Origin of the sequence: Streptomyces lichenis, from assembly GCF_023218175.1 — a bacterium.
GTDB classification, from domain to species: Bacteria; Actinomycetota; Actinomycetes; order Streptomycetales; family Streptomycetaceae; genus Streptomyces; species Streptomyces lichenis.
This window is the reverse complement of sequence record NZ_JALPTH010000012.1, coordinates 112,337-203,881: the sequence shown is the minus strand read 5'-3', so window position 1 is coordinate 203,881 and position 91,545 is coordinate 112,337. Positions and strand designations below refer to the sequence as shown.

Genomic DNA, 91,545 nt, shown 5'->3' with positions numbered 1-91,545 from the left:
TCGAAATGACCGGAAGGCGTTTTCCCGGTGGGCGCCCGGCGGCGGATCCGGATCGGACGCCCCGCGTCCGCCGGTCCACCACAGAACCGCCGGCGCCAGCGCCACCAGGGCGCCGCCGAACCAGGGCAGCCAGCCGAGGCCGCCGCCGTCGGCGATGCGCCCCCCGCTCAGCGCCCCCAGCGAGATGGACGCGTTGAAGACCGAGATGAACAGGGCCGATCCCATGTCGCCGGCCCCCGGGGCGGCCCGCACCACATAGCCCTGGGCACTGAGCGAGACACCGCCGTAGGCCGTCCCCCAGGCGGCGAGCAGGATCCAGGGCGCGACCGGCGCCGCACCGAACGCCGGGATCAGTGCCATCGACCCGGCGAGCAGGACCGACACCCCGACCAGTGTGCCGCCGGGGGCGCGGGGGGCGCGTGCTCCGGCCAGGAAGTTCCCGGCCACCCCGGCGGCCCCGTAGACCAGGAGCAGGCCGCTGACCAGTCCCGGAGGTGTCGCGGCGACCGACTCCAGCAGGGGCCGCAGATAGGTGTAGACGCTGAAGTGGCCGGTCACCAGCAGCGCGGTGACGAGCAGACCGGCGCGCAGCCGTGTGTCGCGGAGCAGACCCGGCAGGTCCGCCGCCCGCACCGGCCGGTGCGACGGCAGCGGGGGGAGCAGTACCGCCAGGGCGGCGAGCAGCAGCAGGCAGAGCAGCCCCATCAGCGTGAAGGGCAGCCGCCAGTCGCCGAGGCCCCCGGCGAACGTGCCGAGAGGCACCCCGACGACGAAGCCGACAGCGATGCCACCGAAGATCACCGAGGTGGCGGCGGGGGCGCTTCTCTCCGGTACCAGGTGTACGGCGATGCCCACCGCGATCGGCCAGATCCCGCCGACGGCCAGCCCGATGAGCACCCGGGCCCCCAGCAGCACGGCGAAGTGCGGGGCGAACGCGGTGGCCAGGTTGGCCGCCGCCAGCAGGGCCATCAGCCCGCACAGCACCGGTCTGCGGTCCCGGCGGCCCGCGGCGAGGGCCAGCGGGGGCGCGGACAGCGCGGCCACGATCCCCGGAAGGGTCATCGCCAGCCCGGCCGTGCCATGGGAGACCCCGAGCGTCGTGCTCATCGGGGTCAGCAGGCCGACCGGCAGCATCTCGGTGGTGACCAGGGAGAAGACGGCAAGGGCCACGGCGGCCACCGCGAGCCCCCCGCGCGGCGGCGGGAGGGGCGGCTCGATGGCGGAGGGGCCCGGAGGGTGGTGGGACATGGCAGCGGATTTCCGTTCGCCGGGATGTTCGGCGGATTGTTCGCCGGATGTACTGCGGGGCTGGTTTCGACAGAGGCCGCGACCGGATTCGAACCGATGTAGACCGCTTTGCAGGCGGTTCCCTGACCACTCGGGCACACGGCCACCACCGTCACACCGTTCGCGACGGCGTGGCGGCAAGGGCGGATGACGACCGGGCATCGCGCCCGTCCCCGCCGTCGAGGGCGGCGAGGTAGCGCTCCGCGTCCAGCGCGGCGGCGCAACCGGTGCCCGCCGCCGTCACCGCCTGGCGGTAGACGTGGTCGACCACGTCCCCGGCGGCGAAGACACCGGGCACGCCGGTCCGGGTGGACCCCGGCTCCACCCGCAGATAGCCGTTCCCGTCGATGTCGAGGACTCCCGCGAAGAGTTCGCTGCGCGGGAGGTGCCCGATCGCCTCGAAGAGACCGGTCACCGGCAGGAGGACCCGCTCGCCGGTACGGACGGAGCGCGCGACGACCCCGGTGAGCGAGGGATCACCGCGCAGCTCCACCAGTTCGTGGTCCAGAAGAAGGGTGATCCTGGGGTCGGCCAGCGCGCGCCGCCGCATCACCCGGGAGGCGCGCAGGACCGAGCGGCGGTGGACGACCGTCACCGAGCGCGCGTACCGGCTGAGGAAGGCCGCCTCCTCCAGCGCCGTGTCACCACCGCCGACCACCGCCAGATCGTGGCCCCGGAAGAAGAAGCCGTCGCAGGTGGCGCACCAGGAGACGCCATGGCCGGCGAGTTCGTCCTCGCGGGGCAGACCGAGGCGGCGGTGGCCCGCCCCGGTGGCCACGATCACCGCGCGGGCCCGGTGGACCGCGCCCCGGGAGTCGGTCAACCGCTTGACGGGGCCGTCCAGTTCCACGGCCACCACCTCGCGTTCCAGGGTCCGCGCGCCGAACCGCTCCGCCTGGGCGCGCATCCGGTCCATCAGTTCCGGCCCCTGGACGCCCTCAGGGAAGCCGGGGTAGTTCTCCACCTCGGTGGTGGTGGCCAGCGCGCCGCCCGGGAAGGCCTCCCCGCACAGGACGAGCGGGCGGAGTTCGGCGCGCGCCGCGTAGAGCGCCGCGGTGAACCCGGCCGGGCCCGAGCCGATGACGGCGACCTCATGGAGCCCGTCGGCGCCCCCCTCTCCCGTACCGCCCCCGTCCCCGTACGGCCGGGGCCCCGGGAAGGACTCGGCGCTCACCGGCCCGGCTCCCCCGGCGCGGCCGCGCGGCCGGGCGCCTGGTCCGCCACGTACAGCAGGCGGTTGGGCGAGTCCTCGCCCGCGTTCCGTATCCGGTCCTTGGTCGAGCCGTCGGTCAGCGCCTGGTCCAGCTCGGCGGGGCCGGCCGTGGGCCGGGCCGCGAGATGCAGGGCCGCGGCCCCGGCGACCGCGGCCGCGGCGGCCGAGGTGCCGGTCAGGGTGGTCCAGCAGCGGTCGGACGCGGCGGACGCCGCCGGAACGCCGGCGCCGGGCGCGAACAGGTGCACACAGGAGCCGCGGCCCGTCCCCGCCACCCTGCCGTCGTCCCGCCCGGTGGCGCCGGCGGTCAGCGCGGTGGTCTGGCGACCCGGCGTCAGATCGCAGGAGTCGGTGTCGGAGCCGCCGGAGCCGCTGCCCGCCGGGGCCGTGTACGCGATGCCCTGTTCGGTCATCTGGTAGAGCTGGAGGTCCAGTACGGAGCCGGCGGGGCCGGAGAAGCCGAGGGCCACCACGGCGGGCTTGCGGGCATGGGTGGTGATCCAGTCCACCGCGGTGAGCAGGTGCTCCAGGGTGCCGGTGCCGTCGCAGCCCAGTGCCCGCACCGACTCCACCCGCGCCTGCCGGGCCACCCCGGTCGCCCGGCCCGCCGCGATGGCCGCGGTGGCGGTGCCGTGGCCGTGGCAGTCCTGGCCGCCGCCGCCCTCGCGCAGGCTGATCGCGTCATAGGCGCCGCGGGCGCGCCCGGCGAAGTCGCCGTGGCTGGTCCGGACCCCGGTGTCCACCACATAGACGCGCACCCCGGCCCCGGTCCGCCCGACGGAGTACCTGCCGTCTAGGGGCAGTTCCCGCTGGTCGATCCGGTCGAGCCCCCAGGGTGCGGACGCCGCCGGGGACGTCCCGCCGGAGACGGCGGGCGTGAGCCGCCCGGCCGCGCTGTAGGTCCGGTTCTCGGTGACGGAGCCGACCCGGGTGTCCTTGAGGTACTTCGTCAGCTGCTCGGGGGTGAGCACGGTGGAGAAGCCCTGCATCGGATCGGCGTACACGCGCCGCACACTGCCGCCGTGGGTGGCGGTCATCTCGGCGGCCACCTTGGTGACCGCCTCCTTGGTCGCCTCGACGTCGTTCAGCTGGACGATGTGGACGGCGGCGTCGGCGGCGGCCCGGTCCACGGCGGCGGGCGAGCCCGCGCCGGTGCGCCCCGCGGCCTGCGCGGACGTGGTCGCCGCGGCCGCCAGGGGCAGGCAGAGGGCGGCGGCCAGGGCCGCGGCGAGGCGTGCCCGGTCGAGGCGCCGGCGGCAGGAGGTACGGTGCCGGGCGGCGCGGAGCCGGCCGGGCGGCGTCTCCGGCGTCCCTGGCCGGCCGGTGGTGCTGTCGGAATGACGCATGGGCTGTGCCTTTCGTGGGGGGCGTGGTCTGACGGGGAGTGCGCGGAACCGGCGGGGTACGGCCCGCGGCGCGCCGACGGGCGCGTTGCCGCGAGCCGGGCTCCCGGCGCCGGGCCGAGCAGGGTTCACCGACCGGTCCCGGCGCCGGGGCCGGCGGAGCCGACCGGTCCCGGCGCCGGGCCGTTCTCTGGAGTCGACCGGTCCGGTGCCGGACCGGTCTCTCAGTGCCTCACAGGTTGTTCAGCCAGGTACGGAGCGACTGGGCCCCGTCGAAGCCCACCAGCCGGCTGCCGGCGTCCGCGCCGTTCTGCATGTTGACCAGCGTCGGCAGACCCTTGACCTTGAACTTCTTGAGCAGGTCGCGGTTGGTGTCGGCGTCGACGCGCGCCCAGATCCAGGCGCCCTTGTCGTCCTTGTTGTACTGGGCGAGGTAGGGCTTCTGCTTCTGGCACCAGCTGCACCAGGTGGCGGTGAAGTCGAGCACCACCGGTGTGGTCTTCGAGTACTCCACCACCTGGCCGAAGTTGGCCGAGGTGACGTCGATCTCGCTGGGGGCGGCGGCCTCGGCTCGGTGCGGCGCCGGAGCGGCGGGGGCGGCCGCGGCCGCGGGCAGGGCGGCTCCGCCCAGCATCAGCAGGGCGGTGGCCACCGTGGTGACTGTCTTGTGCATGACATTTCCTCCTGGGATTCGTTCGGTGCGGACAAACGGGGCGGCCGGCCCGGTGGTGTCCCGCCGGGCCGGGGGTTCAGGCGGCCGATCCGGCGCCGGGGGCGGGCCGCGCCGCAGCGAGGGACCCTTCGGTGGGCAGCCCGGCGGCCACCCAGTCCTCGATCCCCTCGCGGTACTTGCGCACCTCGGCGTAGCCCAGCTCGGCCAGCCGGGCGCCGACCAGCTCGCTGTTGCGGCAGGGCACGTTGGCGCAGTAGACGACGATCGGGAAGGCCCTGTCCGGCACCACCACGGGTGCGTGCGCGTCGGTGAACGCGGTGGCCTCCTCGTAGGGGAAGCCGGGGATGTTGCGGGCACCGGGCAGGTGCTCGCGCGCGTAGTAGTCGGCGGGCATGGTGTCGACGACGATCACGGACCGCTCCCGTATCGCCTGGCGGAGTTCTTCCCGGGTGATCAGCGGCAGCACGGCGGCCTCCTTGGGTGTTCTGGTCGGCGGTCGGAACGCGCCCCTCGGGGCGGGGGACGGCGGTACGGGGATCCGGACGGCGTGTCAGGCGTCGTACGGGACGGTCTCCGGTGGGCGTTCGCCGGACCGGGCGAGCCGGTCGCCGAGGCCGTGCGGCGCGGGGACGGCCCGCCGGGCCCGGGCGCGGCGCGCCGATACGAGGCCGACCGCGGCGTACAGCAGGAACGCCACCAGCAGCGAGTTGACGGCGGGGATGCCGGGCCCGACCCAGGTGCCCGCGGCCCAGCCGGCGGCCCAGCACACCAGGGAGAGCGGCAGCCACTGGGCGCCCGTCTCCGGCAGTACGCCGTCGGCCCGGGCCCGGTCGAACACCGGGCGGCACGTCCGCACCACGAAGTACTCGGCGATGATGACGCCGGCCACCGGCGGGGCCAGCACCCCGAGCGTGGTCAGGAAACCGGTGAAGTGGCCGACGATGCCCAGGGCCGAGAGCAGGGTGCCCACCGCGCCGAGGACGACCGTGACCCCGCGCCGGCCCAGCCGCCGGCCGAGCAGCACCTCGGCGGAGTTCACCAGGCCCAGCGAGGACGAGTAGAGGTTCCAGTCGTTGATCTTGACGATCGCGGTGGCCAGGACCAGGGTGCCGAGCAGTCCGGACGAGGAGGTGATGATGCCGACCACGTCGGCGCTGCGGGCGGCGTGGCCGAGGAGGACCGCGGTGAGGCCGATGACGTACTCGCCGAGCGTCACACTGATGACGGTCTGCTTGACGACGTCGGCCGGACTCCGGTTGAAGCGGGTCATGTCCGGGGTCATGATCGCGCCGAGCACGAAGGCGCCCGCCACCAGCGTGGTCCCCTCCGCCAGTGACATCACCGGACCCGGTGGCGGGGCGGTGGCCAGTTGGTCCAGGGAGTGGTGGCGCAGGGTGTCCACGATCGCGTAACCGGCCAGGGCCAGGAAGGCGGGCACGGTGAGCCACGCGGTCCGGGCCATCGCCTGGAAGCCGTACAGCGCGATCACCGTGACCGCGGTGCCGCCGGCGACCGCCCACACCCAGGCGGGCGCCCAGCCGGCCAGGTCGTGCATGCCCTCGGCGAAGACGCCGTTCTGGACCCCGAACCAGCCCGCCAGGCTGAGCGAGATCAGCAGGCCCACCGCCGCCGAGCCCTTGTGGCCGAAGCCCGCCCAGCGGGCCAGCACGGAGGTGGACAGCCCCTCCCGGACACCGGCGATGCCCAGGGCGATGGTGATGCACTCCAGCAGCACGGAGCCGAAGGTGATGGCCCAGAACGCGTCTTGGAAGGTCATGGAGTAGCCGAGAACGGCACCCACCATGAATTGCTGGAACGAGGAGACCTGGCCGAACCGCTGCACGGCCACGGATACCCAGGAGTGCCGCGCCTCCCGGGGCACGGGGGTCAGCGCATAGTCGTCGGCGGCCTCCGCCGGCCGGTCGGCCCTCATACCGGCTGCTCCACCAGAGGATTCTCGGTCACCACGAGAAATCCCTGCTGCTCGACGGGGTGCCACGCCAATTCCCTCCGGTAGAAGCGTTCCAGGAAACGGACGCGCTGGTGGTAGACGAAGAGCGAGGAATGTCCGGGACCGCCCAGGCAGATGGCGGCCGAGTCGGTGAACATCGGCAGCTCGGCCAGGAAATAGCGCACCGCGAGCAGCAGCTGCTCCCCGGTGGGCTCCCGGCCGTCCGGCAGCTTGCGGTCGAGCACCCAGCGGGAGGCGTCCAGGCAGGCGTCGCGGAAGTCGTCATGGGTGTCGAACAGCCGGCGCGCGTGGTCGTGCAGCTCCTGGTAGCGGGGGCACTCCGCCAGGCGCCGGGCCCCCCACACCAGGTCCTCGGGCCGGGCGACCCCGAGTGAAGTGAGCGCGGTGGCCACCTTGTTGTGCACATAGGCGCCCTGGCGGGCGGCCTTGTGCCGGGCGCGCTCCGCCGGGTAGCCCAGCGCCTGGAGGGTGTACACGGCAGCGGCGTCCGGGACGAAGAAGTGGCAGGAGCCGAAGCGGGCCATGGCCCAGCCGGCGAGCGCGGCGATGCGCCGGGTGCTGAAGTAGCTATTGAAAGGGCTGATCCCTATGCACACATGATCAGCCTCGGACAGCACGTGCTTACACTTTTCAGTCAGTGGTTCAAGGTCGAACATCATCAACCCTTGTGGTGGTGGGGGACGCAGCTCGCGCGGCACGGCCCGCGATTCGGCTGAGCCGATTCTCACCTGGCGGGAACGCTCCCGGGTAATGCCGGAGCGCTATGCCTTCGCCGCATATCCCCGGTCACCACCCGGGGGACATACTCGACATATCCGTCGAAGAAATCCGGGCGATCGGATGCGTCTACTCGCGTAACATTTCGTCGGAGGACAAATTTATCCACAGGTGTGGTGACGGGCACCCGATGGCGGTTTACTGCGCGCCATGAATCTGGAGCTGCGCCATCTGCGCATCCTGCGCGCCGTGGCCGAACTCGGCAGTGTCAACCAGGCGGCCACCGCCCTGGGCCTGTCGCAGCCGAACCTCAGCCGGCAGGTGCGCCGCCTGGAGGAGACCCTGGGCGGAACGCTCTTCGAGCGGGACATCCAGGGCGCCCGGCCCACCGCGCTCGGCCTCGCCGTCCTGGACCGCGCCGAACCGATCGTGCACCTCCTGCACGAACTGGAACAGCGGCTGGCCGCCCTGCACGCGCAGCGGGACCGCCTGCTGCGGGTGGGGTGGGCCACCACTCCGCTGCACGAACTCCTGCTGCGCTGCCTCGACTGCGTCGACGTCGGCGTCCGGCGCCCCCGGGTCCGGACGGCCGCCTCCTCATGGGAGCTGGCGGAGCTGGTCCGGGCCGGCGAGATCGACATCGCGCTGATCGACACCTACAGCGACACCCCGCCGCTGTCCCGGACCGATCTGGCGGAGGTGGTCGTCGGATGGTCGCAGGTGGCGCTGGCGATGGGCGCGACCCATCCCCTGGCCCGCGCCCCGAGCATCGCCATGGCCGACCTCGCGGACGAGGACTGGATCACCTGCTCAGGACCGGACGGCTGCACCGACAAGCTGCGCGCGCTCTGCGCGGGCTCCGGTTTCGACCCCCGGCTCACCCACTACCTGCCGCCGGTGAGCGACTGCCGGGGGGCCATCCTCCGCAGCCGGCGGTGTGTGACGCTCCACCAGGTCCTGCGCCCGGTCCCGCCCGGGGTGGTGCTGCGCCCGATCGCCGACCTGACCCTCGGCATCCGGCACTCCCTGCTGTCCCGCCCCGACGGCCCGGGCGCGGCGCTCATGCCCGCGTTCGCCCGGTGCCTCATCAGCGCCCTGCGGGTCCTCGCCCGCCAGCGGGCCACGGCGGTGGACGCCTCCGGGCTCCGAGCGGTCCGCCCCGCCTGACACGGCACCCGCGGACCGCCACAGCCCGGCACCACCGGCCGGCACGACCCGGCACCCACCGATCGGCACGACCCGGCACCCGCACCCGCCGCCCCGCCGGACGCGATCCTCCCCCGCCCCCCCCACTCATGGGATCCCCACATGGACATCGAACTCCAGGACCTCCAACTGCTGCGGGCGATCGACCAGGCCCGCACCCTGCACGGCGCCGCCCGGCTGCTCGGCGTCAACCGGACGACCGTCACCCGCCGGCTGCACCGGCTGGAACGGATCTGCGGCTTCTCGCTGTACCTCCGATGTCCCGGCGGAGTCGTCCCCACCACCGCCGGGCGGCTGCTGCTGTGCTACGCCCAGCGCGTGCTCCCGCTGGTGGACGACCTGTGCGCCACCGCCGCCCGGAGCGACCGGGAACCGGCGGCGCACCACGAGATGCCCGAGTCCGAAGACCCCCCGCCCGCCGACTAGGCGGTCGCCGTCCGGCGGCGGGGACGGAGGAAGAGGACCAGGACCGGCACGACGTACAGGCACCAGACGACGGCCTGGAGCACGGTCGGGTCGGGCTGGAAGTTGAGGACGCCCTTGAGGAGGGTGCCGTACCAGCTGTCCGGCGGGACCGCGGCCGAGACGTCGAAGGCCTTGTCGGCGAGACCGGGCAGGAAGCGGGCCTCCTGGAGGTCGTGGACGCCGTAGGCCAGGACCCCGGCGGCGACCACCACCAGCAGGGCGCCGGTGACGGTGAAGAAGCGGGCCAGATCGATCCGCAGGGCGCCCCGGTAGAACAGCCAGCCCAGCAGCACGGCGGTGGCCAGTCCCAGGAGTACGCCGATCAGCGGGGCCTGGGTGCCCTCGCCGCTCGCCCGCACCGAGGCCCAGACGAACAGGGCCGTCTCCAGTCCCTCGCGGCCGACCGCGAGGAAGGCGGTGGCCACCAGGGCGGTGGTGCCCATGGTCAGGGCCTGGTCCAGCCGGTCGTGCAGCTCGGCCCTGAGGTGGCGGGCGGTGCGGCGCATCCAGAACACCATCCAGGTGACCAGCCCCACCGAGACCAGCGACAGCGTTCCGCCGAGCGCCTCCTGCGCCTCGAAGGTGAGCTCCCGGGAGCCGAACTCCAGGGCGGCGCCGAAGGCGAGGGAGAGCGCGCAGGCCGCGGCGACTCCGAGCCACACCGGCCGCAGCGCGTCCCGGCGCCCGGTCTTGACGAGGTAGGCGATCAGGATGCAGACCACCAGGGCGGCCTCCAGTCCCTCGCGCAGGCCGATCAGGTAGTTGCCGAGCATCCCGGCCCCCTTCGGGAGGAGTTGGTCATGTGAAGAGTCCCCGGGCCCACCAGTCGCGCTCGTCGCGGACGCCCGGCGGGATGGCGAACACCGCCGAACCGGTGTGCTGGATGTACTCGTTGAGCGCGTCGTTCCGGGAGAGCGCGCGCTGCACCGGGATGAAGGCGTCGCGCACGTCGCGCTGGTAGGCGAGGAAGAACAGTCCGGCGTCCAGGCGGCCCAGGCCGTCGGTGCCGTCCGTGAAGGAGTAGCCGCGGCGCAGCATCCGGGCCCCGCCGTTGCTGTCGGGGTGGGCGAGGCGGACGTGCGCGGTGGGCAGCATCGCCGTGAGCAGCGGGGCGTCGTGCTCACCGGCCTTGGCCACCGGGGCGCCCTCGCCCTTGGTGCGGCCGATGACGTCCTCCTGCTCCCGCAGCGAGGTGCGGTCCCAGGTCTCGATGTGCATCCGGATGCGCCGGGCGACCAGGTAGGAGCCGCCCGCCATCCAGTCCGGCCCGTCGGCCGCCGGCACCCAGACATGGCGGTCCAGCGCCTTGTCATCCGTGCCGGCGATGTTGGCGGTGCCGTCCTTGAAGCCGAACAGGTTGCGCGGCGTCTGGCTGTCCGGGGTGGTCGACGACGTCTTGCCGAAGCCGAGCTGGGACCAGCGCACGGCGACCCGGCCGAAGCCGATACGGGCCAGGTTGCGGACGGCGTGCACGGCGACCTGGGGGTCGTCGGAGCAGGCCTGGACGCACAGGTCTCCCCCGCCGCGCGCCGGGTCGAGGTTGTCGCCGGGGAACTTCGGCAGCTCGGCCAGGGCGGCGGGGCGCCGGGTGTGCAGGCCGAAGCGGTCCTTGGCGAACAGCGACGGCCCGAGCCCCAGGGTGAGGGTGAGCCGGGCGGGCCTCAGTCCGAGCGCCTCGCCGGTGTCGTCGGGCGGCGCCTCGGGCAGCCCGCCGGTGGCGCCCCCGCCCACCGGGCGGCCCTGGGTCAGGGCGGCGGCCGCTGCCGACCACTCCCGCAGCAGCGCGGCGAGTTCGGCGCGGTCGGTGGTGGTGACGTCGAAGGCGGCGAAGTGCAGCCGGTCGGGGACGGCGGTGGCGATGCCGGCCTGCCGGGGCCCGTGGAAGGGGACGGCGTCCGGCGCCGGAGCACCACCGCCCCCGCCCCGGTGCAGCGCGGTGGCGCCGCCGACGGCCGCCGCGCCCAGCGCCAGCCCGGCACCGCCCCAGCCCAGCAGGGAGCGCCGGGAAGGCGCCGGCGCGGCTTCCTCGTGCGAAGGGTCCGCCATGGCGTCCGGCTACTTCCCGACCACGGCCGCCGCGAGCTTCGACAGCGGCTCGGCCAGGGCGTTGACGGCGTCAGAGAGCTTCTTGCGGTCGGCCTCGCGGACGGTGTCGTAAGCCCGGAAGTCATGGCTGCCCGGCCCGTCGCGGTAGGCGTCCACCTTCTTGTCCAGGTCGGCGAAGGCCGCGTCCAGCCGCTTCACCAGCGCCGCGTCGTTCTTCTCGGCCGTGGCGCGCAGCAGGGTGTACGCCTTCTCCGCGCCCTCCACGTTGGCCTTGAAGTCGACCAGGTCGGTGTGGCTGTAGCGCTCCTCCTCGCCGGTCACCTTGCCGGTGGCGACCTCGTCGAGGAGCTCCTTGGCGCCGTTGGCCATCGAGGTGGGGGTGATCTGCGCGGTGCCCACCCGGCGCTGCCAGTCGGTCAGGTCGGCCAGCAGCCGGTCGGCGAGCTGCTTGTCCCGGTCGGTGATCTTGCCGTCCTTCCAGAGCGAGCGCTCCAGGCGGTGCCAGCCGGTCCAGTCCTTCTCCGGGTCCTGGCCCTCCTCCAGCCCGTCCTCGCGGACGTCCACCTTGGGGTCGATGTCCCCGAAGGACTCGGCCACCGGCTCGGTGCGCTCCCAGCCGATCCGGGAGGGCGCGTAGGCCTTCCTCGCGGCCGCCAGGTCGCCGGCCTTGACCGCCTCGGTGAACGCCTCGGCCTTGGGCAGGGTCTCCTCGGCCTGCTCGCGGACATAGGTGCGGTACGCGGCGACGGCCTCGTCCAGCCGGGGGTCGCGCTTGGCGGCCTTGCCGCCCGTGACGGTGAGCTTCTGCCGGATGCCGTCGCCCTTCATCCCCGGCTTGCAGGCGATCTCGTACGCGCCGGGCTGGATCTCGGCGGTGATGTTCGCCTTCGTACCGGCGCCTATGTTCTCGCGCTCGGTGACGATCCGGTCGTCCGGGTAGAGGACGTAGACCTCGGTCACCTTGGAGCCCTTGTTCTCCACGGCCAGTTCCAGGTGGCCCGCCGCGATCTCCGTGCGGGAGGTCTCGCAGGCGGTGTCGGTGGCGGTCACCCGGATCGCGTCGTCGCCGGCGTCGGCCTTCTCGGCGCAGCCGGCGAGGGCGAGCAGGGCGGCGACGGCGGACAGGGCGGCGACGGGGCGCGTGATGGGACGCATGGGTACTCCGGCAGGTGAGGGTGCGCCTTCGGTCGAGAGGATGACTGAGGCTGGCCTAACCTAACTGCGCCGCATTCCGCTTTGCCGTTCCTTGGCCGATTCCGGGTACGGGCATAAGGGATTCGACACGCCGCCGTGACGCCGGCCGAGAAGTCGATCAGGCACCACCCGCGGGCGCTCCGCCGTCAGGCGCAGCCCGGGCACAGCCCGCGGTAGGTCACCTCCACCGAGCCGACGGTGAACCCGAACCGCTCCGCCTCGGGCAGGTCGCCGAGGGCGTCGCCGACCGGGTGGACGTCGCGGACCGAGCCGCAGCCGGAGCAGACCAGGTGCTGGTGGGGGCGGCGCGCGTTCGGGTCGTAGCGCTTGGCCCGGCCCACGGTGGAGACCTCCAGCACCTCGCCGAGCGCGACGAGCTCCCCCAGTGTGTTGTAGACGGTGGCGCGGGAGATCTCGGGCAGTCGCGCGGCTGCCCGCAGATGGACCTCGTCGGCCGTCAGGTGCACATGGTCGCCGTCGAGGACCTCCGCGACGACGCGCCGCTGCGAGGTCAGCCGCCAGCCACGCCCCCGCAGCCGCCGTAGGAGATCGCTCATCTCGTTTCACCTGCCCGCTTCTTGGGGAGCACACGGTCCCCGGAAGATCCGTGAGCGCCGCGCTCCGGTCGCCATGCCGCCCTTAGTGCACTTCTTGACTTGGACGAAGTCCATCGTAGGATCGATCCCAGCGACAGCCTAGAGACAGGAAGACTCCGGTTCGGCAGCAGAGACACCCGGCGGAACACCGCCGGCCGACGGCGCGGCACCGCCCGCCGGCCGGGCACCGTCCCCGTCGCCCCGCCCGGGAGCGCGGTCTCCGTGCGGCGTTCGAACGGCCTGCGACGAGGCCCCGGCACCCGGCGTGCCCCTTCTGTACGACCCGCATCCTCCTCCCCCGTTCAGCGCCCTCACGACCCGCCGGGTCCGGAAGGATTTCCCATGAGCGAGAACCACGAGTCGCACGTCTTCGACCCCGTCACGCCGGACTCCCCCGAGACGGCCGTTCCGGAGGTGCCCGAGGCGCAGGCGGCCGGGTGCCCGGTGGCCCACGGCCGCGCGCCGCACCCCACCCAGGGCGGGGGCAACCGCCAGTGGTGGCCGGACCGCCTCAACCTGAAGATCCTCGCCAAGAACCCCGCCGTGGCGAACCCGCTGGGCGCGGACTTCGACTACGCGAGCGCGTTCCAGGGGCTCGACCTGCCGGCGGTGAAGCGGGACATCGCCGAGGTGCTCACCACCCCGCAGGACTGGTGGCCGGCGGACTTCGGCCACTACGGGCCGCTGATGATCCGGATGGCCTGGCACAGCGCCGGCACGTACCGCATCAGCGACGGCCGCGGTGGCGCGGGCGCCGGTCAGCAGCGCTTCGCCCCGCTGAACAGCTGGCCGGACAACGGCAACCTGGACAAGGCCCGCCGCCTGCTCTGGCCGGTGAAGAAGAAGTACGGCCAGGCGCTGTCCTGGGCCGACCTGCTGATCCTCACCGGCAACGTCGCCCTGGAGACCATGGGCTTCACGACCTTCGGCTTCGCCGGTGGCCGCGAGGACGTGTGGGAGTCGGAGGAGGACGTCTACTGGGGCCCGGAGACCACCTGGCTCGACGACGAGCGCTACACCGGCGACCGTGAGCTGGAGAGCCCCCTCGGCGCGGTCCAGATGGGCCTGATCTACGTCAACCCCGAGGGCCCCAACGGCAACCCCGACCCGATCGCCGCCGCCCGCGACATCCGCGAGACCTTCCGCCGGATGGCGATGAACGACGAGGAGACCGTCGCCCTCATCGCCGGCGGCCACACCTTCGGCAAGACGCACGGCGCCGGCCCGGCCGAGAACGTCGGCGCGGACCCCGAGGGCGCCCCGATGGAGGAGCAGGGCCTGGGCTGGCGCAGCACCTACCGGACGGGCAAGGGCGGCGACGCCATCACCAGCGGCCTGGAGGTGACCTGGACCAGCACCCCCACCGCCTGGGGCCACGAGTTCTTCCACAACCTCTTCGCCTACGAGTACGAGCTGACCACGTCCCCCGCCGGTGCCAAGCAGTGGGTCGCCAAGGACGCCGAGGAGACCATCCCGTACGCGCACGACGCGTCGAAGAAGCACAAGCCGCAGATGCTCACCACCGACCTCTCACTGCGCTTCGACCCCGCCTACGAGCAGATCTCGCGCCGCTTCCACGAGAACCCGGACCAGTTCGCGGACGCCTTCGCCCGCGCCTGGTACAAGCTGACGCACCGCGACATGGGCCCGATCCAGCGCTACCTGGGTCCGGAGGTGCCCTCCGAGGTGCTGCTCTGGCAGGACCCGCTGCCCGCGCGCACCGGTGAGCCGCTGACCGCCGCGGACATCGCCGCCCTCAAGGAGCAGGTCCTCGCCACCGACCTGACCGTGTCCCAGCTGGTCTCGGCCGCCTGGGCGTCGGCCTCGTCCTTCCGCGGCAGCGACAAGCGCGGCGGCGCCAACGGCGCCCGGATCCGCCTGGAGCCGCAGCGCGGCTGGGAGGCGAACGACCCGGACGAGCTGGCCCAGGTCCTGCGCGCCCTGGAAGGCGTCCAGCAGTCCTTCAACGCCCGGGGCGGCAACCAGGTCTCCCTCGCCGACCTGATCGTCATCGCCGGCAGCGCGGCCGTCGAGCAGGCGGCCGAGGACGCCGGCGTCGCGGTGGAGGTGCCGCTCACCACGGGCCGGGTCGACGCCACCCAGGAGCAGACGGACATCGAGTCCTTCGCCGCCCTGGAGCCCTTGTACGACGGCTTCCGCAACTACGTCGGCAAGGGCACCCGCCTGCCCGCCGAGTACCTGCTCCTCGACCGGGCCAACCTGCTGACGCTGAGCGCCCCGGAGACCACCGTCCTGGTCGGCGGCCTGCGCGTGCTGGGCGCCAACACCGGCGGCTCCCGGCACGGCGTCCTCACCGACCGCCCGGGCACGCTGACCAACGACTTCTTCGTGAACCTGCTCGACCTGGGCATCACCTGGAAGTCCACGTCCTCGGCCCAGGACGAGTTCGAGGCCCGCGACGAGACCGGCCGCGTCAGGTGGACCGGCACCCGCGCCGACCTGGTCTTCGGCTCGAATTCCGAACTCCGCGCCCTCGCCGAGGTCTACGCCTCCGACGACGCGCGGGAGAAGTTCGTGAAGGACTTCGTCGCCGCCTGGGCGAAGGTCATGGACCTCGACCGCTTCGACCTGGTCTGACACTCTCACCCGAAGCAGGGGGCGGGACCGGCGCGCACGCACCGGCCCCGCCCCCTCGGCCTGTCCGCCTTCATCGGCCACAGCACCCCCACCCCCTGTCCGGGACGATCCCGTCGCACCCACGCCGGACCGGCCGCCGGGTCCCGCGCCGTGAACCGAGCGGCCGGCACGGCCACGCCGCCCTCCGCGTCACGCGCGCCCAGCCCGTCGACGACCGCGCCGACCAGTCCGGCCACGCTGAGCCGGCCCAGCGAGACATTGATGTCCTCACCTCACCGCTCCACCAGGCCGTCGGTGAACAGCAGCAGTGTGTCGTCGGCGGTCATTCGGCGTGTGACGAGCCGATAGCCCCCGAGCCCGGTGCCCCATGGCGGCCCCACCGGCAGCTCCCCCACCATCGCGGTGCCGTCCGCGTGGAGGATGCCCGGCGGCCAAGAAGAAGGTCCCACGCGGGGTCCATCCGCACCAGCACACAAGTGGCGAGCCGCCGCGCCGCCGCGTCTACCAGGGCGTCCAGCCTGCACAGCACCTGGTGCGGCGCCAGATCGATGGAGGCCATGTCACGCAGCGCTCCTCGACACACGTTCATGTTCATGTCCCCGGCGGCCTCGACGCCATGACTCATGACGTCGCCCACCACCAGCAGCGTGCGGCCGAAGTGCAGCCGCACCGTCTGGTACCAGCCACCAGTCGGCGGCGAGGCCCCTGGGTCCACCAACCACCCCGACGAACAACTAGCCAGTCACCAGCCGTCGCTCGACAGCCATTCTCTCGCCGAGCGTTTCGGCATGGCCTTCAGGGGCCGCCCATCGTGCGGGGCAACTCCGGCGACAGAGGGACAATCCTCCTAGCGGGCCAACCGCAGTCGTACCGATCAGTCCGGCTTCGTCAATCCCCGCCAAGGCCGGACCTTGCTCAGCCCAGGAAACTCAGCCCCCACAACGACCGAACCCGAGCGCTGCAAGACTGGCCGCGATACGACCTGCCAGAGACTGGATTCACCCAGAGGGCACGGTGCAAGTGAATGAAATCGAGCCCATACTCAAGTAGAGCCGCAGATCAGCCACTCTCGGCCCCGCACCCGCGGGAGTGTTCCGTGAGTGGAGCCGGTGCCGCTCCAGGAGGTGGGGTCGGCCCCGCGCCTCCTAGACGACTCGACTCAGCCCAGGAAGCTCAACCGCACCGTCCGCTCCGGGTTGTCCTTGTTCGTGTCCGCCAACCTCCGCAAGGACAACCCTCAGCGTAGCGGCGGCCGATCGCCAGGGTTCCTCCCATACGAGCCCCGATCAGGCGCTCTTTACAGTAAGTGATGAGAGCCACACGGCAAGTTGCTGCCTTTCGCCCCGAATGCCCCCTCCCTGCAGCCCCAATGGCATAGACCTCTACCCCTCGTTCTCCTACCATCACTCCGATCACATGATCTTCATGAAATTCTCAGATTGCGGGTAATCGGTAGTGAGAAGACGTGGGCACCGCGAGAGAGCGGTGCGGGGGGTAGCCGCAACGACACTGTCGTTGCTGGTGGTTGGAGCCTCATTCGGGTTGGCGTCTCCTCAGGCGCAAGCCGGCGGCACGACGGACGGGGCGGCTGAGGCTCCCGAGGTGACCTCCAGCGCCCCCGCCGATGACGCCGCAAGGGGCAAGGCGTTCTGGCAGGACGATGTACTCCCGGCCAAGTCCGCTGAGCAGAAGGCCTCCGAGCAGGCGGTCTCGCAGGGTCGGCGGGTCGAGGTCACCGCCCTGACGAACGAGACGAATCAGACCTTCGCCAACAGCGATGGAACGTTCACCGTCGAGTCGTCACCGATACCCGAGCGAGTCCTCAAGGGCGGCGTGTGGGTGCCGGTGGACACGTCCTTGACGAGCCGCGCGGATGGCAGTCTGGTGCCGAAGGCAGCGCAGGACATCGTCCTGTCCGGCGGCGGAACCACCGCACTTGCCGTTATCACTCGCAACGGCAAGACCTACGAACTCGGCTCACCGTGGAAGCTGCCCGCCCCGAGAGTCTCGGGCTCGACGGCCGTATACGAGTCCGTTCGGCCCGAGGTCGACCTGGTGGTGCAGATCCGCCCGGACGGGTTCACCCAAAACCTCGTCGTGCACTCCCGTCAGGCCGCCATGGATCCTGCCCTGGCGGCGATCCACTTCCCGGTCAAGGCCAAGGGCCTGTCAGTCCGACCCGCGGCGGACGGCAGCGTCTCCCTGCGGGACTCCGGCGGCCGCGCCGTCTTCTCCAGCAGCGCCGCTCTCATGTGGGACTCGACCCCGACCACCCCCTCGGCGTCCGCCAAGACCGCCGCCAGGAGCGGCTCTTCCACCGTGGCCTCGCGGAGCTCGGGTTCGGAGGTGCCTGACCCGGAAGGCGCGGTCACACCTCAGCCGGGTTCCAAGACCGCCGTGGCTGACGTATCCATGAGCAGCAGCGCGTTGTCGCTGACGCCTGATCGATCCTTCCTCACCGCCGCCGACACCACCTACCCGGTCGTCATCGACCCTCCGGCGGTCAGCGCCAGCCTCACCGGCTGGACCACCATCTGGTCCGATTCGCCGTCAACCTCCTTCTGGAAGACCTCCCATGCTCTCGGCGTCGGCTACGACGCCTATGTGGACATGAAGAAGGCCAAGTCCTTCTACCAATTCGACACCCGCAAGGTCGGCGGCAAGAAGATCCTCGACGCGACCTTCACGGCTTATGCCATCTGGTCGGCCAACTGCGATAAGCGGGACGTCAACCTCTACCGCACCAATACGATCTCCAGCTCGACGACGTGGAACAAGCCGCCTACGGGCTGGTCGTACGTCAGCAAGGTCTCCGCGGCGAAGGGCTTCTCGTCAAACTGCCCTGACGGGGACATCGAGTTCGACGCGACTTCCGCTGTGGCCTACACGGCCAAGGCGAAGTCGACCACGACGACGCTCGGGCTGACGGCGAGCGAGTCGGACCCGATCGCGTGGAAGCAGTTCATGTCGCCGGCCGACGACCGGGCTACCTCCTCTCGCAAGCCGAGACTGTCGATCACCTACGTCACGCCCCCGTCCAACGCCCCGTCCTCGGTGAAGCTGCTCGATCCCAACGTGGCGTGTTCCTCCTCCTCGGCCGCGCCGCTCATCCGGGATACCACCCCGCGAGTGACCGCGACCCCCACCTCGTCCGATGCCGCGAACGCCTCTCTGCGGCCCAACTTCGAGCTGTACGCGGGGTCCAGCACCAAGCCGACCGCATTGAGCCCGAGCACGTGGACGGCCAGCGGCACAGGGGGATCTGTGCCGACCGCGGCGCTGACCAGCGGAACCACCTACAAGTTCAGGGCCCGGTCGGAGTACCGCTACACCTGGGCAGGTTCGACCGGATACCTGCACGGGCCGTGGTCCGGCTACTGCTACTTCAAGGTCGACGTCAGCGCCCCGCCCCAGCCGACGGTGACCTCTGCGGCCTATCCCGAGTGCGCCGGCACAAACTGCAACGCCTCGCCGGAGACAGGAAGCGTCGGGCAGACCGGCACGTTCAAGATCAGCGCAGGTGCCTCGGATGTGCGCAGATACGACATCTGGCTGAACGGCGTTCTTGTGGAGAGCAAGGTCTTCACCGCGAACACGGCCAGCTACGAGCGCAAGGTCACTCCCACGAAGAGGCTCACCAACACCTTGCGGGTGCAGACAGTCGACGCGGCAGGCAACCGCAGCGCCTCGAAGGACTACCTCTTCAAGGTGGCCAAGGCCTCCAATCCGCTCGGTGAGTGGAAGCTGGACTCGACCGGGTTCAACGCGGGTGGCTCATCTCACGCCCTCACCCTGGGCGGCGGGGCTGCCTGGACCACGCCCGCCCGACTGCAGGGCGGTCTGCGACTCAACGGCACCAGCGCCTACGCGGCGACCGCGGGACCAGTGGTGGACACCACGGGCAACTTCTCGGTGTCGGCGTGGACCAAGCTCGGCAGCCGGGACCAGATCAGCACCGTGGCCAGCCAGAACGGCGCCCAGGTGGGCGCGTTCCAGCTGTACTACTCCAACTCCTACGACCGCTGGGTCTTCAACCGGTACAGCTCCGACGGTTCCAGCCTGGTGCGGGCCGTCTCATCGAGGCCCGGTGTCCTGGGGGCATGGACGCATCTGCTCGCGGTGTACGACCGTGACGCGCAGCAGATCAAGCTCTATGTCAACGGCCGGCTTGAGGCGACCACCGCCTACACCACACCGTGGGCGGCGACCGGATCCTTCGAAATCGGCCGTATGAAGGCGCCCAACGGCACCCCGGGCAGCTACTTCAAGGGTGATCTGGACCAGGTGCAGGCCTGGAACCGGGTCGTGTTCCCCGATGAGTTGTGGGCCGAAGCCAACCTCGAGAACCCCGACTCGGGGTACCCTCAGCCCGCGCTCCTGGCGCACTGGAACATGGACAACGCCTCCGGCGCGACCGCGCCTGACGCGTCAGGACGCGGTAACGCCCTCACCGTCTCCTCGGGCGCCGGCTTCACGCTGGCGGACGATCCCGCCCACGGCACTGTTCTCAACCTGCCGGCAGGTCAGTCCGGTACCGGATCGGCCCCGGTGAAACTGGACGAGTCCGGCAGCTTCACCGTGGCCGGCTGGGTGAACCTGGACGCCGAGGTGCTGGAAAGCACTACGGGCGCTCACTCACCCACCGTGTTCGCCCGTCCCGGCCTGCAGCGCAACGCCTTCCGCCTCTGGTACCGGCAGGAGATCGGCGAGCAGGTCGGCGACTGGAACTTCGGCCTGTACGAGACCGACGTCCTGAACGGACCCGCCGCCACCGTCACCTCCGAGCAGGTGAATCCGCCCGGCAACTGGATCCACGTGGTCGGGGTGTTCGACTCCGTGAACCAGTCCGCCAAGCTCTACCTCGGCGGCGTCAGAGAGGGCGCGGAGGACGGAGTGTTCGTCGACAGCGTCTTCCAGTCCGACCAGCCCCTCATGGTGAGCCAGGCCCGGCGCCACGACAACGGCACCTGGGGCAATCGCCTCATGGGGCAACTCGACGACATGCGTGTCTACGCGGGTGTCCTGTCCGAGGCGGAGATCACCCAGCTGGCCACGGTCGACGAACCGCCGGTCGAGATCGGCTAGATCCGAGCCACCTCAGCCCTTCCCACCGCTACATCCACCCGCGGTGGTGGCCCCTGCCGACAAGCCCGGGCCACCACCGCTGTCCGAGAACCCGGAGCAACCACTTGACCAGCACAAGACATGTGCTGCCGTCATGGTCATGGAGAGGGGCGAGCCGCCGCCGTATGGCAGCCGTCGCCCTCCCCGTCACCACGGCCGTCATCGCCACCCTCCTCGGCGCGGCTCCCACCCAGGAGTTCGAGCGCGACCCCAGCAGCCTGCCGAAACCCGAATTCGGCAAGGCCGAGCCCTTCACCCCCCGGCACAAGCAGGTCTCCGACCCGACCAGGAAGGCCGCGGACACCACCCGGGCCCGAGCTGACCGGCCGATCGACTGGCCCGACGCGGCGACCTCCCGCGTAGCAGTCCCGCCGCAGGCCAAGACGGCCGCGAAGGCAGGCAGCCTGCCCGTCTCCATCGGCCGACCGCGGTCGGCCAAGGCGGCGAAGGGAGCGACCGCCCGGTCGAGCACCCACGCCCAGGCGCCCGCGGCGGCGCCTTCCAAGGCCGAGGTCACCTTCCTCGACCGTGCCAAGACCGCCGAACTGGGCATCGACGGTGTTGTTCTCAGTGTGCGCCGCGCGGACGGCGAGACCGACCCGTCAAAGCTGTCCCTGGCGCTGGACTACAGCGGTTTCGCCCACGCCTACAGCGGCAACTGGTCGTCCCGGCTGCGCCTGGTGCAACTCCCCGCCTGCGCCCTGACCACGCCGGAGAAGGCGGCCTGCCGCACCACCACGCCCGTGGCGTCGTCGAACGACACCGCGGACCAGACCCTCACCGCCGAGGTGAGCACCGCGAAGCCGGCCGCCAAGGCGCGAAGCGGCACTGCCGCCTTCACGGTCCTCGCCGCTTCCGCCGGTACCTCCTCCAGCCAGGGCACCTACGACGCCACCCCGCTGTCCCCCTCGGCGACCTGGGCGGGCGGCGGTTCCAACGGAGACTTCACCTGGTCCTATCCCATGGATCCGGTCCCCGCCCCCGCCGGACCCACGCCTCCCCTCTCCATCGGCTACTCCGCACAGAGCGTGGACGGACGCACCTCCGCCACCAGTGCCCAGCCGTCCTGGATCGGTGAGGGCTTCGACCTGCCGACCTCGTACATCGAGCGGTCCTACGGCTCCTGCGACGACGACGGCCAGGACAAGAAGAACGACCAGTGCTGGAAGGAGGACAACGCCTCCATCGTGCTGAACGGCAAGTCCAGCACCCTCATCCTGAAAGACAAGAAGACCAACCTCTGGCGGCTGCAGGGCGACGACGGCGAGCGTGTCATCCGCTCCACCGGAGCCACCAACGGAGACGACGACGGCGAGCACTGGACCGTCACCACCACCGACGGCACCCAGTACGTCTTCGGCAAGAACCGCCTCCCCGGATGGGCGACCGGCAAAGCCGAGACCAACTCCGTGTGGACCGTACCCGTCTTCGGCGACGACTCCGGCGAGCCCGGCTACGACGCCGGCACGAGCTTCGCGTCCCGTGCCAAGACCCAGGCCTGGCGGTGGAACCTGGACTACGTCGTCGACCCGCGCGGCAACGTCATGACGTACTGGTACGACAAGGAAGTCAACTTCTACGCCAAGAACGGCACCACCGGCAACGGCACCGAGTACGTCCGCGGCGGCTACCTCAAGCGCATCGACTACGGCCAGCGCAGCGACACCGTCTACTCCACCACCCAGCCCGCCGCGGCACGGGTGAAGTTCACCGTCAACGAACGGTGCATCCCCGTCAGCGGCGGCGAGACCTGCGCCAACCTCGGGAAATCCAACCGCAACGCCTGGCCCGACGTGCCCTTCGACCAGATCTGCAAGAAGGACACCGTCTGCACCGACCAGTCCGCCCCATCCTTCTTCTCACGAATGAGGCTCACGGGCATCACCACCCAGGTCTACGACGGCAGCGGAACCGGTGCTGACACCGACTACCGTGACGTCAACCACTGGGCACTGGAGCACTCCTTCCCCGACCCGGGCGACGGCTCCAACGCCGGTCTCTGGCTGAAGTCGATCCAGCACACGGGCCGGGTCGGCACTGCCGTCACCCTCCCGGCCATCACCTTCTCCGGCGTGCAGATGCACAACCGCGTCGACAAGACCGGCGACGACGTGCCGCCGTTCATCAAGTGGCGCGTGCGCACGGTCACCTCGGAGACGGGCTCCGTCCTCACGGTCAACTACTCGGACCCGGAGTGCGTCGCGGGCGTGGGCGTTCCGGAGCTCGACAAGAACACCAAGCGCTGCTATCCGGTCAAGTGGATCCCGCCGTCCAACCCGACGCCGGGCACCGACCCGCAGCCGCGCACGGACTGGTTCCACAAGTACGTCGTCACCCAGGTCAGCGAGTCCGACCCGACCGGTGGCGCACCGCTGAAGCAGACCGACTACACCTACACCGGCGGCGGCGCCTGGGCCTACGACGACCAGTCCCCCATCACCCCCGCCAAGTACCGCACCTGGGGCATCTGGCGCGGCTACCCGAAGGTCACGACAACGACCGGCGAGTCGGCGGGCACCCGTTCTAGGTCCACCAGCCTCTACTACCGCGGCATGCACGGCGACAAGCGACTCGACGGCACCACGCGCAAGGAGACGGTCACCGACTCCAAGGGCTCATCGGTCGACGACGAAGAGCAGTACGCCGGGCAGGTCCGCGAGACGATCACCTACAACGGCACGGCCGGCGAAGAGGTCTCCGGCACGATCACTACCCCGTGGTCGCGGGAGACCGCCAGCACGACGCACTCCTACGGCACCGTACGAGCGTTTATGACCCGTACCGCCAAGGAGGTCACACGCACGCCGGTCCCCGGCGATGGCGCGATCACGTCCACCACTGCCACCACCTACGACACCGAGAACGGCCAACCCCTCACCGTCGAGACCGAAGGCGGCGGCCAGAAGGACTGCACCCGCACCGAGTACGTCAAGAACACCGAGGACTGGCTGATCAGCTACGCCAAACGCACCGAGAAGGTGTCGATCGGCTGCTCGGCGACACCGAACCGTACGGGCGACCCCAAGACAACCGACGTCATCTCCGATGTGCGTACGTCATACGACGGAAAGGTGTATGGCACTGCGCCGATCAGGGGCGACGTGACCGCCACCCAGCGAGTCACCGGCTACAGTGCCGGCGCCGCCCAGGTGCAGACCGTCTCGACCGCGGCGTACGACGCCCTCGGCCGTCTCACCGACCAGTGGAACGCCGACGGCACCCGCACCAACCACATCGAGTACACACCGGCTGCGGGTGGCCCTCTGACCGCCAAGAAGGAGGTCAACGCCCTCGGACACACGATCAGTACAGAGGTGGCCCCGGACTGGGGGTCCAACACCGTCCACACCGACCCCAACGGCAAGCGCACGGAAAGCGCCTACGACGGGCTCGGCCGGCTGACCGATGTCTGGCCGGCCGACCGGAACAGAGCCGGCGGTCAGGCACCCAGCACCAAGTACGAGTACAAGATCCAGAAAGCTGACGGCTCCTGGGTTGCGACGAAGACCCTCAACAACGACGGTTCCACATACCAGACCTCGTACGCCATCTTCGACGCTCTGCTCAGGCCTCGCCAGACGCAGGCACCCGCGGCAGTGGGCAGCGGCCGCGTCATCGCCGACACCAAATACGACACCCGCGGACTGGGGATCGAGTCGTCGGCCGACTACATCGACACCACGGCCCCGAGCGGCAAGCTCGCCACATTGCTGACCGCCTCACCGGCCGGGAAGCGAATGGTGTACGACGGCGCGGAGCGGCCCGTCGTCGAGATCAACCTGGCTTTGGAGAAGGAGCATTCGCGCACAACGACGACCTACGAGGGCAACGCGACCACGGTCGAGCCGCCCACCGGAGCGCCGGCGGTTCGCGAAGAGGTCGACAGCCGGGGACGCCTGGCCGAAAAGCGGGAGTACGACGGCAAGAAGGCCACCGGTGACTACACCCGCCTCACCTACGCGTACGGTCGCGCCGATCAGTTGACCAAGGTGCAGGACAACGACGGCAACACCTGGACCTACGAGTACGACTTCCTCGGACGTCAGACGAAGAGCGTGGATCCCGACACCGGCGTCTCCCGGAAGGAGTACGACCAGCTCGACCAAGTTGCCGTCACCGAGGACGCGCGAGGCAATCTGCTCAGCCAGACCTACGACGTGCTCGGGCGCCAGACCGGACGACTGACCGGCCGCATCCCCGTGGTCGACGGGAAGCCGTCCATCGACGACTCCAAGTACCTGGCACGCTGGTCCTACGACACCATCGCCCTCGGCCAGCCCACGTCCTCGATCCGGTACGAGGGCGGCAAGAACGGCAAGGTCTACGCGCTCACGAGTGCGGCCTACGACTCCCTTTACCGGGTGCTGAAGGAGCAGTTCACCATCAGTACCAGTGAGGGCGCGGTGGCGGGCACCGGCACCTATACCTTCACCAACGCATACAATCTCGACGGCACGCTTCAGAAGCGGACGCTTCCGGCCATGGGAGGCCTCGGGCAGGAAGTCCTCACCTACGGGTACAACGACCAGCGGATGCCGACCACCCTCCAGGGTCTGACGGGTATCGTCCGCGGAACCGACTACTTGCCCGCAGGCGAGCGGACACGCATCACGCTGGGAGTGTCCTCGACCGCCAAGTGGACCGAGATCAACTCGGCTTACGAGGACGGCACCAAGCGTCTGGCGCGGCAGACTGTCGTGTCAGAGTCCAACAAGAGCACGGATGCCGACACGTACTTCCGCTATGACGCGGCCGGCAACCCTGTCGAGATAGACGACCGCTCCACCGCCCTCGGCGACAAGCAGTGCTTCACCTATGACGGACACCGCCGGCTGCGGAGCGCCTGGACGGCCAAGACGGACTGTGCGACAGCGCCCAGCGCCGCCTCAGTGGGAGGCGTCGCCGCGTACTGGAAGTCGTTCGCGTACGACACCGCTGGCAACCGGAAGAGCGCGACCGACCACCTCGCCGCGGGCGGTGCGGCCACCACGGCCTACGCGTACGACCACACCAGTGGAGACAAGGCCCGTCCGCACCTGCTTGCCTCCACCACCACCAGCGGTGGCAACAAGCCGGCTGCGGCGTCCAGCTACACCTACGACGAAGCCGGAAACACCCGGACACGGACGATCGGAGAAAACACCCAGCGCTTGGACTGGGGGCCGGAGAACAACCTCGCCAAGGTGACCGAGGCCAACGCGGCCGAGACGACTTTCCTCAACGACGCCGACGGAAACCGCCTAATCCGACGCGATGTCGCGGGCACTACGCTCCAGCTGGGAGAGACGGAGCTGCGGCAGGACAAGGCGACCGGCAAGGTCGAGGCGACCAGGTACTACAGCCATGCCGGACAGGTCGTGGCGATGCGCACGTCGAAGTCGCTGACGTGGACAAGCTCCGATCACAACGGCACGGCCAATGTGCAGATCGACGCGGCAAGCCAGGCGGTGATCCGTCGGTCCATGCAGCCGTTCGGCGAAACCCGTGGCGCGGCGCCGGCCTCTTGGATCGGTGAGAAGGGCTTCGCCGGCGGCACGGAGGACCCCACTGGCCTCACTCACCTGGGTGCCCGTGAGTACGACCCCGCCATCGGCCGATTCGTCAGCGCCGACCCGATTGCGGATCTCAAGGACCCGCAGCAGATCAACGGGTACGCCTACAGCAACAACAACCCCGTGACGTTCGCGGACGCAGACGGCAAGTTCTTCTTCTCCTTCATCAAGGCACTCATCACCGTCGCCGTCGCGATCGTCACGTACATCGCGGCCGCCTCCCACGTGACCCATCGCCAGCGAAGCAGTTCCCGGGCCAGCCGAGGAGGCTCTCGCGCCGGCCTGGCAGCCTCCGGCAGTGCCGTCCACACCAGTGCCGCCAGCTCAGCCCCCAGTTGCCCGGCCATCCAGCGGCAATACGGCATCTGCAACAACAAGGAGCCGGAGAATCCCAAGTCTCTGGGACAACTAGCCAAGGACATGGCTGGCGCCGCGGGCGCCTTCTTGGTGGGTACGGCAGACGGAATCGAGTACCTCACTGAGCCTTGGTGCTGGGCCGGCGCCGACTGCGGCCTCCGGAAGTCCTATATGGAGAAGGCTAAGGAGCACGGCGTCGAGGTAGATTCCAAGGAATTCAAGGGCACGGAAAATGCCCTGGATATCGCTTCCATCGCTGCAGGCGGATGGGGTGCGGTCCGTGCCTTCATCAAGAGGGGACTGAAGGGCGGCACCAAGCAGGCCGATGTACCGCAAGGGAAACCCAACCCGGACTGCAAGTGCTTCTTGGCCGGAACGCTCGTCTTGATGGCCGACGGGTCTACGAAGCCCATCGAGGACGTAGACGTCGGCGACACGGTCATGGCAACCGACCCGGAGGAAGGGGAAAGCGGCCCGCGCAAGGTCTCCCACCTCATCCGCACCCCGAAAACGTCCAAGAAGCTCAACAAGCTCGCCGTCTCCACCGAAGACGGCGTCGAACAGCTCACCGCCACGCACGAGCACCCGTTCTGGTCACCGTCCGAGCATGCGTGGCTCGTGGCCGGCGCCCTGCTGCCAGGAATGACCCTGCTCACCGATCAAGGCGAGACCGTGTCGGTCAAGGTGAACACCTCCTTCACCAAACAGACACGCACGTACAACCTCACCGTTGACGACTTGCACACGTACTATGTACTCGCTGGTCGGACGCCGGTGCTCGTTCACAACAGCAACTGTCCTGAGGGGTACACCTCTTCCCCGGCGCTCAAGGGTGATCCGTATCATCCGGACTCGACAGCCGCGCGAAGTGCGCAGAACCGGGAGTTGTACGCCGGAACCGTAGGGGACAGGGCGGGGGCCCTTGGGTACAGGACGAGAATTCCTGCGCAAAAGGCTCCGTTTAATTCACACGGCCAGGTGGTCTTCTCGAATGGGAAGAACTACATCACGCCGGATGTTGACGGGCATAATGTGTCGGACGGATGGAAGATGTTCAACCGCAAGGGCCAACGGATCGGTACTTATGACCCAGACCTCAACTATCTCAAGGAATAACCGATTCGCGATCGAAGTGATCGGTGATCCCGCCTCGGAAGGTGGCGTCTCGTCGCCTTCCGAGGCCGCCGGTAAGATCACAGTCGGGGATTTCTCAGAATCATTCCCGATGGACCTGAGCTTCTGGACGGTGGGCGACTACTCTCGAAGTTGGGAGAGGGCCCTGAGGGAGCTTGAGGCGAGCAAGAATTCGACCTCATGCCTCATCTCTTCGATCACGGACCCGGAGACCGCCAACTTCATCTTCTGCTGGCCTATTTACCGGGAAGGGGAAGATGTCTACGTGCAGAACTCGATCATCTTCCTGGATGGCCTCGAAGAAAATTTCAATCCGCAAGAGCCTTGGCGATATGTGGAGGCTCGGAGTTTGGTGGACGAGGACGGGAACCAAATCTCTGAGTGGTCGACGACCATCTCTCAGGTGCGGCGGTTCCGCGAGTCCATCGGGAGCCAGTAGCTCACGTACGCATGCAAATCTGAAGCCCCGTCAGGCAGTGCCTGGCGGGGCTTCAGCGTGGCGTGACGGCAGTAGTTGACGGCAACGTCAGCGGACGGGGCCTGCGCGGAGCGGCGGTTCGTTGCCGTCGTCGGGCCGGTTTCCGGTTACGGCGGGAACGCGGAGGGCGCGGCCGAGGAGGTCGATGGCGCCGCGTTGGAGGCGGAGCCGGACGTGGGCCTACACGGTCGCGGTGACGCCGATCTGGGCGTGGTCCAACAGCTCCTTGATCACGACGAGTTCCACTCCTTGTTCCAGGAGGAGGGTCGCGGTCGAGTGGCAGCGGTCGTGGAACCGGATGCGGCGGAGTTTGGCCCGGCGGAGCAGGGTGTTGAAGTGCCGGGGCCGCTGCGGAGCAGGTCGTAGACGGCGGAGCGGCCGAACTGGAGGCTGGCCATCACCTGGGGCACCGTCAGCAATTCCTGCGCCGGGCTATTCGCGGGGTGCAGGGCAGCGGTGGGAGGTGTGGTCATCAGTAGCCGCCTTCGGCTGTGAACTGCCGTTCCAGTTCCCTGCGGTGCCAGACGTCAGCGGCGAGGAGCGCGGCGCCAGGGCTGTAGCCCGAGCCCCGGTAGTCCCAGTGGCCGACGACGGGTGGTCGTCGGGTCGAGTTCGGGCAGGTCGGTGTGGGCGCGGGCCTGTTCGGTGCGCCAGGTGCGGCGGGCGTCGCGCAGTGCGCCGAGGGTGGTGGAGTAGGAGCGGGACTTGGTGGAGAAGTGGCCCCGGAAGCCGAGCATGTGCGCCCACTTCCAGAGCTTCAGGGCGGCGAACTCCGGCAGTCTGCCCAGCTCCCAGCAGGTGCGGATCATCTGCCGCGCATGCCGGGCGACGGCGAGCCGGGACAGCGACCGGGCCTGTCCGGTGCCGTCGCAGGCAGTGCACGGGAGCGGGGTTCCGTGGGGCAGGAGGGTGGCGCCGCGTCCCTGGCAGGGGCCGCAGAACAGGGCGCGGTCGAGGGTGCCGGAGTCGGCGGCGGGCTTGGTGGCGTACTTGGCGACGTAGGCGGCGACCGCCTGGTCGGTGAGTTCGGTTTCGGTGCCGAAGGCGGCGATCTTACGTACGTCGAGCTGCTGACCCCAGGTGAGTTCGCGTTCCCCTACTGCGTCCGAGGTGACGGAGATGCGCGCGGCGCGGTGCGGCGGCGCGGATGGCGTCGGTGAGCACGGCGACGGTGGCGTACGAGGGCGGGGGCTGGGTGCTGCCGTCGAGGCGGATCACGGCGTGGAAGTGGACCAGGCCGCGCTTCTGGTATTCGGCGACCTTGGCGAAGGACACCCGCAGAACCGTGCGGGCGGCCTTCTGGGTGAGGTCAAGCCGGAAGGCGAGCTCGCGGCGCAAGTAAGTGGTGAAGCGGGCCCACAAGGCTTCGGCGTGGGCGTTGAAGAGAACCGCGCCCGCCTAGTCGTACGGCGCCGGATTGAGCGGTGTGCCGAGCAGGCGACGCCACGGTACCGGTGCGAAAGCCCTGTCGGCGACCGAATACCGCTGGCTGGCTCGCCGGTTGGCACAAGCCCTGGCGGACGTGCTCAGGGTCGCGGAGTCGCGTGGGCAGCGCATCCCGGATCAGGAAGAGGCGGCCGAGGATGCCTGACTCTGCGAACGCCGGCGCACCAGTACACAACGCCTCTCGGGGGCGCTACCGCTTCCGCGAGTACCACGTCACTACCGTTCCCGACCCTCTGGCGCTGCCGACCATGGAGGCGGTCTGCGTCACCGGCGAGGAGCGCACCTGTGGTGCCACCTCAGGCACGCTGCACACCCCGGAAGAACTGACCCGCTGGATCGCCGGACACTGCGCCCAGACTGGCCACGAACCTGCTGGCGGACGGAGCGGTGAGTTGGTGCGCCGTCGTGCCGGACGCGGACGGAGTGAACAGGGCAGCGTGGGAGAGTCCAGACGCTTCGTGATCTGATCACCGGCACCCATATCGGGCCCAAGGGTGAGTGGCCGCGGGCACTCCTTCGCAATCTCTGACTGGGCTGCCGAATCCCACGGAATACCTGACAGAGCCCTCATCGACAGCGATGTCGACGAGGGCTCTGCCACGTTCGACAACGGTGGAAGCAGGTGCTGACGCGGAAGTGTCCGCGGAGACCCGTGTACCAGCTCACTTGCTGGGGTCCCGGTGCTTTCTGCCGACCTCTTGTCCCGACGTCCGGCAACCTCTATCGAGGTGCTTGACGAACTCGCTCAGCCCAGGAAACTCAGCCGCACCGTCCGCTCCGGGTTGTCCTTGTTGGTGTCGACCAGGCAGACCGACTGCCAGGTGCCCAGGGCCAGTTCGCCGCTCACGACCGGGAGGGTGGCGTGTGGGGGGACGAGGGCGGGGAGGACGTGGTCGCGGCCGTGGCCGGGGCTGCCGTGGCGGTGCTGCTAGCGGTCGTCGGCGGGGAGGAGGGTGTGCAGGGCGGCGAGGAGGTCGTCGTCGCTGCCGGCGCCGGTCTCCAGGACGGCCACGCCCATGGTGGCGTGCGGGGCGAAGACGTTGAGGAGGCCGTCGCGGCCGGCGGCGGCCTCGCGGAGGAAGGCGGTGCAGTCGGCGGTGAGGTCGTGGACGGTCTCGGCGCTGCCGGTGGTGATGTGCAGTACGCGGGTGGTGAAGGCGTCGCTCATGGCTCCATGGTGGCACCGCGGTGAGGGGCGGGGCGGGAAGAGCGGCGGGGGCGGTGTGGTTGGGGTGGGCGTGGACGAGATGACGGCGGTGGACGTGGTGGTCGTGGGGGCCGGGCAGGCCGGGTTGTCGGCGGCGTACCACCTGCGGCGGGCCGGGCTGCGGCCCGGTACGGACTTCGTGGTGCTGGACCACGCGCCGCGGGCCGGTGGGGCGTGGCAGTTCCGGTGGCCGTCGCTGACCTACGACCGGGTGCACGGGATGCACGCGCTGCCGGGGATGGAGCTGGGCGAGGCGGATGGCGGGCGGCCCTCGTCGGAGGTGATCGGGGAGTACTTCACCCGGTACGAGGAGGCGTTCGGGCTGCGGGTGCACCGGCCGGTGCATGTGGAGGCGGTACGGGAGGGGGACGGGGGGCGGCTCAGGGTGGAGTCGTCGGAAGGGGTGTACGGGACGCGGGTGCTGGTCAGCGCCACGGGGACGTGGGACCGGCCGTTCTGGCCGCGGTATCCGGGGCAGGACCGCTTCGGCGGGTGGCAGCTGCACACGGCGCGATATCCGGGGCCGGAGGCGTTCGCCGGGCTGCGGGTCGTGGTGGTGGGCGGCGGGGCGTCGGGCACCCAGCATCTGATGGAGATCGCGGAGGTGGCGGCGGAGACCACCTGGGTGACCCGGCGCGAGCCGGTGTGGCGGGAGGGCGACTTCGGGGAGGCCGAGGGGCGGGCCGCGGTGGCGCTGGTGGAGGAGCGGGTACGCCAGGGGCTGCCGCCGATGAGCGTGGTCAGCGTGACCGGGCTGCCGCTCAACGAGCGGACCCGGCGGGCCCGGGCGGAAGGGGTGCTGGAGCGGCTGCCGATGTTCGACCGGGTCACGGAGACGGGGGTGGCCTGGGACGACGGGCGGGTGGTGGAGGCGGATGCGATCCTCTGGGCGACCGGGTTCCGGGCGGCGGTGGACCATCTGGCGCCGCTCCGGCTGCGGGAGCCGGGCGGCGGTATCCGGATGGTGGGGACGCGGGCGGCCCGGGACGAGCGGGTGCATCTGCTGGGGTACGGGCCGTCGGCGTCCACGATCGGCGCCAACCGAGCGGGGCGCGCGGCGGTGCGGGATGTGGTGCGGTTGCTGGGGCGGGCGCCGGTGGGGGCGGCCACCTGAGCGGAAGGGGGCGGGGCGGACGCGGTCAGCCGGTGGTGGTGCGGCGGCGGGTGTTGAACTCCTCGACGTTGGCCAGGTGCTCCTGGTAGTCGGCGGTGAAGCGGGTGTCGCCGGGCGCCACGGAGACGAAGTACAGCCAGTCGCCGGGGGTGGGCCGGGTGGCCGCCCGCATGGCCTCCTCGCCGGGGTTGGCGATGGGGGTGGGCGGCAGCCCGGGGCGGTTGTAGGTGTTGTACGGGTTCTCGATACGGGTGTCCTCGTGGGTGGTGTCCACGGTGTTGCGGTCCAGGGCGTAGTTGAGGGTGGAGTCCATCTGGAGGGCCATGCCCTGGGCCAGCCGGTTGCGGACCACCCGGGCCACCTTGCCCATGTCCGCGGCGGTGTCGGCCTCCGCCTGCACGATGCTGGCGATGGTCACCGCCTCGTAGAGGCCGCCGGTGGGGCCGCCGGCGGAGGTGTCCGGGGAGCCGGCGGTGGTGCCGCCCGCGCCGAGGCGGCGGTCCGCGGTGGTCACCATGTAGCGCAGCAGGCTTTCCGGGGTGCTGGTGGAGGTGACGGGATAGGTCGCCGGGAACAGGAATCCCTCCGGGTTGCCCCGGGCGGCGGGCGGCAGCTTGAGGCGGGCCCGGGCCGCGGCCCCGCGGGTGGTGCCGGCGGGGACCGCGAGGGCCTTGTCCACGGCGGTGTAGACCTGCCCGGCCCGCCAGCCCTCGGGGATGACCAGCATCCGGGGCTTCTCGGGGGCCGGGGCCTGCTTCAGGAGTACCAGCGGCACCAGTACGGCGGTCGCTACGGCGACGGCGAGGCCGCCGATCAGGACCAGCACGCCTCGGCGGGTCATCCGCACCCTTCGCCGCTGACCGTTTTGAGGTGATGTGTTCCACATGGGGGCAAAGTAACCCGCAGGGGATCGGGAGAGGGGGAGCCTGGGGCGCGGCACACGTCCGACAAGCACACGAACGTGTTGTCGGATGTTCGCCGGATGGTGTGATCCGCGGCGGTTCCGCTGTTCGGTCACCGAGAGCCGCGAGATGCTGACGGTGCGCAAGTGACGGGCTGCAGACCGGAGTTGCGCGAGTCCCACACATGCATCACGCACAAGGAGAACGCAACACCATGAACCTCATCACCGACCTGCTCGCCGGCGCCTTCCACTTCCTCGGCTGGCTCGTCTGACGGTCGTCCATCCGGTGACCGCCCTCGCGGCGGTCACCGGCTGACGACCGGTTCGTCCCGCGGCGCCGCCACCCCGTCCCAGGGTGGCGGCGCCGCCTTTTGCGGAGGGAGGGGTCAGGGGGTGGTGGCGGGAACCAGGGCGGTGTCGCCGCGGACCAGGGCGGCGTAGCGGCCGTCCTTGGCCAGCAGCTCGTCATGGGTGCCGCGCTCGGCTATGTGCCCGGAGTCCAGGACCACGATCTCGTCGGCGTCCCGGACGGTGGAGAGCCGGTGGGCGATGGTGATGGTGGTGCGCCCGGCGGAGAGGGCGTCGATGGCCTCCTGCACCGCGTGCTCGGTGCGGGTGTCCAGGGCGCTGGTGGCCTCGTCCAGGATGAGCACCGGCGGGTCGCGCAGGATGGTGCGGGCGATGGCGAGGCGCTGCTTCTCGCCGCCGGAGAAGCGGTAGCCGCGCTCGCCGACCAGGGTGTCGTAGCCGTCGGGGAGGGAGGCTATGTGCTCGTGGATCTGGGCGGCCCTGGCGGCGGCCTCGATCTCCTCGTCGGTGGCGTCCGGCCTGGCGAAGCGGAGGTTGTCGGCGACGGAGGCGTGGAAGAGGTAGGTCTCCTGGGAGACCACGCCCACGGCCCTGGCCAGGGTGCCGAAGTCCAGGTCGCGGACGTCCACCCCGTCGAGGGTGACCCGGCCCCCGGTGACGTCGTACAGCCGCGGCACCAGATAGCTGAGCGTGGACTTGCCGGAGCCGGTGGGGCCGACGACGGCGAGGCTGCCGCCGGCCGGGACGGTCAGCTCGATGCCGTCGAGCGCGGGGGCGCCCTTGTCGTCGTAGCGGAAGCGCACGTCCTCGAAGCGGACCTCGCCGCGGACGGAGGGAAGGGGGACCGGCCGGGCGGGCTCGGTGATCTCGACCGGGAGGTCCAGGTATTCGAAGATGCGGCGGAAGAGGGCGAGGGAGGTCTGGAGGTCGACGCCGGTGGAGAGCAGGCTGACGGCGGGCCGGAACAGGCCCTGCTGGAGCGAGACGAAGGCGACCAGGGTGCCGATGGAGACCGCGGGTCCGCCGGACTGGAGGGCGAGGCCGGCGGCCCAGTAGAGCAGGGCCGGCAGGGCGGCCATCACCATGCCGATGGTGGACATCCGCCAGCGTCCGGCCATGGAGGCGCGCACTTCGAGGCCGGCCAGCCGCTCGGACTCGGCGGCGAAGGAGCGGGTGAGCGAGTCGGCGCGGCCCATGGTGCGGCCGAGCAGGATGCCGCTGACCGACAGCGACTCGGTGACCGTCGCCGCCATGGCGGCCATCTGCTTCTGCCGCTGGGTGGTGATCTTCTCGCGCTCCCGGCCCACCCTCCGGCTGATCCAGACGAAGACGGGCATCAGCAGCAGCGAGACGACCGTCAGCCGCCAGTCGAGTGCCAGCATGGCGACGACGGTGGCGGTGACCGCGGTGAGGTTGGAGACCAGCGAGGTGGCCGTGGAGGTGACCGTGGACTGCATGCCGCCGATGTCGTTGGCGATCCGCGACTGCACCTCGCCGGTCCGGGTGCGGGTGAAGAAGGCCAGCGGCATGCGCTGGAGCTGGCCGTAGACGGCGGTGCGCAGATCGTGCATCACACGCTGGCCGACCGTCGTGGAGATCAGCGTCTGCAGCACGTTGAAGACGCTGGTCACCACGGCGGTGAGGATCATGCCGAACGCGAGCAGCGTGAGGAGGCCGGTGCGGCCCTGCGGGATGGCGGTGTCCAGGATCTCGCGGAGCAGGAACGGGGAGACGACGGAGACCAGCGAGGAGGCGCCGACCAGCAGCCCGACCACGGCGAGCCGGCCGCGGTAGGGGCGGAACAGGCGCAGGATGCGCCGGACCTCCACCGGCGGCTGGTCGGGGTCCGGCGGCGGTGGCGTCCATCGGGGCTTCTCGGGGCGGGGCATGGGCTCCTTCGGAAGGGGTGAGCGGGTGAGCCAGGGCGGTGATCTTTGCAGAGCCTAGCTCACTGTTACCCTACTTCACAATGAGCATGGTCCTGATAGTATTCCGCCATGGACTCCCCCGCCTCCGGTCTCCCCTCCGCCGCCGGTCATGAGCCCCCCGCCCCCGCCCCGCTTCCGGCGCCGGATCCGGACGGGGTGCTGGCCGAGCAGCTGCTGCGGCTGACCCGCCGTATCCACCGCAGCCAGAAGCGGCAGCTGGAGTCCGCCGAGGTGGCGATCACCCCGGCGCAGTCCCGGCTGCTGCGCGCGGTGGCCCACCACGAGGGGGCGCCCCGGATGGCGGACCTGGCGGCGCGGCTGGAGGTGGTGCCCCGCGCGATCACCAGCCTGGTGGACGGGCTGGAGGCCGGCGGGCGGGTGCGCCGGGTCGCCGACCCGGCGAACCGGCGGGTGGTGCGGATCGAGCTCACGGAGGCGGGCCGGGAGACCCTGCGCACCCTGCGCGGCGCCCGCCGGGCGGCGGCGGAGGATGTGCTCGCCCCGCTCACCAAGGAGCAGCGCGAGGTGCTGGGCGGTCTGCTGTCCACCCTGGTCGACGGAATCGACGGAGTGCCCGAGCGCGGCTGCTGAGCCGGGCCCGGAGGCGGTGACGAGGCGGTAAATCGGTTGCCGCCGGGCGTCGGGGGGCGGGAGCCTTGCAGGTCTGGACCTGTGCCCGCCGAGACCCTGGGACGTCATGCGGATTCACCACCTCCCCTATCAGGACCCCGGCGTTCCGGACGTCCGGTCGGGGACCCGGTTCCTGGTCTGGCTCGGACGCAACCAGCTCGGCGGCCAGCTGCGCTCCCTGGGCTGGGGGCTGCTGCACTTCGCCGCACTGGCCGCGCTGCCCCTGGCCGTCGGACGCGCCGTGCAGGCGGTGGTCGACCGCTCGGGCAGCGCGCTGGGCTGGTCGGCCGCGCTGATCGCGGCCCTGGGCGGGGCGATCGCGCTCGGCGACACCATGCTGCACCGGACCGCGGTCACCAACTGGATCACCGCGGCCGCCCGGGTGCAGCAGCTGCTGGCCCGCCGGACGGCCGCGCTCGGCTCGGTGCTGACCCAGCGGGTCGCGGCCGGCGAGGTGGTCGCGGTGTCCACCGGCGACGTGGAGAAGATCGGCTGGTTCGTGGAGGCGCTGTCGCGGTTCCTCGCGGCGGCGCTCTCGCTGGTGCTGGTCTGCGTCGGGCTGGTGGTCTACGCGCCCGCGCTGGGCTGGGTCGTCGCCGCCGGGATGCCGGTGCTGGCCCTGGCGGCGCTGCCGCTGCTCCCCCGCGCCACCCGCCGGGCCGACGCCCAGCGGGAGAAGGCCGGGTACGCCACCGAGCTGGCCTCCGACACGGTCGCCGGACTGCGGGTGCTGCGCGGCATCGGCGGTGAGGAGCTGTTCCTGGGGCGTTACCGCGCGGCCTCCCAGGAGGTGCGGACGGCCGCGGTCCGCAGCGCCCGGATGTGGGCGCTGATCGCCGCCATCCAGGTGGTGCTGCCGGGACTGATGCTGATCGCGGTGGTGGTGTACGGGGCGGGGCTGGCCGCCGACGGGCGGATCTCGGTGGGCGAGCTGGTCACCGTCTACAGCGCGGTCGCCCTCACCGCGTACCCGCTGCGCCACTTCGAGGAGATCGCGATGGCCTTCTCCTTCTCCCGTCCCTCGGCGCGGCGCGCGGCGCGGGTGCTGGCACTGTCCCGGACGGACCCGGCCGAGGCGGGGCAGCAGCTCCCCAAGGGCGAGCTGTACGACCCGGTGACCGGGCTGCGCGCCCCCGAGGGGCTGCTGACCGCCGTGGTGTGCGGCGACCCGGACGCGGCGGGCCGCCTCGCCGAGCGGCTGGGCGGCCACCCGGCGGGCCCGGACCAGGAGAGCGGCGGCGCGGACGAGAAGGCTACGACCGCGCGGCCCGCCGCCGAGGAGCACGCCTCGGTGCGGCTCGGCGGGGTGCCGCTGGACGGGCTGCCGCTCGACCTGGCGCGGACCGCCGTCCTGGTGCAGGACAAGGACCCGGTGCTGCTCTCCGGGACGCTGCGGGAGCTGCTGGACGTACCGTCCTCCGGGTCCGTCCCGGTGGACGAGGCGCTGGCGGCGGCGCGCTGCGGGGATGTGCTGGACGCGCTGGCGCAGGCGTCACCGGACGGTGGCGGCGACCCGATGGCGACCAGGATCACCGAGCGCGGCCGTTCCCTCTCCGGTGGCCAGCGCCAGCGGCTGGCCCTGGCCCGCTCGCTGGTGACCGACCCTCAGGTGCTGGTGCTGGACGAGCCGACCTCGGCGGTGGACTCGCACACCGAGGCGCGGGTCGCCGAGAGTGTCCGCCGGCTGCGCGCGGGCCGTACGACGGTGGTGCTGGCCTCCTCGCCGCTGCTGCTGGACGTGGCGGACCGGGTGGTGCTGGTGCACGAGGGCCGGGTGGCGGCGGTCGGCACCCACCGGGCGCTGCTGCGGGACGAGCCCCGCTACCGGGCGGTGGTGACCCGCGAGACGGAGGACGAGAAGGACGACCGCGAGTCGGCCTCCGGCCGCGGACGGGTGGAGATGGAGGAGCCGGCATGAGCCGGGTGATCGGGGTGGCGCCGCCGGAGTACGACCCGGCGGCACCGGAGACGGCGACGATCCTGCCGGTGGCCGGGGCGGCGACCGTACGCGGGTACGTCCAGCAGCTGCTGCGCCGCCACCGGCGGGCGTTCACGCTGCTGGTGACGGTCAACGCGGTCGCGGTGGTCGCGTCCATGGTGGGCCCGGCGCTGCTCGGCGCGCTGGTGGACCGGCTGGCCGAGGGGGCGCGGGAGCTGTATCTGCCGCAGACGGTCGCGGTGTTCGCCGGGGCGCTGGCCGTGCAGACGGTGTTCGTCCGGATGGTGCGGCTGCGCGGTGCGATGCTCGGCGAGGAGATGCTCGCCGATCTGCGCGAGGACTTCCTGGTCCGGTCGGTGAAGCTGCCGCCGGGGGTGCTGGAGCGGGCGGGTACGGGCGATCTGCTGTCGCGGATCACCACGGACGTGGACCGGCTGGCGGAGGCGATGCGGGAGGCCGTGCCGCAGCTGGCGATCGGTGTGGTCTGGGCCGGGCTGCTGCTGGGCGGTCTGGCGGTCACCGCGCCGCCGCTGGCGCTCGCGGTGCTGGTGGCCGCGCCGCTGCTGATCGTCGGCTGCCGCTGGTACTTCCGGCGGGCCCCGGCCGCGTACCGCTCCGAGTCGGCCGGGTACGCGGCGGTCGCCTCGGTGCTGGCCGAGACGGTGGACGCGGGCCGCACCATCGAGGCGCACCGGCTGGGCGCGCGGCGGATCGCGCAGTCCGACCGGCGGATCAGGGAGTGGACGGCCTGGGAGCGGTACACCCTGTTCCTGCGGTCGGTGCTCTTCCCGGTGGTCAGCCTCAGCCATATGACGGTGCTGGTCGCGGTGGTGCTGGTCGGCGGGGTGGGCGTGCTGCGCGGCTGGCTGGACGTGGGCCAGCTGACCACCGGCGCGCTGCTGGCGCAGATGCTGGTGGAGCCGGTGGGGCTGATCCTGCGCTGGTACGACGAGTTGCAGATCGCCCAGGTGTCGCTGGCCCGGCTGGTCGGGGTCCGGGAGATCGAGCCGGACGCGGGCGACCCCGGGGTACGGCCGGAGGGCCGCGAAGTGCGGGCGCAGGAGGTGCGCTTCGGCTACCGCGAGGGGGTGGACGTGCTGCACCGGGTGTCGCTGGAGGTGCCGCCCGGCACCCGGGTGGCCCTGGTCGGCCCGTCCGGCGCGGGCAAGTCCACCCTGGGCCGGCTGCTGGCCGGGATCTACGGGCCGCGTACCGGGCGGGTGACGCTGGGGGCGGCCGAGCTGTCCCGGATGCCGGCCGAGCGGGTGCGGGAGCAGGTGGCCCTGGTCAACCAGGAGCACCACGTCTTCACCGGTTCGCTCCGGGACAACCTGCTGCTGGCGCGGGTGGACAGCGGTGACGAGGAGCTGTGGGCCGCGCTCGCCGCGGTGGGCGCCGACGGATGGGCGCGCGCCCTGGCCGAGCGGCTGGACACCGCGGTGGGCTCCGGCGGCCTGGCGCTGACCCCGGCGCAGGCCCAGCAGATCGCGCTGGCCCGGCTGGTGCTGGCCGACCCGCACACCCTGGTGCTGGACGAGGCGACCTCGCTGCTGGACCCCCGGGCGGCCCGCCGGCTGGAGCGCTCGCTGGCGCGGGTGCTGGACGGCCGTACGGTGGTGGCGATCGCCCACCGGTTGCACACCGCGCATGACGCGGATGTGATCGCGGTGGTGGAGGACGGCCGGATCACCGAGCTGGGCGGACACGACGAACTGGTCGCGGCCGGCGGGGCGTACGCCTCGCTGTGGCGGTCCTGGCACGGGTGACGGCGCCCTCAGCGGGGCTTTACGGGTGGGCCCCGCGGAGGCGCCCGTAAAGCCCGGCCCTGCCCGAGCCCCCGCCCGGGCCGCCGCGCAGGGTCGCCGGCACCCGCCCCCGTGTCCGGCTCCCGGTCAGATCAGGTTCAGTGCCGCCGCGGCGCCCACACCGCCCGCGAGCATGAAGACGGGCATGAGGATCTTGAGCTCGACCCAGCTGCCGGCCCGGAAGCGCAGCACCGAGGGCGGGCCGAGCGGGTACCAGCGCTTGCCCGCGATGGGCAGGGGCCACAGGATCGGGCAGCCCGAGATGGTCAGGGCGTCGCCGATGTCATGGACCAGGGCGCCCAGCACGATGGGCAGCCCGATCCAGGCGTACGCCAGCTCGGGGTCGGTGACCAGCCAGTAGGCGCCGTTGCCGGGCTGGTCGAGCACCCCGGCGAGGATCCAGGCACTGGTGGCGCCGAGTAGCCAGACCAGGACGTCGCTGGAGACCCGGGCGGCCCGCCACAGCAGTCCCTCGACGGCCAGCACCAGATGGACGAAGAGCAGGGCCAGCACCGCCCAGCGGCCGCCCTCCACGGCGAGCGTGGAGGCGCCGGCGCCGATCAGCACCGCCCACACCGCGGTGTGGGTGAGGGTGCGGTGGCCGCCGGTGCGGCGGGCGTCCCTCTTGGACTTGGTGATCTTGTAGACGGCGAAGGAGACGGCGTCCACGATTCCGCAGAGGGCGCGCGAGAGCGGGCCGAACGCGCGGGAGATGGTGGCCGACTTGTGGTCGAGATCGGGAGCGAGCGCGGCGCCCGCGCAGATCAGGGCGCCGGCCAGGAGCACCGGCCAGGGCATGGTGTGGCCGGTGGCGGCCGCGGCCGCGCCGACGCCCAGCCAGGCCGCCGCTCCGGACAGCGAGTGCGCCGGCCCCATCATCGGCCCGCTCCCCCGCCCACCATCGGACATGCGCCGCCATGGACCCGGCTGCCGCCCCGGATCAGGCACCCTCCCCGCATCCCGCCCCCGCCCCCCGTGTCGTGTGCGCGGCACCGGACTTCCCCTGTGTGGTGGCGCCACCACCGTCCGTGTTGCCCGCGAGCCGCTGCCCGTACGCCTGGACGGGCCGCACCGCTCTCGGTGCCGGGCCGCCCCGGGAAGCGTAACGCTTGGTGATCTTCGCGGGAACGGCCGGTTCTCCCTTCGGGGCTCCGGGCAGGCAAGATGGGGTCGTGACCCTTATCGATCAGCTGCCGCCGGACGCCGACCCCGATGCCCTCTTCGAGGCCTTCTCGTCATGGGCCCAGGGGCGCGGTATCACCCTCTATCCCGCGCAGGAGGAGGCGCTGATCGAGGTGGTGTCGGGGGCGAACGTGATCCTCTCCACGCCGACCGGCTCCGGCAAGAGCCTGGTGGCGGCGGGGGCGCACTTCACCGCGCTGGCGAAGGACCAGGTCACCTTCTACACGGCGCCGATCAAGGCGCTGGTGTCGGAGAAGTTCTTCGACCTCTGCAAGCTGTTCGGCACCGAGAACGTCGGCATGCTCACCGGGGACGCCTCGGTGAACGCGGACGCGCCGGTGATCTGCTGTACGGCCGAGGTGCTGGCGTCGATCGCGCTGCGGGACGGCGCGGACGCCGACATCGGCCAGGTCGTGATGGACGAGTTCCACTTCTACGCGGAGCCGGACCGCGGCTGGGCCTGGCAGATCCCGCTGCTGGAGCTGCCGCAGGCGCAGTTCGTGCTGATGTCGGCCACGCTCGGCGATGTCGCGATGTTCGAGAAGGACCTGACCCGGCGCACCGGCCGGCCGACCGCGGTGGTGCGCTCGGCGACGCGGCCGGTGCCGCTGTCGTACGAGTACCGGCTGACGCCGATCACCGAGACGCTGACCGAGCTGCTGGACACCAGGCAGGCGCCGGTCTACATCGTGCACTTCACCCAGGCGCAGGCGGTGGAGCGGGCGCAGTCGCTGATGAGCATCAACATGTGCTCCCGGGAGGAGAAGGACCGGATCGCCGAGCTGATCGGCAACTTCCGCTTCACCACCAAGTTCGGCCGCAACCTCTCCCGTTACGTCCGGCACGGCATCGGGGTGCACCACGCCGGGATGCTGCCGAAGTACCGGCGGCTGGTGGAGAAGCTGGCGCAGGCCGGGCTGCTGAAGGTGATCTGCGGGACCGACACCCTGGGCGTCGGGGTCAACGTCCCCATCCGCACGGTGCTGTTCACCGCGCTGACCAAGTACGACGGCAGCCGGGTGCGCACCCTGCGGGCGCGGGAGTTCCACCAGATCGCCGGGCGGGCCGGGCGGGCCGGCTTCGACACCGCCGGGTTCGTGGTGGCGCAGGCCCCCGAGCATGTCATCGAGAACGAGAAGGCGCTGGCCAAGGCGGGCGACGACCCCAAGAAGCGCCGCAAGGTGGTGCGGAAGAAGGCGCCGGAGGGGTTCGTCGCCTGGTCGGAGAACACCTTCGAGAAGCTGATCGCCTCCGACCCGGAGCCGCTGACCTCCCGCTTCCGGGTCACCCACACCATGCTGCTGTCGGTGATCGCTCGCCCCGGCGACGCGTTCACCGCGATGCGCCGGCTGCTTGAGGACAACCACGAGCCGCGCAGGAACCAGCTGCGGCACATCCGGCGGGCGATCGCCATCTACCGCTCGCTGCTGGACGGCGGGGTGGTCGAGCGGCTGGACACCCCGGACGCCGAGGGACGCCGGATCCGGCTGACCGTCGACCTTCAGCAGGACTTCGCGCTCAACCAGCCGCTGTCCACCTTCGCGCTGGCCGCCTTCGAGCTGCTGGACCCGGCCTCCCCCTCGTACGCGCTGGACATGGTCTCGGTGGTGGAGTCCACCCTGGACGACCCGCGGCAGATCCTGGCCGCCCAGCAGAACAAGGCCCGCGGCGAGGCGGTCGCGGCGATGAAGGCCGACGGGGTCGAGTACGAGGAGCGGATGGAGCGGCTCCAGGAGGTGTCGTACCCGAAGCCGCTGGAGGAGCTGCTCTGGCACGCGTACAACCTCTACCGCACGTCCCACCCCTGGGTCGGCGACCATCCGGTGTCGCCGAAGTCGGTGATCCGGGACATGTACGAACGGGCGCTCTCCTTCACCGAGTTCACCTCGTTCTACGAGCTGGCCCGGACCGAGGGGATCGTGCTGCGCTATCTGGCGAGCGCGTACAAGGCACTGGACCACACCATCCCGGACGACCTGAAGACCGAGGACCTGGAGGATCTGATCGCCTGGCTGGGCGAGATGGTCCGGCAGGTGGACTCCTCGCTGCTCGACGAGTGGGAGCAGCTGGCCAACCCGGAGGTGGAGACCGCCGAGCAGGCCCAGGAGAAGGCCGACCAGGTGCGTCCGGTCACCGCCAACGCCCGCGCCTTCCGGGTGCTGGTGCGCAACGCGATGTTCCGCCGGGTGGAGCTGGCCGCGCTGGACCAGGTGGCCCAACTGGGCGAGCTGGACGCCGAGTCGGGCTGGGACGAGGAGAAGTGGGCGGAGGCGATGGACGCGTACTGGGAGGAGTACGAGGACCTGGGCACCGGCCCGGACGCGCGCGGCCCCAAGCTGCTGTCCATCGAGGAGGACGAGGCGCACGGGCTGTGGCGGGTGCGGCAGACCTTCGCCGACCCCAACGGCGACCACGACTGGGGCATCAGCGCGGAGGTGGACCTCGCCGCCTCCGACGAGGAGGGCCTCGCGGTGGTCCGGGTGACCGACGTCGGGCAGCTCTGAGCGACACAGGGAAGGAAGGGACGGACGCGTGACCAACCCCGCCGAGAGACTGGTGGATCTGCTCGACCTGGAGCGGATCGAGGTGAACATCTTCCGCGGCACCAGCCCCGAGGAGTCGCTGCAGCGGGTCTTCGGCGGCCAGGTCGCCGGGCAGGCCCTGGTGGCGGCCGGGCGCACCACCGACGGGGACCGTCCGGTGCACTCGCTGCACGCCTACTTCCTGCGGCCGGGCATCCCGGGTGTGCCGATCGTCTACCAGGTCGAACGGGTGCGGGATGGGCGGTCGTTCACCACCCGCCGGGTCACCGCCGTCCAGCAGGGGAAGACCATCTTCAATCTGACGGCCTCCTTCCACCGGGCCGAGGACACCGGCTTCGACCACCAGCTGCCGCCCCGGCTGGAGTTCCCGAGCCCGGAGGAGCTGCCGACGGTGGCCGAGGAGGTGCGGGAGCACCTGGGGTCGCTGCCGGAGGCGATGGAGCGGATGGCCCGGCGGATGCCGTTCGACATCCGGTACGTGGACCGGCTGCGCTGGACGCCCGAGGAGGTCGAGGAGGCCGACCCGCGCAGCGCGGTGTGGATGCGGGCGGCCGGGCCGCTGGGCGACGACCCGCTGGTGCACACCTGCGCGCTCACCTACGCCTCGGACATGACCCTGCTGGACGCGGTCCGCATCCCAATCGAACCGCTCTGGGGGCCGCGCGGCTTCGACATGGCCTCACTGGACCACGCGATGTGGTTCCACCGGCCGTTCCGGGCGGACGAGTGGTTCCTGTACGACCAGGAGTCGCCGATCGCCACCGGCGGGCGCGGCCTGGCGCGCGGCCGGATCTACGACCGCGAGGGCCGGCTGCTGGTGTCGGTGGTGCAGGAGGGGCTGTTCCGCCGCCACTGACGGACGGGCGCTACAGCCCGGGCAGGGTGTCCTGCTCGGGCTCGCGGCGGCGGACCGGGATGTCCGGGCCGGGCGGATGGAGCTTGGCGTCGCAGGCCGGGCCGAGGCCGGTGCGCCGGGAGCCGGCGCCGGTCAGCGGGCGGCCGCACAGCCCGCAGCGGACGGTACGGCGCACGCCGTCCGGCTCGCCCTCGGGGGCCGCGTCGGGTTCCAGGCCCGGCAGGGCCTCGTCGTGAAGGGTCACCCCCGCTGTCTACCAGGCGTCCGTGCTTTGATCGAACCGACCGGCCCCGATGCTCCGAGGAGTTGCCCCATGTCCCTGTACGACATCCCGCTGCGCACCCTGACCGGTGAGCCGACCAGCCTCGCCGCGTACCGGGGGCAGGCCGTGCTGGTGGTCAATGTGGCCTCCCGGTGCGGGCTGACCCCGCAGTACGAGGGCCTGGAGCGGCTCCAGCAGCGCTACGGCGACCGCGGGCTGACCGTGGTGGGCGTGCCGTGCAACCAGTTCGGCGGCCAGGAGCCGGGCACCGCCGAGGAGATCGGCACCTTCTGCTCGGCCACCTACGGGGTGACCTTCCCGATGCTGGAGAAGACCGAGGTCAACGGGGCCGGGCGGCACCCGCTGTACACCGAGCTGACGCGGGTGGCGGACGCCGGGGGCGAGGCCGGGGACGTGCAGTGGAACTTCGAGAAGTTCCTGATCGGCCCGGACGGCGCCGTGGTCCGCTTCCGCCCGCGCACCGAGCCGGAGGCCCCGGAGCTGGTGGCGGCGGTCGAGGAGCGGCTGCCGGCGGTCTGAGCCGGGCGCGGGCCCGGCCCCCTCGTGGTGAGGGGGCCGGGCGGGCCGGTCGTCAGCGGATGGGCATCCCGGAGAGGGTGCGGGCCAGGACCAGGCGCTGGATCTCGCTGGTGCCCTCGAAGATGGTGTAGATCGCGGCGTCCCGGTGCATCCGCTCCACCGGGTACTCCCGGGTGTAGCCGTTGCCGCCGAGGATCTGGATGGCCTGGCCGGTGACCTTCTTGGCGACCTCGCTGGCGTACAGCTTGGACATCGAGCCCTCGGCGGAGGTGAAGGGCTTGCCGGTGGTGGCCATCCAGGAGGCGCGCCACACCAGCAGCCGGGCGGCGTCGATCTGGGTGCGCATGTCGGCGAGCTGGAAGGCGACGCCCTGGTTGTCGATGATCGGCCGGCCGAACTGGGTGCGGGTCTTGGCGTAGTCGAGCGCGACCTCGTAGGCGGCGCGGGCGGTGCCGACCGCCATGGCGCCGACGGCCGGGCGGGAGGCCTCGAAGGTGGCCATGGCGGCGTTCTTGAGCCTCTCCCCGCCCGCCTTGGCCTTCTCGCGGGCCCGGGCCAGGCGCTGGTCCAGCTTCTCCTTGCCGCCGAGCAGGCAGTGCCCGGGGACGCGGACGTCCTCCAGCACCACCTCGGCGGTGTGCGAGGCGCGGATGCCGTGCTTCTGGAACTTCTGCCCCTGGGAGAGCCCGGCGGTGCCGGGGGGCACGATGAAGGAGGCGTGGCCCTTGGAGCCCAGCTCGGGGTCGACCACCGCGACGACCACATGGACGTTCGCGATGCCGCCGTTGGTGGCCCAGGTCTTGGTGCCGCCCAGCACCCACTCGTCCTTGGCCTGGTCGTAGACGGCGCGGGTGCGCATGGCGGACACGTCCGAGCCGGCGTCCGGCTCGGAGGAGCAGAAGGCGGCCACCTTGACGTCGCCGGGGTCGCCGTACATCTGCGGCACCCAGGTGCCGATCTGCTCCTCGGTGCCGTTGGCGAGCACGCCGACGGCGGCCAGTCCGGTGCCGACGATGGACAGCGCGATGCCGGCGTCGCCCCAGAACAGCTCCTCCATGGTCATCGGGATGCCGAGGCCGGTGGGGTCGAAGAACTGCTGGGCGTAGAAGTCGAGCGAGTAGATGCCGACCTTGGCCGCTTCCTGGATGATGGGCCAGGGCGTCTCCTCCCGCTCGTCCCACTCGGAGGCGGCCGGCCGGATCACGTCCCTGGCGAAGCCGTGCAGCCAGTCGCGGACCTGCTTCTGGTCGTCGTTGAGATCGAGCGTGAACTCGGCCATCGTTTCCCTCCCTGCGTGTTACCTGCGGTAACCGCAGTCTGTTACCGGCAAGTAGAATCTGTCAACCGGCGGCTGACCGGCACAGGTGTTACGTTGCGGGGTCCTGCGTACGACCAGGACGACCAGTCAGACCAGTACGACGAGTGCGACGCGTACGGCCGGTGCCGGCCGGCCTGCGCACGGGCGGGGAGAGACGCTATGGAGACCACACACCGGAGCGAGCCGGAGCGCTCGGCCGAGCGGCGGCGGCACGAGCTGCTGGAGGCCGCGGACCGGGTGGTCCTGCGCGACGGGCCGCAGGCGTCGATGAACGCGATCGCCGCCGAGGCCGGTATCACCAAGCCGATCCTGTACCGGCACTTCGGCGACAAGGGCGGGCTGTACCGGGCGCTCGCCCAGCGGCACACCGACGCCCTGCTCGCCGCGCTGCGCAGCGCCCTGGACGCGCCCGCCGGGCGGCGCGAGCGGGTGGAGGCCACCCTGGACACCTATCTGGCCGCCATCGAGGCCCGGCCGCAGGTCTACCGCTTCCTGATGCACCCCTCCGAGGACTCCAGCCAGCACGTCCCGGCCGGGGAGGGCCAGGGCGGCGCGGAGCACGGCTTCGACATCGGCCGGCACTCCGCCCCGGTGCTGCGCCGGATGGGCGAGGAGCTGGCCCGGGTGATCGCCGAGCGGATAGACCTGGGCCCGGGCGGAGCGGTGCTGGCCCGGGTGTGGGGGCATGGCATCGTCGGCATGATGCACGCGGCCGGCGACTGGTGGCTGGGCGAACGCCCCTGCACCCGGGCGGAGTTGGTACGGGGCCTGGCGGACCTGCTCTGGGGGCGGCTGGAGGGCGTGCCGGACCGGGAGGGCCAGGGGTTCTGACGGCGCCCCGTGAGTGAGGAGACACGGCCGCCGCCCCACCCCCGTACGGCCGTACAACGGTCCCTGGACCGCCGGACCCGGACGTACCGTGGGCTCACGGGGGCGCGGACCGGCACCGAGGGGGCCCATGGCGGCGGCAGGCGGCGGGCTAGGCGGGGCGCCACTCCCAGGGGGCGCGGCGGGCCCGGCGGAGCAGCCGGGTGCGGCGCAGCCCGGTGAGGTGGTCGGCGTAGACGGTGCCGTCCAAGTGGTCGCACTCGTGCTGGAGGCAGCGGGCGAAGAAGCCGGTGCCCGCCACCCGCACCGGGGCGCCGGTCAGATCGGTGCCCTCGACCACCGCGTGGTCGTACCGCTCGGTGCCGGCCTCCAGACCGGCCAGCGACAGACAGCCCTCCGGGCCGCGGACGGTGACGCCGTCGGCCTCCACCAGGCGGGGGTTGACCACATGGCCGAGGTGGCGGACCTCCTCGTCGTCCGGGCAGTCGTAGACGAAGACCCGGGCGTCCACACCGATCTGGTTGGCCGCCAGGCCCACCCCGTCGGCCGCGTACATGGTGGCGAACAGATCCTCGACCAGCTCGGCGAGGGCGCCGTCGAAGGCGGTGACGGGCTGGCAGGGGGTGTGCAGCACCGGGTCGCCGAACCGCCGCACGGCTCGTACGCGGCCGGAGCTGCCGGGGATCGGCCGGTTGCGCATGGCACCACCCTAATCGCGCCCCCGGAGCCCCTGCTCCGGGCCCGACCGGGGGTTTCGGCAGGTGGCGCGGTTCGGTGCCCGCCGGAGTCTCGATAGGCTGGCCCAGGACCCACGCTAGGAGGAACGAGGACGATGGCAGGACACCCCGGCAATCCTGAGCCGCTGTCGCCGCGAGCCAAGCTGGCCGTGACGGCGGGCAAGGCCGCAGCGGCGGTGTCGCGCGCGGCGGGACGCGGCAGCGGATCGGTGATCGGCGGCCGGGTGGCGCTCAAGCTCGACCCCGACCTGCTGGGGCGGCTGGCGCAGCACCTGGACGTCGTCCTGGTGTCCGCGACCAACGGCAAGACGACCACCACCCGGCTGATCGCGGAGGCCCTGGGGGCCGCCGGGCCGGTGGTGTCCAACGCGCTCGGCGCCAACATGCCGGCGGGCATCACCTCGGCACTGGCCGGCGGTTCGGACGCCCGGTTCGGTGTGATCGAGGTGGACGAGAAGTACCTCGCCGGGGTCGCCCGGGACGTCACCCCCAAGGCGATCGCGCTGCTCAACCTCTCCCGCGACCAGCTCGACCGGGCCGCCGAGACGCGGATGCTGGCCGAGAAGTGGCGTGAGGGGCTGTCCGGCAGCAAGGCCGTGGTGGTGGCCAACGCGGACGACCCGCTGGTGGTGTGGGCCGCGTCCTCCTCCCCCAACGTGGTCTGGGTGGCGGCCGGTCAGGAGTGGAAGGACGACGCCTGGTCCTGCCCCGCCTGCGGCGGTGTGATGCAGCGCCCCGGCGACGACTGGTTCTGCGGCGAGTGCGGCTTCCGCCGCCCCGCGCCCAGCTGGGTCCTCAGCGGTGACCACGTCCTCGACCCGCACGGCTCGGCCTGGCCGATCCACCTCCAGCTGCCGGGCCGCGCCAACAAGGCCAACGCCGCCAGCTCCGCGGCCGTCGCGGCCGTGTTCGGGGTGCCGCCGCAGGTCGCGCTGGAGCGGATGTACCAGGTGCAGGCGGTGGCCGGCCGGTATGACACGGTCACCTTCCTGGAGCGCGAGATCCGGCTGCTGCTGGCGAAGAACCCGGCCGGCTGGCTGGAGACCTTCTCGCTGATCGACCCGCCGCCGACGCCGGTGATCCTCTCGGTCAACGCCCGCGGCGCGGACGGCACCGACACCTCCTGGCTGTGGGACGTCGACTACACCCGGCTGGCCGGGCACCCGATCTCGGTCATCGGCGACCGGCGCCTGGACCTGGCCGTCCGGCTGGAGGTCGCGGGGCTGGACTTCCGGGTGTGCGAGACGCTGGACGAGGCGGTGCAGCTGGCCCCGCCCGGGCGGATCGAGCTGATCGCCAACTACACCGCCTTCCAGGACGTCCGCCGCCGCGTCGGCAACTGACCCCCCTCGCAAAGGACATGAGCATGAGCGACAGCAGTCTGCGGCTGGTGTGGGTCTACCCGGACCTGCTCAGCACCTACGGTGACCAGGGCAACGCCCTGGTGGTCGAGCGCCGCGCCCGGCAGCGCGGGCTGGATGTGCAGCGGGTGGACGTGCGCAGTGACCAGCCGATCCCGACCTCCGGCGACATCTACCTGATCGGCGGCGGTGAGGACCGCCCGCAGCGGCTGGCGGCCGAGCGGCTGCGCCGGGACGGCGGGCTGAACCGCGCGGCGGAGAACGGCGCGATCATCTTCTCGGTGTGCGCCGGCTACCAGATCCTCGGCCACGAGTTCATCAACGACCTCGGCGAGCGCGAGCCGGGCCTCGGGCTGATCGACGTGATCTCCACCCGAGGCGAGGGTGCCCGCTGCGTCGGCGACGTGCTCGCCGACATCGACCCGCGGCTCGGCCTGCCGCAGCTGACCGGCTTCGAGAACCACCAGGGCGTCACCCACCTCGGCCCGACCGCCCGCCCGTTCGCCCGGACCGTGTTCGGCAACGGCAACGGGACCGGCGACGGCACCGAGGGCGCGTACAATGAGACCGTCTTCGGCACGTACATGCACGGGCCGGTGATGGCGCGCAACCCGCAGATCGCCGACCTGCTGCTGAAGCTGGCGCTGGACGTCAACGCCCTGCCGCCGACCGACGACCGGTGGTACGAGGCGCTGCGCGACGAGCGGATCGCCGCCGCCTCCCAGCCCGCCTGACGCACGGCCCACGAGGGACCGGCAGCCGTGGACGGCTGCTGGTCCCTCGCTGTCGTCGCCGGTTCGTGCGCAGTCCGTCCGAGGGCCGGACTTCAGGATTCGGCGCCGCCACCGTACGCCGGTAGGGTGGCGGGGATTCCAGCCGGACGACGTGGTCCGGGAGTCGGCCCACGTTGCAAAGGTATTTCGGGCTATGCGCATAGGTGTGCTCACCTCCGGCGGCGACTGCCCCGGTCTGAACGCCGTCATCCGCTCCGTCGTGCACCGCGCGGTCGTCGACCACGGGGACGAGGTCATCGGCTTCCACGACGGCTGGAAGGGCCTGCTGGAGGGGGACCACCGCCCGCTGGACCTGGACGACGTGGCCGGCATCCTGGCCCGCGGCGGCACCATCCTGGGCTCCTCCCGGGTGCAGCCCGGCCATCTGGTGGACGGGGTGGAGCGGGCCAAGGGCCATGTGGCCGACCTGGGCCTGGACGCGATCATCCCGATCGGCGGCGAGGGCACCCTGAAGGCGGCGAACATCTTCGCCGAGGCGGGGCTGCCGATCGTCGGGGTGCCGAAGACCATCGACAACGACATCGCCTCCACCGACGTCACCTTCGGCTTCGACACCGCGGTCGGGGTCGCCACCGAGGCGCTGGACCGGTTGAAGACCACCGCCGAGTCCCACCAGCGGGTGCTGATCGTGGAGGTCATGGGCCGGCACACCGGCTGGATCGCCCTGCACTCCGGGATGGCGGCCGGCGCGCACGCCATCGTGGTCCCCGAGCGCCCCTTCGACATCGAGGAGCTGGCGGCCCGGGTCGGCGCCCGCTTCGAGGCGGGCAAGCGGTTCGCCATCGTGGTGGCCGCCGAGGGCGCCAAGCCGCGCGAGGGCTCCATGGAGTTCGACGAGGGCGGCAGGGACATGTACGGCCACGAGCGGTTCGCCGGGATCGCCCGGCAGCTGTCCGGGGAGCTGGAGCGCCGGCTCGGCAAGGAGGCCCGCCCGGTGATCCTCGGGCACGTCCAGCGCGGCGGGACGCCGACCGCCTACGACAGGGTGCTGGCCACCCGGTTCGGCTGGCACGCGGTGGAGGCGGCGCACCGCGGCGAGTTCGGCATGCTGACCGCGCTGCGCGGCACCGACATCGTGATGGTGCCGCTGGCCGAGGCCGTGAAGACGCTGAAGACGGTGCCCACCGAGCGGTACGCGGAGGCCGAGACGGTGCTCTGAATCCTCTCGGATCCCCAGGGACCCGCCCCCGGTCGCAGCCGCGTCCGGGGGCGGTTCTAGTCTGGTGCGGCAAGCAGACGTCCGGTGGCCAACGGTGGCCAACCGGATGTAGCGGACATACCAGTACGAACCAGGAGCCGGCGGATGGATCACAGCGGGCACGGCATGACCATGGACCTGCCGCCGTTCACGCTGGAGCGGGGCCTCGCCTACTCACCGGACACCTTCTTCCTGGTCGGCTGCCTGCTGGCGCTCGCCCTGTACGGCTGGGGCGTGGCGCGGCTGGGGCGGCGGGGGGACGCCTGGCCGATCGGCCGCACGGCGGCCTTCGCCGCGGGTGTGCTGAGCGTGGCGCTGGTGACCTGCACCGGGCTGAACGACTACGGCATGGCCATGTTCAGCGTGCACATGGTGCAGCACATGGTGATCAGCATGCTGTCGCCGATCCTGCTGCTGCTGGGCGCCCCGGTCACCCTGGCGCTGCGGGCGCTGCCGGTGGCCTCCCGGCGCGGCGCCAAGGGGCCCCGGGAGCTGCTGCTGGCGCTGCTGCACAGCCGCTATCTGCGGATCGTCACCCACCCGGCGTTCACCATCCCGCTGTTCATCGCCAGCCTGTACGCGCTGTACTTCACCCCGCTGTTCGACTTCCTGATGGGCTCCAAGCCGGGCCATGTCGGGATGATGGTGCACTTCCTGGCGGTGGGGCTGGTGTTCTTCTGGCCGATCATGGGCGTGGACCCGGGCCCGCACCGGCCGGGTTATGTGATGCGGATGCTGGAGCTGTTCGCCGGGATGCCGTTCCACGCCTTCTTCGGCATCGCGCTGATGATGGCGAGCGAGCCGATGGTGGAGGTCTACCGCAACCCGCCGGCCTCCCTCGGCATCGACGCCCTGACCGACCAGAACGCGGCGGGCGGGATCGCCTGGGCGTTCAGTGAGATCCCCTCGGTGCTGGTGCTGATCGCGCTGGTGTACCAGTGGTACCGCTCCGAGCAGCGCCAGGCGGTGCGCAAGGACCGGGCGGCCGACCGGGACGGCGACAAGGAGCTGGCGGCGTACAACGCCTATCTGGCCTCGCTGCGGACCCAGTCGCGCGGGCGGTAGCCGACCGGGAGCGGCTGTGCGGAACGGCGGAATCCGGCTGTCCCGGACGGTGGCGCGCAAGCGGCCGTCCGGGTGACCATGGAGGAGTGGTCGCGGCCGGGAGGAGAGCCCGTATGTCCGGTTCCACGAAGACGATGAGCGTGCTGACCGTCGGGGTGCTGGTGCTCACGACGGCGTACACGGTGGCGCTCGGCAGCAACGGCTGGCTGTGGTTCGGCTGGGTGGTGCTGGGCCTGGTGACGATCGGGGTGGCGGCCATCCGGGACGCCTGACGGCTGTCTGGTGGCCGGTGCGGTCCGGTGACGGGCGCGGGGTTTCCGCCACCGGACCGGTGGGGTGTGATCAGAAGCGGAAGAGCGCCCCGGTGGCGGTCTGCATCTGGCAGGCGTTGCCGTAAGACTTCCGCCAGTCCACGGGCAGTCCGCGCCACTCCCCCGCCGCGCGGACGGTGACCGGGTCGAACCGCTTGGTGCAGGGGCGCTCCTCGCCGCTCAGCCTGTCGAGGTTGCCGCGCGCGGTGTCCAGGGCGGCGCAGGCGGCCTTGGCCTCGGGGTGCGGGCCCGAGGGCACCGGTGCGCAGCTCAGCCGTACGCCGCGGATCCAGCTGTCGCCCGAGCCGGAGACGGTGAGGAACAGCCCCTCGGGGGCGGTCGGCGCGGTGGCCTGGGGCTCGGCCGAAAGGTCTACGGGGTCGGTGCCGGCGTGCGCGGGAAGGGCCGCGGCACAGGTGAGCAGGGCGGCCGCGGCGGCGGCGCCGGCGATGGCACGGAGGGTCATCTCGTACTCCCGGGAGTCTGTCGCGAGACCCGGCCCGCCCGGTGGGGTGCGGGGGCCGGGCAGCCGGGGGTGGGCCGGCAGGAACAGCGGTACCCCCGGTCGCGCCGGTGCGGGCGTGGCGCGCCGGAGCGTCCCGCGTACGGCCCACCGGCCCGCCCCGGCATATCCCACGGACGGCGTATGGACGGCGTGCGGACCCGCGGGAACGCTCTTACCAGCTCCCGGCGCATGTACGCGGCAGTTGCGCGCGGCACACGCGGGCGCGGTGGGTGCACGTAGGGCGCAGGGGTCGCATAGGTGCTACCGACACATGCCGCGATACACAGCGGGGGGAGGTTCCGTTCCGGCCACCCTGGGCAGTCGCATGGGTGACCATACGGATGCCCGGAGTGATCACGCGCCGGGTTGACGACCGGGAGGGGATGGCCATGACGAGGGTGCTCGTGCTGCACAGCGTCAGCCTGATGCGCTCCGCGCTGGCGGCGCTGCTGAAGACGGAGGGCTCGTTCGAGGTGAGCTCGGCCGGCTGGCGGTCGGCCCGGCGGTACGTCGGCGCGTTACGGCCGGACGTCTGTGTGGTGGACCTGGACTGTCCGGGTACCGCGGCCCTCCTGGAGGGCGGGGAAAGAGACGGCGAGGCGTGTCCGGTGCCCCGCGCCGGGCTGCTGGTGCTGGCGTCGGCGGGACGGCCGGGGGCGCTGCGAAGAGCCTTCGAGGCCAGGGCGCTGGGCTTCGTGGACAAGCACGGCTCCCCGCAGCGGCTGGTCAGAGGCATCACCAAGGTGGCGGCGGGCGAGCGGTTCGTGGACGAATCGCTCGCTTTCGGCTTTCTGGAGGCCTCCCGGATGCCGCTGACCGCGCGGGAGCTGAGCGTGCTGGCGCGGGCCGCCGAGGGCGAGTCCATAGCGGAGATAGCGCGCGGGCTGCATCTGTCCAACGGGACGGTGCGCAACTACATGGCGTCGGCGACGCGGAAGGTGGGAGCGCGCAACCGCATCGACGCCATAAGGATCACCCAGGGCGCCGGCTGGGTGTGACCTCCGGGTCCCGGGGGCGCTCCGCAGCGGTGGACGCGCCCCGGGGGCGGTGCGGCGCCGGCGGGTCCTCGGGCCCCCAGCGGCCGACCAGGTCGCGGTACAGCTCCGAGCGGCCGAGGAGTTCGCGGTGCGGGGCGCACCGGGCCCGGTCGCCGTCCAGGACCAGGACCCGGTCGGCCCGTACGGCGGAGCTGATGCGGTGGGCGACCACCACCAGGGTGCCGGGGCGGGCGGCGAGCGCCCGCTCGGCCCGCTCCTCGGTGTCCGGATCGAGATGGCAGGTGGCCTCGTCCAGCAGCAGCAGCGGGGCCGGGGAGAGGTGGGCGCGGCCCAGGGCCAGTCGCTGGCGCTCGCCCGCGGAGAGGCGGCGCGGGTCGAGGACGGCGTCCAGCCCGCCGAGCCGCCGGACCAGCTCACCGAGGTCCAGGGCCCGGACGGCCTCGGCGACCTCGGCGGCGCTCGCCTCGGGCCGGAGGTAGCGGAGGTTGTCGCGCACGGTGCCGGTGAAGACGTACGCCTGCTGGGGCAGCAGCGCGCGGCGCGACTCCGGGTGCGCCGGTCCGTCCGCCCCGGCCGGGACGCCGGCGACCCGTACGGTGCCCCGGTCGGGGGCGAGCGTCCCGGCGAGCAGCGCGGTGAGGGTGGACTTGCCGATGCCGCTCGGTCCGACGACCGCCAGGTGCTCGCCCTGCGCCACCCGAAGGTCCAGCCCGGCCAGTACGGGGCGGGCCCCCGGCCCGTACGCGAAGGTGACCCCGCGCAGCTCGGCGGCGGGCACCCGGCCGGCCGTCCCGGGGGGCGGCGGTACGGGGGCGGGGGCCGAGGCCGAGGGCGGCGGTACGGGGAGAGGGGCCGGTGCGGTGTCGGGCGCGGAGACCGCAGCGGGGCGGGGCGGTACCGGGGCCGGTGCGGCAGTGGGCGGGGACGGCGGTACGGGTACGGGGGCGGGGGCCGTCGCCGGGGCGGGGGCGGGGTCGTCGGGGCGGTGGGTGAAGCGGTCCAGGACGACCAGCAGCCGGGTGCCCGCGGTGCCGAAGGCGGTCATCAGCTCGTGCAGCGCGGGCAGCAGCGCCTGCACCAGATAGGTGAGCGCGCCCAGCAGCGCGCCCGCGGTCATCCCGCCGTCCAGCAGCCAGGGCGTGGCCAGCAGCAGCGCCACCACCGGCAGCCGGCCCGCGGCACCCAGTGCCAGTGCCCGTACCGCCGCCCAGCGGGCCAGCGCCCGGGAGAGCCGGGCCTCGGCGGCGATCAGCCCTCCGGTGTCGGCGGCCACCCGCGCCCCGGCGCCGCTCGCCGCCACATCGCGCAGCCCCGCGCCGATCGCCCCGACCCGCGCGGACAGCGCCTCGTCGGCGTCCAGATAGGCCCGCTGGGCGGCGGCCATCGGCGGGAAGGTGGCGGCGAACAGCACCAGCCCGGCCAGCAGCGGCGGCACCACGACCAGCAGCAGCGCGGGCGCCAGCGAGGCCATGCCGAGCAGCGCGCCGGCCGTGGTGAAGACGAACGAGCGGGCGGTCAGCACCAGTCCGGCGAAGCTGTCCCGGGCGATCTCGGTCTGGTGGGTGAGCCGGGACACCGCGGCGGTCGCGCCGGCGCGCGCCGGGTCGGCGAGGGCCGCGCCGAGTGCCTGGTCCACCGCGCGGCGCACCAGTCCGTCCCGGAGCGGTTCGACCAGTCCGGCGAGCCCGGTGAAGACCCCGCGGACGGCGAGCCCGCCGAGCAGTACGGCGGCCGCGGCTACCGTGAGCCAGAGCAGTCCGGTGCCGGTACGGCCGGCCAGGAAGCCGTCGTCGAGCGCCCGGGCGACGCCGTAGCCGCCGAGGAAGGTCTGCGCGGCCTCCAGCAGGGACCAGCCGGAGAGCGCGAGCAGCACCCGGCGGCGTCCGCGCAGGAAGCGGCGGCCCTCGGGCAGCACCCGGCCGAGGGCGCCCCGCTCACCGGACGCGGTCATCGGGCCTGCCCCTGGGTCTCCTGGTCGGCTCCGGTGAAGACGGCCCGGTAGTCGGGGTCCCGCCAGAGCTGCCGGTGCGGTCCGGTGGCGCGGATCCGGCCGCCGTCCAGCCAGACCACCAGGTCGGCGCCGATCGCGGTGGAGAGCCGGTGGGCGATGACCAGGCGGGTGCCGGGGCGGACCTCGCGGGCGAGTGCGCGCTCCACCTCCCGCTGGGTGACGGTGTCCAGGCCCGACATGGCGTCGTCCAGCACCAGCAGCCGCCCGGCGTGGGCGAACGCCCGGGCCAGGCCCAGTCGTTGGCGTTCGCCGCCGGAGAGCGGGGCGTCGGCGAGGAGGGTGTCGTAGCCGTACGGGAGCCGCTGGACGAAGCCGTCGGCACCGGCCGCGCGGGCGGCGGCCCGTACCGCCTCCGGATCGGGCCGCTCGGCGCCGAAGGCGATGGCGTCGGCGACGGTGGGGCCGAAGAGCGCGGGCCGGGCGAAGGCGTGGCCGACCTCGCGGCGCAACTCCCCCTCGGTGAGCCGGTCCAGGGGCACCCCGTCGAGCAGCACCCGGCCCTCGTCGGGGTCGGTCAGCCGGCCGGCGACCGCGGCGAGCAGCGACTTGCCGGAGCCGGAGCGGCCGACGACCGCCGCGGTGGCCCCGCCGGGCACGGTGAGGGTGAGGGCGACCAGGACCCGGTGGCCGTCCCGGACCACGGCGACCCCGCGCAGCTCCAGGGTGCCGGGCCCGTCGGCGGGCAGGGTCAGCGGGCCGTGGGCGACCGGGGGCAGGGTGGCGGGCCCGGCGGTGCGGCGGGCGGCGGCGCGGCCCCGGACCAGGGTGGCGAGGACGGCGGCCACCGCGCCGATCCCGGCGGCCAGCGCGGCGTACCGGGAGGCGGCGACCAGTTCGCCGACGCCCAGGTGCCCGGCGGCCAGCCGGACGCCGCCGACGGCCAGGACCAGGCAGACCAGCAGCGGCATCAGCACCCCGCTGCGGGCGACGGCCCGTCCGTAGACCAGCCACATGGCCCGGCCCTCGGCGCCGAGCCGGGGCAGGTCGGCGAGGATGCGGCGCCGTTCGCGCCCGGCGGTGCCGGCGGCGGCCACGGTGGAGGCGCCGTCCAGCACCTCGGCGAGCCGGTCCGCGATGGCCGCCTGGACGTGCTGGTAGCGGCCCACCGCCGCCGAGGAGGAGCGTGCGAACGCCCGGAGCAGCAGGACCAGCAGGGGGACGCCGAGCAGGAAGGCGGCGGCGGTCCAGGGGTCGATCAGCACCAGGGCCACCAGGGCGCCGAGCGGCGGGAGTACGGCGGCGAGCGCGCCCGCGGCGGCGGCCGGGACGGTGCCGGCCTCGGTGGCGTTGGCGGTCAGCCGGGTGGCCAGGTCGCCGGGGGCGAAGCGGGCGGTGGCGCGGCCCGGGTCGGCGCCGAGCAGCCGGCCGAGCGCCCGGGTCCGCAGCCAGGCGGTGGAGCGGGCGCCCACGGTGCCGTTGAGCAGGGCGGTGGCCGCGTCGAGGAGCACCTCGGCCACGATGAGCGCGGCGCAGAGCGCGACCCACCGGGTGGCGTCCGGGTCGCGGCTCAGCAGCAGGTCCAGGCTGCGGCCGAGCACGGCGGGCTCGGCGAGGGAGGCCGCGGCGGAGGCGAGGGAGCAGAGCAGGATGACCGCGCTGCGGCCGCCGCTGTGGCGCAGCGCGCCGCGCAGCTCGCGGTCGCCGGCGGCCGCGGAGTCGGCGGCCGGGACTGGGTCGCCACCGGGGGCCGGGTCGGCGCCCTTGGCCGGCGCAGTGGTCATCGCGGCGGTGTCCTCCTGGTGGTGGGGCCCGGGACGCGGATACGGCCCGTGCCGGCCCGGTGAGCCGGGCGCGGTACGGGCCGCCGCGCCGGCCGCAGGCGGAGGCGGCCGACCGGAGAACCCGGGCGGCCGCGAGGGCCGCCCGGGATCGGTGTCCGGGACCGGCCGCACGGTGTCGGCACCGCGCGGCCGGCCGGAGCGTCAGTTACAGGTGGTGACGGAGAGGCTGCTGTCACCGCAGAGCAGCAGGCTGGCGCGGCTGCCGGTGGCGACGTCGCCGGTGGCCTCGTCCTTGGGGGTCTCCATCGACTGCAGGTCGAGAAGCGTCATCGTCTTTTCCTTTCGATCATGGGGACAGTGTGCGTTGGTGGTGCTGGTGGTGCTTTTTTCACGATCCCTGGCGGGGACCGGTCTGTGGGCGCCGCTGGGGCGGCGGGAGGAACGGCAGGTGCACGTCTCCGGAGGAGGCGGCGCTGCCGAGGGCGAGCAGGCAGCCGGCGGTGCCGGTGGCGAGGTCCATGGAGAGCCGCATCATCTGCTCGCCGGGGAAGGCCAGTTCGCCTCGGTAGGGCACGGCGTGCCGGGCGAGGGCGTCGATCTGGCGCCGGACGTCCTCGGGGGCGGTGCCGGGGCCGGGCGCGGTGGTCCGGCTGAGGTGGAGCACCATGCCGGCCGCGCCGCGGAACAGCCCGGGCTGGGCGTAGAAGGTGGCCTGGGCGGCCTGCACGATCTCGCCGCGGGCCCGCTCGAAGTCGGGGTCCTCGCGGTGGGCGAGGTAGTCGTCCAGCACCATGCCGATGCCGACGCTGCCGGCGCCGAGGTACGGCATGGTCCGCCAGCCCTCGTCCACCTGGAGGGTTCCCGAGGCGCTGGTGACGCAGCGGGCGAGGTCGCGCCGCAGGGCGTCGGCGGCCCGGTCGAGCAGGGCGGGGTCGCCGGTGCGCTCGTACAGCCGGAGGAAGAGCAGGGCCGGGCCGGAGGCTCCGTACAGCAGTCCGGCGCGGTTGATGCCGGGGACGGCGGCGGCGACCAGTTCGGCGCAGCGCAGGGCGGCGTCGTGCAGGGCCGGGGTGCCGGTGGAGGCGGCCAGGGAGTCGAGGGCGAGGCCGAGGCCGGCCAGGCCGCTGTGCAGGTCGGGTGCGATGTCCTGCCAGGGCCGGGCCTGGGCCGACTCGGCCAGTTCCAGGGCCTGTTCGGGGTGGCCGAGGCGGTCCAGCGTCCAGGCGACGCCGGCCAGTCCGTCGTAGAAGCCGACCGGGGTGCCGGACTCCGGCTCCTTGGTGCGGCGCAGCAGCCACTCCTCGGCGTCCAGGTGCGGGGGCGCGCCGGTCTCGGCGAGTGCGTAGAGGATGCCGGCGGTGCCGTAGCCGAAGCTCAACCCTCCCCCGGCGGCGGCGAACTGGGCGATGTCGCCGGGGAAGAACCGGTCCTCGCGTTCGGGTGTGGCGGAGGCGAGCACGGCCCGGACCATCGAGTCGCGGCTGCGCGGCCAGTCGCCCGGTTGGACGGGCAGATACGGTCCGTCCGTGCGGTCGGGTGCCCCGCGGGTGATCTCGGCGACCGCCTCGTCCAGGAAGGCGCGGTCCACCGGGAACTGCTCGGCGGCGATCTCGGCCAGGTGCCGGGCCTTGCCCAGGTCCAGCGGCAGCAGGCTGGTCAGCGGCAGGAAGAGGGCGAGCCGGAGGCAGGCCAGGGCGTAGCGGTCCACGTCGAAGCCGCGCCGGTCGGCGGGGGCGACGAAGCCGGGGTTGGCGACGGTCTGCCGGCGGCCCTCGTCGATATGGGCGGCGGCCTCGAAGTCCAGGAGCGAGACGGACTGCTCGTCCTCGGCGACCATGATGTTGAACAGGTGCAGGTCGTTGAAGACGACCCCCCGGGCGTGCACCGCGTGCACCGCGTCCTCCACCAACCGGTAGATGCGCAGGGCCCATTCGGTGTACTCGGCGAGCGTCTCGGGGCTCGGGTCGGCCTCGATGAGCGGATGGCGCCGGGCGAAGAAGGTGTTGAGGGGCTTGCCCTCCAGGAACTCCATCGCCAGGAAGTGGTGCTCGCCCACGGTGAAGGTGCCGCGCACCTCGGGGGTGCAGCCCAGCCCGGACAGCCGCTCCAGCGCGGTCTGTTCGCGGCGCAGCCGGGCGACCGCGTCTGCGCCGTCGGCGGCCAGCCCGGCGTGCGGCCGGGCCTCCTTGAGGACGACCTTCTCCCCGGTGGCCCGGTCCCGGCCGACGTACACCCCGCCGCCGTTGGAGAAGTGCAGGGCGCTCTCGACGGTGTACGGCAGTTCGGTGACGGTGACCGCGGTGCGGGCGTCGAGGTGCGGGGCGAGGAAGGCCGGCGGCTGGACCCAGTCGGGTATCTGGAAGACGGGGCCGCGCAGGTCGGGGACGAGCCGCCCGTCGGGGCGCTGGACGGCGGGGCGCAGTTCGCCCTGGTCGTCGTAGCAGTGGCGGCGGGTGAAGCTGCCGTAGCGGACGTGCACCGGGCCGGCGCCCCAGCGCAGGTCGCTGAGGATGTACGGGCCGGGCTCGCCGTCCAGCAGCGCGGCGAGGTCGTCGGCGATCCGCCCGCAGCTGTCGTCGTCGGCCGGGTAGACGGTGATGAACTTGCCGCTGGCGGCCCGGTCGGCGTACTTGGCGTTGCGGTTGTGCAGCAGGTAGCGGCTGGGCACGAACTTGTAGGCGATGCGGCGCTCCTGGCAGTAGCCGGCGACCCGGGCCAGGATCGACTCGGCGTTGCCGAGGCAGGCCGAGACATGGATCTTCCAGCCCTGGGCGGGGAGCGCGCAGTCGACCGGGCGCAGTGCCAGCCAGTCCCCGCTGCGGTGGCGCTGCCAGCCCTCGGGGACCGGGGCGAGCGCCGCCTCGTACTGGGCGCCGCGGCGGTCCGCGGCGGTGGCCTCGGCACCCGGAGTGCCGGTGGCGGCCGGGTCGGTGGCGAGCCGGTGGGGAGCGTCGTAGAAGTGACGGTCCGCGTCGCAGAAGGCGGCGTATCCCTTGATCACATCCATCCACTCCCTCGGTCGGCGGTAGGCGCACGGTCCGGCTGCCGCACTCCGGCGCCTTAGGGCCGGGGCCCGTTCGCGCCGTCGTGCTGACAAGTAAGACGATGTCATCCGGCGGAGGCGGGCCAACAGTCACACACGTCAGCAACCGACCGTGCGGAACGCATGAGTAACCTTCCGTTCACACACGCGGCCCCGGACGCCGGGCCGGCCGAGGAGCCGCCGGGGGAACGACCGACGGGCGCCTCCGCCACCGCGGAAACGCCCGTCACCTGGTGCTTCACCCCGCCCTGGCATCCCCGCGGGCGGCCGCACCGGTCCTCCCGAGGGTCCGTCACTCCCCGCTGCGGCCCTCCCGGGCGGCCAGGACGAAGGAGTGGCCGGCCGGGTCGGAGTAGGTGCGCACATCGCGCGGGCCGGAGTTGCCCCGGGTCTCGATGGGGCGCGCGCCCAGGCTCACCGCCTCGCGCTCCGCCTCGTCCATGTCCTTCTCGGCCACCAGGATGTGCAGATGGGCCTGTTGGGAGTCGTCGGGGCGGGGCCAGCTCGGCGGGGCGTAGCCGTGGTCGCGGCGGACGGCGATGCGGTTGCCGTCCTGCCCGACGACCTCGACGAAGTCCGGATCGGTGCCGCGGTGCACGGTGGCGTCCAGCAGCTTGGCGTAGAAGTCGGCGAGGTCCTCGGGCTCGGCGCAGTCGAGCACCAGGACGCTGGTCTTGGGAGTGGTCATGCCCTGCTTGTGCCCCCGTTGGCCGCACGCACCCGGCCGCACCCGTACGGGGTTCCGGTGGCGGGCGGGGTAGGGATGGGGCTTATGCAGACCTTTCTCCCCTTTCCGGGGTTCACCGAGTCGGCCGAGGCGCTGGATCCGCGGCGGCTGGGCAAGCAGCGCGTGGAGGCGGTGCAGGTGTTCCGGGGGCTGACCGTGCCCGGGTACGGCTGGCGCCGCCATCCGGCGGTGCGGATGTGGCGGGGGTACGAGGAGGCGCTGGTGCGCTACGGCCTGGAGGTGTGCGCGGTGTGGACGGCGGCCGGGCGGGCGGACACCTGCGCGGCGATGCTGCGGGACGGCTTCGCCGAGTGGCGGGAGGAGGCAGCGGCCGACCGGGGCGTACGGGACCAGGACCGGCTGGCGGAGGCCGGCGAGCTGCCGCCGTGGCTCGGGCTGCCGTCCTTCCACCGCAGCCACCGCTCCCAACTGCTGCGCAAGGACCCGGCGTTCTACGGGGAGCGGTTCCCCGGGGTGCCGGACGACCTGCCGTACCTCTGGCCGGGCTCCGACCGCGACCCGGAGGCCTAGGGGCGGGCCCGGCGGGGTCCGGGGTCGCGTGGCCCGCCGGTGCCCGTGGCGGCGCCGGCGGTCTCGGCCAGGTCGAAGAACCCGGCCGTACCGGTGACCTCGAAGAGCCGGTGCACGCTGCGGCCGAAGGGCCCGGCCACCACCATCGGCCGCCCCCGGCCGCGGTGCGCGCGCTGGGCGGCGAGCAGCACATGGAGCAGGGTCGAGTCGGCGAAGTCGGTGCCCGACAGGTCCACGACGGTGCGCTCGGCCGGCTGCTCCAGAGCCCCGCCGAGCGCCGCCTCCAGCTCGGGCGCGCGTTCGTGGTCGGCTTCGGCCGGCACCCGTACGACGAAGGCCCGGCCCTCCATCTCGCCGGCCGGGGCGCCCCGCTCGTCCTCGTACATGCTGGTGAGCCGCTCCTGTCGCCCTCTCCACCACCGCGATGGAGCCCCGGCCGTGCTCGTCCGGCCACCGGGAGGATTTCCGTGGGGCAACTCTTGCGCAGCCGCATAGGATGCCGCAACAAGCACTTGCATAACAGACCTTGATGCAGTATTGGGCGAAATCGGGGTCGGTGGGGTGCATGCGGCGGTAGATACGGGTCCGTGGCGGTGGTGGATGCCCGGAGCGAGAGGGAGGCGGGCCGGCCGGGCCGGGCGCTTGCGGTGCGGCCGGCCGGCTGACCACCGCGCGTTTCCCGCCGGGCGGGGCGCGCGGGCGCGGGCGGATGGACGGGCCGGTGCGCGGGGAGCAGACTGGACGCAGGCTCGCCGGGGAATCGGCAATCCCAGGGGACGGCTCGTGAGCCCGTTCCCGTGATCGAGCGGAGGTGGCGGCAGCGGGCCGCCGAGGCGGCCGCGCGCGGCGGGACCCGTGCGCGCCCCGCTCCCCCGCCCCGAGGCGTCGAACGCCGGAGTGTGCGACCGCGACCCGGTCGCCCGCCCGGCAGAGCGAGGAGCCGCCCGTGTTCTACCAGTTGCTGAAGCACGTACTGCTCGGGCCGCTGCTGCGGCTGCTGTTCCGGCCCCGGATCGAGGGACTGGAGCATGTCCCCGGAAGCGGCGCGGCGATCGTCGCCGGCAACCATCTGTCCTTCTCGGACCACTTCCTGATGCCGGCCATCCTCTCCCGCCGGATCACCTTCCTGGCCAAGCGGGAGTATTTCACCGGGTCCGGGATCAAGGGACGGCTGACCGCCGCGTTCTTCCGCAGCGCCGGGCAGATCCCGGTCGACCGGTCCGGCAAGGAGGCCGGGAAGGCGGCGATCCGGGAGGGCCTGGGGGTGCTGGCGCAAGACGAGCTGCTGGGCATCTACCCGGAGGGCACCCGCTCGCATGACGGGCGGCTCTACAAGGGCAAGGTGGGCGTGGCGGTGATGGCGCTGACGGCCGGGGTGCCGGTGGTGCCCTGCGCCATGGTCGGCACCTTCGAGATCCAGCCGCCGGGCCGCCGGCTGCCGAAGATCCGGCGGGTGGCCATCCGGTTCGGCGAGCCGCTGGACTTCTCCCGCTACGCCGGGATGGAGGGCGACAAGGCGGTGCTGCGGGCGGTGACCGACGAGATCATGTACCGGATCCTGGCCCTCTCCGGCCAGGAGTACGTGGACGAGTACGCGGGCGTGGTCAAGCAGCGGGCCGCCGAGGCCGTCGAACGGCAGCGGCCCCACCGACCGCACCGGCGGCTTTCCGGCCCCGGCCACGAGCACCGCTGAGCCGGGGGCGGCCGCCCCGGAGGCCCCCGGCCATAGTCCCGGCCACGCCCCGGTCCCGGCCACGGCGCTCGCCGAGCCGGGTCCCGGTCTGGAGTCCGGGGCCCGGGGTCAGGGCTCCGGGGGCCGAGGCGGGAGGCCCGCGGTCCGGAAGGGCACATTCCGGTCACCCGGCCGGATGCCGCCCTTGCCATTTTCGCGGAACTTCCTTACGGCAGGCATGACCCCGTCACATCCGGCAACACGGGCTCTCACAAGTTCCCCTCGGACTGGGAGAGTTCACATGGCCGGTTACGGCACCAGCGGCACCCACGGGCAGGCGCGCTCCGCTACGAACGGACTCGCCATCGCCGGTCTCGTCTGCGGCATCGTCGGTATCTTCTTCGCCAACATCATCCTCGGGCCGCTGGCGATCATCTTCGGCGCGGTGGGCCTCCGCCAGGCCAAGGCCGGCAAGGGCGGCAGCGGGATGGCCAAGGCGTCGATCGTGCTCGGCATCATCGACGTCGTCCTGTTCATCGTGCTCGTCGCGATCGCCTCATCGAACGGCGGCATGAGCTGGTACGTCGGCGGCTGACCGGCGCTCCAGCGCTTCCAGCGCCGCGTCCAGGGTGCGCCGCAGCAGCAGGGCGTCCGGGGCGACGGCGGTGACCAGGACCCCGGGCCCGGCCAGCGGGACGAGACAGGCGGTCTCCCCCAGCATCCGCGGCTCGACCGGATCGGTGCCGAAGCACCGGTCCACCACGAGAAGTTGCCCCACGGCCCGGTGCCCCGCCAGCACCGCCCCGCCGTCCCATCCGCCCGGCGCCCCCGGACCGAAGTGCAGTTCCTGGTCCAGCAGGGGGCGTCCGGCCCGGTGGGCGGTGAGGCGGGTGGCGAGGGTGCCGGGCTGCTCGCCGTACCGGCCCAGCACCTGCTCCTCGCGCAGCACCAGCCGGGCGGTGGGCGCCAGCTCGACCCGGGTGCGCATCCGCAGCCGCGAGCCCCGGGCACACACCAGCTGCTCGGGCAGCCAGCGCAGTTCCGCGCCCTCCCCGACCCGTAGCCGGACCTCGTAGTGGGCCTCGGCGGCCGGGTCGCGGCCGGGCAGGGCGACGGTCGCGGCGGCCGAGTCCACGGTGAGCCGGGCCCCGGCGCGTACCTCCGTCTCGATGGCCAGCCGGTCGCCGCCGAGCGGGGCGGTCATCGCCCCCACCACGGTCACCCGGCTGCCCGCCCGGGTGGCGCGGGTGCGCCGCAGCGCCAGCGGGCCGTCGCCGGCCAGCAGCGGCAGCGAGCCGTCCGCGGCGGCCGCGATCCGGGCCGTGGCCCGTACCCCGGTCGGCGCCTGCGGTCCGGCGGCAGGGGCGCTCATCCGGTCCACGCGGCGAGCTGCCCGCGCACCCAGTCGGCGACCGGCGCCACCCCCTGCGGACCGGTGAGCGAGGTGAAGAGCACCGGCAGGTCGCCGCGCTGCTCCTTGGCGTCCCGGGCCATCCGCTCCAGGTCGGAGCCGACGTACGGGGCGAGGTCGGTCTTGTTGACGATGAGCAGGTCGGCCGTGGTCACCCCGGGCCCGCCCTTGCGCGGGATGTCGTCCCCGCCGGCCACGTCGATGACGAAGATCTGCGCGTCCACCAGCCCCTTGGAGAAGGTGGCGGTGAGGTTGTCGCCGCCGGACTCCACCAGGATCAGGTCGAGCGGGCCGACGGTGTCCTCCAGCTCCTCGACCGCCTCCAGGTTGGCGGAGATGTCGTCGCGGATGGCGGTGTGCGGGCAGGCGCCGGTCTCCACGGCCTGGATCCGCTCGGGCGGCAGCACCGCGTTGCGCAGCAGGAACTCGGCGTCCTCACGGGTGTAGATGTCGTTGGTCACGACCGCCAGCGAGAGCTTGTCGCGCAGTTCGCGGCAGAGGGCGGCGACGGTGGCGGTCTTCCCCGAGCCGACCGGGCCGCCGAGCCCGATCCGCAGCGCCCGGCGGCTGCCGTCGGGGCGGTGGGCGTCGGCGCTGACGGCGGCGGGTGCGTCAGGGGAGTGGTGCAGATGCATACGGATCTCTCCTTGCGGGTGAATGAGGTGAAGGCTGCGGCTCAGGAGGCGAAGAGGCGGACCGGCCAGCCGGCGTGCGCCTCGGCGGTGATGTCCAGCAGCGGGGCGGAGGCGGCCGGCAGCTCGTCCACCGGGCCCCGGGCGGCCGCGGCGGCCCGCTCGGCCACCGCGTCCATCTCGGGGGCCAGCCGGGCGAGCACCGCGGTCGCCTGGAACGGGTCCAGGCCGAGCAGCCGCACCACCGCCGTGGCGGGCCCGCCGACCGTCTCGTAGGCGACGGCGTACCCGGCGTCCAGCGGTGCCAGCCCGGCGGACCGGGCGGCGGTGCCCAGCACCACCGGCTGGTGGGCGCCCTTGGGGAACGCCTGCGCCAGGGCGTCGAGTTCGGGTCCGGGCCAGGCGGCGCGCGCGGCCCGCATCAGCTGCCGGCCCAGTCTGCGGGCGGCGGCCCGCAGGGCGGGCGAGGGGGTGCGGGCGTCGGCGGCCTCGTCGAGCTTGGCCGGGTCGTGGCCGTGCGCCGCGGCGGCGGCCAGCGCGGCGGAGGTCAGCCCGGTGGTGTGCAGCCGGCCCCGGCAGAACGCCTCCAGGGTGGCGGCGTCGCGGATCCGGCCCGCGGCGACGGCCGCCTCGGCGCCGCCGGAGTGGGCGTGCCCGCCGGCGGGGAACCGTCCGTCGGCGAGCACCAGCAGTGCGGAACGAGTCATCTCCGGGCCCGGCACTCAGAAGAGGAAGTAGCGCTGGGCCATGGGCAGTTCGGCCGCCGGTGCCGGATCGACGGGGTCGCCGTCGATGGTCACCGTGAAGGTGTCGGGATCGACCTCCACCCGGGGCAGCGCGTCGTTCTCCCGCATGTCCGCCTTGGTGACCGCGCGGGTGGAGCGGATGGGGGTGAACTGCTTGCCGAGACCGAGCCGTTCGGGCAGCCCGTCGGCGATCGCCGCCTCACTGGTGAAGTTGACCGAGTTGCCGGCCGGGGCGGCGCCGACGGCGCCGAACATGGGCCGGGGCAGCACCGGTTGGGGCGTCGGAATGGAGGCGTTGGCGTCACCCATCTGCGCGTAGGCGATCTGCCCGCCCTTGATCACGGTCTGCGGCTTCACCCCGAAGAAGGCCGGGTCCCAGACGACCAGGTCGGCGAGCTTGCCCGGCTCGACCGAGCCCACCTGGTGGTCCAGGCCCTGGGCGACCGCCGGGTTGATCGTGTACTTGGCGACATAGCGGCGCACCCGGTGGTTGTCGGCCCGCCCGTCCCCGGGCAGCGCGCCGCGGCGGCGCTTCATCACATGGGCGGTCTGCCAGGTGCGCAGGACGACCTCGCCGACCCGGCCCATCGCCTGGGAGTCCGAGGAGATGATGGAGATGGCGCCCAGGTCGTGCAGCACGTCCTCGGCGGCGATGGTGGAGGGCCGGATCCGGGACTCGGCGAAGGCCAGGTCCTCCGGGACGGCCGGATTGAGGTGGTGGCACACCATCAGCATGTCGAGGTGCTCTTCGAGGGTGTTGACGGTGTGCGGCCGGGTCGGGTTGGTGGAGCTGGGCAGCACGTACGGCTCGGAGACCACCGTGATGATGTCCGGCGCGTGCCCGCCGCCGGCGCCCTCGGTGTGGTACGCGTGGATGGTGCGGCCCGCGATGGCGGCGAGGGTGTCGCCGACGAACCCGGCCTCGTTGAGGGTGTCGGTGTGGATGGCCAGCTGCGCCCCGGTCTCCTCGCAGACCCGCAGACAGGCGTCGATCACCGCCGGGGTGGCCCCCCAGTCCTCATGGATCTTGAACCCGAGGGCGCCGCCGCGCAGTTGGGAGTGCATGGCCTCGGCCGAGACGGTGTTGCCCTTGCCCAGCAGCCCGATGTTGACCGGGTAGGCCTCCAGCGCGGCGAACATCCGCGCCAGGTGCCAGGGCCCGGGGGTGACGGTGGTGGCCTTGGTGCCCTCGGCCGGCCCGGTGCCGCCGCCGACCAGGGTGGTGATGCCCGAGGTGAGCGCCTGCTCCACCACGGTGGGCGAGATGAAGTGGATATGGGTGTCGATGGCCCCGGCGGTGACGATCTTCCCGTTGCCGGCGATGATCTCGGTCTCCGGGCCGATGACCAGCTCCGGGTGGACGCCGTCCATGGTGTCGGGGTTGCCGGCCTTGCCGATACCGGTGATCCGGCCGTCCCGGATGCCGATGTCGGCCTTGACGATCCCCCAGTGGTCGATGACCACGGCACCGGTGATCACGGTGTCCGGGGCGCCCTCGGCCCGGGTGGTCCGGGCCTGCCCCATGGACTCCCGGATCACCTTGCCGCCGCCGAACACCGCCTCGTCGCCGGAGCGCCCGGGCCCGCCGCAGCGGTCCTCCTCGATCTCCACCAGCAGATCGGTGTCGGCCAGCCGGATCCGGTCGCCGGTGGTGGGCCCGAACAGGTCGGCGTACACCGGGCGGGCGATCCGCACCGTGGAGACGGCGGCGGAGGCCCGGGAGGCCGGTGTCACGGAGTTCTGCTCAGCCATTCCGCTCACGTCCCTCATATCGTTCATGTCAGTCATCGAGGGCGCCTCCGGTCTCGCCGCGCAGCCCGGGCACCACGCGCCGGCCGGCCAGCGGGACGAGTTCGACGTCCACCGGGATGCCGGGTTCGAAGCGCACCGCGGTGCCCGCGGCGATGTTGAGCCGCAGACCGCGCGCGGCCGGACGGTCGAACTCCAGCCCCGGGTTGACCTCGGCGAAGTGGTAGTGGGAGCCGACCTGGACGGGCCGGTCGGCGGCGTTGAGCAGGGTGAGGCGGGTGACCGGGCGGCCCTCGTTGAGGGGCACCGGCTCGTCCGCGTACAGGATCTCCCCGGGGATCATCGGCCTGTCCGCCCGTCAGACGATCGGGTCATGGACGGTGACGAGCTTGGTGCCGTCCGGGAAGGTGGCCTCCACCTGGACGTCGTGGATCATCTCCGGGATGCCGTCCATGACCTCGTCGCGGGTGAGCACCTTCCGCCCGGAGGACATCAGTTCGGAGACGGTCCGCCCGTCCCGGGCGCCCTCCAGGATGTGCGCGGTGATCAGCGCCACCGCCTCGGGGTGGTTGAGCCGCACACCGCGCGCCCGGCGCCTGTCGGCCACGTCCGCGGCGACATGGATGAGCAGGCGTTCCTGCTCGTGCGGGGTCAGTTGCACGGTTCACCTCACAGTCTCCCGCCCGGACGGCCCCGAGCGCAGCGGGACACTATCCGGCTTCAACACTCTGTTGACCTGGCAGAAGAGTGTGACCGACAGATATTTCAAACTCGGGCAGAAGTTTTTCCGGGAGGTAAACGGGAGTTTTGCCGACCCATGGCCAACACACCGGAACGGCCCGGGGGCGCGTGATCGCGTACGACCGGACCGGCGCGCGGCCGTGCGGGCAGCACCGTGCCCCGGGTCCGCGATCGCGGGCCCGGGGCACGAGGAGGCAAGGGGGCGGGGCGACCGGATTCGAACCGGCGTCCTCCGAGATGCCATCGCGGCGCACTACCTCTGTGCTACGACCCCGCCTTGGCGATGATCATACGGACCACCCGGGCCCCGGTCACCCGGGTTTCCGCCGGTGAGCGCACCGCGCGCCCTACCGCCCCGGCGGGGAGCCGCCCGGGCGGTGCTCGGCGGCGATCCCGAAGCGCCCCCGCTCCCCCGCCCCGGGTGCGGAAGCCGCGTCACCGAAGGTCGAGACGGTGCGCACCGCCTGCTCCTCCCCTTCCCCTTCCACCCCGTCGGCGCCTTCCCGGGCGAGGGCCTCCAGCCGCTCCAGGTCCGCCGCGGACACCAGGGCGACGAGCGGCTTGCCGTGGCGGGTGACGACCACCCGCTCCCCGGCGTAGACGACGCGGTTGATCAGCTCGGCGAGCTCTGCCCGGGCTTGCGTCACCGGAATCTCGTAGGCCATACCCCCATGATAAGCCGTGGTACGTCCTGTACATTCTGTACAGAACTCATCGCGAGCACCGGTGAAAGGGGTCCGCCATGTCCGCCCTCCCGCCCGTTCCGCCGTCCGTCCCCCAGCCCGTTCCCCCGTCCGTTCCGCAGCCCATCCCCTCGCCCGTTCCCCAGCCCATCCCCTCGCCCGGCTCCCCGCCCGCTCCTCGGTCCGCCTACGGCGCGCGCCATGTCCTGCCCGAGTTCACCGAGCGCACCGGTGACGGCCTCCGCACCCTCGATCCGTACTCCGCGCTCCTCGAAGGGCGGATCGTCACCCTCGGCACCCCCCTTGACGACACCGCCGCCGGGGACCTCATCGCCCAGCTCCTGTATCTGGAGTACGCCGGTCCCGACCGGGAGGTGTCGCTCTACGTCAACTCCCCCGGCGGCCCGATGGACGCCATGACCGCCGTGTACGACACGGTGCGGGCCATCGGTTGCGAGGTGGCGACCGTCTGCGTGGGGCAGGCGGCCACCACCGCCGCGCTGCTGCTGGCCGCGGGCACCCCCGGCAAGCGGCTGATCCTGCCCCACGCCCGGGTGGTGCTGCGCGAGCCCGCGTTGCCCGAGCCGCTGCACGGGCACCCCTCCGACCTGGAACGGCACGCCGACGAGGTGCTGCGCCGGCGCGAGCAGCTGGCCGGGATGCTGGCGCACCACACCGGCCGGTCCCGCGACCGGGTGGACGCCGATCTCTCCCGTACCACCGTGCTGGACGCCGAGGCGGCCGTGGCCTACGGACTGGCGGACCGGGTGACCACCCGTCGGGCCGGGTGAGCGGCGATTCGGGCCGAGGAGGCGCCACTGCCCGCGATGACCCGGGCGGAGGGCGCGTACATCGACGGCTGGCTGGCCGCGGCGGATCTGCTGGGCCGCGCCAACCCGGCCCGGTGCGCGCACACCTATGGCGCGCTGCGGGCCGCGCAGGCCCTGGTGCGGTGCGCGGTGGAACTGCGCGACGCCCTCGCGCTGATGCATGAGCGCGGGGAGAGCGAGGTGCACACCGAGACGCTGGCGCGCGCCCTGCGGGTGCTGGACGGCGAGCGGCGGGCGGGCCGGGTGACGGTTCCTCAGGCTCCGGACGGCCGTTCCGCATAGAGAGCGAGGGACGGGGAACGAACCGGGAGGACACGGGACGGGCCGGACGCGGTGGGGCCTCGCCCGGACGGCCGCCGAGCGCCCGGAAACCGCTCGCTCGTTCGGCTCAGGCATCCGGGGGAAATCCCCGCGGTGCGAGTTGCGGACGGGGCCGCGAAGGCACTCGCCGCACCCGCTCGCGCCGCAGGTGAACCGGGGTGCGGCGGCGTGTTTCTGTCGTCTCGCCAGGACGCTTTTCCGGCGTGTCGACCTGAACGGGCCAGTCGTGAGTAGCCTCACAAAACACCATTTGGGCTCGGTAATCGGCCGGTCGATGGGTCAAGATCCCTGACGACGACAAGCCCCCGCCACCGCGGCGGGGCGGTCCGGGCGGACGCCGAGTCCTGCCGCCGCCACGGATGACTGGTCGACAGGAAGTGGATCGGCAGGAGTGGAGGACCCAGGCAGTACGGGTGGCCCACCGACGTTCGTCGGGACGGTCGCCCTCGGGGTGAAGCCGCGTCAGCGGCCGGGCGTCTTCGTCTAGCCCGAACCCGACAGGTCATCCTTCACAGGCGGACTGACGAAGGGTTGCGCATGACCGCGCAGATTCATGTCCCGTCTCTGCTGTCCCGGGCCGGCGCCGTCTCGGTACTCACCCTCGCCGCCGTGAGCGGGCCGCTGCTGGCACCCGGCGGCGCTCCGGAGGCCCAGGCCGCCACCTCCCACGCCTCCAAGGCGCTGAAGACGGCCGCGGCCAAGAAGGGCGCCCCCTACGCGTACGGAGCGACGGGCCCGTCCCGCTTCGACTGCTCCGGGCTGACGCTCTACGCGTACAAGAAGGCGGGCAAGTCGCTGCCTCGGACCGCGCAGCAGCAGTACAACAAGACCCGGCACCTCGCCAAGTCCAGCCGCCAGAAGGGTGACCTGGTCTTCTTCCACCGCGGTGGCAGCGTCTACCACGTGGGCATCTACGCGGGGAGCAACAAGATCTGGCACTCGCCGAAGTCCGGCGCGGTGGTGCGGCTGGAGAAGATCTGGTCGAAGTCGGTGAAGTACGGCCGGGTGCGCTGACCCGCCCGCCGCCTCCGGCCACCGGTGGTCGCCGTCAGGTCTGGACGGTCACCGTCCAGGGCAGTGCCACCCACACCGTCTTGCCGCCGTCCGGGGTGGGCGCCACGGAGAGCCGGCCCCCGTTCTCCTTGGCCAGCCAGCGGATGATGACCATCCCGCGGCCGTTGTCCTGCTGGACCGCGGCGGGCAGCCGCTGGGGGCGGCGCGGATGGCTGTCGGTCACACCGACGCGCAGTTGCTCGTCACGTTCCAGACGGAGCCGCAGCGTGTAGGTCGGGGACTGGCCGAAGGTGTGCTGGACGGCGTTGGTGGCGAGCTCGGAGACGATCAGCCGCACGGTGTCGGCGGTGTCGTGCTCGTCGGGTAGTCCCCACTCGGCGAGCACACCCGCCGCGAACCTGCGGGCGGTGGCGACCGTGGCGGGATCGCTCGCCAAGGTGACGGATGCTTCCTGAAGGTCTGCCATGGCGAGGCTGTCCCTTTCCCACCGTGACCGGACGCGCGGGGAGGCACGGTCCTGGATGTGTTTCGCGCCACACTGCCACCTCTGCCGTAGCGGGTGGGGACGATCCCCCAAGATACGCACAAGTCTGTCGCTCAAAGCGGTGAACTCTGCTACGCAGGGCCGTTTTCCGGCGCCGTCGCTTCCGGTCGGCCGACCGCCGTCAGGCCTCTCGGGGCGTGGCGTCCGGGGCGGTGCGCAGGACCGTGGTGACGGCGGTGCCGATCTGCTCCGCCGTCAGGTCGGCCCGGGCGGTGAGCCGCAGCCGGGAGATCCCGTCCGGCACCGACGGCGGGCGGAAGCAGCCGACGGCCAGCCCCGCGGCCCGGCAGTCCGCGGCCCAGCGGACCGCCGACTCCGGCGACGGGGCGCGTACCGACACCACCGCGGCGTCCGGCCGGGCGGCGGTGAGACCGGCCGCGGTCAGCCGTCCGTACAGCTCGGCGGCGACCGTACGGGCCCGGCCTGCCAGCGCCGGCTCCGCGCGCAGCAGCCGCAGCGCGGCCAGCGCCGCCCCGGCCGCGGCGGGGGCCAGACCGGTGTCGAAGATGAAGGTCCGGGCGGCGTTGACCAGATGGGCGATCACCCGGGCCGGACCGAGGACGGCACCGCCCTGGCTGCCCAGCGACTTGGACAGGGTGAGCGTGGCGACCACATCCGGGTCCCCCGCCAGACCCGCCGCGTACGCGGTCCCGCGGCCGCCCTCGCCGAGCACCCCGAGGCCGTGGGCGTCGTCGGCGACCAGCGCGGCCCCGTGCTCCCGGCACACCCGGCCGAGCGCGGCCAGCGGGGCGGCGTCGCCGTCCACCGAGAACACCGCGTCGGTGACCAGCAGCGCCCGGCGGCCCGGCTCCCGACCCAGTGCCTTGGCCACCGCTTCCGGGTCGGCGTGCGCCACCACCTCCGTCTGCGCCCGGGAGAGCCGGCAGCCGTCCACGATGGAGGCGTGGTTCCCGGCGTCCGACAGCAGCAGCGAGCCGGGCGCGGTCAGCGCGGTCAACACGGCCAGATTGGCCGCGTACCCGGAGGAGAAGACCAGAGCGGCCTCGAAGCCGCAGAAGTCGGCGAGCTCACGTTCCAGTTCGGTGTGCAGCTCGGTGGTCCCGGTCACCAGGCGGGAGCCGGTGGAGCCTGCGCCCCAGCGGTGCGCCGCCTCGGCGGCGGCCGCGGTCACGGCCGGGTGCCGGGTGAGGCCCAGATAGTCGTTGCTCGCCAGGTCGAGCAGGTCCGAGTCGGCCGGACGCGGCCGAACCGCCCGGACCAGCCCGGCGCCGGCACGCCGGCGCGCCTCCTCCTCGGTCCAGTCGAACGCGCCCCGGGCCGGGACGGGTGACGGCGAGGAGACGGGCGAGATGGTGGCCCCCCGGGGCACGGCGGCGGGCGTGGGCGGCTGCGGAGCCTCGGTCATCTTCGGTCCCTGGACGGTACGGGCGGACGGGCACCGCCCGTTCGGGTGGAAGGCCGCGGCCCCACCCGGTACGGGGACGCGCCGGAGGGGGACGGCCCGTCCGCCGGACGGACGGACCCGTTCACTCGGGAGGCACGGCCGGTTTGTAGGCAGTGCACAAGACCCTAGCCGGGCCGCACCGGCGGCGGCGTGTGGCCATGCACACACCGCGGGGCCGCTCCTTTGTGCACTTTCTCCTTGGCCGAGTGGGGCGGCGTAGGCCAGGATCACAGCCATGGACCTGCTGAACACGCTGGTGGACAAGGGGCTTCGGCGCGAGCTGCCGACCCGCGAAGAAGCACTCGCCGTGCTGGCGACCTCCGACGACGAGCTGCTGGACGTGGTCGCGGCGGCCGGAAAGGTGCGCCGGCAGTGGTTCGGCCGGCGGGTGAAGCTGAACTACCTGGTCAACCTCAAGTCGGGACTGTGCCCCGAGGACTGCTCCTACTGTTCGCAGCGGCTCGGCTCCAAGGCGGAGATCCTCAAGTACACCTGGCTGAAGCCGGAGGACGCCTCCAAGGCCGCGGCCGCCGGGGTCGCCGGCGGGGCGAAGCGGGTGTGCCTGGTGGCGAGCGGGCGCGGCCCGACCGACCGGGACGTGGACCGGGTGTCCAAGACGATCCAGGCCATCAAGGACGGCAACGAGGACGTCGAGGTGTGCGCCTGCCTCGGGCTGCTGTCGGACGGGCAGGCCGAGCGGCTGCGGTCGGCGGGCGCCGACGCGTACAACCACAATCTCAACACCTCGGAGAGCACCTACGGGGCCATCACCTCCACGCACACCTACGCGGACCGCGTGGACACCGTGCAGAAGGCGCACGCGGCGGGCCTGTCGGCCTGCTCGGGCCTGATCGCGGGTATGGGCGAGAGCGACGAGGACCTGGTCGACGTGGTGTACGCGCTGCGCGAGCTGGACCCGGACTCGGTGCCGGTGAACTTCCTCATCCCGTTCGAGGGGACGCCGCTGGCCAAGGAGTGGAACCTGACGCCGCAGCGCGCGCTGCGGATCCTCGCCATGGTCCGCTTCGTCTGCCCGGACGTGGAGGTGCGGCTGGCGGGCGGCCGCGAGGTGCATCTGCGCAGCCTCCAGCCGCTGGCGCTGCACCTGGCGAACTCCATCTTCCTCGGCGACTACCTCACCAGTGAGGGCCAGGCGGGCAAGGCGGACCTGGAGATGATCGCCGACGCCGGCTTCGAGGTGGAGGGCGCCGGAACCACCACGCTCCCCCGGCACCGCTCGACCGCGCACGACGAGGCCCCGGCGGCCGGCGGCTGCGGTTCGTCGGTCGGCGGCTGCGGCCCCGCGGCTGACACCGGTGCCGACGCCGGGCACAGTGGCTGCGGCGGCTGCGGTTCGTCGGGCGGCGGCGGGGTCTGCGCCCCGGAGCCGGCCGGGGTGCCCGAGCCGGTCGCGGCGAGCGCCGGTGCGGACGAGCCGCACCCCGCGCCCGTACCCGCCGGAGCGGCGCGTACGGACCTGGTGGCGGTACGCCGCCGGGGCGCCGGCACGGACCTCGCCCCCAATGCCTGAGCCGCTGACCGATCAGCCGGCTGCCCCCGGACGCCCCGGGCGTCCGGGGCCGCCCGCTCCTCCCCTCTCCGGCCCGGAACTGCTGGCACTGGACCGGGTTCATGTCTGGCACCCCTACGGCCCGATGCCCGGCCGGGAGGAACCCCTTCTGGTGGCCTCCGCCTCCGGGGTCCGGCTGCGGCTGGCCGAGCCGGTGCACGGTCAGCGGGAGCTGGTCGACGGGATGTCGTCCTGGTGGTCGGCCATCCACGGCTACCGCCACCCGGTGCTCGACGCGGCGCTGCGGGAGCAGTCGGAGCGGATGAGCCATGTGATGTTCGGCGGCCTCACCCATGAGCCCGCCGTGCGGCTGGCGGCCCGGCTGGTGGAGATCACCCCCGAGCCGCTGCGGCATGTCTTCCTCAGCGACTCGGGGTCCGTCTCCGTCGAGGTCGCCGTCAAGATGTGCCTGCAGTTCTGGCGTTCGGTCGGCCGCCCGGCCAAGCAGCGGCTGCTGACCTGGCGCGGCGGCTACCACGGTGACACCTGGCAGCCGATGTCGGTGTGCGACCCGGACGGCGGGATGCACCAGCTGTGGTCGGGGGTGCTGCCCCGGCAGATCTTCGCCGACGCCCCGCCGTCGGGGTACGAGGAGGAGTACGCCGAGCGGCTGCGCGCGGCGATCGCCCGGCACGCCGACGAGCTGGCCGCGGTGATCGTGGAGCCGGTGGTGCAGGGCGCCGGCGGGATGCGCTTCCACGACCCGGCCTATCTGCGGGTGCTGCGGGAGGCCTGCGACGAGTACGGCGTCCTGCTGGTGTTCGACGAGATCGCCACCGGCTTCGGCCGCACCGGCACCCTGTTCGCCGCCGAGCAGGCGGGGGTGTCACCCGATGTGATGTGCCTGGGCAAGGCCCTGACCGGCGGTTACCTCACCATGGCCGCCACCCTGTGCACCTCACGTGTGGCGGACGGCATCTCCCGCGGCGAGGTCCCGGTGCTGGCGCACGGGCCGACCTTCATGGCCAATCCGCTGGCCGCCGCGGTGGCCGGCGCCTCGATCGACCTGCTCCTCGACGGGGACTGGGCCGGGCGGGTCAAGCGGATCGAGACGGGGCTCGCCGAGGGCCTGGCCCCGGCCGCCGAACTGCCCGGTGTCCGTGACGTGCGGGTGCTCGGGGCGATCGGCGTGGTGCAGCTGGACCACCCGGTGGACATGCGGGCGGCGACGGCGGCCGCGGTGCGCGAGGGCGTGTGGCTGCGACCGTTCCGGGACCTGGTGTATGTGATGCCGCCGTATGTCACGGAGGACGAGGACCTCGCCCGGATCTGCCGCGCGGTCCGCGCGGCGGCCCGGCAGGGCTGAGAGAGAGTAAGGACGGACCCATGTCGGTGATGGTGGTCAGCGGGACCGGGACCGAGATCGGCAAGACCGTGGTCACGGCGGCGCTCGCCGCGGCGGCCCGGGCGGCCGGGCGGTCGGTGGCGGTGCTGAAGCCGGCGCAGACCGGCGTCGAGCCGGGCGTGCCGGGTGACGCGGACGAGGTGGCCCGGCTGGCCGGGCCCGGCGTCACCCCGGTCGAACTGGCCCGCTTCCCGGAGCCGTTGGCCCCGGAGACGGCCGCGCGCCGGGCGGGCATGGCGCCGGTGGGCCCGGCCGAGGTGGCCGAGGCAGCTCGGAAGCTGGCGGAGGAGTACGACCTGGTGCTGGTGGAGGGCGCCGGCGGGCTGCTGGTCCGCTATGACGCGGACGGCGGCACCCTCGCCGACGCGGCGGCGCTGCTGGGCGCCCCGGTCCTGGTGGTGGCGCCCGCCGCGCTCGGCACGCTCAACATGGCGGCGCTGACCGCCGAGGCGCTGCGGGCCCGCGGGATCGTCCAGGCCGGGGTCGTGGTGGGGAGCTGGCCGCAGCGGCCCGGACTGGCCGAGCGGTGCAATGTGACGGACCTGCCGGTGGTCGCGGGCGCCCCGCTGCTGGGAGCGGTGCCCGCCGGTGCCGGCGCGCTCGCCCCGGCGGCGTTCCGCGCGGCGGCCCCGGGGTGGCTGGCGCCGGTGCTCGGCGGCGACTGGGATGCGGAGGCCTTCGCCCGCGCCGTACGCTCCTGATCATGACTGCTCTGCGCGCGAAGGTCGAGGAGATCGTGTTCGACTGCGCCGACCCGGCGGCCCTGGTCCGCTTCTGGGCGGCGCTGCTCGGCGGCGACCCGGTGGACCGCTCCCCCGACTGGTCGTACGTCGACCCGCCGGACTTCATCCGTATCGCCTTCCAGGCCGTACCGGAGGGCAAGGCCGCCAAGAACCGGCTCCATCTGGACCTGAACGCCGGGGACGTGACGGCCGCCTCCGACGCGGCGGTGGCCTTGGGCGCGACCCGCTCCGGCGGGATCGTCACCGACGAGTGGGGCCACTTCCAGGTGCTGACCGACCCCGAGGGCAACGAGTTCTGCTTCGTCTCGGGCTGAGGGGCGGCCTGTTGGGCCGCGGGTGGCGCGCTGTATGTACGGACTCGGGGCGGAGTTGGACGACGACCGGTCGCCGGTGCGGCGCGGCCTGGGGGGCGGAGCGGTCTGGGGCGCGGGGTGCGGGGCGGCGGCCTAGGTCGCGGGGTGTCGCGGGGTACGGGGCGCTCGGGGTCGGGTTGCCGGGGGTGGGCGGGGCGCGATCTCGGGGTCGATGTGCGCGCGGGGACGGGCTTCCGGGTGCGTGGGTGGGGCGCGGTACGCGGCCGAGGGCGCGGAGGCGGGAGTACGCAGCCCTCCGGGGGGGGTGGGCCACGTATCGAAACCCGCTCTCCTCGGCCGCGCACCCGCGTATCGGGACCCGCGATCCCGGCCACGCACCGCCCCGGCCACGTACCGCGCGCGGCCGTATACCGCCCTCGGCCGGGGCTTCGGGTCCGCGGCCGGAGGCCCGGTGCGCGCTCGCAGTTACGCGGGGCAGCCGGAGGCGCAGGTCCGCAGCCGGGGTCGCCAGTGCACGGTACGGGCTTTCGGGCCCGCAGCCGGAGGCCCGGCGCGCGGCCGCGTACCGCGCACGGCCCGCGCTTCGGGTCTGCGGCTGGAGGCCCGGGGCGCGCCGCGCCCGAGGCCCGGCATCCGCAGGCAAGACCCTCAGGTCCGCAGATAGGACGCGCCGTTGAGGTCCACGACCGTGCCGGAGGCCCAGACCGCGGCCGGGGAGGCGAGGAAGTGCACGGCCGCGGCAATTTCCTCGGCGGTGCCCACCCGCCCGAACGGGCTCTCCGTACGCAGCGCCTCCCCTGCCTCACCGGCGAGCTTGGCCGCCTGGCGCTCCGTGGCGACGAACCCCGGCGCGACCGCGGTCACCGCGATGCCGTGCGGGGCGAGTGCGACGGCCATCGACTGGCCGAAGGCGTGCAGCGCCGCCTTGGCGGCCCCGTAGGCGGGGAACTCCGGCTCACCCCGGAACGCCCCGCGCGAGCCGACGTTCACGATGCTGCCCGACGCCCCGCGGTCGATGAGGTGGCGGGCCACCGCCCAGGTCAGGTCGGCGGCCGCGAGCAGGTTGACGTCCGTCATCCGGCGCCAGACCGCCCGCCACTCCTCCAGGGACACCTCCGCCACCGGGTGGCGGTTGTCGGCCGACGGCGCCACCGCGGCGTTGTTGACCAGCACGTCGACCCCCTCCGCACCGCCGTCGCGGAGCCCTTTCACCGCCGCGGCCACCACCCGCTCGGCCGCCCCGGGCTCGCCGAGATCGGCCTCGATCAGCACATGGCCGGTGCCGGGCAGCAGGCGCAGGGTCTCCTCAGCGTCCTCGCGGCGGCTGGCGTACTGGACGGCGACCCGGTCCCCGCCCCGGGCGAACGCCGTCGCGACGGCCCGTCCGATACCCCGGGACCCGCCGGTGACCAGCACGCCCCTCATCGCTCCCGCCCCAGGGGGCGGAATCCGTCGGTCGAGCCGGACGCGCACCGGGGCGTCGGCGGATATGGCAAGCGTGGCGGCATGCCCCGATCCTGCCACCCCGGCACCCCGGCATCCCACCGCAGGAGGGGCGGGGCTGACCTTGGCGCGATCCGGGAAGGATCCTCGTAGGCGAACCCTTCACCTGACCCCCGTCAGCGGTCCCCGCTGCCGATTCCCCGGACCGCCGCTCGCCACCGACGCAGGAGGGCCGCGATGCGAGACCCCGTACACCACCCCCTCTTCGCCCGCTTCTACGAGCGGATCAGTGTGGCTGCGGAGACCCGGGCCGGAATCGCCGCGCACCGTACGGAACTGCTGGCGGGGCTGTCCGGCCGGGTCATCGAGATCGGCGCGGGCAACGGACTCAACTTCCCGCACTACCCCGGGCAGGTCTCCGAGGTGGTGGCGCTCGAACCGGAGCGGCGGTTGCGCCGCTCGGCGGTCGCGGCGGCGTTGCGCGCCGAGGTGCCGGTGGACGTGGTGCCGGGTGTGGCGGAGGCGCTGCCGGTGAAGAGCGAGGCCTTTGACGCAGCCGTCGCCTCGCTGGTGCTCTGCTCGGTACGGGACCTGCCGCGGGCCCTGGCCGAGCTGCGCCGGGTGCTGAGGCCCGGCGGACAGCTGCGGTTCTTCGAACACGGCCGGGCCGAGGGGCGGGCGCTCGCCACCGTGCAGCGGGTCGCGGACCGCACGGTGTGGCCGCTGCTGTTCGGTGGCTGCCACACGGCCCGTGACCCGCTGGCCGCGCTGTCGGCGGCCGGGTTCGAGGTCACCGGCTTCCGGCGGCTACGGGTGCCGGAGGGCGGCGTACCGTTCCCCTCCTCGCCCAGTGTCCTCGGCACCGCGCGCCGACCGGTGGACGACTGAACCACGCGAGGCCGGCGCCTGAGGGTCCGGTCACCACCGTCTGCGCACCGGGCGCACGGGGCGCGCGGACGGGGTGGCTCCGCCGTCCCGGCGGGCCGTGTGCTTGGCTCGGCCCATGAATGATCTCCGGATCCGATGCGCCGTGCCCGCCGACATCGGCCCTGTGCTCTCCTTCTGGCGGGAGGCCGCCGAGGGCACCAGCATCAGCGACGACCACGCGGGCGTGGCCCGTCTCCTGGAACGGGACCCCGAGGCCTTGCTGCCGGCGGAGCGGGACGGGGTGCTGTGGGGCACCGTGATAGCCGGGTTCGACGGGTGGCGGTGCTCCGCCTACCGGTTGGCCGTCCATCCCGACTGCCGTCGGCAAGGCGTTGCCACCGCCCTGCTCACCGCGGCCGAGCGGCGGTTTACCGCGCTGGGCGGGCGCCGGGTGGACGCGATGGTCGTGGAGGTCAATGACCGGGCGCGGTCGGCCTGGGCGGCCGCCGGCTACGGCCGCGAGGACCACTGGCGGTGCTGGGTCAAGCCGCTGACCGACCGACCACCCGAACGGGTGATCGATTCTCCTTTGCCAGCACTTTACCCTTCTTGCAAGTCGAAGGTGTGAGCGTCCATCCCCGGGCGAACCTCCCAGTAGCGACCACACGCACCACAGACACCCGCCCCTGACAACGACAGCCATCACGACAACGCCCAGCACCACAACACACGTGACAACAACCCTTACGCCAACAAGACGGAGGTGAACCGATGACCGAAGTGCTCCTGCTCCTCGTCGCCCTGCTGCTCTCCCTGGCCTGCGGCGCGTTCGTGGCGGCCGAGTTCTCGCTCACCACCGTCGAACGGGGGGAGCTCCAGCGGGCGGTGGACCGGGGCGAGCGGGGCGCGGCCGGCGCCCTGAAGGCCGTACGGTCGCTGACGTTCCAGCTCTCCGGCGCCCAGCTCGGCATCACGGTGACCAATCTGGTCGTCGGCATGCTCTCCGAGCCCGCCATCGCCGCGCTCATCCGGGGGCCGCTGCGCGACATCGGCCTGTCGGCCTCCGTGGCCTCCTCCATGGCGCTGGTGATCGGGACGGCCCTGTCCACCGTCGTGCTGATGGTGGTCGGCGAGCTGGTCCCGAAGAACTGGGCCATCTCCTCGCCCCTCGCCGTCGCCAAGGTGGTCGCCACCCCGCAGCGGTTCTTCTCGGCCGCCTTCAAACCGCTGATCGGCCATCTGAACAACACCGCCAACCGGCTGGTGCGCGCGCTCGGCCTGGAGCCGGCCGAGGAGCTGGCCTCGGCGCGCAGCCCGCAGGAGCTGGTCGCCCTGGCCCGCCACTCCGCCCGGGAAGGCGCGCTGGAGGCGGACACCGCCGAGCTCTTCGTCCGCACCCTCAGCCTCGCCGAGCTGAGCGCGGAGAACGTGATGACGCCCCGGGTGCAGGTCACCGCCCTGGACACCCAGGCCACCGCCGAGGACGTCGCCAACGCCACCCGGGCCACCGGGCTGTCCCGCTTCCCCGTCTACCGGGGCAGCCTGGACACGGTCGTCGGCACCGTGCACATCAAGGACGTGCTGCGGGTGCCCGCGGGTCAGCGCGCCCGCACGGCCGTCACCGAGCTACTGCGCGAGCCGCTGCTCGTCCCGGAGTCCCTCACCGTCGACCGGCTGCTGGACCGGCTCTCCGGCAAGGCGACGATGGCGGTGGTCATCGACGAGTACGGCGGTACGGCCGGTGTGGTCACTCTGGAGGACATCGTCGAGGAGGTCGTGGGCGAGGTGCGCGACGAGCACGATCCGCACGAGACGCCCGACCTGGCGCGGGCCGGCCAGGACGCCGACGGACGGGACCTGTGGTCGGCGGACGGCGCCGCCCGCACCGACCAGCTGGAGTCCGTCGGGCTGCGCGTGCCGGACGGTCCGTACGAGACCCTCGCCGGGCTGGTGGCCACCGAGCTGGGCCGTATCCCGAAGAACGGGGACAGCGTGGAACTGCCGGACGGCTGGCGGCTGGACGTGGTGGACGCCTCCGGCCGCCGTGCGGCCCGTGTCCTGATGCACGCCCCCGTCCCGTCCGATGACGGCGAGGAAGCCGGTGCCGACGCCCCGGCCGGGCACAACCGTGGGCAGGAGGCCCGATGACCGCGATCCAACTCCTCATCGGCCTGCTGACGCTCGCCGTGAACGCGTTCTTCGTGGGCGCGGAGTTCGCCCTGATCTCGGTGCGGCGCAGCCAGATCGAGCCGGCCGCCGAGCAGGGCGACCGCCGGGCGCGCAGCGTGGTGTGGGGGCTGGAGCATGTCTCGGCGCTGCTCGCGGCCGCCCAACTCGGTATCACTCTGTCCACCCTGGTGCTGGGCGTGGTCGCCGAGCCGGCCATCGCGCACCTGCTGGAGCCGCTGTTCGATGCCGTCGGCGTCCCGGGCGGACTGGTGCACGTCCTCTCCTTCGCCATCGCCCTCTCCGTGGCGACCTACCTCCATATGCTCCTCGGCGAGATGGTGCCCAAGAACATCGCCCTCGCCGAACCCACCCGGACCGCGCTTCTGCTCGGCCCGCCCCTGGTGGCACTGGCCCGCGCCCTGCGCCCGGTCATCTTCACCATCAACGCCTTCGCCAACGGGCTGCTGAAGCTGCTGCGGGTGGAGGCGAAGGACGAGGTGTCGGCGACCTTCTCGGACGACGAGCTGGCCCGCATGGTCACCGACGCCAGCGACGCCGGGCTGCTGGACGACCGGGCGACCGAGCGGCTCCACGACGCCCTGGAGCTGGGCCGCCGCCCGGTGCGCGACGTGGTGATGCCGGTGGACCAGGTCCGCTACGCACGGGTGGGCACCACCCCCGAGGAGTTGGAGACCCTGGCCGCCGAGTCCGGGTTCTCCCGCTTCCCCGTGCTCGACACCACCCGCCACATCCTGGGCTACCTCCATGTGAAGGACGCCCTGGACATCACCCTGCGCGACCTCCCCTTCCCGGTCACCGCCATGCGCCCCATCGCCCGCGTCCGCGCCGCCACCCCGCTGGACGACGTACTGACCGCCATGCGCCGCAGCCGCACCCACCTCGCCGCCGTACTGGACGAGGACGGCCGACTCGCCGGACTGGTCACCATGGAAGACGTCCTCCGCGAACTGGTAGGCCGCCCCGCCTCCTGACCACCCCCGCAGCACTCCCCCACACATGGCGAACACTCGCCAACCCGCCAAACCCGGGCACTCCCCCACCCCTTCCATTCGTTGCCCAAATAGGAAGTCAAAGGGGCCGGGCGGCACGGGAGAACGAAGCCGAACGGCACGGGCGCAGGCCTGATGACACGGGAGGAGGACGCCGGGCGGCACGAAAGGAGCGGCCGGGCGGCACAGGAGAAGCCGGCCAGACAGCACGGGCGGCGGGAGCCGGACGGCATGGCGGAGGCGGCGGGGCAGCACAGCAGAAGCGGCCCGGCGGCACGAGAGGACAAGGAAGCCGAGCGGCGCAGGCGCAGGCCAGCCGGCAGCAGCGGCGAAGGCCCCGGACAGCACGGCCCCGCCCCGCCCGTCCCCATCCGCTCAACGGATCCGCGCTACCGAGAACGCGCTCACTTGGAAGGCGTGACCCGGGGGCCGTAGCCCGAGCCACTGCTCGGCGCCCCACGCCTGGAACCGCTCCACCTCCGCGAATCCCAGCTTCACCGCTAGGCGCATCGACCGGACGTTGGCGGTCTGGGTGGCAAGCACCACCGGCTCGCCGGGAGGGGCACCGGCGAGCCAGTCGAGTGCCGCCGCGCACGCCTCGGCGGCGTACCCGTGACCCCACGCTCGCGGCAGGAGCAGATAGCCGAGATCGACCTTCCCTACCGCAGCCGGGCGGCGGTGCTCCGTGGCTCTCCGGAGCAGGACCTGGCCGATCATCGCCCCCTCCAGATCGACCACGAAACTCCCGGGCCACTGCTCGGGCACCCCGGGCATCTCCCGCTCAAGCTGGTCACGCGGGCGAGGACCGCCGAGGTAGGTGTGCACCTCCGGCGACGTCAGCAACTCGACGAACGCCGCACGGTCACGCGCCTCGGGCGCACGGAGCACAAGCCTCTCGGTCCTGATCGGGACAGGTGGCCAGGCGACGGATCCGAGCTCGGTCATGCCGGTCACCCAATCAGCAGGCACGCCAGCGATCAACGGCTGCCGAAGCCGATCACAGGCTGTCGTAGCAAGGCCAGTTGCCCGATCTCCCAGGGCGGCCGCGGAGGATCCGCCTGGACTCTCGGCCCCCCGGGGGGCGGGGGTGTGGGCCGGGCCGCAACCGTCACTCTGGCGAGTGACGGTACGTCAGTTTTGTCTCCACGTCCCGTGCGCGGCGCGCACAGTGGACGTCCCGGCCGGTCGGAGGATCGCCGCCGGGCCGGGTGCCCTGCCGTCCGAGGCGGGGCCGCTGCGAGGGAGAGAACACCATGGCCCACGAGGTACACGAGGCCCACCGGCGCGCCGCGCTGGTGTTCAGCCTGTTCGACGCCAACGGCAACGGGGTGCTCGAAGCCGAAGACTTCGACCTGATGAGCGCGCGGGTCCTGGCGGTCGCCGCGGACTCCTCCGAGACCGCCCGCCAGGCGCTGGCCGACAGCCTCCGGCGCTACTGGGAGGTGCTGTCCGCGGCGCTGGACGCCAACGACGACGGGGTGATCAGCCCCGAGGAGTTCCGAGGCTTCGTGCTGAACCCCGAGCTCTTCGGCGCCACCGCCTCCGACTTCGCCGACGCCCTGGCCGCGCTCGGCGACCCCGACGACGACGGGCTGATCGAGCGGTCCCGCTTCCTCGCCCTGATGACCGCGATCGGGTTCGAGGAGGCCAACACCGAGGCGCTGTTCGGCGCCTTCGGGCCGGACTCCGGCGACCGGATCGCCGTCCCCACCTGGGCCGACGGCATCCGCGACTACTACTCCCCCGAGAAGGCCGGCATCCCGGGCGACCAGCTCGTCCCGACCCCCGCCTGACCCGCACCCACCTCGTAGGAGTCCCGTATGACCGCACCACTCATCGCCCTCGCCGTCGGCCGCGGCACCGGCCCGGAACTCGCCCCCGTCTTCGAACGGGTGCTGCATCGGATCACCGGGCTGCACGGCACACGGGTCGAGGTGGTGCGGTCACCACGGCTCTACCACTCCTATGTCTCGCTGCGCGCCGAGGCCGCCGGCACCGGGGAGTTCGCCCGGCTCACCGAGCAGGACGCCGCGCATTACGAGCGGTTCTGCCGGGAGCAGGCCGCCGCGGGCGTCCGGGCGGTGTTCCGTACCGCCATCAACGCCCAGTCGCTGTACCTGGTCCGCCAACGGCTGACGGCCGTCAAGGTCGAACCTCTCACCGCCGGTTCGGCCCGGATGCTGCTGGTCCGCGACCAGGCGCAGGGCTTCTACACCGGCGAGAACCGGCACACCTCCGGCACGGTGGTGCGGACCATGGAGTTCAGCCGCTCCGTCACCGACCAGGTTCTGCGCTACGCCGTGGACCGCGCCCGCGCGCTCTGGCCGGACGGGCCGTCCCGGGTCGTGATGGCGTACAAGTACCACCTGCTGGACGGTGCGCTGGACGACTGGACGGGCGGCATGTCCGACGAGCTCGGCATCGCCGTGGACCTGTTCCAGCCCGACACGGTCAACCGCAACCTGATCACCCACGGCCCCGAGGACCGGACCGTGCTGGTCGCCGGGAACGAGTGGGCGGACATCATGCATGTGGTGCTGCTCGACCGGTACGGCGCAGAGCGGCAGGAGAACCGCTGCACGGAGAACGTCCACCTGGCCGCCGGTCTCCATGAGTTGGTGGAGTACCAGACGGTGCACGGCTCGGCCGACGACCTGGCCGGACGCGACCTGGTCAACCCGGTCGCCACGATCCGGGCCGCCGCCCGGGTCGCCGAGCGGCACGCGGGCTGCCCCGGGGCCGAGGCCGCCGCCGAGGCCGCGCTGGCCGCCGTCCAGGCCCGCGGCGTCCGCACCCCCGACCTCGGCGGGGAGGCCCGTACCACCGAGGTGGTGGACGCGGTCCTCGCCGAGCTCGCCGCGCCCGCGGGGACGCGCCTGCCCGCACCGGGCACCGCGCCTGGCAGTGCCACGGCCGGTGCCCGGTGACCGAGACGGCCGGCACCACCGCACTGCTCGTGGTCGACCTGCAGAACGACTTCTGCGCGGGTCCGGTCGCCGCCGCCCGCTTCCCCGGCGACCCCGAGCGCCTCACCCGCGCCGCCGCGAACAGTGTCCGCGCCGTCGAGCTGGCCCGGGAGACGGGCCTTGACGTGCTCTTCGTCCGGTTCCTCGGCGACCCCGTCCATCAGGGCCCCGCCTGGCGCCGGCGCGACGCGCTGCTCGGCAAGCGGCCCAAGTGCCTGGAGGGCAGTTGGGGCGCCGAGTTCCACGGCGTCCGCCCTCGCCCGGGCGAGGAGGTGTTCACCAAACGCGCCGTCTTCGACGCGTTCCTCGACGAACGGCTGGAGCCTCATCTGCGTCGGCGCGGCATCGACCATCTGGTTCTGGCCGGCCTGTTCGCCGATGTCTGCGTCGACTCCACCGCCCGTACCGCCTTCCAGCGCGGCTTCCACCTCACCGTGCTGCGCGACTGCACCACCGCCCTGCACCTCGCCGACGCGGACATCCTGCGGTTCATGGCCAGGGTGTACGGGGCCCGCGTCGCCGATCTGTCCGAACTGCCCTTTGCCGCATCGCCCTTGCCGGCCACTCCGGTGCCGTCAGTGGTGGAGCAGCGGTGACCGCCGTGGACGTCTCCGGTGTCGCCGCCGGCGTGGGCCGCACCGCCCTGCTGGTCGCCCATGCCCGGGCTCTGGAGGCCCGGCGGCCCGAACCGCTCGCCGTCGACCCGTACGCCGAGCACTTCGTCCGCGCCGCGCCCGGCTGCGCGGACTGGCCGCGCGACCCCTCGCAGGTCGCTCCCGGCGACCCGGTCTGGGAGCGCCTGGCCGGCTACTTCGCGCTGCGCACGTGGGTCCTGGACGCCCATCTGCTCGACGCCGTCCGGGCCGGGGCCCGCCAAGTGGTGCTGCTCGGCGCGGGGCTGGACTCCCGGGCTTTCCGTCTGCCCTGGCCGCCCGGCACCACGGTCTGGGAGCTCGACCGCCCCGACGTCCTCACCTTCAAGCAGCGGGTGGTGGACGGTCTGCCCGGCGCCGCGCCCACGGCCGAGCGGCGCACCGTACCGGTCGATCTGCGCGGCGGCTGGACCACCGCACTGCTCGGCAGCGGACTGGACCCGGCCCGGCCCACCGCCTGGCTCGCCGAAGGGCTCTTCCTCTATCTGCCCGCCGAGATCGAGCTCCGTGTCGCCACCGCACTGGACACCCTCAGCGCGCCGGGCAGCACCTTCGCGTACGAGATCAAGGCCGCGCCGGAGTACGCCGCCGTCCGCGCCGACCCCATGTACACCGCCGCCCGCGACCGCCTCGGCATCGACCTCCTCGCCCTCTTCGCCCCCGGGCCCCGGCCCGACACCGCCGACGCCCTGACCACCCTCGGCTGGGCCACCACCACCCGGACCCCCTTCGACCACCCCACGCCCCGGCTTTCCCGGCGCGAGCCGCACGACCCGCTCAGCGCCAACCGCTGGATCACCTGCCGCAAGAGCCTGCCTTCGGAGGGCTAGCCCCGGGCTTTCCGGTGGCGGCCTCCGGTTGTCGGCGACCGCGCGGTAGCATCGGCTTCGCCATGGAGATGAATGCCACATACAACAGCTTTGTCGCGGTGGGTGACAGCTTCACCGAGGGGATGTCGGACCTGCTGCCCGACGGCAGCTACCGGGGCTGGGCCGATCTGCTGGCGGCGCGGCTCGCCGCCCGGACCGACGGCTTCCGGTACGCCAACCTGGCCGTGCGGGGGAAGCTCATCGGGCAGATCCTCGACGAGCAGGTGGACCTCGCCGCCGCGATGAAGGCGGATGTCGTCACGCTGGTCGGCGGGCTCAACGACACCCTGCGCCCCGGGTGCGACATGGGCCGGGTGCGGGGACTGCTGGAGGAGTCCGTGGAGCGGCTCGCGCCCTCCTGCGGGCAGCTGGTGCTGATGCGCTCGCCCGGTCGCAACGGCCCGGTGATGGAGCGCTTCCGCCCGCGGATGGAGCAGCTCTTCGCGCACATCGACGCCCTGGCGGCCCGGCACGGGGCGCTGGTGGTGGATCTCTACGGCGCCGAGGTGCTGGCCGACCAGCGGATGTGGGACGTGGACCGGCTGCATCTGACCGGCGAGGGGCACCGCCGGGTGGCCGAGGCGGTGTGGCAGGTGCTGGGCCTGGACGCCGAAGAGGACTGGCGGGCACCGCTGCCCCCGGCCGTACCGCCCCGCTGGGGGGCCCGGCGGGTCGGGGACGTACGGTTCGCCCGCCAGCACCTCGGGCCCTGGATCGGGCGGCGGCTGACCGGCCGGTCCTCCGGGGACGGGCGCCCGGCCAAGCGCCCCGAGCTGCTGCCCTGGGAGGCCCCGCCGGCGCCGGACACCACTCCGGGCTCGGCCCCGTAGCGGCGGGCGGCCTAACGGCTCGGCCCCGTGGCTGCGGGCGGCCTGGGCCCGTACGGATTCCGGCTCCGCCCCGTGGAGGCGGTCTGCCCGAGCCCGTACGACGTCCGGCTCGGCGCCGTAGCGACGGTCGGCCTGGGCCCGTACGACGTCCGGCTCCGCCCCGTAGCGGCGGGCGGCCCGAGCCCGTACGGTGTCCGGTTCGGCGCCGTGGTGGCGGGGGGCCTGGGCTTGGTGCGGTGGGGGGCTGGGGTTCCGTGATGGCGGGCGGGACGGCTTCGTAGCAACGCACGAAGCGGACCGGGGCTCCGGGCTGCGCGAACCGCCAGTAGAATCCAGTCACGTGACTGCGTCTGTGAAGCCCCGCATCCCCAACGTCCTCGCCGGCCGCTACGCCTCCGCCGAGCTGGCCGTCCTCTGGTCCCCCGAGGAGAAGGTGAGGCTGGAGCGTCGGCTGTGGCTCGCCGTGCTGCGCGCCCAGAAGGACCTCGGCATCGAGGTGCCGGAGGCGGCGCTCGCCGACTACGAGCGGGTGCTCGACCAGGTGGACCTGGCCTCGATCGCGGAGCGCGAGAAGGTCACCCGGCACGATGTGAAGGCGCGGATCGAGGAGTTCAACGCGCTGGCCGGCCATGAGCAGGTCCACAAGGGCATGACCTCCCGCGACCTCACCGAGAACGTGGAGCAGCTCCAGATCCGGCTGTCCCTGGAGCTGGTGCGGGACCGCACGGTGGCGGTGCTGGCGCGGCTGGGCAGGCTGGCCGGCGAGTACGGCGAGCTGGTGATGGCCGGGCGCTCGCACAATGTCGCGGCGCAGGCGACCACGCTGGGCAAGCGGTTCGCGACGGCGGCGGACGAGCTGCTGGTGGCGTACGGGCGGCTGGAGGAGCTGCTGGGCCGCTACCCGCTGCGCGGCATCAAGGGCCCGGTCGGCACCGCGCAGGACATGCTGGACCTGCTCGGCGGGGACGCGGGGAAGCTGGCCGAGCTGGAGCGGCGGATCGCCGGGCACCTGGGCTTCGCCGAGGCGTTCACCTCGGTCGGCCAGGTCTACCCGCGCTCGCTGGACTACGAGGTCGTCACCGCGCTGGTGCAGCTCGCCGGCGCCCCGTCCTCGCTGGCCAAGACGATCCGGCTGATGGCCGGGCACGAGCTGGTGACCGAGGGCTTCAAGCCGGGCCAGGTCGGTTCCTCGGCGATGCCGCACAAGATGAACACCCGCTCCTGCGAGCGCGTCAACGGGCTGATGGTGATCCTGCGCGGCTACGCGTCGATGACCGGTGAGCTGGCGGGCGACCAGTGGAACGAGGGTGATGTCTCCTGCTCGGTGGTGCGCCGGGTCGCGCTGCCCGACGCGTTCTTCGCCTTCGACGGGCTGCTGGAGACCTTCCTGACGGTGCTGGACGAGTTCGGCGCCTTCCCGGCGGTGGTCGCCCGTGAGCTGGACCGCTATCTGCCGTTCCTGGCCACCACCAAGGTGCTGATGGCCGCGGTGCGTGCCGGGGTGGGCCGCGAGGAGGCGCACGAGGCGATCAAGGAGAACGCGGTCGCCTCCGCGCTCGCCATGCGCGAGCAGGGCACCGAGCGGAACGAGCTGCTGGACAAGCTCGCCGCGGACGCCCGTATCCCGCTGGACCGTGCGCAGCTCGATGCCGCCATGGCGGACAGGCTCTCCTTCACCGGTGCGGCGGCCGCCCAGGTCGGCGCGGTGGTGGCACGGATCGAGGAGATCGCGAAGCGCCACCCGGAGGCCGCCGGCTACACCCCGGGGGCGATCCTCTGACGAGGGCGTCGCGGGCGGTGGCCGCTCCCGGCGCGCCCGGGTGCGGCCGGCCGTTTCGGGGCATGCGCTGCGCATGGCACGACTGACCCCTGAAGAGCTGCTGGCCGCCCGCGACCGTCTGGTCCCCGACGTCCTCGCGGACGGCCTCTCGGTGTTGTTCTGCGGCATCAACCCCGGGCTGATGTCCGCCGCGACCGGCCATCACTTCGCCCGCCCGGGCAACCGCTTCTGGCCGGTGCTGCACCGCTCCGGCTTCACCCCGCGCCGGCTGAAGCCGTCGGAGCAGCAGGAGCTGCTCGCGTACGGGCTGGGAATCACCAATGTGGCGGCGCGCGCCAGTGCCCGGGCCGACGAGTTGTCGGACGCGGAACTGCGGGAGGGCGGACGGCTGCTGGCCGCCAAGGTGGAGCGGCTGCGGCCCCGCTGGCTGGCGGTCGCGGGGGTGACCGCGTACCGCACCGCCTTCCATGAGCGGGCCGCGGTGGTCGGCCCGCAGCAGCGCACCATAGGCGACACCCGGATCTGGGTGCTGCCGAACCCCAGCGGGCTCAACGCGCACTGGTCGGTGGCGACGATGGCGGAGGAGTTCGCCCGGCTGCGCGCCGCGGCTCGGGACGGGGAGGGAGAGGGGTAGAGGGGTAGCGGTCAGGGCGGGTCGACGGTGGTGACGGCCACGACGAGGCGGCAGGGCTGGTCCTCGTACCATCGGCAGACGCCTATCGCGATCCACCGGTCGTCGGCCCGCCACAGGTCCACGTCCGGGACGCGTCGGCTCAGGGTGGCCCAGGGCTCCGGTATCTCCTCCTGCTCGGCCGCGCGTGCCAGCAGCGACCAGAGGCTGAACGCCTGCGGGGCACCCCAGCGGGCGCCGAGCAGCACCGCGAGGGCGTCCCGCTCCGCCGCGTACTGCTCCTCCGCCGCGTACCGCTCCTCGGTGGTGCGCAGCTCGGCCAGGTGGTAGCCGGGGCCGCCGCCCTCGCCGACCGCCGCCGGACCCGGTGCGCGGGGGAAGGGCAGGGCGCGCAGCCGGTCGATGGTGGCGAGGTGCCGTGCCGTGGTCATGACTCCAGTAAACCGCCGCCCACTGACAACTGGCGTTTCGTCAGGCGAGGAGGATGGTGGGGCGGGACGGTGGCTTCCCGGGGTGGCGCGCCGGTTCGGTGGACCGGGCGGTGCTCCGGCGCTCGCCGGGGGTTCGGCCATTGAGTACGATCCGGCCAGACAGGCCTGCGACCAGGGAGGAATCACGTGGGGCGGCTGACCGGCGGAGACCCGTCGCTGCTGCGGCGGATCAACTCCGCGGTGGTACTCCATGCGATGCGCGGCGCCGACGCGCGCACACTCACCGACCTCACCCGTATCACCGGACTCTCGCGTCCCACGATCGAGGGGGTGGTGGAGGGCCTGATGGCCAACGGCCTGGTCGTGGAGGCGGCTCCGGAGGAAGGTGAGACCAGGCGGCAGGGCCGG

The 91,545-nt window shown here is 72.7% G+C and carries 80 protein-coding genes, 2 tRNA genes and 5 pseudogenes (1 of these 87 running past the window's edge); 43 read left to right on the top strand and 44 right to left on the bottom strand.

Annotation, left to right across the window (positions count from 1 at the left end; translation table 11 throughout):
• The 8 genes from M1O15_RS14775 to M1O15_RS14740 all read right to left on the bottom strand — a co-directional run.
• Window positions 1–1,248, bottom strand: a 1,248-nt coding sequence (locus M1O15_RS14775) for an MFS transporter (RefSeq protein ID WP_248634262.1), incomplete at its 3' end; no start/stop codon positions are given.
• Between the two features lie 73 nt (window positions 1,249–1,321).
• A tRNA-Cys gene (locus M1O15_RS14770) sits at window positions 1,322–1,392 on the bottom strand.
• Between the two features lie 7 nt (window positions 1,393–1,399).
• Window positions 1,400–2,368 (bottom strand): thioredoxin-disulfide reductase, encoded by a 969-nt coding sequence (gene trxB, locus M1O15_RS14765; RefSeq protein ID WP_248634280.1) that lies wholly within the window; start codon window positions 2,366–2,368, stop codon window positions 1,400–1,402.
• Between the two features lie 89 nt (window positions 2,369–2,457).
• On the bottom strand, window positions 2,458–3,846 hold the full coding sequence (locus M1O15_RS14760; protein ID WP_248634261.1) for a S8 family serine peptidase: 1,389 nt from the start codon (window positions 3,844–3,846) through the stop codon (window positions 2,458–2,460).
• 229 nt (window positions 3,847–4,075) lie between these two features.
• On the bottom strand, window positions 4,076–4,516 hold the full coding sequence (locus tag M1O15_RS14755; protein ID WP_248634260.1) for a thioredoxin family protein: 441 nt from the start codon (window positions 4,514–4,516) through the stop codon (window positions 4,076–4,078).
• A gap of 76 nt (window positions 4,517–4,592) precedes the next feature.
• The gene (locus M1O15_RS14750) at window positions 4,593–4,982 is read right to left on the bottom strand and encodes a rhodanese-like domain-containing protein (RefSeq protein WP_248634259.1); all 390 of its coding nucleotides are present in this window, start codon (window positions 4,980–4,982) and stop codon (window positions 4,593–4,595) included.
• Between the two features lie 84 nt (window positions 4,983–5,066).
• On the bottom strand, window positions 5,067–6,449 hold the full coding sequence (locus M1O15_RS14745; RefSeq protein ID WP_248634258.1) for a purine-cytosine permease family protein: 1,383 nt from the start codon (window positions 6,447–6,449) through the stop codon (window positions 5,067–5,069).
• Window positions 6,446–7,144, bottom strand: coding sequence for a tRNA-dependent cyclodipeptide synthase (locus tag M1O15_RS14740; protein ID WP_282576771.1), 699 nt, complete (start codon window positions 7,142–7,144; stop codon window positions 6,446–6,448). Before M1O15_RS14740 ends, M1O15_RS14745 begins: the two co-directional genes overlap by 4 nt.
• A 271-nt stretch (window positions 7,145–7,415) precedes the next feature.
• Here M1O15_RS14740 and M1O15_RS14730 point away from each other — a divergent pair, with 271 nt between their 5' ends.
• A complete protein-coding gene (locus M1O15_RS14730; RefSeq protein ID WP_282576740.1) occupies window positions 7,416–8,372 on the top strand; it encodes a LysR family transcriptional regulator in 957 nt (318 codons plus the stop codon).
• A gap of 141 nt (window positions 8,373–8,513) precedes the next feature.
• Window positions 8,514–8,837 carry a LysR family transcriptional regulator gene (locus M1O15_RS14725; RefSeq protein WP_248634256.1) on the top strand — a complete coding sequence of 108 codons (324 nt, stop codon included), beginning with the start codon at window positions 8,514–8,516 and terminating at the stop codon, window positions 8,835–8,837.
• Here M1O15_RS14725 and efeU read toward each other — a convergent pair.
• The 4 genes from efeU to M1O15_RS14705 all read right to left on the bottom strand — a co-directional run bounded on the left by efeU (window position 8,834) and on the right by M1O15_RS14705 (window position 12,673).
• Window positions 8,834–9,649, bottom strand: coding sequence for an iron uptake transporter permease EfeU (gene efeU / locus M1O15_RS14720; protein WP_248634255.1), 816 nt, complete (start codon window positions 9,647–9,649; stop codon window positions 8,834–8,836). The genes M1O15_RS14725 and efeU overlap by 4 nt on opposite strands.
• Window positions 9,650–9,674: 25 nt before the next feature.
• Window positions 9,675–10,922, bottom strand: a complete 1,248-nt coding sequence (efeB, locus tag M1O15_RS14715; protein WP_248634254.1) for an iron uptake transporter deferrochelatase/peroxidase subunit — start codon at window positions 10,920–10,922, stop codon at window positions 9,675–9,677.
• Between the two features lie 9 nt (window positions 10,923–10,931).
• Entirely contained in the window at window positions 10,932–12,077 is a 1,146-nt protein-coding gene (gene efeO / locus M1O15_RS14710; RefSeq protein WP_248634253.1) for an iron uptake system protein EfeO, read from the bottom strand.
• A 185-nt stretch (window positions 12,078–12,262) separates the two neighbouring features.
• Window positions 12,263–12,673 carry a Fur family transcriptional regulator gene (locus M1O15_RS14705; protein ID WP_248634252.1) on the bottom strand — a complete coding sequence of 137 codons (411 nt, stop codon included), beginning with the start codon at window positions 12,671–12,673 and terminating at the stop codon, window positions 12,263–12,265.
• A 381-nt stretch (window positions 12,674–13,054) separates the two neighbouring features.
• Here M1O15_RS14705 and katG point away from each other — a divergent pair, with 381 nt between their 5' ends.
• Window positions 13,055–15,310: a catalase/peroxidase HPI gene (gene katG / locus M1O15_RS14700; RefSeq protein WP_248634251.1), complete on the top strand. Its 2,256-nt coding sequence runs from the start codon at window positions 13,055–13,057 to the stop codon at window positions 15,308–15,310.
• Window positions 15,311–15,582: 272 nt separating this feature from the next.
• Here the strand turns inward: katG and M1O15_RS31425 are convergent, their stop codons facing one another.
• A complete protein-coding gene (locus tag M1O15_RS31425) occupies window positions 15,583–15,759 on the bottom strand; it encodes a SpoIIE family protein phosphatase (RefSeq protein WP_308282329.1) in 177 nt (58 codons plus the stop codon).
• A gap of 59 nt (window positions 15,760–15,818) precedes the next feature.
• A pseudogene (locus M1O15_RS31420) lies at window positions 15,819–15,905 on the bottom strand (hypothetical protein); the annotation flags it as partial.
• A gap of 1,007 nt (window positions 15,906–16,912) precedes the next feature.
• On the opposite strand from M1O15_RS31420, the gene M1O15_RS14690 reads away from it, so the two are divergent.
• From M1O15_RS14690 to M1O15_RS14680, 3 genes are all read left to right on the top strand, one after another.
• The gene (locus tag M1O15_RS14690) at window positions 16,913–20,395 is read left to right on the top strand and encodes a LamG-like jellyroll fold domain-containing protein (protein WP_248634250.1); all 3,483 of its coding nucleotides are present in this window, start codon (window positions 16,913–16,915) and stop codon (window positions 20,393–20,395) included.
• Window positions 20,396–20,559: 164 nt separating this feature from the next.
• Complete coding sequence (locus M1O15_RS14685; protein ID WP_248634249.1) at window positions 20,560–27,459, top strand: toxin C-terminal domain-containing protein; 6,900 nt, start codon at window positions 20,560–20,562, stop codon at window positions 27,457–27,459.
• Entirely contained in the window at window positions 27,428–27,916 is a 489-nt protein-coding gene (locus M1O15_RS14680) for a hypothetical protein (protein ID WP_248634248.1), read from the top strand. The genes M1O15_RS14685 and M1O15_RS14680 overlap by 32 nt, the downstream gene beginning before the upstream one ends.
• Before the next feature lie 87 nt (window positions 27,917–28,003).
• On the opposite strand, the pseudogene M1O15_RS14675 reads toward M1O15_RS14680, so the two are convergent.
• The 3 pseudogenes from M1O15_RS14675 to M1O15_RS14665 form a co-directional block, all read right to left on the bottom strand.
• Window positions 28,004–28,297: pseudogene (locus tag M1O15_RS14675) on the bottom strand (tyrosine-type recombinase/integrase); the annotation flags it as partial.
• Between the two features lie 5 nt (window positions 28,298–28,302).
• Window positions 28,303–28,428: pseudogene (locus tag M1O15_RS14670) on the bottom strand (helix-turn-helix domain-containing protein); the annotation flags it as partial.
• Window positions 28,428–29,392: pseudogene (locus M1O15_RS14665) on the bottom strand (replication initiator); the annotation flags it as partial. The pseudogenes M1O15_RS14665 and M1O15_RS14670, both read right to left, overlap by 1 nt.
• 146 nt (window positions 29,393–29,538) lie before the next feature.
• Here M1O15_RS14665 and M1O15_RS31970 point away from each other — a divergent pair.
• Complete coding sequence (locus M1O15_RS31970) at window positions 29,539–29,868, top strand: DUF7848 domain-containing protein (RefSeq protein WP_443735616.1); 330 nt, start codon at window positions 29,539–29,541, stop codon at window positions 29,866–29,868.
• Window positions 29,869–30,146: 278 nt separating this feature from the next.
• Here M1O15_RS31970 and M1O15_RS14660 read toward each other — a convergent pair.
• Window positions 30,147–30,569 (bottom strand): annotated as a pseudogene (locus M1O15_RS14660) (YjbQ family protein).
• Window positions 30,570–30,648: 79 nt separating this feature from the next.
• Between M1O15_RS14660 and M1O15_RS14655 the strand changes: the two are divergent.
• Complete coding sequence (locus M1O15_RS14655; RefSeq protein WP_248634278.1) at window positions 30,649–31,722, top strand: NAD(P)-binding domain-containing protein; 1,074 nt, start codon at window positions 30,649–30,651, stop codon at window positions 31,720–31,722.
• Between the two features lie 25 nt (window positions 31,723–31,747).
• Here the strand turns inward: M1O15_RS14655 and mltG are convergent, their stop codons facing one another.
• Window positions 31,748–32,608: an endolytic transglycosylase MltG gene (gene mltG / locus M1O15_RS14650; RefSeq protein ID WP_248634247.1), complete on the bottom strand. Its 861-nt coding sequence runs from the start codon at window positions 32,606–32,608 to the stop codon at window positions 31,748–31,750.
• 404 nt (window positions 32,609–33,012) lie between these two features.
• On the bottom strand, window positions 33,013–34,824 hold the full coding sequence (locus M1O15_RS14645) for an ABC transporter ATP-binding protein (RefSeq protein WP_248634246.1): 1,812 nt from the start codon (window positions 34,822–34,824) through the stop codon (window positions 33,013–33,015).
• Between the two features lie 108 nt (window positions 34,825–34,932).
• Between M1O15_RS14645 and M1O15_RS14640 the strand changes: the two genes are divergently transcribed.
• The 3 genes from M1O15_RS14640 to M1O15_RS14630 all read left to right on the top strand — a co-directional run bounded on the left by M1O15_RS14640 (window position 34,933) and on the right by M1O15_RS14630 (window position 39,198).
• Window positions 34,933–35,454, top strand: a complete 522-nt coding sequence (locus M1O15_RS14640; RefSeq protein WP_248634245.1) for a MarR family winged helix-turn-helix transcriptional regulator — start codon at window positions 34,933–34,935, stop codon at window positions 35,452–35,454.
• A gap of 106 nt (window positions 35,455–35,560) precedes the next feature.
• Entirely contained in the window at window positions 35,561–37,411 is a 1,851-nt protein-coding gene (locus tag M1O15_RS14635; RefSeq protein WP_248634244.1) for an ABC transporter transmembrane domain-containing protein, read from the top strand.
• 5 nt (window positions 37,412–37,416) lie between these two features.
• Window positions 37,417–39,198 carry an ABC transporter ATP-binding protein gene (locus M1O15_RS14630; RefSeq protein WP_248634277.1) on the top strand — a complete coding sequence of 594 codons (1,782 nt, stop codon included), beginning with the start codon at window positions 37,417–37,419 and terminating at the stop codon, window positions 39,196–39,198.
• A 126-nt stretch (window positions 39,199–39,324) separates the two neighbouring features.
• Here M1O15_RS14630 and M1O15_RS14625 read toward each other — a convergent pair whose 3' ends face one another.
• A complete protein-coding gene (locus tag M1O15_RS14625; RefSeq protein ID WP_248634243.1) occupies window positions 39,325–40,116 on the bottom strand; it encodes a metal-dependent hydrolase in 792 nt (263 codons plus the stop codon).
• 233 nt (window positions 40,117–40,349) lie between these two features.
• Here M1O15_RS14625 and M1O15_RS14620 point away from each other — a divergent pair, with 233 nt between their 5' ends.
• Window positions 40,350–42,923 carry a DEAD/DEAH box helicase gene (locus M1O15_RS14620; protein ID WP_248634242.1) on the top strand — a complete coding sequence of 858 codons (2,574 nt, stop codon included), beginning with the start codon at window positions 40,350–40,352 and terminating at the stop codon, window positions 42,921–42,923.
• 28 nt (window positions 42,924–42,951) lie between these two features.
• Window positions 42,952–43,818 (top strand): acyl-CoA thioesterase, encoded by an 867-nt coding sequence (locus M1O15_RS14615; RefSeq protein ID WP_248634241.1) that lies wholly within the window; start codon window positions 42,952–42,954, stop codon window positions 43,816–43,818.
• A gap of 10 nt (window positions 43,819–43,828) precedes the next feature.
• On the opposite strand, the gene M1O15_RS14610 is transcribed toward M1O15_RS14615, so the two are convergent.
• Window positions 43,829–44,041 (bottom strand): DUF6011 domain-containing protein, encoded by a 213-nt coding sequence (locus M1O15_RS14610; RefSeq protein WP_248634275.1) that lies wholly within the window; start codon window positions 44,039–44,041, stop codon window positions 43,829–43,831.
• A gap of 90 nt (window positions 44,042–44,131) precedes the next feature.
• Between M1O15_RS14610 and M1O15_RS14605 the strand changes: the two genes are divergently transcribed.
• Window positions 44,132–44,620, top strand: coding sequence for a glutathione peroxidase (locus tag M1O15_RS14605; RefSeq protein ID WP_248634240.1), 489 nt, complete (start codon window positions 44,132–44,134; stop codon window positions 44,618–44,620).
• Between the two features lie 52 nt (window positions 44,621–44,672).
• Here M1O15_RS14605 and M1O15_RS14600 read toward each other — a convergent pair whose 3' ends face one another.
• The gene (locus M1O15_RS14600) at window positions 44,673–45,899 is read right to left on the bottom strand and encodes an acyl-CoA dehydrogenase family protein (RefSeq protein WP_248634239.1); all 1,227 of its coding nucleotides are present in this window, start codon (window positions 45,897–45,899) and stop codon (window positions 44,673–44,675) included.
• A 198-nt stretch (window positions 45,900–46,097) separates the two neighbouring features.
• Here M1O15_RS14600 and M1O15_RS14595 point away from each other — a divergent pair, with 198 nt between their 5' ends.
• Entirely contained in the window at window positions 46,098–46,769 is a 672-nt protein-coding gene (locus tag M1O15_RS14595) for a TetR/AcrR family transcriptional regulator (RefSeq protein ID WP_248634238.1), read from the top strand.
• A gap of 148 nt (window positions 46,770–46,917) precedes the next feature.
• On the opposite strand, the gene def is transcribed toward M1O15_RS14595, so the two are convergent.
• Window positions 46,918–47,466: a peptide deformylase gene (def, locus tag M1O15_RS14590; protein WP_248634237.1), complete on the bottom strand. Its 549-nt coding sequence runs from the start codon at window positions 47,464–47,466 to the stop codon at window positions 46,918–46,920.
• A gap of 132 nt (window positions 47,467–47,598) precedes the next feature.
• Between def and M1O15_RS14585 the strand changes: the two genes are divergently transcribed.
• From M1O15_RS14585 to M1O15_RS14565, 5 genes are all read left to right on the top strand, one after another.
• Window positions 47,599–48,846: a Mur ligase family protein gene (locus tag M1O15_RS14585; RefSeq protein ID WP_248634236.1), complete on the top strand. Its 1,248-nt coding sequence runs from the start codon at window positions 47,599–47,601 to the stop codon at window positions 48,844–48,846.
• 23 nt (window positions 48,847–48,869) lie between these two features.
• The gene (locus M1O15_RS14580; RefSeq protein ID WP_248634235.1) at window positions 48,870–49,598 is read left to right on the top strand and encodes a type 1 glutamine amidotransferase; all 729 of its coding nucleotides are present in this window, start codon (window positions 48,870–48,872) and stop codon (window positions 49,596–49,598) included.
• A gap of 193 nt (window positions 49,599–49,791) precedes the next feature.
• Entirely contained in the window at window positions 49,792–50,817 is a 1,026-nt protein-coding gene (locus tag M1O15_RS14575; RefSeq protein ID WP_248634234.1) for a 6-phosphofructokinase, read from the top strand.
• A gap of 144 nt (window positions 50,818–50,961) precedes the next feature.
• The gene (locus M1O15_RS14570; protein ID WP_248634233.1) at window positions 50,962–51,921 is read left to right on the top strand and encodes a cytochrome c oxidase assembly protein; all 960 of its coding nucleotides are present in this window, start codon (window positions 50,962–50,964) and stop codon (window positions 51,919–51,921) included.
• A 113-nt stretch (window positions 51,922–52,034) separates the two neighbouring features.
• Window positions 52,035–52,193: a hypothetical protein gene (locus M1O15_RS14565; RefSeq protein WP_248634232.1), complete on the top strand. Its 159-nt coding sequence runs from the start codon at window positions 52,035–52,037 to the stop codon at window positions 52,191–52,193.
• Between the two features lie 70 nt (window positions 52,194–52,263).
• Here M1O15_RS14565 and M1O15_RS14560 read toward each other — a convergent pair whose 3' ends face one another.
• A complete protein-coding gene (locus M1O15_RS14560; protein WP_248634231.1) occupies window positions 52,264–52,698 on the bottom strand; it encodes an SSI family serine proteinase inhibitor in 435 nt (144 codons plus the stop codon).
• A gap of 428 nt (window positions 52,699–53,126) precedes the next feature.
• On the opposite strand from M1O15_RS14560, the gene M1O15_RS14555 reads away from it, so the two are divergent.
• Window positions 53,127–53,735, top strand: a complete 609-nt coding sequence (locus M1O15_RS14555; protein WP_282576735.1) for a response regulator transcription factor — start codon at window positions 53,127–53,129, stop codon at window positions 53,733–53,735.
• Here the strand turns inward: M1O15_RS14555 and M1O15_RS14550 are convergent.
• The 5 genes from M1O15_RS14550 to M1O15_RS14530 form a co-directional block, all read right to left on the bottom strand.
• A complete protein-coding gene (locus tag M1O15_RS14550) occupies window positions 53,710–55,686 on the bottom strand; it encodes an ATP-binding cassette domain-containing protein (RefSeq protein ID WP_248634229.1) in 1,977 nt (658 codons plus the stop codon). The genes M1O15_RS14555 and M1O15_RS14550 overlap by 26 nt on opposite strands.
• Window positions 55,683–57,467 (bottom strand): ATP-binding cassette domain-containing protein, encoded by a 1,785-nt coding sequence (locus M1O15_RS14545; RefSeq protein WP_248634228.1) that lies wholly within the window; start codon window positions 57,465–57,467, stop codon window positions 55,683–55,685. The genes M1O15_RS14550 and M1O15_RS14545 overlap by 4 nt, the downstream gene beginning before the upstream one ends.
• Before the next feature lie 201 nt (window positions 57,468–57,668).
• Window positions 57,669–57,797 (bottom strand): SapB/AmfS family lanthipeptide, encoded by a 129-nt coding sequence (locus M1O15_RS14540; RefSeq protein WP_248634227.1) that lies wholly within the window; start codon window positions 57,795–57,797, stop codon window positions 57,669–57,671.
• A 58-nt stretch (window positions 57,798–57,855) separates the two neighbouring features.
• Window positions 57,856–60,468, bottom strand: a complete 2,613-nt coding sequence (gene lanKC, locus M1O15_RS14535) for a class III lanthionine synthetase LanKC (protein ID WP_248634274.1) — start codon at window positions 60,466–60,468, stop codon at window positions 57,856–57,858.
• Between the two features lie 334 nt (window positions 60,469–60,802).
• On the bottom strand, window positions 60,803–61,198 hold the full coding sequence (locus tag M1O15_RS14530) for a VOC family protein (RefSeq protein WP_248634226.1): 396 nt from the start codon (window positions 61,196–61,198) through the stop codon (window positions 60,803–60,805).
• A gap of 84 nt (window positions 61,199–61,282) precedes the next feature.
• Here M1O15_RS14530 and M1O15_RS14525 point away from each other — a divergent pair, with 84 nt between their 5' ends.
• Window positions 61,283–61,768 (top strand): MSMEG_6728 family protein, encoded by a 486-nt coding sequence (locus tag M1O15_RS14525; protein WP_248634225.1) that lies wholly within the window; start codon window positions 61,283–61,285, stop codon window positions 61,766–61,768.
• Here the strand turns inward: M1O15_RS14525 and M1O15_RS14520 are convergent.
• Window positions 61,765–62,154, bottom strand: coding sequence for an STAS domain-containing protein (locus M1O15_RS14520; RefSeq protein WP_248634224.1), 390 nt, complete (start codon window positions 62,152–62,154; stop codon window positions 61,765–61,767). The genes M1O15_RS14525 and M1O15_RS14520 overlap by 4 nt on opposite strands.
• A gap of 560 nt (window positions 62,155–62,714) precedes the next feature.
• Here M1O15_RS14520 and M1O15_RS14515 point away from each other — a divergent pair.
• Window positions 62,715–63,461 carry a lysophospholipid acyltransferase family protein gene (locus M1O15_RS14515; RefSeq protein ID WP_248634223.1) on the top strand — a complete coding sequence of 249 codons (747 nt, stop codon included), beginning with the start codon at window positions 62,715–62,717 and terminating at the stop codon, window positions 63,459–63,461.
• A 280-nt stretch (window positions 63,462–63,741) separates the two neighbouring features.
• Complete coding sequence (locus tag M1O15_RS14510) at window positions 63,742–64,035, top strand: DUF4190 domain-containing protein (protein WP_248634222.1); 294 nt, start codon at window positions 63,742–63,744, stop codon at window positions 64,033–64,035.
• On the opposite strand, the gene M1O15_RS14505 is transcribed toward M1O15_RS14510, so the two are convergent.
• The 8 genes from M1O15_RS14505 to M1O15_RS14470 form a co-directional block, all read right to left on the bottom strand.
• Entirely contained in the window at window positions 63,997–64,812 is an 816-nt protein-coding gene (locus tag M1O15_RS14505) for an urease accessory protein UreD (RefSeq protein ID WP_248634221.1), read from the bottom strand. The genes M1O15_RS14510 and M1O15_RS14505 overlap by 39 nt on opposite strands.
• A complete protein-coding gene (gene ureG / locus M1O15_RS14500) occupies window positions 64,809–65,486 on the bottom strand; it encodes an urease accessory protein UreG (RefSeq protein ID WP_248634220.1) in 678 nt (225 codons plus the stop codon). The genes M1O15_RS14505 and ureG overlap by 4 nt, the downstream gene beginning before the upstream one ends.
• A 41-nt stretch (window positions 65,487–65,527) precedes the next feature.
• Window positions 65,528–66,190 carry an urease accessory protein UreF gene (locus tag M1O15_RS14495; RefSeq protein ID WP_248634219.1) on the bottom strand — a complete coding sequence of 221 codons (663 nt, stop codon included), beginning with the start codon at window positions 66,188–66,190 and terminating at the stop codon, window positions 65,528–65,530.
• Window positions 66,191–66,205: 15 nt separating this feature from the next.
• Window positions 66,206–67,981 (bottom strand): urease subunit alpha, encoded by a 1,776-nt coding sequence (locus tag M1O15_RS14490; protein ID WP_248634218.1) that lies wholly within the window; start codon window positions 67,979–67,981, stop codon window positions 66,206–66,208.
• Between the two features lie 28 nt (window positions 67,982–68,009).
• Entirely contained in the window at window positions 68,010–68,321 is a 312-nt protein-coding gene (locus tag M1O15_RS14485; protein WP_248634217.1) for an urease subunit beta, read from the bottom strand.
• A 15-nt stretch (window positions 68,322–68,336) separates the two neighbouring features.
• On the bottom strand, window positions 68,337–68,639 hold the full coding sequence (locus tag M1O15_RS14480) for an urease subunit gamma (RefSeq protein ID WP_248634216.1): 303 nt from the start codon (window positions 68,637–68,639) through the stop codon (window positions 68,337–68,339).
• 281 nt (window positions 68,640–68,920) lie between these two features.
• A tRNA-Ala gene (locus M1O15_RS14475) sits at window positions 68,921–68,995 on the bottom strand.
• 71 nt (window positions 68,996–69,066) lie between these two features.
• Window positions 69,067–69,384 (bottom strand): type II toxin-antitoxin system Phd/YefM family antitoxin, encoded by a 318-nt coding sequence (locus M1O15_RS14470; protein WP_248634215.1) that lies wholly within the window; start codon window positions 69,382–69,384, stop codon window positions 69,067–69,069.
• Between the two features lie 77 nt (window positions 69,385–69,461).
• Between M1O15_RS14470 and M1O15_RS14465 the strand changes: the two genes are divergently transcribed.
• The 3 genes from M1O15_RS14465 to M1O15_RS14455 all read left to right on the top strand — a co-directional run bounded on the left by M1O15_RS14465 (window position 69,462) and on the right by M1O15_RS14455 (window position 71,567).
• Complete coding sequence (locus tag M1O15_RS14465; protein ID WP_248634214.1) at window positions 69,462–70,193, top strand: ATP-dependent Clp protease proteolytic subunit; 732 nt, start codon at window positions 69,462–69,464, stop codon at window positions 70,191–70,193.
• A 36-nt stretch (window positions 70,194–70,229) separates the two neighbouring features.
• Complete coding sequence (locus tag M1O15_RS14460; protein ID WP_248634213.1) at window positions 70,230–70,514, top strand: hypothetical protein; 285 nt, start codon at window positions 70,230–70,232, stop codon at window positions 70,512–70,514.
• 576 nt (window positions 70,515–71,090) lie between these two features.
• Complete coding sequence (locus M1O15_RS14455) at window positions 71,091–71,567, top strand: C40 family peptidase (protein ID WP_248634212.1); 477 nt, start codon at window positions 71,091–71,093, stop codon at window positions 71,565–71,567.
• A gap of 34 nt (window positions 71,568–71,601) precedes the next feature.
• Here M1O15_RS14455 and M1O15_RS14450 read toward each other — a convergent pair whose 3' ends face one another.
• A complete protein-coding gene (locus M1O15_RS14450) occupies window positions 71,602–72,033 on the bottom strand; it encodes an ATP-binding protein (protein WP_248634211.1) in 432 nt (143 codons plus the stop codon).
• A gap of 199 nt (window positions 72,034–72,232) precedes the next feature.
• Complete coding sequence (locus M1O15_RS14445; protein ID WP_248634210.1) at window positions 72,233–73,477, bottom strand: 8-amino-7-oxononanoate synthase; 1,245 nt, start codon at window positions 73,475–73,477, stop codon at window positions 72,233–72,235.
• A gap of 274 nt (window positions 73,478–73,751) precedes the next feature.
• On the opposite strand from M1O15_RS14445, the gene bioB reads away from it, so the two are divergent.
• From bioB to M1O15_RS14425, 4 genes are read left to right on the top strand one after another with little or no spacing between them, the layout of a single operon-like run.
• Window positions 73,752–75,047 (top strand): biotin synthase BioB, encoded by a 1,296-nt coding sequence (bioB, locus tag M1O15_RS14440; protein WP_248634209.1) that lies wholly within the window; start codon window positions 73,752–73,754, stop codon window positions 75,045–75,047.
• A complete protein-coding gene (locus M1O15_RS14435) occupies window positions 75,040–76,392 on the top strand; it encodes an adenosylmethionine--8-amino-7-oxononanoate transaminase (protein ID WP_372499467.1) in 1,353 nt (450 codons plus the stop codon). Before bioB ends, M1O15_RS14435 begins: the two co-directional genes overlap by 8 nt.
• 20 nt (window positions 76,393–76,412) lie before the next feature.
• A complete protein-coding gene (bioD, locus tag M1O15_RS14430; protein WP_248634208.1) occupies window positions 76,413–77,132 on the top strand; it encodes a dethiobiotin synthase in 720 nt (239 codons plus the stop codon).
• A gap of 11 nt (window positions 77,133–77,143) precedes the next feature.
• A complete protein-coding gene (locus tag M1O15_RS14425; protein ID WP_248634272.1) occupies window positions 77,144–77,488 on the top strand; it encodes a VOC family protein in 345 nt (114 codons plus the stop codon).
• A 648-nt stretch (window positions 77,489–78,136) separates the two neighbouring features.
• Here M1O15_RS14425 and M1O15_RS14420 read toward each other — a convergent pair.
• Window positions 78,137–78,913, bottom strand: coding sequence for an SDR family NAD(P)-dependent oxidoreductase (locus tag M1O15_RS14420; protein WP_248634207.1), 777 nt, complete (start codon window positions 78,911–78,913; stop codon window positions 78,137–78,139).
• 255 nt (window positions 78,914–79,168) lie between these two features.
• Here M1O15_RS14420 and M1O15_RS14415 point away from each other — a divergent pair, with 255 nt between their 5' ends.
• The 4 genes from M1O15_RS14415 (at window position 79,169) to M1O15_RS14400 (ending at window position 82,959) form a co-directional block, all read left to right on the top strand.
• Window positions 79,169–79,819, top strand: coding sequence for a class I SAM-dependent methyltransferase (locus M1O15_RS14415; protein WP_248634206.1), 651 nt, complete (start codon window positions 79,169–79,171; stop codon window positions 79,817–79,819).
• Window positions 79,820–79,934: 115 nt separating this feature from the next.
• Window positions 79,935–80,426: a GNAT family N-acetyltransferase gene (locus M1O15_RS14410; protein WP_248634205.1), complete on the top strand. Its 492-nt coding sequence runs from the start codon at window positions 79,935–79,937 to the stop codon at window positions 80,424–80,426.
• Between the two features lie 143 nt (window positions 80,427–80,569).
• Window positions 80,570–81,946: a hemolysin family protein gene (locus tag M1O15_RS14405; protein WP_248634204.1), complete on the top strand. Its 1,377-nt coding sequence runs from the start codon at window positions 80,570–80,572 to the stop codon at window positions 81,944–81,946.
• Entirely contained in the window at window positions 81,943–82,959 is a 1,017-nt protein-coding gene (locus M1O15_RS14400) for a hemolysin family protein (RefSeq protein ID WP_248634203.1), read from the top strand. Before M1O15_RS14405 ends, M1O15_RS14400 begins: the two co-directional genes overlap by 4 nt.
• Window positions 82,960–83,352: 393 nt before the next feature.
• On the opposite strand, the gene M1O15_RS14395 is transcribed toward M1O15_RS14400, so the two are convergent.
• The gene (locus tag M1O15_RS14395) at window positions 83,353–83,922 is read right to left on the bottom strand and encodes a GNAT family N-acetyltransferase (protein ID WP_248634202.1); all 570 of its coding nucleotides are present in this window, start codon (window positions 83,920–83,922) and stop codon (window positions 83,353–83,355) included.
• Between the two features lie 308 nt (window positions 83,923–84,230).
• Between M1O15_RS14395 and M1O15_RS14390 the strand changes: the two genes are divergently transcribed.
• From M1O15_RS14390 to mug, 7 genes are all read left to right on the top strand, one after another.
• A complete protein-coding gene (locus M1O15_RS14390; protein ID WP_248634201.1) occupies window positions 84,231–84,770 on the top strand; it encodes an EF-hand domain-containing protein in 540 nt (179 codons plus the stop codon).
• A gap of 27 nt (window positions 84,771–84,797) precedes the next feature.
• Entirely contained in the window at window positions 84,798–85,904 is a 1,107-nt protein-coding gene (locus tag M1O15_RS14385) for an isocitrate/isopropylmalate family dehydrogenase (RefSeq protein ID WP_248634200.1), read from the top strand.
• Complete coding sequence (locus tag M1O15_RS14380) at window positions 85,901–86,539, top strand: cysteine hydrolase family protein (RefSeq protein ID WP_248634199.1); 639 nt, start codon at window positions 85,901–85,903, stop codon at window positions 86,537–86,539. Before M1O15_RS14385 ends, M1O15_RS14380 begins: the two co-directional genes overlap by 4 nt.
• The gene (locus tag M1O15_RS14375) at window positions 86,536–87,426 is read left to right on the top strand and encodes an SAM-dependent methyltransferase (RefSeq protein WP_248634198.1); all 891 of its coding nucleotides are present in this window, start codon (window positions 86,536–86,538) and stop codon (window positions 87,424–87,426) included. Before M1O15_RS14380 ends, M1O15_RS14375 begins: the two co-directional genes overlap by 4 nt.
• Window positions 87,427–87,488: 62 nt before the next feature.
• Window positions 87,489–88,295 (top strand): SGNH/GDSL hydrolase family protein, encoded by an 807-nt coding sequence (locus M1O15_RS14370; RefSeq protein ID WP_248634197.1) that lies wholly within the window; start codon window positions 87,489–87,491, stop codon window positions 88,293–88,295.
• 340 nt (window positions 88,296–88,635) lie between these two features.
• On the top strand, window positions 88,636–90,075 hold the full coding sequence (gene purB / locus M1O15_RS14365; RefSeq protein WP_248634196.1) for an adenylosuccinate lyase: 1,440 nt from the start codon (window positions 88,636–88,638) through the stop codon (window positions 90,073–90,075).
• Between the two features lie 73 nt (window positions 90,076–90,148).
• Window positions 90,149–90,709: a G/U mismatch-specific DNA glycosylase gene (gene mug / locus M1O15_RS14360; RefSeq protein WP_248634195.1), complete on the top strand. Its 561-nt coding sequence runs from the start codon at window positions 90,149–90,151 to the stop codon at window positions 90,707–90,709.
• Between the two features lie 11 nt (window positions 90,710–90,720).
• Here the strand turns inward: mug and M1O15_RS14355 are convergent, their stop codons facing one another.
• Complete coding sequence (locus M1O15_RS14355; RefSeq protein ID WP_248634194.1) at window positions 90,721–91,137, bottom strand: hypothetical protein; 417 nt, start codon at window positions 91,135–91,137, stop codon at window positions 90,721–90,723.
• A 186-nt stretch (window positions 91,138–91,323) separates the two neighbouring features.
• On the opposite strand from M1O15_RS14355, the gene M1O15_RS14350 reads away from it, so the two are divergent.
• Window positions 91,324–91,545, top strand: the start of a protein-coding gene (locus tag M1O15_RS14350) for an ROK family protein (protein WP_248634193.1). 936 nt of this gene lie beyond the right edge of the window; only the first 222 of its 1,158 coding nucleotides appear in the window; its start codon is at window positions 91,324–91,326; its stop codon lies off the right edge, out of view.

Coding starts and splice junctions, on each gene's coding strand:
- M1O15_RS14725 (WP_248634256.1), top strand. CDS start 8,514: ATGGACATCGAACTCCAGGACCTCCAACTGCTGCGGGCGATCGACCAG.
- mltG (WP_248634247.1), bottom strand. CDS start 32,608: ATGTGGAACACATCACCTCAAAACGGTCAGCGGCGAAGGGTGCGGATG.
- M1O15_RS14525 (WP_248634225.1), top strand. CDS start 61,283: ATGCAGACCTTTCTCCCCTTTCCGGGGTTCACCGAGTCGGCCGAGGCG.
- M1O15_RS14355 (WP_248634194.1), bottom strand. CDS start 91,137: ATGACCACGGCACGGCACCTCGCCACCATCGACCGGCTGCGCGCCCTG.
- M1O15_RS14755 (WP_248634260.1), bottom strand. CDS start 4,516: ATGCACAAGACAGTCACCACGGTGGCCACCGCCCTGCTGATGCTGGGC.
- M1O15_RS14730 (WP_282576740.1), top strand. CDS start 7,416: ATGAATCTGGAGCTGCGCCATCTGCGCATCCTGCGCGCCGTGGCCGAA.
- M1O15_RS14625 (WP_248634243.1), bottom strand. CDS start 40,116: ATGATGGGGCCGGCGCACTCGCTGTCCGGAGCGGCGGCCTGGCTGGGC.
- M1O15_RS14445 (WP_248634210.1), bottom strand. CDS start 73,477: ATGACCGAGGCTCCGCAGCCGCCCACGCCCGCCGCCGTGCCCCGGGGG.
- mug (WP_248634195.1), top strand. CDS start 90,149: ATGGCACGACTGACCCCTGAAGAGCTGCTGGCCGCCCGCGACCGTCTG.
- ureG (WP_248634220.1), bottom strand. CDS start 65,486: ATGCATCTGCACCACTCCCCTGACGCACCCGCCGCCGTCAGCGCCGAC.
- M1O15_RS14740 (WP_282576771.1), bottom strand. CDS start 7,144: ATGTTCGACCTTGAACCACTGACTGAAAAGTGTAAGCACGTGCTGTCC.
- katG (WP_248634251.1), top strand. CDS start 13,055: ATGAGCGAGAACCACGAGTCGCACGTCTTCGACCCCGTCACGCCGGAC.
- M1O15_RS14605 (WP_248634240.1), top strand. CDS start 44,132: ATGTCCCTGTACGACATCCCGCTGCGCACCCTGACCGGTGAGCCGACC.
- M1O15_RS14640 (WP_248634245.1), top strand. CDS start 34,933: ATGGACTCCCCCGCCTCCGGTCTCCCCTCCGCCGCCGGTCATGAGCCC.
- M1O15_RS14435 (WP_372499467.1), top strand. CDS start 75,040: ATGCCTGAGCCGCTGACCGATCAGCCGGCTGCCCCCGGACGCCCCGGG.
- M1O15_RS14570 (WP_248634233.1), top strand. CDS start 50,962: ATGGATCACAGCGGGCACGGCATGACCATGGACCTGCCGCCGTTCACG.
- M1O15_RS14705 (WP_248634252.1), bottom strand. CDS start 12,673: ATGAGCGATCTCCTACGGCGGCTGCGGGGGCGTGGCTGGCGGCTGACC.
- M1O15_RS14490 (WP_248634218.1), bottom strand. CDS start 67,981: ATGGCTGAGCAGAACTCCGTGACACCGGCCTCCCGGGCCTCCGCCGCC.
- M1O15_RS14760 (WP_248634261.1), bottom strand. CDS start 3,846: ATGCGTCATTCCGACAGCACCACCGGCCGGCCAGGGACGCCGGAGACG.
- M1O15_RS14510 (WP_248634222.1), top strand. CDS start 63,742: ATGGCCGGTTACGGCACCAGCGGCACCCACGGGCAGGCGCGCTCCGCT.
- efeO (WP_248634253.1), bottom strand. CDS start 12,077: ATGCGTCCCATCACGCGCCCCGTCGCCGCCCTGTCCGCCGTCGCCGCC.
- M1O15_RS14390 (WP_248634201.1), top strand. CDS start 84,231: ATGGCCCACGAGGTACACGAGGCCCACCGGCGCGCCGCGCTGGTGTTC.
- M1O15_RS14580 (WP_248634235.1), top strand. CDS start 48,870: ATGAGCGACAGCAGTCTGCGGCTGGTGTGGGTCTACCCGGACCTGCTC.
- def (WP_248634237.1), bottom strand. CDS start 47,466: ATGCGCAACCGGCCGATCCCCGGCAGCTCCGGCCGCGTACGAGCCGTG.
- M1O15_RS14395 (WP_248634202.1), bottom strand. CDS start 83,922: ATGACCGAGCTCGGATCCGTCGCCTGGCCACCTGTCCCGATCAGGACC.
- M1O15_RS14555 (WP_282576735.1), top strand. CDS start 53,127: ATGACGAGGGTGCTCGTGCTGCACAGCGTCAGCCTGATGCGCTCCGCG.
- bioD (WP_248634208.1), top strand. CDS start 76,413: ATGTCGGTGATGGTGGTCAGCGGGACCGGGACCGAGATCGGCAAGACC.
- M1O15_RS14415 (WP_248634206.1), top strand. CDS start 79,169: ATGCGAGACCCCGTACACCACCCCCTCTTCGCCCGCTTCTACGAGCGG.
- M1O15_RS14585 (WP_248634236.1), top strand. CDS start 47,599: ATGGCAGGACACCCCGGCAATCCTGAGCCGCTGTCGCCGCGAGCCAAG.
- M1O15_RS14400 (WP_248634203.1), top strand. CDS start 81,943: ATGACCGCGATCCAACTCCTCATCGGCCTGCTGACGCTCGCCGTGAAC.
- M1O15_RS14560 (WP_248634231.1), bottom strand. CDS start 52,698: ATGACCCTCCGTGCCATCGCCGGCGCCGCCGCCGCGGCCGCCCTGCTC.
- M1O15_RS14410 (WP_248634205.1), top strand. CDS start 79,935: ATGAATGATCTCCGGATCCGATGCGCCGTGCCCGCCGACATCGGCCCT.
- M1O15_RS14455 (WP_248634212.1), top strand. CDS start 71,091: ATGACCGCGCAGATTCATGTCCCGTCTCTGCTGTCCCGGGCCGGCGCC.
- M1O15_RS14645 (WP_248634246.1), bottom strand. CDS start 34,824: ATGCCCCGCCCCGAGAAGCCCCGATGGACGCCACCGCCGCCGGACCCC.
- M1O15_RS14465 (WP_248634214.1), top strand. CDS start 69,462: ATGTCCGCCCTCCCGCCCGTTCCGCCGTCCGTCCCCCAGCCCGTTCCC.
- M1O15_RS14565 (WP_248634232.1), top strand. CDS start 52,035: ATGTCCGGTTCCACGAAGACGATGAGCGTGCTGACCGTCGGGGTGCTG.
- M1O15_RS14520 (WP_248634224.1), bottom strand. CDS start 62,154: ATGTACGAGGACGAGCGGGGCGCCCCGGCCGGCGAGATGGAGGGCCGG.
- M1O15_RS14385 (WP_248634200.1), top strand. CDS start 84,798: ATGACCGCACCACTCATCGCCCTCGCCGTCGGCCGCGGCACCGGCCCG.
- M1O15_RS14420 (WP_248634207.1), bottom strand. CDS start 78,913: ATGAGGGGCGTGCTGGTCACCGGCGGGTCCCGGGGTATCGGACGGGCC.
- M1O15_RS14470 (WP_248634215.1), bottom strand. CDS start 69,384: ATGGCCTACGAGATTCCGGTGACGCAAGCCCGGGCAGAGCTCGCCGAG.
- M1O15_RS14485 (WP_248634217.1), bottom strand. CDS start 68,321: ATGATCCCCGGGGAGATCCTGTACGCGGACGAGCCGGTGCCCCTCAAC.
- M1O15_RS14460 (WP_248634213.1), top strand. CDS start 70,230: ATGACCCGGGCGGAGGGCGCGTACATCGACGGCTGGCTGGCCGCGGCG.
- M1O15_RS14745 (WP_248634258.1), bottom strand. CDS start 6,449: ATGAGGGCCGACCGGCCGGCGGAGGCCGCCGACGACTATGCGCTGACC.
- M1O15_RS14575 (WP_248634234.1), top strand. CDS start 49,792: ATGCGCATAGGTGTGCTCACCTCCGGCGGCGACTGCCCCGGTCTGAAC.
- M1O15_RS14450 (WP_248634211.1), bottom strand. CDS start 72,033: ATGGCAGACCTTCAGGAAGCATCCGTCACCTTGGCGAGCGATCCCGCC.
- M1O15_RS14550 (WP_248634229.1), bottom strand. CDS start 55,686: ATGACCGCGTCCGGTGAGCGGGGCGCCCTCGGCCGGGTGCTGCCCGAG.
- efeU (WP_248634255.1), bottom strand. CDS start 9,649: ATGCTCGGCAACTACCTGATCGGCCTGCGCGAGGGACTGGAGGCCGCC.
- M1O15_RS14370 (WP_248634197.1), top strand. CDS start 87,489: ATGGAGATGAATGCCACATACAACAGCTTTGTCGCGGTGGGTGACAGC.
- efeB (WP_248634254.1), bottom strand. CDS start 10,922: ATGGCGGACCCTTCGCACGAGGAAGCCGCGCCGGCGCCTTCCCGGCGC.
- M1O15_RS14680 (WP_248634248.1), top strand. CDS start 27,428: ATGACCCAGACCTCAACTATCTCAAGGAATAACCGATTCGCGATCGAA.
- M1O15_RS14600 (WP_248634239.1), bottom strand. CDS start 45,899: ATGGCCGAGTTCACGCTCGATCTCAACGACGACCAGAAGCAGGTCCGC.
- M1O15_RS14530 (WP_248634226.1), bottom strand. CDS start 61,198: ATGACCACTCCCAAGACCAGCGTCCTGGTGCTCGACTGCGCCGAGCCC.
- M1O15_RS14685 (WP_248634249.1), top strand. CDS start 20,560: ATGGCAGCCGTCGCCCTCCCCGTCACCACGGCCGTCATCGCCACCCTC.
- M1O15_RS14655 (WP_248634278.1), top strand. CDS start 30,649: ATGACGGCGGTGGACGTGGTGGTCGTGGGGGCCGGGCAGGCCGGGTTG.
- M1O15_RS14540 (WP_248634227.1), bottom strand. CDS start 57,797: ATGACGCTTCTCGACCTGCAGTCGATGGAGACCCCCAAGGACGAGGCC.
- M1O15_RS14635 (WP_248634244.1), top strand. CDS start 35,561: ATGCGGATTCACCACCTCCCCTATCAGGACCCCGGCGTTCCGGACGTC.
- M1O15_RS14505 (WP_248634221.1), bottom strand. CDS start 64,812: ATGAGCGCCCCTGCCGCCGGACCGCAGGCGCCGACCGGGGTACGGGCC.
- M1O15_RS14495 (WP_248634219.1), bottom strand. CDS start 66,190: ATGACTCGTTCCGCACTGCTGGTGCTCGCCGACGGACGGTTCCCCGCC.
- M1O15_RS14405 (WP_248634204.1), top strand. CDS start 80,570: ATGACCGAAGTGCTCCTGCTCCTCGTCGCCCTGCTGCTCTCCCTGGCC.
- bioB (WP_248634209.1), top strand. CDS start 73,752: ATGGACCTGCTGAACACGCTGGTGGACAAGGGGCTTCGGCGCGAGCTG.
- M1O15_RS14595 (WP_248634238.1), top strand. CDS start 46,098: ATGGAGACCACACACCGGAGCGAGCCGGAGCGCTCGGCCGAGCGGCGG.
- M1O15_RS14545 (WP_248634228.1), bottom strand. CDS start 57,467: ATGACCACTGCGCCGGCCAAGGGCGCCGACCCGGCCCCCGGTGGCGAC.
- M1O15_RS31970 (WP_443735616.1), top strand. CDS start 29,539: ATGCCTGACTCTGCGAACGCCGGCGCACCAGTACACAACGCCTCTCGG.